The organism is Novosphingobium sp. (genome assembly GCF_039595395.1).
In the GTDB taxonomy this organism is placed as follows: domain Bacteria; phylum Pseudomonadota; class Alphaproteobacteria; order Sphingomonadales; family Sphingomonadaceae; genus Novosphingobium.
In genome coordinates this window covers 563405-677680 of record NZ_JBCNLP010000001.1, presented here as the reverse complement: position 1 = coordinate 677680, position 114276 = coordinate 563405, and the positions used below count along the sequence as shown (strand labels likewise).

At 65.9% G+C, this 114276-nt stretch carries 102 protein-coding genes and 2 tRNA genes (2 of these 104 only partly in view); 49 read left to right on the top strand and 55 right to left on the bottom strand.

The window, feature by feature from the left end:
* On the top strand, positions 1–495 hold the 3' portion of the coding sequence (locus ABDW49_RS03190; protein WP_343609673.1) for a pseudouridine synthase. Its footprint begins 72 nt before the window's first position; 495 of the gene's 567 nt are visible here — the last part of the coding sequence; its start codon lies beyond the left edge, outside the window; its stop codon occupies positions 493–495.
* Here ABDW49_RS03190 and ABDW49_RS03185 read toward each other — a convergent pair.
* Positions 492–1643 carry a cupin domain-containing protein gene (locus ABDW49_RS03185; RefSeq protein WP_343609671.1) on the bottom strand — a complete coding sequence of 384 codons (1152 nt, stop codon included), beginning with the start codon at positions 1641–1643 and terminating at the stop codon, positions 492–494. The two genes, ABDW49_RS03190 and ABDW49_RS03185, sit on opposite strands and share 4 nt — an antisense overlap.
* Before the next feature lie 61 nt (positions 1644–1704).
* Between ABDW49_RS03185 and ABDW49_RS03180 the strand changes: the two genes are divergently transcribed.
* A complete protein-coding gene (locus ABDW49_RS03180) occupies positions 1705–1974 on the top strand; it encodes a hypothetical protein (protein WP_343609669.1) in 270 nt (89 codons plus the stop codon).
* A gap of 2 nt (positions 1975–1976) precedes the next feature.
* On the opposite strand, the gene ABDW49_RS03175 is transcribed toward ABDW49_RS03180, so the two are convergent.
* The 3 genes from ABDW49_RS03175 to ABDW49_RS03165 form a co-directional block, all read right to left on the bottom strand.
* Positions 1977–3683: a cytochrome c biogenesis protein DipZ gene (locus ABDW49_RS03175; RefSeq protein WP_343609667.1), complete on the bottom strand. Its 1707-nt coding sequence runs from the start codon at positions 3681–3683 to the stop codon at positions 1977–1979.
* An 83-nt stretch (positions 3684–3766) separates the two neighbouring features.
* Complete coding sequence (locus ABDW49_RS03170) at positions 3767–4432, bottom strand: M24 family metallopeptidase (protein WP_343609665.1); 666 nt, start codon at positions 4430–4432, stop codon at positions 3767–3769.
* A gap of 46 nt (positions 4433–4478) precedes the next feature.
* Positions 4479–5882 (bottom strand): aldehyde dehydrogenase family protein, encoded by a 1404-nt coding sequence (locus tag ABDW49_RS03165; RefSeq protein ID WP_343609663.1) that lies wholly within the window; start codon positions 5880–5882, stop codon positions 4479–4481.
* Positions 5883–6029: 147 nt separating this feature from the next.
* On the opposite strand from ABDW49_RS03165, the gene ABDW49_RS03160 reads away from it, so the two are divergent.
* Entirely contained in the window at positions 6030–6392 is a 363-nt protein-coding gene (locus ABDW49_RS03160) for a hypothetical protein (protein ID WP_343609662.1), read from the top strand.
* Positions 6393–6453: 61 nt separating this feature from the next.
* Here ABDW49_RS03160 and ABDW49_RS03155 read toward each other — a convergent pair whose 3' ends face one another.
* Both ABDW49_RS03155 and ABDW49_RS03150 read right to left on the bottom strand, forming a co-directional pair.
* A complete protein-coding gene (locus ABDW49_RS03155) occupies positions 6454–6969 on the bottom strand; it encodes a DUF4232 domain-containing protein (RefSeq protein ID WP_343609660.1) in 516 nt (171 codons plus the stop codon).
* A 103-nt stretch (positions 6970–7072) separates the two neighbouring features.
* Positions 7073–7783 carry a potassium channel family protein gene (locus ABDW49_RS03150; RefSeq protein ID WP_343609658.1) on the bottom strand — a complete coding sequence of 237 codons (711 nt, stop codon included), beginning with the start codon at positions 7781–7783 and terminating at the stop codon, positions 7073–7075.
* Positions 7784–7936: 153 nt separating this feature from the next.
* Here ABDW49_RS03150 and ABDW49_RS03145 point away from each other — a divergent pair, with 153 nt between their 5' ends.
* Positions 7937–8344, top strand: coding sequence for a heme-binding protein (locus ABDW49_RS03145; RefSeq protein WP_343609656.1), 408 nt, complete (start codon positions 7937–7939; stop codon positions 8342–8344).
* Here the strand turns inward: ABDW49_RS03145 and ABDW49_RS03140 are convergent.
* From ABDW49_RS03140 to ABDW49_RS03130, 3 genes are all read right to left on the bottom strand, one after another.
* Positions 8334–10043 (bottom strand): 6-pyruvoyl-tetrahydropterin synthase-related protein, encoded by a 1710-nt coding sequence (locus ABDW49_RS03140; RefSeq protein WP_343609654.1) that lies wholly within the window; start codon positions 10041–10043, stop codon positions 8334–8336. The two genes, ABDW49_RS03145 and ABDW49_RS03140, sit on opposite strands and share 11 nt — an antisense overlap.
* A gap of 80 nt (positions 10044–10123) precedes the next feature.
* Positions 10124–10702, bottom strand: coding sequence for a DUF2239 family protein (locus ABDW49_RS03135; RefSeq protein ID WP_343609652.1), 579 nt, complete (start codon positions 10700–10702; stop codon positions 10124–10126).
* 73 nt (positions 10703–10775) lie between these two features.
* Positions 10776–11210 (bottom strand): helix-turn-helix domain-containing protein, encoded by a 435-nt coding sequence (locus ABDW49_RS03130; protein ID WP_343609650.1) that lies wholly within the window; start codon positions 11208–11210, stop codon positions 10776–10778.
* A gap of 105 nt (positions 11211–11315) precedes the next feature.
* Here ABDW49_RS03130 and ABDW49_RS03125 point away from each other — a divergent pair, with 105 nt between their 5' ends.
* A complete protein-coding gene (locus ABDW49_RS03125) occupies positions 11316–12086 on the top strand; it encodes an SDR family oxidoreductase (RefSeq protein WP_343609649.1) in 771 nt (256 codons plus the stop codon).
* A gap of 19 nt (positions 12087–12105) precedes the next feature.
* Positions 12106–12525, top strand: coding sequence for a secondary thiamine-phosphate synthase enzyme YjbQ (locus ABDW49_RS03120; RefSeq protein WP_343609647.1), 420 nt, complete (start codon positions 12106–12108; stop codon positions 12523–12525).
* A 54-nt stretch (positions 12526–12579) separates the two neighbouring features.
* On the opposite strand, the gene ABDW49_RS03115 is transcribed toward ABDW49_RS03120, so the two are convergent.
* From ABDW49_RS03115 to ABDW49_RS03100, 4 genes are all read right to left on the bottom strand, one after another.
* Positions 12580–12855, bottom strand: a complete 276-nt coding sequence (locus ABDW49_RS03115) for a hypothetical protein (protein ID WP_343609645.1) — start codon at positions 12853–12855, stop codon at positions 12580–12582.
* Positions 12856–13031: 176 nt separating this feature from the next.
* Positions 13032–13598 (bottom strand): hemerythrin domain-containing protein, encoded by a 567-nt coding sequence (locus ABDW49_RS03110; RefSeq protein WP_343609643.1) that lies wholly within the window; start codon positions 13596–13598, stop codon positions 13032–13034.
* 100 nt (positions 13599–13698) lie between these two features.
* Positions 13699–14526: an aldo/keto reductase gene (locus tag ABDW49_RS03105; RefSeq protein WP_343609641.1), complete on the bottom strand. Its 828-nt coding sequence runs from the start codon at positions 14524–14526 to the stop codon at positions 13699–13701.
* 89 nt (positions 14527–14615) lie between these two features.
* A complete protein-coding gene (locus ABDW49_RS03100; protein WP_343609640.1) occupies positions 14616–16163 on the bottom strand; it encodes an AarF/UbiB family protein in 1548 nt (515 codons plus the stop codon).
* A 160-nt stretch (positions 16164–16323) separates the two neighbouring features.
* On the opposite strand from ABDW49_RS03100, the gene ABDW49_RS03095 reads away from it, so the two are divergent.
* On the top strand, positions 16324–18093 hold the full coding sequence (locus ABDW49_RS03095) for an FUSC family protein (RefSeq protein ID WP_343609639.1): 1770 nt from the start codon (positions 16324–16326) through the stop codon (positions 18091–18093).
* Positions 18094–18153: 60 nt separating this feature from the next.
* Here ABDW49_RS03095 and ABDW49_RS03090 read toward each other — a convergent pair whose 3' ends face one another.
* Positions 18154–18918 (bottom strand): class I SAM-dependent methyltransferase, encoded by a 765-nt coding sequence (locus tag ABDW49_RS03090; RefSeq protein ID WP_343609638.1) that lies wholly within the window; start codon positions 18916–18918, stop codon positions 18154–18156.
* An 81-nt stretch (positions 18919–18999) separates the two neighbouring features.
* Complete coding sequence (locus tag ABDW49_RS03085; protein WP_343609636.1) at positions 19000–19872, bottom strand: LysR family transcriptional regulator; 873 nt, start codon at positions 19870–19872, stop codon at positions 19000–19002.
* 103 nt (positions 19873–19975) lie between these two features.
* Between ABDW49_RS03085 and bla the strand changes: the two genes are divergently transcribed.
* Entirely contained in the window at positions 19976–20884 is a 909-nt protein-coding gene (gene bla / locus ABDW49_RS03080) for a subclass B3 metallo-beta-lactamase (protein ID WP_343609635.1), read from the top strand.
* Between the two features lie 23 nt (positions 20885–20907).
* On the opposite strand, the gene ABDW49_RS03075 is transcribed toward bla, so the two are convergent.
* Positions 20908–21066, bottom strand: a complete 159-nt coding sequence (locus ABDW49_RS03075; protein ID WP_343609634.1) for a DUF3309 family protein — start codon at positions 21064–21066, stop codon at positions 20908–20910.
* A gap of 211 nt (positions 21067–21277) precedes the next feature.
* Between ABDW49_RS03075 and ABDW49_RS03070 the strand changes: the two genes are divergently transcribed.
* Both ABDW49_RS03070 and ABDW49_RS03065 read left to right on the top strand, forming a co-directional pair.
* Complete coding sequence (locus ABDW49_RS03070; protein WP_343609633.1) at positions 21278–22288, top strand: LLM class flavin-dependent oxidoreductase; 1011 nt, start codon at positions 21278–21280, stop codon at positions 22286–22288.
* Positions 22289–23094: 806 nt separating this feature from the next.
* Positions 23095–23283: a hypothetical protein gene (locus ABDW49_RS03065; protein ID WP_343609632.1), complete on the top strand. Its 189-nt coding sequence runs from the start codon at positions 23095–23097 to the stop codon at positions 23281–23283.
* Positions 23284–23343: 60 nt separating this feature from the next.
* Here ABDW49_RS03065 and ABDW49_RS03060 read toward each other — a convergent pair whose 3' ends face one another.
* Positions 23344–23727 (bottom strand): hypothetical protein, encoded by a 384-nt coding sequence (locus ABDW49_RS03060; protein WP_343609630.1) that lies wholly within the window; start codon positions 23725–23727, stop codon positions 23344–23346.
* An 865-nt stretch (positions 23728–24592) separates the two neighbouring features.
* Here ABDW49_RS03060 and ABDW49_RS03055 point away from each other — a divergent pair.
* Complete coding sequence (locus tag ABDW49_RS03055) at positions 24593–24895, top strand: hypothetical protein (protein WP_343609628.1); 303 nt, start codon at positions 24593–24595, stop codon at positions 24893–24895.
* A gap of 203 nt (positions 24896–25098) precedes the next feature.
* Here ABDW49_RS03055 and ABDW49_RS03050 read toward each other — a convergent pair whose 3' ends face one another.
* The 3 genes from ABDW49_RS03050 to ABDW49_RS03040 form a co-directional block, all read right to left on the bottom strand.
* Positions 25099–26031, bottom strand: coding sequence for a magnesium transporter CorA family protein (locus ABDW49_RS03050; protein ID WP_343609626.1), 933 nt, complete (start codon positions 26029–26031; stop codon positions 25099–25101).
* A 125-nt stretch (positions 26032–26156) separates the two neighbouring features.
* Entirely contained in the window at positions 26157–28424 is a 2268-nt protein-coding gene (locus tag ABDW49_RS03045) for an NADP-dependent malic enzyme (RefSeq protein ID WP_343609624.1), read from the bottom strand.
* Positions 28425–28711: 287 nt separating this feature from the next.
* Positions 28712–29965, bottom strand: coding sequence for an acyltransferase (locus ABDW49_RS03040; RefSeq protein ID WP_343609622.1), 1254 nt, complete (start codon positions 29963–29965; stop codon positions 28712–28714).
* Between the two features lie 449 nt (positions 29966–30414).
* On the opposite strand from ABDW49_RS03040, the gene ABDW49_RS03035 reads away from it, so the two are divergent.
* The 9 genes from ABDW49_RS03035 (at position 30415) to ABDW49_RS02995 (ending at position 41160) form a co-directional block, all read left to right on the top strand.
* Positions 30415–33003, top strand: a complete 2589-nt coding sequence (locus ABDW49_RS03035; protein ID WP_343609621.1) for an HWE histidine kinase domain-containing protein — start codon at positions 30415–30417, stop codon at positions 33001–33003.
* Positions 33004–33192: 189 nt separating this feature from the next.
* The gene (locus ABDW49_RS03030; protein WP_343609620.1) at positions 33193–36384 is read left to right on the top strand and encodes a family 78 glycoside hydrolase catalytic domain; all 3192 of its coding nucleotides are present in this window, start codon (positions 33193–33195) and stop codon (positions 36382–36384) included.
* A gap of 204 nt (positions 36385–36588) precedes the next feature.
* Complete coding sequence (locus tag ABDW49_RS03025; protein ID WP_343609618.1) at positions 36589–37416, top strand: alpha/beta hydrolase; 828 nt, start codon at positions 36589–36591, stop codon at positions 37414–37416.
* Positions 37417–37437: 21 nt separating this feature from the next.
* A complete protein-coding gene (locus ABDW49_RS03020) occupies positions 37438–38055 on the top strand; it encodes a M17 family peptidase N-terminal domain-containing protein (RefSeq protein WP_343609617.1) in 618 nt (205 codons plus the stop codon).
* Positions 38056–38066: 11 nt separating this feature from the next.
* A complete protein-coding gene (locus tag ABDW49_RS03015) occupies positions 38067–38471 on the top strand; it encodes a hypothetical protein (RefSeq protein WP_343609616.1) in 405 nt (134 codons plus the stop codon).
* A 28-nt stretch (positions 38472–38499) separates the two neighbouring features.
* On the top strand, positions 38500–39198 hold the full coding sequence (locus ABDW49_RS03010; RefSeq protein WP_343609614.1) for a YoaK family protein: 699 nt from the start codon (positions 38500–38502) through the stop codon (positions 39196–39198).
* A gap of 214 nt (positions 39199–39412) precedes the next feature.
* Entirely contained in the window at positions 39413–40111 is a 699-nt protein-coding gene (locus ABDW49_RS03005) for a pirin family protein (RefSeq protein WP_343609612.1), read from the top strand.
* A gap of 58 nt (positions 40112–40169) precedes the next feature.
* A complete protein-coding gene (locus tag ABDW49_RS03000; protein WP_343609610.1) occupies positions 40170–40553 on the top strand; it encodes an OsmC family protein in 384 nt (127 codons plus the stop codon).
* A 94-nt stretch (positions 40554–40647) separates the two neighbouring features.
* Complete coding sequence (locus tag ABDW49_RS02995; RefSeq protein ID WP_343609608.1) at positions 40648–41160, top strand: DNA starvation/stationary phase protection protein; 513 nt, start codon at positions 40648–40650, stop codon at positions 41158–41160.
* 190 nt (positions 41161–41350) lie between these two features.
* Here the strand turns inward: ABDW49_RS02995 and ABDW49_RS02990 are convergent, their stop codons facing one another.
* Entirely contained in the window at positions 41351–42985 is a 1635-nt protein-coding gene (locus tag ABDW49_RS02990) for an outer membrane beta-barrel protein (RefSeq protein ID WP_343609606.1), read from the bottom strand.
* Between the two features lie 275 nt (positions 42986–43260).
* On the opposite strand from ABDW49_RS02990, the gene ABDW49_RS02985 reads away from it, so the two are divergent.
* Positions 43261–44706: a hypothetical protein gene (locus tag ABDW49_RS02985; RefSeq protein ID WP_343609604.1), complete on the top strand. Its 1446-nt coding sequence runs from the start codon at positions 43261–43263 to the stop codon at positions 44704–44706.
* A 63-nt stretch (positions 44707–44769) separates the two neighbouring features.
* Here the strand turns inward: ABDW49_RS02985 and ABDW49_RS02980 are convergent.
* The 3 genes from ABDW49_RS02980 to aguB all read right to left on the bottom strand — a co-directional run bounded on the left by ABDW49_RS02980 (position 44770) and on the right by aguB (position 46286).
* Positions 44770–44845, bottom strand: a tRNA-Lys gene (locus ABDW49_RS02980).
* A gap of 9 nt (positions 44846–44854) precedes the next feature.
* The gene (gene folK / locus ABDW49_RS02975) at positions 44855–45430 is read right to left on the bottom strand and encodes a 2-amino-4-hydroxy-6-hydroxymethyldihydropteridine diphosphokinase (RefSeq protein WP_343609602.1); all 576 of its coding nucleotides are present in this window, start codon (positions 45428–45430) and stop codon (positions 44855–44857) included.
* Positions 45417–46286 (bottom strand): N-carbamoylputrescine amidase, encoded by an 870-nt coding sequence (gene aguB / locus ABDW49_RS02970; protein WP_343609601.1) that lies wholly within the window; start codon positions 46284–46286, stop codon positions 45417–45419. The genes folK and aguB overlap by 14 nt, the downstream gene beginning before the upstream one ends.
* Before the next feature lie 123 nt (positions 46287–46409).
* Here aguB and msrA point away from each other — a divergent pair, with 123 nt between their 5' ends.
* Positions 46410–46967, top strand: a complete 558-nt coding sequence (gene msrA, locus ABDW49_RS02965) for a peptide-methionine (S)-S-oxide reductase MsrA (RefSeq protein WP_343609600.1) — start codon at positions 46410–46412, stop codon at positions 46965–46967.
* Positions 46968–47213: 246 nt separating this feature from the next.
* Here the strand turns inward: msrA and ABDW49_RS02960 are convergent, their stop codons facing one another.
* Complete coding sequence (locus tag ABDW49_RS02960; protein ID WP_343609599.1) at positions 47214–48455, bottom strand: RsmB/NOP family class I SAM-dependent RNA methyltransferase; 1242 nt, start codon at positions 48453–48455, stop codon at positions 47214–47216.
* A gap of 65 nt (positions 48456–48520) precedes the next feature.
* Here ABDW49_RS02960 and ABDW49_RS02955 point away from each other — a divergent pair, with 65 nt between their 5' ends.
* Complete coding sequence (locus ABDW49_RS02955) at positions 48521–48697, top strand: DUF1674 domain-containing protein (RefSeq protein ID WP_343609598.1); 177 nt, start codon at positions 48521–48523, stop codon at positions 48695–48697.
* Between the two features lie 35 nt (positions 48698–48732).
* A complete protein-coding gene (locus ABDW49_RS02950) occupies positions 48733–49293 on the top strand; it encodes a hypothetical protein (RefSeq protein WP_343609597.1) in 561 nt (186 codons plus the stop codon).
* Here ABDW49_RS02950 and hemH read toward each other — a convergent pair.
* From hemH to ABDW49_RS02935, 3 genes are read right to left on the bottom strand one after another with little or no spacing between them, the layout of a single operon-like run.
* Positions 49290–50318: a ferrochelatase gene (gene hemH, locus ABDW49_RS02945; RefSeq protein WP_343609596.1), complete on the bottom strand. Its 1029-nt coding sequence runs from the start codon at positions 50316–50318 to the stop codon at positions 49290–49292. The two genes, ABDW49_RS02950 and hemH, sit on opposite strands and share 4 nt — an antisense overlap.
* A gap of 4 nt (positions 50319–50322) precedes the next feature.
* A complete protein-coding gene (locus ABDW49_RS02940; protein ID WP_343609595.1) occupies positions 50323–52599 on the bottom strand; it encodes a molybdopterin cofactor-binding domain-containing protein in 2277 nt (758 codons plus the stop codon).
* Between the two features lie 2 nt (positions 52600–52601).
* A complete protein-coding gene (locus tag ABDW49_RS02935; RefSeq protein ID WP_343609594.1) occupies positions 52602–53588 on the bottom strand; it encodes an Mrp/NBP35 family ATP-binding protein in 987 nt (328 codons plus the stop codon).
* A 278-nt stretch (positions 53589–53866) separates the two neighbouring features.
* On the opposite strand from ABDW49_RS02935, the gene ABDW49_RS02930 reads away from it, so the two are divergent.
* From ABDW49_RS02930 to ABDW49_RS02920, 3 genes are all read left to right on the top strand, one after another.
* On the top strand, positions 53867–55063 hold the full coding sequence (locus ABDW49_RS02930; RefSeq protein ID WP_343609593.1) for a protease modulator HflK: 1197 nt from the start codon (positions 53867–53869) through the stop codon (positions 55061–55063).
* Positions 55060–55950, top strand: coding sequence for a protease modulator HflC (locus ABDW49_RS02925; protein ID WP_343609592.1), 891 nt, complete (start codon positions 55060–55062; stop codon positions 55948–55950). The genes ABDW49_RS02930 and ABDW49_RS02925 overlap by 4 nt, the downstream gene beginning before the upstream one ends.
* A 197-nt stretch (positions 55951–56147) precedes the next feature.
* Positions 56148–57695, top strand: coding sequence for a Do family serine endopeptidase (locus ABDW49_RS02920; protein ID WP_343609591.1), 1548 nt, complete (start codon positions 56148–56150; stop codon positions 57693–57695).
* Positions 57696–58069: 374 nt separating this feature from the next.
* On the opposite strand, the gene ABDW49_RS02915 is transcribed toward ABDW49_RS02920, so the two are convergent.
* The 4 genes from ABDW49_RS02915 to ABDW49_RS02900 all read right to left on the bottom strand — a co-directional run bounded on the left by ABDW49_RS02915 (position 58070) and on the right by ABDW49_RS02900 (position 63177).
* Positions 58070–60187 (bottom strand): PBP1A family penicillin-binding protein, encoded by a 2118-nt coding sequence (locus tag ABDW49_RS02915; protein ID WP_343609590.1) that lies wholly within the window; start codon positions 60185–60187, stop codon positions 58070–58072.
* A 288-nt stretch (positions 60188–60475) separates the two neighbouring features.
* Positions 60476–60892 carry a peptide-methionine (R)-S-oxide reductase MsrB gene (gene msrB / locus ABDW49_RS02910; RefSeq protein ID WP_343609588.1) on the bottom strand — a complete coding sequence of 139 codons (417 nt, stop codon included), beginning with the start codon at positions 60890–60892 and terminating at the stop codon, positions 60476–60478.
* A gap of 85 nt (positions 60893–60977) precedes the next feature.
* Positions 60978–61847 carry a dienelactone hydrolase family protein gene (locus ABDW49_RS02905; protein ID WP_343609586.1) on the bottom strand — a complete coding sequence of 290 codons (870 nt, stop codon included), beginning with the start codon at positions 61845–61847 and terminating at the stop codon, positions 60978–60980.
* Between the two features lie 349 nt (positions 61848–62196).
* Complete coding sequence (locus ABDW49_RS02900) at positions 62197–63177, bottom strand: nitronate monooxygenase (RefSeq protein ID WP_343614105.1); 981 nt, start codon at positions 63175–63177, stop codon at positions 62197–62199.
* Between the two features lie 256 nt (positions 63178–63433).
* Between ABDW49_RS02900 and ABDW49_RS02895 the strand changes: the two genes are divergently transcribed.
* From ABDW49_RS02895 to ABDW49_RS02885, 3 genes are all read left to right on the top strand, one after another.
* Complete coding sequence (locus ABDW49_RS02895) at positions 63434–63832, top strand: catalase (protein ID WP_343609585.1); 399 nt, start codon at positions 63434–63436, stop codon at positions 63830–63832.
* Complete coding sequence (locus tag ABDW49_RS02890) at positions 63754–64974, top strand: catalase (protein ID WP_343609583.1); 1221 nt, start codon at positions 63754–63756, stop codon at positions 64972–64974. The genes ABDW49_RS02895 and ABDW49_RS02890 overlap by 79 nt, the downstream gene beginning before the upstream one ends.
* Positions 64975–65221: 247 nt before the next feature.
* Positions 65222–65482, top strand: coding sequence for a hypothetical protein (locus ABDW49_RS02885; protein ID WP_343609582.1), 261 nt, complete (start codon positions 65222–65224; stop codon positions 65480–65482).
* 150 nt (positions 65483–65632) lie between these two features.
* Here the strand turns inward: ABDW49_RS02885 and ABDW49_RS02880 are convergent, their stop codons facing one another.
* On the bottom strand, positions 65633–66202 hold the full coding sequence (locus tag ABDW49_RS02880) for a hypothetical protein (protein WP_343609581.1): 570 nt from the start codon (positions 66200–66202) through the stop codon (positions 65633–65635).
* A gap of 154 nt (positions 66203–66356) precedes the next feature.
* Positions 66357–67595 carry an aspartate kinase gene (locus ABDW49_RS02875; RefSeq protein ID WP_343614103.1) on the bottom strand — a complete coding sequence of 413 codons (1239 nt, stop codon included), beginning with the start codon at positions 67593–67595 and terminating at the stop codon, positions 66357–66359.
* A gap of 111 nt (positions 67596–67706) precedes the next feature.
* Between ABDW49_RS02875 and ubiG the strand changes: the two genes are divergently transcribed.
* Both ubiG and ABDW49_RS02865 read left to right on the top strand, forming a co-directional pair.
* Positions 67707–68444, top strand: coding sequence for a bifunctional 2-polyprenyl-6-hydroxyphenol methylase/3-demethylubiquinol 3-O-methyltransferase UbiG (gene ubiG, locus ABDW49_RS02870; RefSeq protein WP_343609579.1), 738 nt, complete (start codon positions 67707–67709; stop codon positions 68442–68444).
* Positions 68444–69049 carry a hypothetical protein gene (locus ABDW49_RS02865; RefSeq protein WP_343609577.1) on the top strand — a complete coding sequence of 202 codons (606 nt, stop codon included), beginning with the start codon at positions 68444–68446 and terminating at the stop codon, positions 69047–69049. The genes ubiG and ABDW49_RS02865 overlap by 1 nt, the downstream gene beginning before the upstream one ends.
* Positions 69050–69189: 140 nt before the next feature.
* On the opposite strand, the gene ABDW49_RS02860 is transcribed toward ABDW49_RS02865, so the two are convergent.
* The 3 genes from ABDW49_RS02860 to ABDW49_RS02850 form a co-directional block, all read right to left on the bottom strand.
* Entirely contained in the window at positions 69190–69537 is a 348-nt protein-coding gene (locus ABDW49_RS02860) for an arsenate reductase (RefSeq protein ID WP_343609576.1), read from the bottom strand.
* Between the two features lie 83 nt (positions 69538–69620).
* Positions 69621–69697, bottom strand: a tRNA-Arg gene (locus tag ABDW49_RS02855).
* An 81-nt stretch (positions 69698–69778) separates the two neighbouring features.
* Positions 69779–70078, bottom strand: a complete 300-nt coding sequence (locus ABDW49_RS02850; protein WP_343609575.1) for an antibiotic biosynthesis monooxygenase — start codon at positions 70076–70078, stop codon at positions 69779–69781.
* Positions 70079–70162: 84 nt separating this feature from the next.
* On the opposite strand from ABDW49_RS02850, the gene aroC reads away from it, so the two are divergent.
* The 5 genes from aroC (at position 70163) to ABDW49_RS02825 (ending at position 77864) form a co-directional block, all read left to right on the top strand.
* A complete protein-coding gene (gene aroC, locus ABDW49_RS02845) occupies positions 70163–71233 on the top strand; it encodes a chorismate synthase (RefSeq protein WP_343609573.1) in 1071 nt (356 codons plus the stop codon).
* A gap of 399 nt (positions 71234–71632) precedes the next feature.
* A complete protein-coding gene (gene ahpC, locus ABDW49_RS02840) occupies positions 71633–72196 on the top strand; it encodes an alkyl hydroperoxide reductase subunit C (RefSeq protein WP_068090476.1) in 564 nt (187 codons plus the stop codon).
* 264 nt (positions 72197–72460) lie between these two features.
* Positions 72461–74050 carry an alkyl hydroperoxide reductase subunit F gene (gene ahpF, locus ABDW49_RS02835; RefSeq protein WP_343609570.1) on the top strand — a complete coding sequence of 530 codons (1590 nt, stop codon included), beginning with the start codon at positions 72461–72463 and terminating at the stop codon, positions 74048–74050.
* A 326-nt stretch (positions 74051–74376) separates the two neighbouring features.
* On the top strand, positions 74377–76572 hold the full coding sequence (locus tag ABDW49_RS02830) for a TonB-dependent siderophore receptor (protein WP_343609568.1): 2196 nt from the start codon (positions 74377–74379) through the stop codon (positions 76570–76572).
* A gap of 23 nt (positions 76573–76595) precedes the next feature.
* Positions 76596–77864 carry a PepSY-associated TM helix domain-containing protein gene (locus tag ABDW49_RS02825; RefSeq protein ID WP_343609566.1) on the top strand — a complete coding sequence of 423 codons (1269 nt, stop codon included), beginning with the start codon at positions 76596–76598 and terminating at the stop codon, positions 77862–77864.
* Positions 77865–77938: 74 nt separating this feature from the next.
* Here the strand turns inward: ABDW49_RS02825 and trpS are convergent, their stop codons facing one another.
* The 3 genes from trpS to secB form a co-directional block, all read right to left on the bottom strand.
* A complete protein-coding gene (gene trpS / locus ABDW49_RS02820; RefSeq protein WP_343609564.1) occupies positions 77939–78958 on the bottom strand; it encodes a tryptophan--tRNA ligase in 1020 nt (339 codons plus the stop codon).
* A 24-nt stretch (positions 78959–78982) separates the two neighbouring features.
* Positions 78983–80548: a murein biosynthesis integral membrane protein MurJ gene (murJ, locus tag ABDW49_RS02815; RefSeq protein WP_343609563.1), complete on the bottom strand. Its 1566-nt coding sequence runs from the start codon at positions 80546–80548 to the stop codon at positions 78983–78985.
* A 64-nt stretch (positions 80549–80612) separates the two neighbouring features.
* Complete coding sequence (gene secB, locus ABDW49_RS02810; RefSeq protein ID WP_343609561.1) at positions 80613–81134, bottom strand: protein-export chaperone SecB; 522 nt, start codon at positions 81132–81134, stop codon at positions 80613–80615.
* A 347-nt stretch (positions 81135–81481) separates the two neighbouring features.
* On the opposite strand from secB, the gene ABDW49_RS02805 reads away from it, so the two are divergent.
* The 5 genes from ABDW49_RS02805 to ABDW49_RS02785 all read left to right on the top strand — a co-directional run bounded on the left by ABDW49_RS02805 (position 81482) and on the right by ABDW49_RS02785 (position 85383).
* A complete protein-coding gene (locus tag ABDW49_RS02805) occupies positions 81482–82231 on the top strand; it encodes a Tim44/TimA family putative adaptor protein (protein WP_343609559.1) in 750 nt (249 codons plus the stop codon).
* 17 nt (positions 82232–82248) lie between these two features.
* A complete protein-coding gene (locus tag ABDW49_RS02800; protein ID WP_343609557.1) occupies positions 82249–83508 on the top strand; it encodes a murein transglycosylase A in 1260 nt (419 codons plus the stop codon).
* 68 nt (positions 83509–83576) lie between these two features.
* Entirely contained in the window at positions 83577–84098 is a 522-nt protein-coding gene (locus ABDW49_RS02795) for a Smr/MutS family protein (protein WP_343609556.1), read from the top strand.
* A gap of 138 nt (positions 84099–84236) precedes the next feature.
* Positions 84237–84941: a DUF4136 domain-containing protein gene (locus tag ABDW49_RS02790; protein ID WP_343609555.1), complete on the top strand. Its 705-nt coding sequence runs from the start codon at positions 84237–84239 to the stop codon at positions 84939–84941.
* A 58-nt stretch (positions 84942–84999) separates the two neighbouring features.
* Positions 85000–85383, top strand: a complete 384-nt coding sequence (locus ABDW49_RS02785) for a lysozyme inhibitor LprI family protein (RefSeq protein WP_343609554.1) — start codon at positions 85000–85002, stop codon at positions 85381–85383.
* Between the two features lie 24 nt (positions 85384–85407).
* Here ABDW49_RS02785 and dut read toward each other — a convergent pair whose 3' ends face one another.
* The 5 genes from dut to ABDW49_RS02760 all read right to left on the bottom strand — a co-directional run bounded on the left by dut (position 85408) and on the right by ABDW49_RS02760 (position 90789).
* Positions 85408–85878 (bottom strand): dUTP diphosphatase, encoded by a 471-nt coding sequence (gene dut, locus ABDW49_RS02780; RefSeq protein WP_343609553.1) that lies wholly within the window; start codon positions 85876–85878, stop codon positions 85408–85410.
* Entirely contained in the window at positions 85865–87058 is a 1194-nt protein-coding gene (gene coaBC / locus ABDW49_RS02775; RefSeq protein ID WP_343609552.1) for a bifunctional phosphopantothenoylcysteine decarboxylase/phosphopantothenate--cysteine ligase CoaBC, read from the bottom strand. Before coaBC ends, dut begins: the two co-directional genes overlap by 14 nt.
* 259 nt (positions 87059–87317) lie before the next feature.
* Positions 87318–88511, bottom strand: a complete 1194-nt coding sequence (locus ABDW49_RS02770; RefSeq protein ID WP_343609551.1) for a hypothetical protein — start codon at positions 88509–88511, stop codon at positions 87318–87320.
* Complete coding sequence (gene ubiB / locus ABDW49_RS02765) at positions 88487–90034, bottom strand: 2-polyprenylphenol 6-hydroxylase (protein WP_343609549.1); 1548 nt, start codon at positions 90032–90034, stop codon at positions 88487–88489. The genes ABDW49_RS02770 and ubiB overlap by 25 nt, the downstream gene beginning before the upstream one ends.
* 2 nt (positions 90035–90036) lie before the next feature.
* Positions 90037–90789 carry a class I SAM-dependent methyltransferase gene (locus tag ABDW49_RS02760; protein WP_343609548.1) on the bottom strand — a complete coding sequence of 251 codons (753 nt, stop codon included), beginning with the start codon at positions 90787–90789 and terminating at the stop codon, positions 90037–90039.
* Between the two features lie 340 nt (positions 90790–91129).
* Between ABDW49_RS02760 and mutM the strand changes: the two genes are divergently transcribed.
* The 4 genes from mutM to ppdK all read left to right on the top strand — a co-directional run bounded on the left by mutM (position 91130) and on the right by ppdK (position 97641).
* A complete protein-coding gene (mutM, locus tag ABDW49_RS02755; protein WP_343609547.1) occupies positions 91130–91966 on the top strand; it encodes a bifunctional DNA-formamidopyrimidine glycosylase/DNA-(apurinic or apyrimidinic site) lyase in 837 nt (278 codons plus the stop codon).
* 149 nt (positions 91967–92115) lie between these two features.
* Positions 92116–92376, top strand: coding sequence for a 30S ribosomal protein S20 (rpsT, locus tag ABDW49_RS02750; protein ID WP_343609546.1), 261 nt, complete (start codon positions 92116–92118; stop codon positions 92374–92376).
* A gap of 678 nt (positions 92377–93054) precedes the next feature.
* Entirely contained in the window at positions 93055–94539 is a 1485-nt protein-coding gene (dnaA, locus tag ABDW49_RS02745; RefSeq protein ID WP_343614101.1) for a chromosomal replication initiator protein DnaA, read from the top strand.
* A 429-nt stretch (positions 94540–94968) separates the two neighbouring features.
* Positions 94969–97641: a pyruvate, phosphate dikinase gene (gene ppdK / locus ABDW49_RS02740; RefSeq protein WP_343609545.1), complete on the top strand. Its 2673-nt coding sequence runs from the start codon at positions 94969–94971 to the stop codon at positions 97639–97641.
* Positions 97642–97897: 256 nt separating this feature from the next.
* Here ppdK and ABDW49_RS02735 read toward each other — a convergent pair whose 3' ends face one another.
* From ABDW49_RS02735 to ABDW49_RS02710, 6 genes are all read right to left on the bottom strand, one after another.
* Positions 97898–99304, bottom strand: coding sequence for an efflux transporter outer membrane subunit (locus ABDW49_RS02735; RefSeq protein WP_343609544.1), 1407 nt, complete (start codon positions 99302–99304; stop codon positions 97898–97900).
* Positions 99301–100305 (bottom strand): HlyD family secretion protein, encoded by a 1005-nt coding sequence (locus ABDW49_RS02730; RefSeq protein ID WP_343609543.1) that lies wholly within the window; start codon positions 100303–100305, stop codon positions 99301–99303. The genes ABDW49_RS02735 and ABDW49_RS02730 overlap by 4 nt, the downstream gene beginning before the upstream one ends.
* Complete coding sequence (locus tag ABDW49_RS02725) at positions 100302–100523, bottom strand: DUF1656 domain-containing protein (protein ID WP_343609542.1); 222 nt, start codon at positions 100521–100523, stop codon at positions 100302–100304. Before ABDW49_RS02725 ends, ABDW49_RS02730 begins: the two co-directional genes overlap by 4 nt.
* Complete coding sequence (locus ABDW49_RS02720) at positions 100520–102547, bottom strand: FUSC family protein (RefSeq protein WP_343609541.1); 2028 nt, start codon at positions 102545–102547, stop codon at positions 100520–100522. The genes ABDW49_RS02725 and ABDW49_RS02720 overlap by 4 nt, the downstream gene beginning before the upstream one ends.
* 241 nt (positions 102548–102788) lie before the next feature.
* On the bottom strand, positions 102789–103886 hold the full coding sequence (locus ABDW49_RS02715) for a hypothetical protein (RefSeq protein WP_343609540.1): 1098 nt from the start codon (positions 103884–103886) through the stop codon (positions 102789–102791).
* Positions 103887–104000: 114 nt separating this feature from the next.
* Complete coding sequence (locus ABDW49_RS02710) at positions 104001–105356, bottom strand: MATE family efflux transporter (protein ID WP_343609539.1); 1356 nt, start codon at positions 105354–105356, stop codon at positions 104001–104003.
* 171 nt (positions 105357–105527) lie between these two features.
* Between ABDW49_RS02710 and ABDW49_RS02705 the strand changes: the two genes are divergently transcribed.
* Entirely contained in the window at positions 105528–107168 is a 1641-nt protein-coding gene (locus tag ABDW49_RS02705; protein WP_343609538.1) for an alkaline phosphatase D family protein, read from the top strand.
* A gap of 13 nt (positions 107169–107181) precedes the next feature.
* Here ABDW49_RS02705 and ABDW49_RS02700 read toward each other — a convergent pair whose 3' ends face one another.
* Together ABDW49_RS02700 and ABDW49_RS02695 are read right to left on the bottom strand one after the other, a co-directional pair.
* The gene (locus ABDW49_RS02700; protein ID WP_343609536.1) at positions 107182–107655 is read right to left on the bottom strand and encodes an Rrf2 family transcriptional regulator; all 474 of its coding nucleotides are present in this window, start codon (positions 107653–107655) and stop codon (positions 107182–107184) included.
* A gap of 78 nt (positions 107656–107733) precedes the next feature.
* Positions 107734–108840: an FUSC family protein gene (locus ABDW49_RS02695; RefSeq protein WP_343609535.1), complete on the bottom strand. Its 1107-nt coding sequence runs from the start codon at positions 108838–108840 to the stop codon at positions 107734–107736.
* A gap of 332 nt (positions 108841–109172) precedes the next feature.
* Here ABDW49_RS02695 and ABDW49_RS02690 point away from each other — a divergent pair, with 332 nt between their 5' ends.
* Positions 109173–109553, top strand: a complete 381-nt coding sequence (locus ABDW49_RS02690) for a nuclear transport factor 2 family protein (RefSeq protein ID WP_343614099.1) — start codon at positions 109173–109175, stop codon at positions 109551–109553.
* Between the two features lie 325 nt (positions 109554–109878).
* Positions 109879–112287, top strand: a complete 2409-nt coding sequence (locus tag ABDW49_RS02685) for a TonB-dependent receptor (RefSeq protein WP_343609534.1) — start codon at positions 109879–109881, stop codon at positions 112285–112287.
* A gap of 14 nt (positions 112288–112301) precedes the next feature.
* Here the strand turns inward: ABDW49_RS02685 and ABDW49_RS02680 are convergent, their stop codons facing one another.
* Both ABDW49_RS02680 and ABDW49_RS02675 read right to left on the bottom strand, forming a co-directional pair.
* Complete coding sequence (locus ABDW49_RS02680) at positions 112302–113861, bottom strand: MFS transporter (RefSeq protein WP_343609532.1); 1560 nt, start codon at positions 113859–113861, stop codon at positions 112302–112304.
* 133 nt (positions 113862–113994) lie between these two features.
* Positions 113995–114276 carry the 3' end of an efflux transporter outer membrane subunit gene (locus tag ABDW49_RS02675; RefSeq protein ID WP_343609531.1) on the bottom strand. 1134 nt of this gene lie beyond the right edge of the window, so only the last 282 of its 1416 coding nucleotides appear in the window; its start codon lies off the right edge, out of view; its stop codon occupies positions 113995–113997.

Here is a 114276-nt window from a genome sequence, read left to right as displayed (position 1 = left end):
AGCACGCGCGCCACGCTCTCGGACTTTGTGAAAGTGCCGGGCGTCTATCCCGCCGGTCGGCTGGACCGCGACAGCGAGGGCCTGCTGCTGCTCACCGATGATGGCCGCCTTCAGGCCCGCATCGCCGATCCGCGCTTCAAGCTGCCCAAGACCTATCTGGTGCAGGTGGAAGGCGCGCCAGACGAAACCGCGATGGAAAACCTGCGCCGCGGCGTGATGCTGAAAGACGGCCCCACCCTCCCTGCCGAGGCCGAGGCCATCGAAACGCCCGACCTCTGGCTCCGCGATCCCCCGGTACGCTTCCGCAAAAGCGTGCCCGACCACTGGCTGCGCCTCACCATCCGCGAGGGCCGCAACCGGCAGGTCCGCCGCATGACCGCCGCCGTGGGCCTGCCCACTCTGCGGCTGGTGCGCTGGAGCATCGGCGACTGGACCGTCGAGGGCATCCCGCAGGGCGAATGGCGCGAGGGAGTGATCCCCCGCTTCGGGCGTTAATCTTCGTCCTCGAAGGCCAGACTGCCCTGATTGCACAGGGCGGCAATCAGGGTGATGGCTTCGGGCTGATCGACCACCATCGGATCGGGTTCGATCGCCCCGCCGGCGCAGATGTGCTTCGCCAGTTCGGCACTCGCGCCTGAAGCCTCGAAACAGGTGCCATCGGCAAACAGCCACAGCGCATCCCCACCCCGCGCCACAAAGGCAAAGCGGCTGGCCGGGTTGCGGTACAGTGCCAGACCTTCTTCCAGCCCCTCGCGCACTTCGTCCTCGGTGACGGGTTCCTCGGGGCGCCAGTCCTGATCGGCATATTTGGGCGTAGTGTTATGGCAGCCGAACCAGCGGGCAAAGGCCTCGCGATCCTGCAGGCTTTCCGTCACCATCCGGTGCAGGTCGTCCAGCGCCGAGGCCGCGATCTCGCCCGGATGGTCCTGAGCGGGCAGGCCGGGGTCGGCATAGCGGTCATCGTCATTCTCGCGGGAGAGCAGCTCCTCGCTCCAGCCCTCGATCAGATCGTGGCGCGAGGGGGCACGAAAGCCGATCGAATAGGTCATGCAATCGTCGCCCACCGCCACGCCATCATGCGCGAAGCCGGGGGGTACATAGAGCATATCGCCCGGCTCCAGCACGAAGTCGCCGGTGGGCTCGAACCCTTCTAGCAGGCGCAGATCCTCATGCGGGCGCAGGGGCGTGGTGTCATCGCAGCGCGGCCCCACCCTCCAGCGGCGGCGGCCAAGGCCCTGCACCAGAAAGACGTCATACTGATCGAAATGCGGGCCCACCCCGCCGCCATCGCTGGCATAGCTGACCATCACATCGTCGATCCGCCAGTCGGGGATAAAGCGGAAGGGCTCGATCAGATCGGCGACATCGGGGGCATGCTGATCCACCGCCTGCACCAGCAGCGTCCAGGGCTGCGCGCCCAGCGTGGCGAAACGCGCCTCGGCCAGCGGGCCGTTTTCCATACGCAGTTTCTCGCCATCCTGAAAGATCAGGCGCGATTCCACGCCCTCCTCGCAGGCGAGGCCCGCCAGTTCGTCGGGCTCCAGCGGGTTGGTGAAGGCGGGGAAGGCCTTGCGGAACAGGCGGGGCTGGCGCTGCCAGTCGTCGCGCAGGAAGGCGGGGATGTCGAAGTTCTCAAGGGCCATGGCGGTGCTGTAGGGCGGGCAGGCTTTTCAGGCCAGCGCTTTGCACGCTAAGGGGCCCCTTATGAAACGCAGGAAGCGCTATCTGACGGCCACCATGCCCGACGGCTATGTGAAGACCATCGGCCCCACGTCCGACCCCTTCACCCATTACTGGCGCATCGTGGCCATTCTGCAGAACGGCAAGACCGAGGTGTTCTGGGGCCACAGCCGCTCTTTGGCCGAGGCCAAGAGCAAAAAATCCGCCACGCAGGAAGCGGCCAAAATGCGCGGCTGGACCAGTTGGCAATTCGAGATCGCGCAACTGGTCGAGAGCGATACGCCGCCCGCCTGACCTTATCCAAAGGTGAAGGCAAAGGCCTCCACGCCGGGATCGAGGAAGGTGATCATAAAGCTGTGATCGCCCGCGCCATCCTTCAGCCGCAGCAACTGATACAGCCGGTTATCCGTCACCACGCCATTGCCCTGAGCATCGGTATCCACGCCATGATCAGCGCCCGGCGCATGGCCATCGATGGTCACACGGAAGCGCACCGGCTTGCCGCCCGCCGCCGGCCCCAGCACCAGATGCAGGTCGCGCGCCTGAAAACGATAGGCGATGCCGCCACCGGCCTGCTCCAGCCGGGCATTTTCGGCGCCAACCGTCCAGCGGCCTTCCAGCCCCCAGCCATCGGCCTGCAGGCCGCCCAGAGCATAGGTCTCCGCCGTATCCTGCTTCACCGCAGGCGTGCTGGAAAAGCCCTGAGCGCGGGCATAGCCGACATAGGTCTCGGGGCTCTGCTCCTGACCGCTGCGCTCGGCCTCGATGCCATTGTCCATGCCCTGCACCGTGCCGCCGGGCACCGCCGAGGCGCCATTTTCGGCCAGCACCTTCTGGATCAGCTTCTCGAAGGCGGCATCGTCGCCCTCGCCAAACATATGCGCCCGGATGCGGCCCTGCGCGTCGATCAGATATTCGGCGGGCCAGTATTCGTTGTTGAAGGCCTTCCAGATGGCGTAATTGTTGTCCAGCGCCACCGGATAGGTCACGCCCAGCCGCTTGACGGCATCGCGCACGTTGGTGGGGTCTTTCTCGAAGGCGAACTCGGGCGTGTGGACGCCCACCACCATGAGCCCGGCCTGCTTGTACTTGTCGGCCCAGCCCTTCACATAGGGCAGCGTGCGCAGGCAGTTGATGCAGGTGTAGGTCCAGAAATCGACCAGCACCACCTTGCCCTTGAGATCAGCAGCGGTCAACGGCGCGCCATTGAGCCACAGCGTCGCGCCGTTGAAACCGGGGTTGGCGCCCTCATCGCCCAGCCCGTCGGCGCTGCTGGCGGGTTTGCGGGCGATGCCGAAACGTTCCAGCAGGCCCTGCTCGATCCGATTGGTGCTGGCCGCCGAAAGCTTGGTCAGCACGCCGGTGTCCAGCCCCAGCGCGATCACCGCGACTGCTGCCAGCACCACCAGCCCCAGCACCTGCCGCACCTTCTCGCCAAAGCCCAGCGAGCGCTTCATCGCGCCATAGACCTTGCCGCCCACCACCAGCGCCAGCGCCAGAGAAGTCGCCGCGCCCAGGCCGTAAGCCAGCAGCAGCACGCCCGTCGCCAGACCGCCGCCCTTCAGCGCCGCGCCGGTCAGCACCAGACCCAGAATCGGCCCGGCACAGGGCGCCCAGAGCAGGCCCGTCGCCGCGCCCAGCGCCAAGGAACCGCGCCAGCCTGAATCGCCATGCGCGCTCTGCGCCCAGCGCCCGCCCAGTTGCACCAGCGGGCGCGTCATCCGGTCGGCCAGCGAAGGGAACACCAGCGTCAGCCCGAACAGCGCCAGCAGCACCAGCGCCACGCCCCGGCCCACATCATTGGCGCCCACCGCCCATTGCCCGCCCACCGAGACCAGAACCGCCATCCCCGCGAACATCACCGTCATCCCCGCCAGCATCGGCAGGCCATGCGAGAGGAACGGCTTGCCCGCGCGCGCAAAAGCGAAGGGCAGGATCGGCAGGATGCAGGGGCTCATGATGGTGAGCGCGCCGGCCAGATAGGAGAGCAGGTAAAGCAGCATGGATCAGTGGCCCAAAGTGTCTCGATACTGGCTTTACGAGCGAAAGGGCCCCGAGGTTACGCCGCGGAGCCCGATTTTTCGCGTCAGGCCAGAAGATCCTCGTAAAAAGCGCCGAAATTGCGGGTGGGATGGCGGATCTGCATCTCCAGAATCCACAGGCCGGGCGTTGGGGCGGCGTCGAATTCACCCAGCTTGCCGCCCTTGTGGACCGAATGCGGATAGTCGCCCACGCGGTGGCCCTGAATGTCGAGGTTGATCACCCAGCCGAGCTTGTCCGCCTCGGCGCGGGCGGCTGCGTAAAGTGCCTCGCCGGTCACCGTGCCGCCGTTCCACAGGGCAGCCACCGTGTCGAACAGCACCTTCACATCGCGGGCGCAGGCCTGCATCTCGGCATCATTGCCGGTGGTGAAGGTGGCGCCCGCATCGCCCTCATGGCCATCGAACACCGGGCCCATATCGACGAACCAGATGTCGTTCTCGCCCAGAATGGCGGTGCCTTCGGAGCGGTCCGAAAAGATCTTCAGCGTGTTCTCGCCGAAACGGATCAGCAGCGGGTGCCAGGCCAGCTCCATGCCCATATCGGCCAGAATGCCCTTGCCCATGGCGGTGGCTTCGGCCTCGGTCATGCCGGGGCGGACCTGTGCGGCGATGGCGTTCAGCGCCTCCCAGCTTTTGGCCTGAGCCGCCTTGATCGTGGCCAGATCATAGCTGACGCCGACGGCTTCGCGGGGGGACAGGGTGGTGGACATGCGGCAATCTCCGAGGTGGGGGCCCAGCGCTAAACCGCGCAAATTGTTAGCGCAAGGCCGCGTTCACGATGCGGGTCTGGGTGAACTCCTCCACCCCCTCGATCCCTTGATGCCGCCCCATGCCGGAGGCGCGCGCCCCGCCCAGCGGCACATCGAAAGGCAGATCGAACACACGGTTGACCCAGACCAGCCCGGTTTCCAGCCGTGCCGCCACCGCCATGGCGCGCTGCACGTCGCCGCCCCACACCGATCCGCCCAGTGCATAATCGCCAGCATTGGCCAGAGCGATGGCATGGTCGAGATCGTCATAGGCCTGCACCGGGATCAGCGGGCCGAACTGCTCCTCACGGATCAGGCGGGCCGTTTCGGGCATGTCGCGCACCACCGTGGGGGCGATGAAATAGCCGTCGCCCGCGGGTGCGGTGCCCTGCCCCACGATACGGCCCAAAGCCCTGGCCTCTTCAGCCAGATCGAGAACCCGGCGATGCTGCGCCGCATTCTGCACCGGCCCCATGGTGGAGCCCGAAGCCAGACCATCGCCCACCACCGCCTTGCGCGCCAGATCGGCCAGCGCCTCGGCCAGATCGTCGGCCTTGTTGCGGGCGGCATAGATGCGCTTGATGCCAAGACAGATCTGACCGGCATTGGCGGTGGCCCCCGCGAAAAGATCCGCCGCGATGGCGCCCACATCGGCATCGTCCAGCACCAGAGCGGCATCATTGCCGCCCAGCTCCGCCGTCACGCGTTTGAGACTACCCGCCGCGCCCGACAGCACCTTGCGGCCCGTCGCCGTCGAGCCGGTGAAGCTGATATGCGCCACATCCGGATGCGCCACCAGCAAGGGCCCCAGATCGCCGCCATCGCCCAGCACCTGCACCACGCCAGCGGGGACAATCTCCGCCGCCAAAGCGCCCAGCATCAGCGTGGTGAGCGGCGTGGTCGGCGCGGGCTTGGCGATCACCGTGTTGCCCGCCAGCAGCGCCGGGGCCAGCTTCAGGATCAGCATCAGCAGCGGATAATTCCACGGCACGATCGCCACCACCAGCCCCAGCGGAAAGCGCTGTTCCACCACCAGTTCCCCGGCGGATTGCTTCAGCACGCGCGGTTCCAGCCGCAGCCCGGCGTGATAGCGCAGCGCCGCGATGGAGCCCTCCACCTCGCCGCGCGATTCATCCAGCAGCTTGCCCTGTTCGCGGGTGAGCATGCGGGCGAAGGGCTCGGCATGGGCCTGCAGGGCATCGGCCAGAGCCTCCAGCACAGCGGCGCGCTTGTCCATGGGCACCAGAGCCCAATCCCGCGCGGCACGCTTGCCCGCCGCCACCGCCTGCTCGGCCTGAAGCGCATCGGCACGCGGGACATGGGCGAAGACCTGCCCGCTGGCCGGTTCGATCACCGGAAGAAGCCCCGCGCCCGCAACCAGGCGCCCGTCGATCAGAAGATGGTCATGCATGGGCACGCTTTACCCTGCCGCGCGCATCAAGGCGAGCGTAGCGCGTAAATTCCGCATAATTGCGCGCAATATCCTTGTGCGGCATGGAACAGCAAACCCCGCCCCCCGTTTCTACGGCATGGGCGATCCACGCCCAGGGAGGCCGCCATGAAGAAAACTCTAGCCCTGCTCGCACTGTCCCTGTCGGTCACGACTTTGGCCGCCTGTGTCGACGATGGCTATGGTTATGGCGGCGGCGTGGCCTATGGCCCCGGCCCCTATGCCTATGACGGCTGGTATGACGGCGCCTATGGCCCGATCTATGACGGCTATTGGGGCTCGGACAACTATTTCTACTATCGCCATGGCGCGGGGGATCGCGGCTTTATCCGCGGCGATCGCGGCCATTTCATGCGCGAGGCGCCGCAGGGTCGCCCCAATTTCCAGCGCTTCCAGGGCAATATGACGCCGGGGCAAGGCATGCATATGCCGCATTTCCGGGGCAATGGTGGCGGCGGTCATCGCCACTGATCGGGTGCCATCCTCAAAGGGCCGCGCCTGTTCACGCAGGCGCGGCCCTTTTGGTTGAAACTCAGGGCTGGCCCTTGTCCTGCCCGGCGTCCGGCCCGGCCAGATGCAGCGGTGGCTGATCGAGGCTCGCCCCCTGATCCGCCGGGGCGTAGAGCACCACCTTGAGCGGCATGCTCACCCAGCCCGTGCCGATGCCCACCGACAGGCGCGCAGCCGTCAGCTTGCGGCTGTTGTCATAGACCGGGCCCGAGACCCAGCGCAGCGTTCCCTGAGCCCGCGCGCCCTTTTCCAGCTTCAGCGGAACCATCACCGGTCCGGGATGCATCCCCACCGGCGCCCGGCGCGCGGCTGGCAGCGCTTTGCCCCGCGCATCGCGCAGCACCACCTGCGGCAGGGCGGGCAGGCGACAGGCCTCGCCCCGGTTGACCAGCGCAAAGCCGGTTCCAGCATGCGACATACCGTTGAGGTCGCCATCGGTGTCCACCGGCATCAGGCGCAATTGCGCGGCGCGGCAGGGTGTGGGGGGTAGGGTGGCTGGCCCTTGAGCGAGGATCAGTAGGGCGGATAACAGAGGCATGGGGTCTCTCCTCTTCGTAATCGTTCAAACGCAAGGTGGGGATTCAGGCTGCCGTTTCGTCGGGAGACAATATGGGAGCGCGAGGGGGTAACCCCCTCGCTTTTCACTCTTCCTTGCTATGCTCCAGATGCAGCGCGACAATCCGCGCCAAAAGCGTGGCGGGAAACAATTGCCCCATCACCGCCTCCAGATTGGCCAGACTGCGCGCCAGCGGCAACACCGGCACTACATCGCCATAGCCGGTGGTGGTGAGCGTCGAGAGGCTGAAATAGGTCAGCAAAGCCGTGCGCCCGGAGGATTCAGGCCCCAGCGCCGCGCCTCCGCTCATCACCAGCGCGCCGGGCCAGTGCGACAGGATCGCGGTGAAGACGATGCCGAAGACCGAGGCGATGTTGAGATAGAGCAGCACCGCCCCGCGCACGCGATGCCCGGTCACCCGGCCGGGCCCGAAAACGTGGCGTGCCACCAGCAAGGTGACCCCCATGTTGAAGGCAAAAGCGGCGATCTGGATCAGATCATGGCGCAAGGCGCTGCTGGTGGTGGCGTCGAGGTTGACCAGCAACCGCCGCCCGATCTCGGGCCCGACGATCAGCAGCAGCAGAGTGGAGAGCAGCACGACCTGCACCACGCGATGCCGCGCCAGCGCCGCCACGCAGACCAGCGCATAGGCCAGATGGCACAGATCGAGCAGGATATGGAGGGAGGGATCCTCGGTCACCAGCGGCACGGCCACGAACAGCGTCAACGCCTGCACCACCAGCAAGGTGGTCAGGCTCCAGTCGATCTTGTGCGGCTGGGGCGGCGCGGAGGACATGGCTGGCGTGGATTCCCTGAAGCAAGGCAGGCTGTGTGGCCGGTGGCGGTAAAACCGAAGATGAACGGGGCGCTGGCAAGCGGCGCGCGCGATGATAAGGGCGGCCGGGCACATTGACCGGCGCCGCGGGCGCCCTCACAGAAAGCGATCACGATGAAGACCAAGCACAGTCTGGAAGCCGCCGACGTCAAGGCGATCCTCGCCGCCGCCGAGGCCGAGGCGCTGGCGAATGGCTGGAAGGTCTCGATCGCGGTGGTCGACGATGGCGGACATCTGCTGGGCATGCTGCGGCTCGATGGTGCTTCGGCCAGCACGGCGCATATGGCGCCCGGCAAGGCGGTGACGGCCATTATGGGGCGCCGGGAATCGAAGGTCTATGAGGATCTGATTCTGGGTGGCCGCATCTCGATGCTGACGGCGCCGGCCATGCAGGCGATGCTGGAAGGCGGCGTGCCGATCGTGGTCGATGGCGATTTCGTGGGCGCAGTGGGCGTTTCGGGCGTCAAGTCGGAGCAGGATGTGCAGATCGCCAGGGCGGGAATCGCCGCGATTATCGGCTGAGTTTCGACCGGTTCCTGCTGGCGCCGAGCAGGCTCAGCAGGATCACCGCCAGAGCGCCGAGCGAGAGCCAGCCTGCATAGCGCTCCACCGGGGGAGCAGGCAGGCGGGCTTCCAGTCGATGCGCGCCGCCCGGCACGGCGCAGAGCGGCACACGGGCCGCATTCGGGTTCGCCCCCAGCTTCAGCACGGATGAAGCGCTCCATGCGCCGCCATCGATGCGGCATTGCCAGCCGGTGAAGGCGAATTGGCGCAGGGCCAGCGTGCTGCTCTGCTCTGCGCGATAATCCAGCGTGATGTGGCGGTTGGCGATGCTGGCGTTGCTCACCGCAACCGGCGCGTCAGGGGCAAAGGCGAGGCGCGGGCCGAACCGATGCCGCGCCCCGGCCAGATCGCCCAGCACATATTCCGAACTGTCCTCATCGCTGGCCAGCACTTGCGCGACAGTCAGCGGATGATCGTCGCGCGGGCGCAGGCGCTGATAGGCGAAACCGGCGATACCCAGCGCCAGCAGGCCGACAAACATCAGCCACAGCAGCCTCTGCCGCCACGCCTGCCCGGCGCGCGCGAAGCGGTCATGCGCGAAACCGGCGAGCAGGCAGAGCGCCAGACTGGCCTCGCCCAGCAGGCGGAAGGGGAACTGGATGCGGCTCAGCGGCGTCTGCAGCTCCCAGATCCGGCGCGAGATCTCCAGATTGAGAAAAGCGATGCCCAGAACCGTCAGCACCATCGCCACAGCCACCACGCGCTGGCGGCGGACCGGCGTGCTGACGGCGGGCCAGAACAGCATCGCCGCCATGCCCACACTCATCGCCACCAGCCCCAGCGTGATGCGCCATGCCACCGGGTCGATCCATGGCTTGGCCGAGAACAGCAGCCAGTTGTGCGGCTGGTTGCGCTCGCCCATCATCGCGGCGGTGTCGGTGAGCTGGCCCAGCAGGCTGAGCGCCGGGACCAGCATCGCCGCCGCCAGCGCCAGACCGGCCAGCGCCGAACTCGCCAGCGCGATCAGCAGCGGCCAGCGCCTTTCGCGCCGGGACTCGCCCAGCACCAGCGCCAGCCCTTGAATGCCCGCGAAGAGATAGCCGATCAGCATGCCCGGCAGATGGGTGTAGGCCAGCAGGCCGATCGCCAGCGCATGGAGGCCCCACCCTCCCCTGCGCCCCTGCGCCAGCCGCACCGCGCCATAGGCCAGCCATGGCAGCAGGCACAGATTGGCGCTCTCGGCCAGGGCACAGCGCTGGTACATGTCGACAAAGGCGCGATAGGGCATCACCAGCCACAGCGCCGCCGCCAGCAAGGCCGCCGTCTGCGAGGCGCCCAGAGCCCGCAGCCACAGGCGGCAGCCCTGCGCGCCCAGCAGCGAGAGCACGGCCAGCGCCAGCGCCAGCCGCCGGATCGCCCCCGCATCGCCGGGGAAGATCGGCACGAAGGCCGCCCCCAGCCCCTGCAGCACGGGCGGATAGAAGAAAAAGGCCGGTGAGCCGAAGCCCGCATTCATCCCCGGCAGCCAGCGTGGCCAGAGCGTGCCCTGCCACACCTCACGCGCGAAGGCGGCCTGCCAGCGGATATGCACCGGGCCGTCGGTGCCGAAGGGATTGGGCAACAGCAGGGCAGGCAGAGCCAGCAACAGCGCCAAGGCGCCCAGCAGCAACCAGCCACGAAGGCCCTGGCCGGTGGCCCTGCCCACCGTCTTGCTCACTGCCCGTCTGTTCCGGTCATGCTCATGAAATCATGGCATATGGGGCATGGGCGGCCAAGGCAAGCGATCCGGTGCTCTACCTAACCCTGATCCTCATCGGGCCGCGCCAGATCGAGTGCGTGATTGCGCACATCTTCGGGCCAGTCGGCGGCGGCGGCTTCCATCCCGGCCATATCGTCGGCGAACAAGGCGCGCGATGCGGCCTCGAAACCGGGATAGTCGCCCGCCAGCGCGCTCATAAAGCGATAGGCGCGCTCATGGGCCAGACGCAGCGTGGTGCGGCCCTCGTCAGCCTTGCGGGCCTGATCGACCAGCCGCCGCAGGGCCTGAGAGGCGCCCCCCGGCTGCAGCGCCAGCCAGTCCCAATGGCGGGGCAGCAGGGTGATTTCGCGCGCGATCACGCCCATCTTGGGGCGGCCACGCTTTTTGGGCTCGGGCGCCATCTGCTGGAAAGCGGCAAGGCGGGTGATCGCCTCGGCGGTGCTGCCGCGCAGGTCCACATCGATCTGCGCCCCGGAGGTGCTGTCGAAGATCAGCACGGTGCCTTCGGGTTTCAGCGCATTCACCGCCATGGCCACATCGGCCAGCGGGCCCTTGGCGATCATCCGGCCCTGGGTGAAAGCGGCGCAGGGGGCGGCGAGTCTGGTGTCCTCAGTCATATGATCCGGGTAAATTAAATCACCCAAACAGTCAATTTACCCGGATCATGAAATTGTCGTACTGACATCGCTGTCAGCAATCCTTCTGGCGGTTGTCGAAGGCGTTGCGCGCCGCCTCCACCGTGCCCAGATTCTCCTCGGCCCAGATCCACACGCCGCAGAAGGCCGCGCCCAGACTCATGCCCAGAGGCGTCAGGCGATAATCGACATGCGGCGGGATCACCGGATGGATCGTGCGCACCACCATGCCGTCACGCTCCATCTGGCGCAAAGTCTGGGTCAGCATCTTCTGGCTGATGCCCTTCACCGCCCGCGCCAACTGGGTGAAGCGCAAGGTGCCATGCTCATCGAGCACCTCGAGGATGATCATCGTCCATTTGTCGGCCACCCTGCCGATCAGCTCGTTGACCAGCGCCTCGACACGCGGATCGATCTGCACGGGCGGGGTCGTCTCAGCCACGCGCCGGGCGCTGGTGACGGTCGCCTCGTCGAAAGGAAGGCTGGACATGCGGACACTCTCTTTCAGGTAAGTATAAATCTTTGGGGTGCCTTCTTACCACCAGCGCGTGGTGGTTTAAATAGGGCGCATCCACAGGCTTCAAGGAGCAGTCCGATGAAAACCACAGGCAACACCATACTCATCACCGGCGGCGGTTCGGGCATCGGCGCGGCGCTGGCCCAGCGCTTTCACGATGCCGGCAACACGGTGATCGTTGCCGGGCGCCGTCAGGATGCGCTCGACTCCGCCATCGCGGGCCGCGCCAACATGCATGCCATGGTGCTGGACGTCGAAAGCGCGCAGGGCGTGGCCGATTTCGCAGCGCGTCTGCTCGCCGCCCATCCCGGCCTCAATGTGCTGATCAACAATGCGGGCATCATGCGTTTCGAGGATGCCACGCAAAAGCGCGATCTGGCCGATGCCGAGGCGACGATCACCACCAATCTGCTGGGCCCGATCCGCCTGATCGACGCGCTGGTCGATCATCTTTCGGCGCAGGCCGATGCGGCGATCGTCAATGTCACCTCCGGTCTGGCTTTCGTGCCGCTGACCACCACGCCCACCTACAACGCCACCAAGGCGGCGGTGCATGCCTACACCGTGGCCCTGCGCGAGGTGCTCAAGGACAAGGTCGAGGTGATCGAGCTGGCGCCCCCCGCCGTCCAGACCGGCCTGACGCCGGGCCAGGAAAACCGCCCCGGCTATCAGCCGCTCGGCGAGTTCACTGAAGAAGTCTTCGCGCTGTTCAGCCAGAGCCCCACGCCCAAGGAAATTCTGGTCGAGCGCGTGCACTTCCTGCGCTATGCCGAGGCGCAGGGACGTTTCGATGAAACCCTCGTCCAGCTCAACGCCTTCGCCGCCAAGGCCCGCGAAGAGCAGCCGTAACCGAAGAGGACCATCACCCATGCGACAGGCCACCACCATGCTGACCGTGGCCACGCATGGGCAGGGTCTGGTCGAGTTCACAGGCGAGATCCTGCGCTGGGTCGCGCAGACCGGCATCGGCGAAGGCCTGCTGACGGTGTTCTGCCGCCACACCTCGGCCTCGCTGCTGATTCAGGAAAATGCCGCGCCCGAGGTGAAGACCGATCTGCAAGACTTCTTCGCCCGCATCGCCCCCGAAGATCCGCGCGCCTATGCCCATGACGATGAGGGGCCCGACGATATGCCCGCCCATCTGCGCACGGCGCTGACACAGGTGCAGCTCTCGATTCCGGTGCTGGATGGCAGGCCAGTGCTGGGCACATGGCAGGGCGTCTATCTCTTCGAGCACCGCCGCATGGCCCATCGCCGCCAGATCGTGCTGCATCTGCTGGGCGCATGAAAAAGGGAGCCGGACGGATGCCCGGCTCCCCTTCAAGCCTTGATGGCGAAAGGCTTAGCGATAACGCCAGCCACCGCGCCAACGCTCACGGTTGTGCCAGTAGCGGCGGCCATCCCAATAACCGCGGCCCTGATAGTAATTGCCGATGATCAGGCCGCCAGGGCCGACGCCCACGACAGGCCCGCGCGGGCCGGGGCCACGGTTGGGCAGGCAGCGGCCATAGGGCCCGCGATGGAAACCGGGGCCGCAGCCCTCGCGCGCGCTGGCTGGCGCGGCGGCGGCCAGCACCGAGCCGGCGGCAAGAGCAATCAGAAGTGCGCGTTTCAACATGATGTTTCTCCCAAGGTCAGGTCGATCGGCTTGTGGGCAAGCCGCGAAGCAGGTGAGTGGCTGTGTAACGCAAGGCGCCGTCTGCTCTTCGGCGCCAACAGATCCATTAAAAGCACAGTCTTTCTGAACATGTCATGGCTGCCATGTTATTGTTCATGCAGGCACAATAAACGAAATCAAGCCGCCACCAGCCGCAGCCCGGCAGCAGGCGTCGACTGTAATCCCGACAGCGATGATCCTGAAAGCGATGATCCCGACAAAGCCTGCCCCAGCGGAGCCGCCATCGCCGCGCCGCGCGCCAGCATGGCATCGCGCAGCCGCACCAGATCGGCCCCGGCACGGCGACCCAGCGCGAAGATGCCCTCGGCAAAGCGCTCATCCTCGGCGATCTGGCCGCGCACGGCGCGCGTCAGCCGGGCGACCATCACCGCCAGACCGGCGTCACCGATGCCGCTGCCCTCGCCGCCCTCACCGGCTTCCACCGCCGCGACAAGGCCGGCGGCCTGAGCATGCAGGCTGCAGGCCCGGTCAAGCAGATCGTCGGCGATGCGGCCGCGCAGGGCGGGATAGAACAGGCTGGCTTCCAGCGCGATCTGGCTTTTCCAGAGCGCGCAGATCTGCCCGGCCAGCTTGCGGCGACGGGCGGGCGAGCGGGTGGCTTCGAACCGCTCGAACAGATCCTCGGCGGCGCGATGGCCGGCCTTGAGCACGGCGATGGCGTCGGTGAACTGCGGTTCGATCATGGCAAGCCCCTCCGTTTCGGATTATCGACTCAAAGAAGCCTGCAAAAGCCTGTTGGTTCCATGGTTTCGCGCTGTTTCACGCAAAGTTTATACGCCGCGCTCAATGGCCGAAGCGGTCGGAATCCGTGATGCCGCCATCGCCCTCGTCCAGCGTGGCGATGGTGGCCATATCCTCATCGCTCAGGGCGAAAGAAAAGACATCCAGATTGGCGCTTTGCCGCGCGGGATCGGCGGATTTGGGGATGGGGATGATCCCCTGCTGCACCTGCCAGCGCAGCGCGATCTGCGCCGGGCTGCGGCCATGCGCCTCGGCGATCTCGCCCAGCACGGGATGGGACAGCAGATCATTGCCCTGTCCCAGCGGGCTCCAGCCCTCGGTGGCGATGTCATGCAGCTTGTGAAAGGCCAGCAGATCGCCGCGCCCATGGCGGGGGTCGAGCTGGATCTGATTGACCTCGGGCACGAAACCGGCGTCGATCAGCCGCAGCAGATGGGCCTGCTTGAAGTTGGAGGTGCCGATGGCGCGCACCAGACCGGCCTCGCGCAGCGCCACCAGCCCCTCGAAGGCCTCGACATAGGCGTTCTGGTCGGGGTTGGGCCAATGGATCAGCAGCAGGTCGAGATAGTCCACGCCCAGCCGCTTCAGGCTGGCCTCGCAGGCGGTGCGCGCGCCATCGACGCTGTGCCATTGGCGGTTGAACTTGCTGGTGATGACGATCTCGTCACGCGGCAGGCCGGATTGGCGGACGCCCTCACCCACGCCGCGCTCATTGCCGTAATTCTCGGCCGTATCGATCAGGCGATAGCCGCGCTCGATGCCGCTGGCGACCGCGCGGGCCGCCTGAGCATCGTCGAGCGGCCAGGTGCCCAGCCCAAGCTGCGGGATCGAGGCCCCGCCACGCAGCAGCCTTGTGGGAGCGATCGTCATAAAACCAATCCTTTATCAGGAGGAACCAGACCGAGATGGGCCTGTCTTGTGCCATTGCAATGATGCTCGACGCGCGCCTGCCGCACACCCTAACGCCAGAGCAGCGCCCCGGCCACCATCGCCGCAGCCGCGATAAGCCCGCCCGCAATCCAGCGTGCCCCCTCCCGCAGCGCCGGGGCCAATTGCGCCGCTCCCAGGCCGTCCACCGGCTCCGCCTCCAGCCGGCGGATCGCGGCGCGCAGCAGGCGGGGCGCATCCTCGCCCAGCCGCCCCAGCTCCCAGGCCAGCGCCATCAATGTAGGCCGCCAGTGCTCGGGCGAGAGCCGCGCTCGCACGATGCGCAGCGATGACCGCTCCATCGCGCCGGACAGGTCGAAATCCGGGCAGATCGCGGTCAGCACGCCATCGAGCGTCACCAAAGTCTTGAAGATCAGCAGCAGGTCGGGCGGCATGGTCAGCCCCACCTCGCGCATCAGCGGCAGGAAATCGCCCACCAGCGCGCGCAGCACCAGACGCCCCCTGCCATGCCGCGCGATCAGCCGGTCCGCCGCCAGAGCGATCTGCGGACGCGGGACAGCGTCCACGCCCTGCCCGGCGCTCTGCTCGGCCCAGACGGCCAGAATATCGGTGAGCTGCGCCGGATCGCCCATCGCCAGCGACTGCACGAAAGCCATGAACTCCTCGCGCCGCCGGGGCGAGACATGGCCGATCATCCCGAAATCGAGCAGCGCCAGCCGGTTGCCCGGCAGGCACAGCAGATTGCCGGGATGCGGATCGCCATGGAAGCGCCCATGCACCAGCACCATATCCAGCACCAGATCGGCACCCAGACTGGCGATGGCCTCCGGGTCGATGCCCCCGGCGCGCAGACTTTCGGCATCGCGCGGCGGCAGGCCCGCGATGTAGTCCATCACCAGCAGCGTTTCGGAGGACCAGTCCCAATGGATGCGCGGAATGTCCACGCGCGGCTCCCCGGCGAAGTCCTCGCGCATGGCATCGGCATTGCGGCCCTCCATGGTGAAGTCGAGCTCGCCCAGCACCGCATCGCCCAACTGCCGCATCAGCGCCACCGGAGCAAAACGCCGCGCCGCCGTGCTGGCCGCCTCCACCAGCGCCGCGCCTTGCGCGATCAGCCGCAGATCGGCCTCCATGCGCGGGCGGATGTCGGGGCGGCGGATCTTCAGGATCACCTCTTGCCCGTCGGCCAACCGCGCCCGGTGGATCTGCGCCATGGAGGCCGCCGCCAGAGGCTCCGGATCGAAATGGGCGAAGATCTCCTCGGGCGCCGCGCCCAGCGCGTCCTCCACCGCCGGGCGCAACTGTTCGAAAGGCAGGGTCGGCGCGCGGGAGTGCAACTGCTCCAGCTCCGCGATCCATTCGGGTGGCAGCAGATCGCCGCGCGTCGCCAGAATCTGCCCCAGCTTGACGAAGGTCGGCCCCAGTTCCTCCAGCGCCAGCCGCGTGCGCAGAGGCAGGCTGCGCGGGTCATTGTCGCCCTCGCTATCCCCGCCTCGTTCCGGGCCGCGCTCCAGCCCCAGTTGCGCCAGCAGCAGCCCCAGCCCGAAGCGCGAGGCGATCTGCAAAATCTCCCCCAGCCTGTTCCGGTCGCGCGCGGCCACCAGCAAAGTCTTGAGCATCGAACCTGTCCTTTACGCAAAACTTATAGGCTCCGGGGCGTACAATCGGATGACCCCTGCCTTTTTTGATGGCACATGAAACCTCATGAATGCCCCGAGCCACCGCCGCAAGCCACGACCTGCCCCGGATGGCCGCCCCGCACCATCGCGGGGCCCGTTGATGCGCCGCATCGCCCGCAAGCTGGAAGTGCGGGCGATCGGTCTGGTTCCCGAATATTTCAACCCGGCCGAGGGTTTGCGCGCCGCTGTCGCCGTCGGCGTGCCCCTGGTGCTGGTGCTGGCGAGCGGGCTCTATGGGCTGGGCTGGTCGATCTTCGCCGCCTTCTGGACCTGCCTGTGCGTGGGGCCGGGGTCGGGGCGCAGCCAGCGGCGCCTGCTGGGGGCCTTTGTGGTGCTGGGGGCCATCATCGCCTTTGCCGGATCGTGGCTGGCCTCATGGGGCGTGGCGACCGCGCTGGTGGCCGGGCCGCTGCTGGTGTTTCTCTCGATCCTGCTGCCCGCGCGCGTCGCCAATGCCAATCTGCTGGCCACGCTGCTGGCCGTGGTCGCGGTGGTCGCGGTGGGCTTTCCGCTCTCCCTGCATGCCGCGCTGATCGAGGCGGGCTCCTTCTTTCTGGGCGCGGGCTGGGCCTATGCGCTGATTCACGGGCTCTGGCAGATCGACTCCCATGCCCCGCTCGATCTGGCGACGCGCGCGGTGGTGGCGCGCCTCGCCGATATGGCCGGCGATCTGGTCGCCACCGGCGAGGGCCCGCATCGCGACGCGCAATGGCACCGCGCCCATGGCGAGCATCGCCGCGCCGTGCGTCTGGCGCTGGAGCGGCTGGGCGCGCTGCTGCCGCTGCATGCCGATGAGAAGCCCGCGCGGCTGGCGCCCTATCTGCGCGCTCAGGAGGCGGCGGAGACCGTGTTCAGCGCCCTGATCGCGCTGGACCATGCCTTTATCCTGCAGACCGGCCCCGCGCATGAGCGGCTGGCGGCGGCGCGCACCTTTCATGGCGGGCTGGTCGCCTGGCGCCGCACGCCTCGGGCGTTTCAAACCAAACCCGGCGTGATCGACCGCTGGCTCAAGCTGGTGGACCATCGGCGCGAGCGGCTGCGCGGCGCATTGGTCAGCGGCTGCCTGCGCGCACTGGGTCAGGCGCTGGCCACGCTGAGGCAGAACGGGCCGCATGCCATGCCGCCCCGCCCGCGCCCGGTGCCGCCGCGCGCGGCGCTGAGGCAGGCGTTGCGTCAGGCGATGGGCGTGCTGCTGGTCTATATCGCGGCGCGGGCCTTCCATCTGGGCTATCCCTATTGGGGTTCGATGGCGGTCGTGGTGGTGCTGCAGAAAGGCACGCGCGTCACCTGGATGCGCGCGGTGGAGCGCGTCTGCGGCAGCCTGCTGGGCGGCGTGGGTGCCGCTGCCTTGCTGCACGTCGCCTATCCCGTGCCGTTGCTGGCCGTGCTCTGCGTGGTGCTGGCGGCTTTGGCGATTGCGCTGCGCAGTGTGAATTACACCAGCTTCGTGGTGTTCCTGACCGTGCTCTTCGTCACGGTGACCGCCCTGCTGCACCCCGGCGAGGGCATCGCCACCGCGCGCATTGCAGACAACACGTTGGGCAGTCTGGTGGCGCTGCTCAGCGTGCTGGCGATCTGGCCAGAGCGGCGACCGAGCATGCGCGCCATGCTGAAAGCCGCCCTTCAGGCCAACCGCGCCTATCTCGATGCGGTGGAAGCGCGCGCGCCTTTCGCGCAGATCCATGCGGCGCGGCGCGCGGCGGGGCTGGCCAGCATCGATCTGGAAATGGCGCTGCACGATCTGGGCAGTTCAGTGCAGCGCCTGCGCCACCGCGCGCCCGAGGATTTGGCCGATCTGACCGCGCTGCGTCTGGTCGCCGGGCAGGCCGCCGCCGCCTGGCATGAGCGGCTGGCGGATCTGCCGCGCTAGAGCATCGTGCGAAAAAGTGGGAACCGGTTTTTCGCAAAAACGATGCGACCACAAAACGCTTCAAGCTGCCGTCACCTCGATCTGCGCGGTGTCGAGCATGAAGGAGCCATCCGCCTCGATCTCGAAATGGCGGACGGTTTCGGCGCCTGCCAGTTGCTGGAGGGCACGGATCGCGGCGCGATGAACCTCGGGCGTCTGCATGCGCTCGACCCAGCTTGCGTATTCCATGCGCAGGCGGCGGGTCTGCACGGATTGCAAGCGGAAGCCGGATTGCTCCAGGGCTTCCACCCACTGCGCCACCGTGTAGTCGCGCACATGCGAGGGATCGCGCAGCAGCTCGACCGTCTGCAGATGGGTGTCGAAAGCAGCAGGGCCGGGCGAAACCACATCGACAAACACAGCCGGAGCGCCGTCCTTCAGCACCCGCCGCGCCTGACGCAGCCCGCCGACAAAATCCTGCCAGTGATGCGCCGAAAAACGGCAGGCGAGCAGATCGAAACGCGCATCTTCAAAGGGCAGGTTTTCCGCCGGTGCCGCTTTGGTGTCGATGTTGGCCAGACCGCGCTGCGCGGCGGTGGCGGCAACCACCTCCAGCATGGCGGGCGAGAGATCGCTGGCGGTCACCTGCCCGGCATAAGGCGCCAGCGCATAGGCGACATGGCCGCCCCCCGTCCCCAGATCGAGCGCATGGGCCGGGGCATGGCGCCGGGCGATCTCGCCGATGGCGGCCAGATCCTCGCCGCTGGCATGGACGGCGCTGGAGACATAGGCCGCAGCGCGGGGGCCGAACTGGTGCTGGACCAGCGTGTCATGGGAGTGGGTCATGGGTGTTCTCCTTGGCTGGCCCTTGGTTGAACCTCTTCTCAGCCTAGGACCAGTTGCGATCTTATCCTGTTATAAGAAGGCCTAGGCTTGGGCTGCCCGCTGCATCAGCCAGTCGCGCCATTGCCGCATCGACCGGCTTTCCGGGCGGGTGTGCAGCCGGGTGAGCCAATAGGCGCCCAGATCGACCTCCTGCGCAAAGGGGCGAACGAGGCGACCGCTCGCCAGTTCCCGCGCGAACATGGCGGCCGGGGCCAGCGCCACGCCGCGCCCCTCCATCGCCGCCGTGACGCTGAGCACGGAAGCATCGAAGATTACCCCGCGCAGGGGCGGGCAGGCCAGACCGCAAGCGCCCAGCCAGCGCGGCCATTCGTCGGCGCGATAGGAACGCAGCAGGCTCTCGCCCAGTAGATCCTCCGGGCTGTGGAGCCGCGCCGCCGTGGTGGGATCGCAAAGCGGCGTCAGCGGGGCAGGCATGATCCTTTCGGCATGGGTGCCGTGCCATGCGCCGTCGCCGAAGCGGATCGCCAGATCGAGGCCCTCGCCCGCCAGATCGACGCGGTTGTTGTTGGTGAGCAGGCGCAGATCGATATGGCGATGCGTGGTGGTAAAACTGTCCAGCCGGTCGAGCAGCCAGCCCGAGGCGAAGGTGCCGACCACGCCCAGAGTCAGCACCTCTTCCACGCCGCCGCCGGCAAGGCCGTCGAGCCGCGCGCCGATGATGTCGAAGGCGGTGCCCACGCTGGGGAGCAGGGCCAGCCCCTCGTCGCTCAGCGCCAATCCGCGCGGCAGGCGGCGGAACAGCGGGGCGCCGATCATGCGTTCGAGCTGCGCCACCTGATGGCTGACCGCACCTTGCGTCACGCATAATTCCCGCGCGGCGCGGGTGAAGGAGAGGTGACGCGCGGCGGCCTCGAAGGCGCGCAGGGCGTTGAGCGGCAGGCGGGAGCGGTCCATCGACAAACCATGAATTCAATTCATGGCTTTGTCGAGAATTGATGGTTTGTGATGAAGGCGCCGGACTGAGAAAGGAGGGAACCAGCCAGAAAGGAGCGCCAACGTGACCAGATTGACCACCGCCTTTGCCATGAGCCTGATTGCGGCTTTGGGCGCCGCGCCTGCGGTCGCAGCCGATGATCCGCTGCTCCGCCCCATCGCGCCCGCTTACTCGGCCAAGCGTTTTCTTACCCCTGCCGAGCCGGTGCAGGTCTATGGCAACACCTATCTCGTCGGCTTTGGCGGGGTGAGCGTGGCGCTGATCCGCACCAGCGCCGGGCTGATCCTGATCGATGGCAGCGTCCCCCAGGGCGTGCGCGCGGTGGAAGAGCATATGCGCGCGCTGGGCTTTTCGATCCGCGATGTGAAGCTGATCCTCTCCACCGAGCCGCATTTCGACCATGCCGGGGGCCTCGCCGCGCTGGAGCGCGACAGCGGCGCCACCGTTCTGGCAGGCGCGGCGGCGGTGCCGGTGCTGCGGGCGCGGGGGCTCGATCCCAGCGATCCTCAGGCCTCGGGGTTGGAGCGCTTTCCCGCGCCGCGCAACATCCGGGCGGTGCGCGATGGCGAGCGCATCACGCTGGGCGATGTGACCGTGACCGCCATCGCCATGCCTGGCCACACGCCCGGCTCGACAAGCTGGAGCTGGAAAAGCTGCGAGGGGCAGCGCTGCGAAACGGTGGTGTTTGCCGCCAGCATCAATGCTGTGGCGCTGGGCGGCTATCGCTTTTCAACGCCGGCGCATCGCGGCCGGGTGGAGACCATCAGGCGCTCGATCTCCAGGCTGCGCGGCATTCCCTGCGATCTTGTGCTGACGTCTCACCCGGAACTCTCGGATGGCGAGGCCAAGCAGAAACAGCTGATGCGCCAAAACTCGCCCAATCCGTTTCTCGACCCACAGGGGTGCCGCAAGGCCGCCGATGCTTTCGAGAAACGGTTGAACGACCAGTTGGCCGAGGAAGCAAAGCGCTAGAAACGGCTATTCACGCCGTCCCCTCATACGCCGCCCTGAAGCACCAGAACCAGCAGAACGATGATCAGAATGGTGCCCAGGCCCACCGGCGCATAGCCCCAATTGGCATTGTAAGCCCCCGCGCGGGGGAAGGAGCCGCCCAGCCACAAGACGAGCAGCACAACGAGCACGATGGTCAGCATAGGTCCATCCTTTCCCGGAAAGATCAGTGATGTCGGTTAGCGGGGATGGAATGTTTCCCGAAAGCGGATGTTCCATGACGGGGTGGACGGGCGGCGGGGGCTGGATCATCGCCTCAGCAATCGACCCCACAATCGACCTTAGTCGAGGCGGCCAGGGCACTTACCGCAAGAGCCCTTGTATCAGGGCCTTGCGCTCCCCACTCTGGGAAACATGACAGCCCCCGTCCCCTTCTCCGTCCTCGATCTGGTCCCCGTCAACGACGGGGGCACCCTCAGCCAGGCTCTGGCCAATGCCGCCAGCCTGGCCGCCCATGCCGAAAGCGCCGGATACCACCGCTATTGGGTGGCCGAGCATCACGGCATGCAGGGCGTGGGCGGCGCGGCGACATCGGTGGTGCTGGCCCATGTCGGCGGGGCGACGAAAAGCATCCGCATCGGATCGGGCGGGATCATGCTGCCCAACCACGCCCCGCTGCAGATCGCCGAGCAATTCGGCACGCTGGATGCGCTGTTCCCCGGCCGTATCGATCTGGCGCTGGGCCGCGCGCCCGGTTCGGATGGACGCGTGGCGATGGCGTTGCGCCACGGCAATCCGGAGGAGTTCCCCCGGCAGGTGGTGGACTTGCAGAACTATTTCGCGGGCGATCCGCGCATGGGCTTTACCGCCGTGCCGGGCGCGGGTGCTTCGCCCGAGATGTGGATTTTGGGCTCCAGCACCTATGGCGCGCAACTGGCGGCGGCTTTGGGGTTGCCCTATGGCTTTGCCTCGCATTTCGCGCCTGCCGCATTGGATGAGGCGCTGGCGGTTTATCGCCACCAGTTCCAGCCCTCCGCCGTGCTGGACAAGCCGCATGTGACGGTGGGCTTCAACATCTTCGCCGCCGATACGAGGGAGGAGGCGCGCTTTATCGCCACCTCGATGCAGCAGAAATTCGTCGCCCTGCGCAGCGGCCATGGCAGCGGGCCGTTCCGCGCGCCGCTGGAAGGGTTCTATGAGAACCTGCCGGGGCATCAGCGCGCCATGCTGGACCAGATGATGCAATGCACCGCCATCGGCACACGCGAGGATGTGACGCGCAGTTTGACCGCCCTGCTGGAGCGCACCCAGGCCGACGAGGTGATCGTGGCCGGGCAGATCTTCGACCATGACGCGCGGTTGAAGAGCTATTCGATTGCCGCCGAGGCGATGGAGATGGTGGGGAAGGCTTCGGTTTCGGTTTGAAGGTGATTTAGTAAGGAAGATGCGAGGGTGTTACACCCTCGCGCTCCCGTTACTGTCTGCGTTGCGCATTGTTCTCGGCCGAAGGTATGGGTTCGGAGTGTCGCGGGCTTTGACTTTGCAGCGTAGCCTTATCGTTCCGGCATTGGCTGCCTGCGGCGCATTATGCGGCAGCTATCCGCGCTTTGGATTTGTAAGCGTACTGTCCGGATACGACAACATTGCGGACGTTTCTTCACATGTTAGAGTAGGCATATGTTCGCTGCTGACACGCCGCCCGCTTTAAGTTCCCCCGCGCCACAGAGCAGGCGTGTCATCGGCATTATGGCAACAGGGCCGCAGGCCGATCTTGACCGTTTGGAAGCATCCACGAAAGAGATCGGCCTTCCTTGTAGGCAAATGGACGGGCCGAATGGCCACGAGCTGGCCGTTGCATTTCCGCCGGGTTCTGATCCCGCCAAAATTGGGAGGTATCTCTCAGATCTTCAGTCCGGAAAATTCAGTGCATTGAAATTTCGTTCCGCCGTTGCCCCGAACCAATAGAAGCGTCCGCCCCCCAACCCTTCTGCCATTGCCCTACCAGACGGATGTTCCGAAAATTGCCCTAGGGTCAGATTTGTCGCGGAGGGCAGATATCGGCATTTGGGCAGAAAAAGCAGGCTTACCGGACACGACAACATTGCGGACATGATGAAATCCTCTACATTATAAAAATGGTCGATTTCATATTTCCTGTTTCGGTAACGCTATACATCGGGCTTTCACTCTGGATGCTAGTCCGTGGCTGGCCAATTCGAGCTGGGATAACCATGATCTTTACCGCACTTTCTCCATGGTTTATTTGGTTAACTTCCATCGAAGGGCGGTTAGGGGCCGGAGCGGGGATCGCTATGATGATAACGGCGGCAATGCTTCTCTTAGCCCTCGTACCGATTGGAATTGGCTTATGTCTTGCCGTGGCAAAGCTATTTCAGTTCAAAGAAAAGCAGATTGATTGAATGTCTGCTCCCTCCAACATAGCGGAACAAACTGCCTTTCCGGAGCCGACAACAAAGCGGTCATTGCCAAAGATGACTTAAGGCGATTGTCAGACCTACGGCGCAGAAACCGCACACCAGCAACCGCCAGTCCAAGCGCCTACCACCCAGTAGCAACGTGTCTGCCGTTACTTGGGTCGGATCAACCCCCGTCTGTCGGGTGATCGCCTGACAAAAATTACCCCAAGTTTCCTTTGAACCAGCTTCGTGATCTGGAAGTGCTTGTTGTAGAGCGTGAAACACATGACCCACAGTTGTCCATTGATTGGCATCTTTGAGGTCGAGGTTAACACCAAACTGACGTTCAACATCCTCTATGGCGTTTATTTCATCGCCATCGCCGCCGAGGCCCAGACTCATTGGCGGATGATTTCCAGCGTTCGACATTCCCGGCATGATACGCATTTATGCTCGAGGTACAACGTCCGCTCCCCCCAACACGGCGGAAGAAGCGGGCTTTCCTGTCACGGCAACTTTGCGGATGTTTGAACGAAGAATCCGATATTGATCGTCGCCAGGCATCCAGTCATAAACGAAGCCATGGCTAATCGTTCAAACATGCAAATCTTAGCGGGATGCGCGGCATTGATCAGTATCGCTGGCTGCTCATCGCGCCCGTTCGACAAGAGCGATATTAAAAAATATACTAGTATCGAACTATGCCCTGCAGCGTCTGTGCATGATCTCACCGCGCGGGAAGAGTATGATACAATTCCGGGTTTCTCTTATCATGTTTCGGTAGAAATGCCACATATATGCGTCCATTCATTCTTAGAGCAACTGGCCATGCTGTCACCAAGAGAATGTTCGCCTGAACGGGTCGAGTCCTCCGGGTGTTTCGTGCAAGATGCATTTCCATCAGCTTCTAAACATACAACTATAACAATCCGGCCAACTGGATCGGGTCGTTTTGATATGCGATTTGTAGAGTGATCTGACCTGGAATAGAACGTACGCCCCCCTGACATAGAGGGAAAAGCGGACCTACCGGACACGACAACGTTGCGGACATTTTCGGCAGGGATTAAGATCATCAGATGCTTCCATTCGACCCCGACGACAGTGCCCCTCAGGCAAGAGGATACCGCTTATACAAGCGAATGGGTCTGACTGGTGCTTTATTGATTGGGCTCTTGGTTGTCTTCAATTTGATGGGCACAGCGCTGGGAATTGGCGGCTAACCCCAACATACCGGGAAAAGTGGGCTTTCCAGTCACGACAACATTACAGACGTTGGCAAAGAAGCCTTTGACGGGCTAAGGCCCTTCGCATGAAAAAGCGCGATCCCTTCATTAGGCTTTCCTATTTTGTCGCAAAATTCCGGTGGTTAGCAATGATTGCAGGGTTTTTTCTGGCAGTGTCTAATGCCAAAATCATTACTGTAATTGCAATCATGGGTCCTTATTTTTTGATCTTTGCCGTTTTGGGTTTTTATTGCACAAAAGCGAGGTGCCGATCATGTGGGGTAAACCCTTTTCAGGACCTGTTCGATAAATCTAAGCCATCTGTAAAAATGAGCGATTTCGATTCGAGCGGCAATGCCGAATGCCCAAATTGTGGGGAGCTTCTTTAATTTTTTAATGAGGGCGTTCGACCAGTGAGGCAATGTCCGCTCCCCCTAACTTCGCGGCCATTCAACTTCCGCGAAGCGGCTTATAATAGCTGCCACATTGCGTCCGACACCCAACGCCGAACCCGAAGCGCAAACGCTAACAATAAAGGGATTGCAAAGGGCGATGGCCCTTTGCCCGCCGGAGGCAAAACCTCCTGAAAACCCTAAATCCAGTCCCGCCACTTGAACCACAGATACGGCACCACCGCCGACAGCACGCACAGCCCCAGCGCATAGGGATAGCCCCAGCTCCACCCCAGCTCGGGCATGTTCTTGAAGTTCATGCCATAGATGCCCACGATCAGCACCGGCGGGATGCCCACCACCGAGGCCACCGTCAGCAGCTTGACCACATCGTTCTGCTCGATGCTGATCAGCCCCGTCGCGGCATCCTGGATCAGCTGGATCCGCCCCGACAAGCTCACCTCGAACTCATCCAGAGACGCGATATCGTGCCCCACCGCCGAGAGCCGGTCCTGAATGTCCTGATCGAGCTTTGGGGTGCAGCGGTCCCCCACGAAGCTGACCATCCGCCCCATGCTCAGAAACATGTAGCGCACGCGTGAGGCGCGATCGTTGGCGCGCCCGATGGTGCGGATCGTCTTGCGCAAAATGCGGGTCTCCCGCGCCAGACCGCCCTCGCCCAGATCGTCGAAGAACACCGTCTGGGCGACATCGCCCACCAGCTCGGCGGCGTGTTCGAGGTGATCGGCGGCGCGGTCCACCGCCTCTTCCAGCAGCCGGACCAGCGCCAGCGGCGGGGTGAGATCCTGTGCCTCGGCAAGCTCCTTGGTCATCGCCTCGAACAGGTCCAGCTGGGCATAGCGCACCGTCACCAGCACCTTGGGCGACAGGATGAAACCGGTCGGCGCGATCTCCCATTGCGGGGTGCCGGTGCGGGCCAGCAGGGGCACGCTCATGTAGAGCGTGTCGCCATCGGCGCGCAGGCGGCTGGTGGATTCGATCTCGCGCAGGGCGGCGCGGTCGGGCACCTTGATGCCGTAATTCTGCTCGATACGGCTGATATCGGCCTCATCGGGCATCAGCAGGTCGATCCAGACCGGATTGGCGGCATCAGAAGGAATCGCTGTGAGCATCGTCTGTCCGTTTCTTCCTGTCCCCTGCATACCAACAGATTGAAACAGCTGAGGTTGCCGCGCAAAGGAAAAGACCGGCGAGGTCACCCCGCCGGTCTTTTCTCTCATCGCGCCGGACGAAGGCTTTACTGGCGGTGGCAGACTTCGGCCGCCGCGATGGTCGTCAGGTTGAGGATGCCGCGCGCGGTCACGCCGGGCGTCAGCACATGGATCGGCTTGGACAGGCCCATCAGCATCGGCCCCACGGTGGGCGAGCTGGAGGAGGCCGCCAGCGCCGTCAGCGTGATGTTGGCCGCATCCAGATTGGGCATGACCAGCAGGTTCGCCGGGCCTTCGAGCGGGCTGTCGGCCACCAGCGTTTCGCGCAGGCGCTGCGACAAGGCGGCATCGGCATGCATTTCGCCATCGACCTGCAGGTCCGGCGCCTGCTGCTTCACCAGCTTGAAGGCGGCGCGCATCTTGCGCGCGCTGGGGCTGTGGGAAGAGCCGAAGTTCGAATGCGAAAGCAGCGCCACGCGCGGCGTCAGGCCGAATTGCGCGACACGGCTGGCGGCCAAAATCGTCATTTCGGCGATCTGCTCGGGCGTGGGGTCAGGCACCAGATGGGTGTCGGTGATGAACAGCGCACCGGCATCGAGGATCAGCCCCGACAGCGCATAGACGCGCTGCAGTCCGGGAAGCGGATCGATGGTCTGCAGCACATGCTCGATCTGGCTCCAATATTCGGACTTGCCGCCCACCAGCGCGGCATCGACGCGGCCGGTGCGCAGCAGCATCGCCGCCGTCACCGTGGGGCGGCGATAGACATGGCGCGCGATTTCCTGCGAGGGCACGCCCTTGCGCGCGGCGATCTGGCGATAGGCATCGACCAGCGGGCGCAGGATCTCGTGATCGGTTTCGGGGTCGATCACCTCGACATCGCGGTCCAGCGCGAAACGCAGGTTGAGATCAGGCATGATCTTCGAAAGGATGCGGCGGCGCCCGACGATGGTCGGCTTGGCCAGCCCTTCGTCCAGCACGTCCTGAATGGCGCGCAGCACGCGCTCATCCTCGCCCTCGGCATAGACCACGCGCTTCTGGCTGCCGCGCGCGGCCTCGAACACCGGCATCATCAGCTGGGTCGAGCGCAGGTTCTGCTCGGCCAGCGAACGGCGATAGGCGTCGAGGTCGATGGTCTTGCGCGCCACGCCGCTGTCCATCGCCGCCTTGGCGACGGCGGGAGCGATTTCGGAAATCAGGCGCGGATCGAAGGGCGTGGGGATGATGTATTCCGCGCCGAAGGTCAGGCGGCGGCCGCCATAGGCCTGGGCCACGCTTTCATGCGCGGGCAGACGCGCCAGCGAGGCGATGGCCTCGGCCGCGGCGGCCTTCATCTCCTCATTGATCGCCGTGGCGCCGACATCGAGCGCGCCGCGGAAGATGTAGGGGAAGCACAGGACGTTGTTGACCTGATTGGGATAATCCGAACGCCCGGTGGCGACGATGGCGTCGGGGCGCTGCTCGCGCACCACCTCGGGGCGGATTTCCGGCTCGGGATTGGCGAGCGCGAAGATCAGCGGCTTTTCGGCCAGCAGCGGCAGCCACTCGGGCTTCAACACACCCGGCGCCGAGAGGCCGAGGAACACATTCGCGCCCGGCAGCACTTCGGGCAGGGCGCGCGCGTTGGTCTCGCGCGCATAGCGGGCCATGTTGGGGGCCATGCCCTCACGCCCGGCATGGATCACACCATCCTTGTCGGTCAGCGTCACATTCTCGATCCGCAGCCCCATCGAGACCAGCAGATCGACACAGGCCAAGGCAGCAGCGCCCGCGCCCGAGGTGACCAGCTTGACCTCGGACAGCTCCTTGCCCTGAAGCACCAGCGCATTGCGCACGCCGGCGGCGACCACGATGGCGGTGCCGTGCTGGTCGTCATGAAACACCGGGATGTTCATGCGCTTCTTCAGCTCGGCCTCGATGAAGAAGCATTCGGGGGCCTTGATGTCCTCAAGGTTGATGCCGCCGAAGGTCGGCTCCAGCAGGGCGACCGCATCGATGAACTTTTGCGGATCGGTGGTGTCGACCTCGATGTCGAACACGTCGATGTCGGCGAATTTCTTGAAGAGCACCGCCTTGCCCTCCATCACCGGCTTGGAGGCCAGCGCGCCGATCGCGCCCAGACCCAGCACCGCCGTACCGTTGGAGATCACCGCGACCAGATTGCCGCGCGCGGTGTATTCCAGCGCCTTGTCGGGGTCGGCGGCGATTTCGGTGCAGGGGATGGCGACGCCCGGCGAATAGGCCAGCGCCAGATCGCGCTGGTTGACCATGCGCTTGGTCGGCTCGATGCTGAGTTTGCCCGGCTTGGGATAGCGGTGATAATCGAGTGCGGCGCGGTAAAGCGTATCGTCCATCTTCAAACCTTGAGCAAGGGCAGCAGGAGTACCCGGCAGGAATGCCCGGCAGACACGCAAGTGGTCCTATGCCTTATGCATACGAACCCGCTGCGCGAGTCAGGGCCTTAACCCATTCATCTTCCCGAGGCGAGAGCGAAGAAACACGAGTTTGACGCGGGGCTGGTTGCAATTTTTGCATGCCTTTGGCTGCGCAACAAACGCGCAACAAAAAGCTGCCCGGTCTGCAAAAATCCACCCCGCAACCCGGACCGCCGGTTGCATATCCCGCAAGCTTGCGCCCCTTGTCAGGCCAGCCGGGGCTTGAGAAAAAAACGTTCGAGCAGCATGCGGGTGACGCGGGCGAGCGGCACCTCCAGCTTGCGATGGCACAGATCGGCCAGCAGCACCGTCACCAGCGTCGCCCCCAGACACAGCGCCAGCCGGCAGAGGATCTGCATCGCCCCCGCCCCGCTGTGCGTCGGATCGCGCCCCATCACCAGCATCGACAGGTCGAGCAGCCCCTCGATCACCGCGAAATGCAGCAGATAGCCCGAATAGGACGCCCGCCCGATCCGCACCAGCCAGGGCCAGCTCAGCATGGCAGGCAGCCAGCCGCGCCCTGCTGCCGCCATCGCCACGCAGCCCACCCCCAGCATGGTGGCGGCCGAAAAGATGAAGGCGCCGCGCCCCTGCCCCATGCCGTCGCCCGACAGGATCTTCTGCACCACCTCCACGCCCCGCGCGCCCAGATGATGGTTCACCAGCGCATAGGCGGTGACCAGCAGCGCCATCGCCATCACCCCCAGCATCATCAGCAGACCAGCCTGCTGCGGCCCGATCCGCTGCCGATAGAGCGCCAGCAGCCCGCCCGCGGCAAAGGCATCGAAATGCAGGAAGGAGAGATGCGCCGACTGGTTGAAATGCTGCAACTGGCCGATCAGCGCGATGCGCCCCAGCAGGCATCCCACGACCACCCCCGCCAGACAGCGCTTGAGCGCCCCATCGGACAGCAGCACGATGGCGATCCCCGCCAGCGCGTAGAACTGCATCTCCACCGAGATGGTCCAGAGATGGGTGGTAGGCACCACCGATATTTCGGGATGATCCAGCAGATAGAAATTATAGGTAAAGCTGGCCTGCGACAGGATCTCCCACGGGTCATCCGGCCCCGGCAGCCAGAAGGTGGCCAGCCCGGCCAGCGCCACATAGGCCCAATAGAGGGGGATGATCCGCGCCGCGCGGCGGATGTAGAAACCCGCCAGCGCCGCCCCTTTATCCCGCCCGGTGCCCGCGCGCAGATTGCCGCGACGGATCGAGAGCGTCACGACGAAGCCCGACATCACATAGAAGATCCACACCCCCAGCCAGCCGATGGGGAAGATATCGGTATGCTGCGCGATCACCGCCGCCATCGCCAGCGCCCGCAAGGCATCGATCCGGTCGTAGCGCCCCTTCTCCCTGCCGGGCAGCGGGCCACTCGCGCAGGATGGCGGCGGGCTCGCCGGATGCGGGGGCGGGAGCTTGGCCATCAGCCTCGGGCTTGTCAGAATGGAGTCCATCGCAGTCCCTTCCCGGCCCCGCCGACCGGGCTTACGCACCGGCACCATGCATACGGCTTGCATGCGGCGTTTTGACGGATCGCCGCAAACAGAGTCTGACGTAACACCCCGTCTCACGAATGGAATGTGGCGAAACCTCCGAAGCGGAGCGATGCCCACGGCTCCCCTCTCGCATCCGCTGCCCCATACCGGGCCGAGGCGCCCGCGAAATGCCCAAAGCGGATGCTTCACGCCGTGATGCGGTGCCCGCCCCGCAAAGCCCGGCTCCCGAAAGCCCGTAGCGCGCGCCCCTTGCCGCCTTCTGCTTGACGCGGCCCGCCGACCGGCCCACAGCCCTGCGCTCAGTCCCCCTGACACGCAAGAGCAAGGCGCTGTGGGAACGGGACATTGTTCCGTGCATTCCCTCTGCGGGTTCCAAGCGTCTTTCCGAAAGTCAGGACAAAGCCTCAGTGTCAGAACAAGCGCAGACGGTCGATCTTACCAATTGCGATCGCGAGCCCATTCACCTGCTGGGCGCCATCCAGCCTTCGGGCTTCCTGCTGGCGCTGACGTCGGACTGGCTGGTGGCGCGCGTCTCGGCCAACATCGGCGACTATCTGGGGGTCTCGCCCGATCAGTTGATCGGCCAGCCTCTCGCCGATTTCGTGCCGCGCGTGCTGATCCACAATCTGCGCAACCGCGTCGCCTGCCTCACCAACCCCGACATGGTCGAGCGCATGTTCGGCGCCACCTTCACCGAGGATGGGCGCTATTACGACATCGCCATCCACATTTCCGGCGGCCAGATCGTGCTGGAGGCCGAACCCGGCGCGCAGCACAATGGCGATGCCAATGGCACGGTGCGCAGTCTGATCGTGCGGCTCGACGCCCAGCCCGACCTGCCCTCCTTCTACCGCGAGGGTGCCCGCCAGATCCGCGCCCTGCTCGGCTACGACCGGGTGATGGTCTACAAATTCGCCCCCGACGGCTCGGGCGAGGTGGTGGCCGAGGCCTGTCGTTCGGGCATCGGCAGCTTCAAGGGGCTGCATTACCCCGCCAGCGACATTCCCCAGCAGGCCCGCCAGCTCTACAAGCGCAACCTGCTGCGGCTGATCCGCGATGTGCGCGCGCAGCCGGTGCCGATCATCCCCGCGCTGGACGCCAACCGCAAGCCGCTGGATCTGTCGCTGTCGGTGCTGCGTTCGGTCTCACCGATCCATATCGAATATCTGAAAAACATGGGGGTCGATGCCTCGCTGTCGATCTCGATCGTGGTCGATGGCGAGCTGTGGGGCCTCTTCGCCTGCCACCATTACGCGCCGCGCGCGCCCAGCTTCGAATTGCGCTCGCTGAGCGAACTCTTCGCCCAGATGTTCGCCATGCGGCTGGAAAGCCGCGAGCGCCGCGAACTGGTCGAGTATGAGCGCCGCGCCCGCGACATTTCCGACCAGTTGCTCAGCGCCGTGGCCTCGGACGAGACGCTGCTCAACGATCCCGACTGGCTGGGCGATATTCTGACGAACGCCATCCCCGCCGATGGTGTGGGCGTGTGGATCAACGGCGGCTATGCCTTTTCGGGCATCACCCCGCCCACCGACGATTTCCGCCGCATCATCCGCGCGCTCAACGGCACGGCGGCGGGCAAGGTCTATGCCACCGATCATATCGGCTCGCTGGTCGATGGGGCAGAGACCTTCGCCGACCTCGCCTCGGGCCTGCTGGCGATCCCCATCTCGCGCTCGCCGCGCGACTATGTGGTGCTGTTCCGGCGCGAGTTGCGCGCATCGGTGCGCTGGGCGGGCGATCCGCACAAGCCGGTCACCTATGGCCCCAACGGCCCGCGCCTGACCCCGCGCGAAAGCTTCGCCGAATGGCATGAGCTGGTCGAGGGCAAGTCCACCCCCTTCACCCCCTCGCAGATCCGCGTGGCCGAAACCCTGCGCGCCACGCTGATCGAGGTGGTGCTGCGCCTGGCCGATGAGGCCACCGCGCATCGCCATCAGGCCAATGCCCGGCAGGAGCTGCTGATCGCCGAACTCAACCACCGGGTGCGCAACATTCTGGGCGTGATCCGGGGCCTGATCCGGCAGTCGCAACCCGATGAGGAGGCGGTGAAGGATTTCGTGCGCGTGGTCGACGGGCGCATCCACGCGCTGGCCCGCGCCCACAACCAGATCACCGACGACCACTGGGGGCCCGCCCCTCTGGAGGCGCTGATCGAGGCCGAGGCCGCCGCCTTTGCCGCTGACAAGGAAAGCTCGATCCTGTCGGACGGGCCGCCGATCCTGCTCAACCCTCAGGCCTATTCCTCCATGGCGCTGGTGGTCCACGAACTGGTCACCAACTCCACCAAATATGGCAGCCTGTCAGGCCAGGGCGAGGTCCATATCACATGGCATCGCGACGATGCCGGCGACCTGCGCTTCGAATGGGTGGAAAGCGGCGGCCCGCTGGTCAAACCCCCGCGCCGCAAGGGTTTCGGCACCACCATCATCGAACGCTCGGTCCCCTATGATCTGGGCGGCACGGCGGACATCAGCTACGATCCCGACGGGGTGAAGGCGCGCTTCTGCATCCCGGCGCGCCATGTGTCCGAACGCAAGAATTTTGCAGGCAAGAAGATCCGCATCCCTCACGCCCATGTGCATGAGCCCTTCTCCTTCGCGCCCAATTTCCTGTCGGGCAAATCGGTGCTGCTGGTGGAAGACAGCCTGATCATCGCGCTGGATGCCGAGGATATTCTGGTGCGCTTCGGCGCCACCATCGCCACGGCCTCCACCACCGAGGCGGCGCATGATATCCTCGATGACAGCAAGCCCGATCTGGCGATCCTTGACATCAATCTGGGCGACCGCAACAGCTTCGGCATCGCCAGCCGATTGCTGGATATGGGCGTGCCCTTCTTCTTCGCCTCGGGCTATGGCGAGCAGGCGCAATTGCCGATGGAGCATCGCTCAAGGCTGGTGGTGCAGAAGCCCTACACCACCGCCAACATCGGTCGCGCCGTGGTCGAACTGCTGGGGCTGGAAGCCGACGCCGGGGCCCTGCCCCTCGGGTAAAAACAACATAAATTTCATGGCTGTAAAAATGTGCAGGACGCAAGGGGCCGGGCTGCGCCATGATGCTGCCCGTCACAGGCCTGCCCCCCGCCTGCGCGTGCGATCCACCTGAGGCGGACCACCGGCGGAGGGAGCGCGCCCCAATGGGAGAGCAGACCCTTGTCGATGGATACAAGCCGGCGCGGTTTCATGGCGATCACCGGTGCCAGCGCCCTTGCCGCCCCCGCGCTCAAAGCGGCAACCCCGGTGGCTCTGGCGGTCGAGAACCTTCAGGCCGACTGCCTGACCGAGCCGCGCGCGCTCCACAGCGAGAAGGTGCGCCTGTCATGGACCCTGCAGGCGGCGCGGCGCGGCACGCTGCAGCGCGCTTACCGCATCGGCGTGGCCAGCACGCCCGAAGGCGCCCGCTCCGGCCATTTCGACCTGTGGGACAGCGGCAGGATCGAAAGCCGCCAGAGCCTCGATATTCCCTATGGCGGCGCGCCCCTGCCCTCCCGCGCGCGCTGCTTCTGGACGGTGACAGTCTGGGACGATCAGGGCCACACCGCCACCAGCACCCCCGCCAGTTGGGAGATGGGCCTGCTGACGCCCGAGGACTGGAAGAGCGGCTGGATCGCCGCCGAAACCGCGCTCCTGCGTGAGGACCGGCTGGCAGGCCTGCGCTGGATGCGCGGCGCGCAGGGCACTGGCAACAAGGATGGCCGCAGCTTCCGTCTGGATTTCGAACTGCCAGAAGCGGCAGAGCTGACCATCTACCATTGCGCCAACCGCCCCGCCGAGGGGATGATCGACGACAGCGCTCTGACGATCCGCCACGATGCCATGCGCTTTGGCCCGCAGCAGACCGACCGCCTTGTGACGCAGGTGCAGGCCGGGCACCACACAATCGCGCTTTTCCTCAAGCCCGATGCTGATGCGGCCCCCACCGCCCCCGCTCCCCATGTCGCCGTGCTGATCCGCGCCAAGTTCGCCTCGGGCAAGGTGCTGCGCTTCACCGGTGAGCATCTGCGCAGCATGGCGGGCAAGCCTGCCGACTGGGCCAGGGCTAGCGCCGATCTGTCCGCATGGGGCCCCGCCACCCCCGATGAGGACAGCGCGAAATTCCCCGGCCATGGCGCCTTTCTGCTGCGCCGCCCCTTCACGGCAGCGCGCGCCATCCGCTCGGCGCGCCTTTATGTGGCGGCGATGGGGGCCTATGTGCCCTTCCTCAACGGGCAGAAGGTGGGCGATGCGCTGCTTGCTCCGGAATGGACCGATTTCAGCAGGCATGTGCTCTACCGCGCCTATGACGTGACCAATCTGGTCAAGCCCGGCGCCAATATGCTGGGCGCGATGGTCGGCGATGGCTGGTACGGCTCCTATATGGCGCCGGCGGGGCGCTATGGCTTTGGCGGCCCGCCGCTGCGGCTGCGCGCCCAGCTTGAGCTGGACTACAGCGATGGCGGCAAGGAGATCGTCGCTTCCGATCAGGGCTGGTCGGTCAGCCCCTCGGCCATCCTGGCCTGCGACATGTATGATGGCGAGCAGGTCGACAGCCGGCTGGAGCAGCAGGGCTGGTCCACCACCGCCTTCCGCCCCGACCAGCGCTGGGAAGCGGCCCCCGCCATCGAAACGCCCGCAGTGCCGCTGATCGGCTCGGCGGTGCAGCCCATCGCCACCTCGCAAAGCCTGCGCGCCAAGACCGTGACGCCGCATGGCAGCGGATCGGTCGTGGTGGATTTCGGGCAGAATTTCGCGGGCTGGGTGAAGCTGAAGACCAGGGGCGAGGCCGGGCGCCGCATCACCATCCGCTTTGCCGAACTGCTTCAACCCGATGGCGCGGTCGATCAGTCCAATCTGCGCTCGGCCCGCGCGATGGACAGTTGGGTGCTGCGCGGCGATCCCTCGGGCGAAAGCTTCGAGCCGCATTTCACCTATCACGGCTTCCGCTATGTGCAGATCGATGGCCTCGCCGGGCCGCTCGGCGCCGGCGATGTCGAGGGGGTCGTGGTGCATTCCAGCCTGCCCGAGACCGCCACGCTGTCGCTGCCGCATTACGTGCCCCAGCGCATGTGGCAGAACGGGCTGTGGAGCCAGCGCTCGAACTTCATGGGCATCCCCACCGACTGCCCCCAGCGCGATGAAAGGCTGGGCTGGATGGGCGACGCGCATGTCTTCTGGGACGCGGCGTGCTTCAACATGGACACCGCCGCCTTCACCCGCAAATTCATGCGCGACGTGCGCGATGCCCAGCGCGACGACGGCTCCTTCCCCGACATCGCCCCCAACAACGACCGCGAGCATTTCACCCCGCCCGGCTCCTCGCCCGGCTGGGGCGATGCCGGGGTGTTCCTGCCCTGGACGAGCTGGCGCCGCTATGGCGACACCAGCGTCATCGACGAACACTGGAGCGCGATGGAGCGCTTCCTTGCCTCGATCCACACCGCCAATCCGGATCTGCTGTGGAAGAACGGGCGCGGCAATGATTTCGGCGACTGGCTGGCGCTGGACGCCAAGCAGCCCGGCGACCCGACCACGCCCAAGGATCTGATCGGCACCGCCTTCTGGAAGGCCTGCGCCGATGCTATGGTCGACATGGCTCAGGCCACCGGGCGCGGCGAGGCGGTGGAGCGTTATCGCACCCTGTCAGGCGCCATCACGCAGGCCTTTGCCAAGGCCTATGTCCAGAGCGACGGGCGGATCGGCAATGGATCGCAGACCGGCTATATTCTGGCGCTGCATTTCGACCTTTTGCCTGAAGGCCAGCGCAAGGCGGCGGCCGATCTGCTGGTGGCGGATATCGCGCGGCGCGGCACGCTGCTTTCGACCGGCTTTCTGGGCACGCCCTACAGCCTCGATGTGCTGGCCGATGCCGGGCATGGCACGCTGGTCTATGACCTGCTGCTGCGCACGGCATACCCCTCATGGGGCTATATGATCGCCAAGAACGCCACCACCATCTGGGAGCGGTGGAACGGCGACACCGGCGATCTCTCGATGAATTCCTACAACCATTATGCGCTGGGGGCGGTGGCGGGCTTCATGTTCCGGCGGCTGGCGGGGATCGATCCGCTCGAGCCGGGCTTTGCGCGCTTCCGCTTCGATCCGGTCCATGATGCGCGCATGCCCTCGGGCGGAGCGCGTTACCAGAGCCGCCGTGGCCTGATCGCCACCGACTGGAAGCGGGGCGGCGATGGCAGCTTTACGCTGGACATCACCATTCCCGCCAACACGCAGGGGCGGCTGCATCTGCCCGCGCGCGCGGCCACGCAGGTCAGCGAGGGAGGGCGCCCCATCGCCGGGCGGGCCGAGATCAAGCCGGTTGCGGGTGAGGGCAAGCTTGTCCTCGATGTCGGTTCGGGCACCTATCGCTTCAGGGTGAATGGCGCCGACTTCACCTGAAATACCCACGTTTATCGCGACACAAGGCGGTCATGGTTCCTCCATGGCCGCCTTTCTTTTGCGCCACCCACCGTTCAATTTTATCGAACATCTTGAACTTCTTTATGCGGGTTATCCGGAAAGAAGGTCTGACCTAAACAGGCTTCAGCAGCGGCGAACCAAACAGCGCTGCCCCGGATTTCACGCCCGTTCAGGAGACAAACCATGCCCTTCATCACCACCACCGACGGCACCGAGATTTTCTACAAGGACTGGGGCGCGAAAGACGCCCAGCCCATCGTCTTCCACCATGGCTGGCCGCTCAGCAGCGACGACTGGGACGCGCAGATGATGTTCTTCCTTGCCAAGGGCTACCGCGTCATCGCCCATGACCGCCGGGGCCATGGCCGCTCGACGCAGGCCGCCACCGGACACGATATGAACACCTATGTCGCCGATGTGACGGCCCTGACCGATGCGCTGGACCTGAAAAACGCCATCCATATCGGCCACTCGACCGGCGGCGGCGAGGTGGCTCGCTATGTGGCCCAGGCCAAGCCGGGCCGGGTCGCCAAGGCGGTGCTGGTCAGCGCGGTCTCGCCGATCATGGTGCGGTCGGACAACAACCCCGATGGCGTCCCGATGGAGGTCTTCGACATGGTGCGCGAACAGACCGCCACCAACCGCAGCCAGTTCTTCTATGACTTCACCCTGCCCTTCTTCGGCTACAACCGCGAGGGTGCCGAGATCAAGGAAGCGGTGCGCCTCAACTGGTGGCGCCAGGGGATGAATGGCGGCGCGCTGGCGCATTATCTGGGCATCGCGGCCTTTTCCGAAACAGACTTCACGGCGGATCTCAAGGCCATCACCGTCCCCACGCTGGTGATGCATGGCGAGGACGATCAGGTCGTCCCCTTCGAGACCACCGGCAAGCTGGCGGCCCGGATCGTGCCCGGCGCCGTGCTCAAATCCTACCCCGGCTATCCCCACGGCATGCCGGTTACCCATGCGGATGTGATCAACGCCGATCTGCTGGCCTTCATCCAGCAGTAAGGCACCGGAAGGAGCAGGCGCATGACCAAGGTTCAAACCATTGGATCGTATCGCGGGGTCTCGGTGGATGTCGCCGGATGGGACAGCACTGCCGCCACTGTCGATCTGTCATGCGCCTGCATGTTCACCCATGAAGCCCATGGTGCCACGCTGGGCGGCGGGCTTGCCCATCTCGATGATGCGCTGGACGGCACACTGACCGCCATGCGCAAGGATGGCCTGTTCAGGGGGGAGCGGGGCGAAAGCCTGTTCCTCTCCGCCCCGCCCTCCGGCGTGGCCGCCAAAGCGCTGCTGGTGATCGGGCTGGGCGCCCCCGAAGACTGGTCACCCGGCGTGATGGCAAGCGTGGCAAGGCAGGCGGTGGGTGCAGCATTTTTCCGCCCGCTGCGCAGCATGGCTCTGGCCGCCAGCATGCTGGATGGCGGGCTGACACCTGCCGAAACCGCCGGGGCCTCCTCGGCCATGCTGCGGGGCCTGACCGAGGCGCTCGATGCCGCCGCTCATCTGCGCGCCATGAATTTTGTCGAGCCCCTCAGGCTGACCCGCTGGGTCTTCGATGTGGGCGTCGAGCGCTTCGATGCCGCCGCCGTGCAGTTCCGCGACGAGCTGGCGGCGATCTCCACCGCCACGGATCGATAGGACCCAATCTCATGCAAGCTGCTCCCCCCGCCCCCGTTGTGACGCAGGAGATCCGCGTGACCGATGCCCAGGGCCATGCCCGCATCCTGCTCTCCGCCAGGGATGGCACGCCCACCATCCAATTGCTGCGCGGCGACGATACGCCCGGCGCCACCATCAGCCTCGATGGTGCGGGACGCCCAGCGATCCGACTGGCCAATCCCGCGGCGAACTCGCCCACGGCCTCGCTGGAGATCGATGACAAGGGTGCCCATGTGAAGTTCGACCGGCCCGGCGGCGCGTCTTCCTATGTCTTTCTCAACAATGCGGGTGGATCGGGCATCGTGCTGATCGATGCCGCCGGTCAGCGCAAGGCCGGGATCGTGCTGGCGCCCGATGGCACCATGTCGGTGCAGGGCATCGCGCCCACGCCGTAACGCCTGCCCTCTTTTCAAGGAAACGCTCATGTCTGCCCCATCCACCCCGCCCCGTTCTTCCCCGCTGCCTCTGCTGCTGTTGCTGCTCTCGGTCACGACGGGCCTTGTCGATGCGATCAGCGTGCTGGGTCTGGGCAAGGTCTTCACCGCCAATATGACCGGCAACATCGTCTTTCTGGGCTTTGCAGCCGTGGGGACGCCGGGCTTTCATCCGCTGTCCTACATCGTGGCGATCGGCGGCTTTCTGGCCGGGGCCTTTGTCGCCGGGCATATCGGCAAGCAGCAGGAGGGTGGCCCGTTGCATCGCTGGCTGATGCGCGCTGCGGTTATCGAAGCCGCGCTGCTGTGGGCCGCCGCTGCGGTCTCGTGTTTCTTCAATGTCGCCACGCAATCCCCCGATGCCGCGCTGCTGAGCATTGTGGTGCTGACCGCTCTGGCGATGGGCTTTCGCAATGCCACGGTGCGCCAGTTGAAGGTACCCGATCTCACCACCACCGTGCTGACCCTGACGCTGACAGGTCTGGCCGCTGACTCCAGCATGGCCGGGGGCGCCAACCCCAACTGGCAGCGCCGGGTTGCCAGTGTGGTCTCCATTTTTGCGGGGGCGGCATTGGGGGCCTTTCTGCTGGCTCATGGTGGGATGGCGCTGCCTCTGGTGCTGGCGGGCGTTCTGATCCTGGGCGGAACGGCGGCCTGCGCGCTGCATCCCTCATCTCGTCAGGGGTAAATCCCTTTCAACAAAGCTTTTCGTTCAAGGCCCGTGTCACGCAAATGCGTGGCGCGGGCCTTTTCGCGTTCCTTCACATCAGCGCCGATCATTCAAATTCATCGAACATTTTGAACTTATTTATCCAGCTAAACTGATCGACGAGTCGCCGCTAAAACCGCTCCATCAGGACAGCAGGCCACCCCCGGTCCCGGTCCTTCACAGGAGACAACCCATGATCGAACTGCGCTCTTTCAACAGCCTCGGCGGTGCCAACCATGGCTGGCTCAACGCCAAGCACCATTTTTCCTTCGCCGACTATTACGATCCGGCCCGCACCAGCTGGGGCAACCTGCGCGTGTGGAACGATGACATCATCGCCCCGCAGACCGGCTTCCCCCCGCACCCGCACCGCGACATGGAAATCATCACCTATGTCCGCGAGGGCGCGATCACCCATCAGGACAATCTGGGCAACAAGGGCCGCACCGAGGCCGGCGACGTCCAGGTGATGAGCGCGGGCACCGGCATCACCCACAGCGAATACAATATGGAAGATGTCGCGACGAAAATCTTCCAGATCTGGATCGTCCCCACCCAGCGCGGCGACAAGCCGAGCTGGGGCGCCCGCCCCTTCCCCAAGGGCGAGCGTGCCGGTCAGTTCGTGGTGCTGGCCAGCGGCTATGACAATGATGACGACGCCCTGCCGATCCGCACCGATGCCCGCATCGTGGCCGCCACGCTGAAGGCCGGTGAAACCGCCGAATATCCGCTGGGCAAGGACCGCCGCGGCTATCTGGTGCCCGCCATCGGCGCGGTTCAGATCGACGATGTGCGGGTGAACACCCGCGACGGCGCCGCGATCAAGGATGTCGATGTGCTGAAGGTCACCGCGCTGGAAGACACCGAGATCGTTCTGGTCGACGCCGCCTGATCCCCCTGCCCCGTGGCCGGCATCCCCCTGCCGGCCACACCTTCCCGAAAGACAAGCCATGACCCGCGCCCATGCCGCCATCGGCCAGACACCCTATGCCACCCAGATCACGGTCGGCCCCCGCCAGCTTGTTGCCGACGAGCCCGAAGCGCTGGGCGGCAAGGGTGCGGGCTTTGCCCCCTATGATCTGCTGCTCTCCAGCCTGGCTGCCTGCACCGCGATCACCCTGCGGATGTATGCCGATCGCAAGGGCTGGCCGCTCGAAAGCCTCGATATCGAGCTGAGCCTGACCGGCGCGGGCGAGCAGCGCCAGATCCGCCGCGTGCTGCACCCCGTGGGCCTGAGCGCCGACCAGGCCGCGCGCCTCGCCGATGTCGCCGAGCGCACGCCGGTCACGCTGACGCTGAAATCGGGCATCGCCATCACGACGTCGCTGGCCTGAACGTCACTGGCCTGAAATCCATCTGTTTCATCCAAGAATACGGCGGGGATTCTCGCCACACTGCCCTCCTCACCTCACCCAAGGAACCAGCCTCATGTCGATCACCGCCCAAGCCAAGCGCATTGCCCCCCTCGCCACGCCCTCGGGCCTGGGTGAGGACGCCACCCGCGATCTTTCCGCCGCGCTGACCGTGCTGCTGGCCGATGTCTTCGCGCTCTATCTCAAGACCAAGAACTTCCACTGGCATGTCTCGGGCCCGCATTTCACCGAATACCACCTGCTGCTGGACCGTCAGGCCGATGAAATCTTCGCCATGACCGACCCCATCGCCGAGCGTGCCCGCAAGCTGGGCGGCACCACCCTGCGCTCGATCGGCCAGATCGCCCGCCTGAGCCGCGTGCTGGACAATGACGCCGATTACGTCGAGCCGCAGGACATGCTGGCCGAGCTGCGCGACGACAATGGCGATCTGGCCACCCGTCTGCGCGCCCTTCACGAACTGTGCGAGGAGCATCGCGACGTGGTCACCGCCAGCCTGATCGAGAACTGGCTGGATGAGGCCGAGGGCCGCCGCTGGTTCCTCTTCGAAACCGGCCGCCGGGGCTGAGCTTCACCGGACACGCAATGACGCCGGTCCGGTATGACACCGGGCCGGCGTTGCCGCGCTTTGCGAGGGCAGACACCTTGCGAAGGCAAAAAGGCGCCCGCCCCGTTGCGGCGGGGCGGGCCAGGTCAAGGCCGGTCGGGCTCCCGAAGCCGGTCTTGCTGCCGCCCCCGCAAGGGCGGCGCGCAGCTTGTCAGAAATGCACGATCACATCGCCCGAGAGCACGAGCTGATGGTTCTTGTCCGGCGCAATGCCCAGAGCGCCATCGCCGTTGAAGGCCGCCGCATCGATCGAGCGGTAATAGGCCACCTCGGGCCGGAACTCGATCTGCGGGCTGAACCAGTGCTGCAGGCCCAGCGCAATGTCGTAATAGCGCGTGGCGATGCCGGTGCGCTGCCCTTCCTCGTCATTGTAATATTCGGTGCGCAGCGAGATGTTGTCGCGCGGGCTGGGCTGATAATTGGTATAGGCCAGCAGGGCGAAGGCCTTGGCGGTGCAGGTCAGCGCATTGGGATCGTGGCACTGGGCCATGTTGGGCGCATTGTATTTAAGCCCGGCAAAGGGCGTGCCACCATTGGCCACCACCGTCTGCACCGTGGCATTGTTGATGTTGGGCACCTTGGTCTCATAGAGATTGTAGGTCTCGAAGGAGATGTGCCACTTGTCGGTGAACTTGTGGTAATAGGTCAGGCCGAACCACTGGAGGTTGTTGTAGCCCCAGGTGCCGCTGTTGATCGCATCGGCGCAGGCATAGACCGCATCGCGCGCGCTGTCGGTCTGATAGCGCAGACAGCCGGTGAAGGAGGGCTGGGCGCCCGGATCCTTGCGGAAGGTCTGGCCCGGATAGAGCGGGCTGGGATAGGGGTTGGCGATATGCTTGCCGGTGTTCCAGAACGCCGTATCGCTGCCCGCTGACACGCCCAGTTGCAGGAACAGGTTCTTGGACAGCGCCAGCGTCGCCTGAATGCCGGTGTTGGTGTAATTGTCGAAGCTGTAGGCCAGCGAATGGCTGTACATATAGTTGTTGGGCGCGAGCTGCGCCTCGATATCGGGCAGGGCGATATAGCGGCCGATGCGCAATTCCAGCCCCTTGGCCACCTTGGGGATGTAGATATCGGCATAGACCATCGGCAGGTCGAAGCCATAGCTCTTGTTGTTGGTCAGATACTGGCCGGAAAACAGCCCGTCCGACACCGTATAGCGATAATCGGTGCCATAGATCGCCGCAACGCGGAAACCCCAGTCGACATGGTCGGTCTGCACCGTATCGGGGGTACGCTCCAGATAGAGCACCGCCTGATCCATCTGCACCGTGTTGGGATTGTAGTCATAGGCGCCGGGCGAATTGCCCTGCTTGCGGCTGGAGGTGGAGATGTTGCCCCCCACATCGACCCAGCCATAGGCCTGGATATGCGCGGCACTCATCGCCTGGCCCAGCCCGGTCTTGCCCAGCGCCACCATCAGCGGGCTGTCCACCGAATTGGGGCGGTTGACGCCGAGGCTGGTCGCACCGCCATAAGGCCATTCGGTGAAGGGCATGGGCGGCGCGTTTTCAGGCTGGGGCGTCCAGCCATCGCGGCGCGAGGAGGGCGCATTGGGATCGGTGATCGGCGATCCGGTCTGGCCCATCTCGGCGACCTGATAGCGGAAGAAGCGGCCGATCACGCTGGTGCCCAGATCGGCATCCGTCATCGGCGGCTTGGTGTTGGCGGCAGGCTGGGCGGTCGCCTGCACCGCGGCATTGTCATTCACGCTGGCAGAATCCGCCGACGCACCGGCAGGAGCAAGCGCGAGGCTGGCCAGAAGGCCAAGAGCAGTCATCGTCATGGAAGTCCTCATGGGGCCTGGGAACCGCCTGCCTGTTCGCAGAGGCATTCAGCCGTTCCGGGGCCCCGCTCCATTAGGCGCGCCCGGCATTTGAGCTCCAGATGAGGGAATGGGAAAAGATATATAATTTTTATATATTTTTGATCCCTCGCCACGCTCCCTACGCAAATACAACGGAAAGCCGCCTTTTGTCGGCTGGAGACGCTATGCCGCGCCGACCTAGATACGGCGTCCCCGGCGCCGTTCCGGCGCGCTCATCGGATGGACTTGTCTCCGTGACCACACCCCAGATGCATTTCGTGATCCCCACCTATCGCCTGCGCGACGTGGGCGAGACCGTCGAAGCCTATGACGAGAACTTCTCCCGCTGCGGCCAGAGCGCTCCGATCACCGTTTTCGACGATTCCTCGATCGCCAACCATCAGAAATACTACGACACGCTGGAAGCCACCCGCACCCAGAATGAGGTGTGGTATGTCGGCCCTGCGGAGAAGGAGCAGTTTCTCGGCTACATCTGCCGCCGGTTGAAAGACCGCAAGCTGGATATGCTGGTGCGCAACCTGTTCCGCCCCAGCTATGGCGGCAACCGCAATTTCACGCTGATGTACACGCTGGGCGACCTGATGGTCAGCGCCGACGACGATATGCGCCCCTATGCGCTGATCGAGGACAGCCCCGAGGCGCTGGGCGAGAACGAGATCAGCCGGGGCAAGCTGATCCCGCGCGGCGCCAATGGCCACAGCCGCAAATCCTATGACATCCTCGCCTCCTTCCGCGATGTGCTGGGCCGCACCGTGGCGGAGGCTCCGGCCAATTACGATCAGGGCGAGCTGCTGCTCGATTCCGCGATGGATCTGGAGAGCAACACCTCGCTGGGCTTCTGCCGCGACAATGCTCTGGCGCTGCAGCCCGGCACGCTGCCGCGCGGCGGCATCATCAAGATGGCCCAGACCTTCCGCACCGGCACCAATGACATCGATGCGGTGGATTACGTCGACATGTTCCTCGACGATCCCGAAGAGATCGACGCCGAAAGGCTGAATGACACCTATGTGATGGTGAACTTCCGCCCCTGCCTCACCAATGTGAACTGGCGGATGGATTGCGGCGTGGCGGGCTATGACAACACCACCGGCCTGCCGCCGTTCTTTCCCACAAGGCTGCGTTTCGAGGATTACATCTATCGCCTGTGGATCCAGCAGTCGGGCTTTGTGGCGGCGCATGTGGATTCGGCGCAGACCCACATCAAGAACGCCTATATGCGCAATCCACTGGCGGCCGAGGTCTTCAACGAGGCGGTCTGCGGGCTTTTGAAGCGCAAGTTCCGCTCGACCCTGCGCAAGACCGATGAATGGGGCATCGCCTTCGATTATGACGGCGCGGTCTCGCTGGAGGACAGCCAGCAGATCTTGGACGATGCCCGCTCGCTGCACGCCCGCGTGCTGGCGGCCATGGACCATGCGCGCCATGAGGACCGGCGGATGGCGCTGGGCCAGTTCGCGGCGGGCCTGTCGCGCACTTTCTATGATTTCGAGCCGGATTTCTTCCAGCAGAATGTCAGCCGCATCGTCGATGATGAGGTGGGGCTGATCCGCGCCTCGCTGGAGATCTGGCCGACCTTGCTGGAGATCGTCTATTTCAAGCGCCACACCCGCAGCCTGCCGATGCGCCGCGTGCGCAACAAGACCCGAACGCCACGGAGCGCCAAGGCAGCGGCGTGATAAAGTCTGACAGACTGCTAAAAAACAAAGGGCTTGGCACAGCCGCCAAGCCCTTGTGATCCATGGTGAGCCCTGCTGGATTCGAACCAGCGACCTACTGATTAAAAGTCAGTTGCTCTACCGACTGAGCTAAGGGCCCCCGCCTTGGTCATCCTGGGCTTGCGCCCGATGCGATGCCATCGCTTGGATGGGCTCCCCTAAGGGGCCGGGGCCGCCGGGTCAAGCGTAGGTGATGCTGTCGCACCGTAAATCCATCCACAGGGTCGCGCCAGAGCGGGACAAGCGCCGCCGCCGGCCCCGTCACAAAGCTGCGCCCACGCCATTCGCCATGCGGAATCGCCAGCGCCCGGCGCCCCGCCCCACCCGAGCGCCACACACCGCCCTGCCACAGCACAATATCCAGATCGAGCACCCGCGAACCCCAGCGCCGCGCCCGCCTGCGCCCGAACGCGGCCTCGATGCCTTGCAGCAGCCCCAGCAGCGCCACCGGCTCCAGCACGGAGCGCACCAGCGCCGCGCCATTGGCATAGCGGCGCAGGCTGGGCCCCACCGGCGCGCTGTCGATCACCGGCGCCACACCCAGCACCGTCAGCCCGGCGTCGCGCAGAGCCGAAACCGCCGCAGCCAAGACAGCGCGCGGAGCCCCATAGTGATGATGCCGCTGATTCGACCCCAGCGCGATCAGATAGAGCCAGCCCTCAGCCGGCGCCTCAGATATCCTCAACGAGGCGGCCATAAAGCTGCGGGCGGCGATCCCGGAAAAAGCCCATGCCCGCCCGGTGCATCGCGGCGCGGTTCAGATCCAGCGTGGCGGTCAGCACGCCCACATCCTCGCGGCCGTAATCGCCCAGCAGATCGCCCCATTCGTCGCTGATGAAGCTGTGGCCGTAGAAGGTCTGGACGGTGTTCTCGCCCTCCACACCGATGCGGTTGCTGGCCACCACCGGCATGCAGTTGCTCACCGCATGGCCGATCATCGCGCGGCGCCACATGCGGCTGGTGTCCAGATTGGCGTCATAGGGCTCAGAACCGATGGCGGTGGGGTAGAACAGCACCTCGGCCCCCAGCAGAGCCATCGCCCGCGCGCATTCGGGATACCACTGGTCCCAGCAGACGCCCACGCCGATGCGGGCGCCAAAGACATCCCACACCTTGAAACCGGTGTTGCCGGGGCGGAAATAGTACTTTTCCTCGTAACCCGGCCCATCGGGGATATGGCTCTTGCGATAGGTGCCCATGATCTGGCCCTCGGCGTCGATCATCGCCAGCGTGTTGTAATAGTGGTGCCCGTCGCGCTCGAAAAAGCTGGTGGGGATCGCCACGCCCAGCCCCTTGGCCAGCTTCTGCATCGCCAGCACGCTAGGATGTTCCGTGGTGGGCTTGGCCAGAGCGAACAGTGCCTCATCCTCGACCGTGCAGAAGTAAGGGCTACTGAACAATTCCGGCGGCAGGATCACCTGGGCGCCCTCTTTCGCGGCCTGCTCCACCAGCGCGGAGACGGCGGCAATGCTCTCCTGCTCGTCCCACGAAGGCAGGGCAAGTTGCAGGGCGGCGACAGAAAGCGTGCGAGTCTGGGTCATGGCCCGTCTCCTATGCCTGCTCTGTGACAAAGTCTATCACGCGCCGCCCGGACTTAACGCCCTCTTGCGAAACCGTCTCATCATCGCCACTTGGAGGCCGCCCCCCCAAAGGAGATTCCCCCCATGGCCGACACTGCCACCCTTCCCCAAGCCATCGTCGCCGGCGGCTGCTTCTGGTGCACCGAGGCCGTGTTCCGCATGTGCGCCGGGGTGGAAAATGTGGAAAGCGGCTACATCGGCGGCTCCGTGCCCAACCCCACCTACAAGCAGGTGTGCAGCGGCGCCACCGGCCACGCCGAAGCCATCCGCATCACCTATGACCCCAGCGTGCTGTCCTATGGCGACCTGCTGGATGTCTTCATGGCCACCCACGACCCGACGCAGCTCAACCGCCAGGGCGGCGACATCGGCACGCAGTACCGTTCGGCGATCTTCCCGCTGTCGGACGAGCAGCGCGCGGAGGCTTCGGCCGCGATCACGCGTTCGCAGGAAGACCACAAGCTGCCCATCGTGACCACCATCGAAGGCCCCGCCGAGTGGTACGCCGCCGAGGACTACCACCAGGACTACTGGGACGGCGAAGGCCAGCGGAACCCCTATTGCATGGCCGTGATCCCGCCCAAGCTGGCCAAGCTGCGCAAGGGGTTTGCCGCCAAGGTAAAGGAAGGCGCAGAAGGTTAAGGGGAAAATGCGAGGGTGTTACACCCTCGCGCTCCCTTTAATGTCTACGTAGCGCTTCGGGTTCGGCCTCAGAGCAAGGTCGCCGCGCCGCAGGCTTTAAAAACGAGAAAGGCGTCGGGGCTTACTGCCTGCGGCGCCTTTCTGTTGTGCAGGTGGAGAGGTTGAGCGCACGGCTTCGGAACCACTGCCGCTTCGTCGGAAGACGTTCCGTGAGCGCGAGGGGGTAACCCCCTCGCATCTTCCTTCTTACCCCTTCCGCCACCGGGCGACAAAGAACCCATCCAGCCCGCCCTGCTCGGCCAGCATGCCCGGATCGGTCCGCACCCAGCCCTCGGCGGTCGGCGCCACACCCTCGGGCAGTTCCGAGGCCAAAACCGGATCGGCCGCCAGACCCCCGACCTGCGCCGCCTGACTCTCGCCCTCTTCACGCTCCAGCGAGCATACGGCGTAAACCAGCCGCCCGCCCGGCTTCAGCCAGCCCGCAGCCCGCGCGATCAGGGCCTGCTGGATTTCGGCCATCTCGGCGATCTGGCGCGCGCCGATACGGTGCAGCACATCGGGATGGCGACGCGCGGTGCCTGTGGCGGTGCAGGGCGCGTCGATCAGGATCGCATCGAACAGGCCTTCCGGCTCCCATTTCAGGGCATCGGCGGCGATGGTCTCGGCCTTCAGGCTCGTGCGGGTGAGGTTCTCGCGTACCAGTTCAAGACGGCGGGCCGACTGATCCAGCGCCGTCACATCCCAGCCCAGCGCGGCCAGTTGCATGGTCTTGCCACCGGGCGCTGCGCAAAGGTCCAGAGCGCGGCCCGTTCCGGCTCCGATCAGGCGCGCGGGAATGGCGGCGGCCAGATCCTGCACCCACCATGCGCCCTCGTTGAAGCCTTCCAGAGTCTCCACAGCACTGCCGCGCGACAGGCGCAGATGGCCGGGCATCAGGCTGGTGCCGCCCAGCTTCCCGGCCCAGAGCGCGGTCTCGGCGGGTTCTCGCAAAGTCAGGTCCAGCGGCGGAGGCACGGCCAGCCCCTGCGCCACGGGCAGAGCCCGCTCGCCCCAGCGCGCGGCGACGGCCTCGGGCAGGCTGGGCGTTTCGGGCAGGGTCGCCCCGCGCTTCACCAGAGTCGAGAACACGCCATGCGCCAGACGGCGCGGGCCGCCCTGCAGCAGGTCCAGCCCGGTCGCCACCACGGCATGGGGCGGCGTGCCCAGCCGCAGCCAGCCCGCCAGCATCAGGCGCAGCACGGCGCGGGGCTTGGCGTCTTCCGGCAAAATCTGATGCGTTGCCGAATCGATCAGCGCATCCAGATCGACCAGCCAGCGCAGCGCCTCGCCCGCCAGAGCGCGGGCCAGAGCGCGGTCCTCGCGGGCCTTGATGCCCTGGCAGGCGGCGTGAGCGGCATTGTCCAGCGTTTCGCCCCGGCGCAGCACGGCGTCCATCATGCGCAGCGCGGCGCGGCGGGCGGGAAGGCCTTTTGTGTCCTGATCTGTCATCGTGGCCCCCTACTCTATCTTTGGCCATATTGAAATCGCCGCGCTGCGGGTGCATTTGGGGGCCTATGGCCGACATGATCAAACGCTCGACTCAGCGCCCCGCCGCTTTCGCCAAGCCCGCGCATTGGTCGAACGATCCGGCGCCCGCCCCCGCCGCGCCGGTGGCGGAGGACGACCCCGAGGGCCTGTCCCCCACGCGCTATGGCGATTTCACGCGCAAGGGCATCGCCTGGGATTTCTGATCGCCTCCATGAAGCTGACGTAAGGGAGATACGCCATGCCGATTGCCAGCCTGCTCCTGCTGCTTGCCGCCCAGGCGGATGCCGCCGCGCCCTCCCCCAGCGCCGATCCACTGGCCCTTGTCGCGCAAGGGCTGATCGAATGCGCCGAGCCCGATGAGGCGACGAAAACCTGCCGCGCACTGGCCCATTTCACCCCGCGCCCCGATGGCAGCTTCACCGATGACACCGAAGTGCTGCTGCGCCCCGATCTGAAGATGACACTCAGCTTTTCCGGCGTGGCGCTGCTGAAGGGCAATCAGGTGTGCGGCACGGTCTCGGTGGAGATGGTGCAGCAGGCCAAGCTGCGTTTCGGCGGCGAGCCGCTTCCGCCCGAGCAAAGCGCGGGGTTGCTGCCGCGCATTCAGGAAGGGATGGCCCGCGAGGGGCTGATCGGCAGGGAATTGTGCTCCACCCGCACCCCGGATGGCAGCGGCAATCCCCGCAGCTTCACCCGCCATGCCACCATCGCCGGGCAGCCGGTGAACCACCCGGACGATCACCTGCTCTGGGTCTCGCCCGATGCCGGCTACAAGGTGGCGCCTAGGCCCAAGCCTTAGGCCCAGCCAGACAGCTCGCGCCGCACCAGCGTTTCGATCATCGCCATGCCCTCCTCGCCAGCATTGAGGCAGGAGAGCACCGAGAAATCCTGACCGCCGGCCTCGACGAAAACCTCGCGCCCACGGATCGCCAGTTCCTCCAGCGTCTCGACGCAATCGGCGGAGAAGCCCGGCGCCACGATGGCCAGCTTGCGCGTGCCCTTCTTCGCCTCGGCCTCCAGCACGGCTTCGGTGGAGGGATCCAGCCATTTGGCGCGGCCAAAGCGGCTCTGGAAGGCGGTTTCCACACGCAGCACGGGGAACAGCGGGGCCAGCGCCTCGCCCAGCAGGCGCGCGGTCTTGCGGCATTGGCAGTGATAGGGGTCACCCAGATGCAGGGTGCGCTCGGGCATGCCGTGGAAGGAGAGCAGCAGCACCTCGGGCACGAAGGGCAGCGCCTGCAACTGGCGCGTCACATCGCTGGTCAGCGCCGCGATATGGGCCGGGTCGTCGTGATAGGGCGGCAGGGTGCGGATCGCGGGCTGCCAGCGCATCGCGGCCAGAGCCGCCCCCACGGCATCCATCACGCTGGCGGTGGTGGCGCCCGAATATTGCGGATAGAGCGGGCAGATCAGGATGCGGTCGCAGCCCTGACTTTTCAGCGCCTCGATCTCCCCGGCAATGGCGGGCTGGCCATAGCGCATGCCCCAACGCACCGTCACGCCCTCGCCCAGCCGCGCCTGAAGCGCCACCGCCTGAGCCCTGGTGATGGCGGCCAAAGGCGATCCCTCCTCGGTCCACACCTGCGCATAGGCATGGGCCGATTTCGCGGGCCGCGTGCGCAGGATGATGCCATGCAGGATCGGCAGCCAGATGGCGCGCGGGATCTCCACCACGCGCGGGTCGGAGAGGAATTGCGCCAGATAGGTCCGCACGGCGGCAGGCGTCGCGGCCTGAGGCGTGCCCAGATTGACCAGCAGCACGCCCACCTTGCCCACGGTCACGGCGGGATGGGAGGGGGGCAAAGCGGTCTGGCTCACAGTCATATCCTCATTCCTCACTGCCAAGCGGCAGGCGACGCAGGCGCAAGCCCGTCGCCGAAAACAGCGCATTGGCGATGGCCGGGGCGGCCACAGCCACGCCCACCTCGCCGGGATCCTCGGGATCGGCGGTGGAGGCGATCAGGTCAACCTCCACCTCGGGGCAATTGACGAGCAAGGGCAGATTGAGCGCCGCCAGCCGCGCGCCAGCGGGCAAGCCCCCATTCCACACCGAGGCCGAGCCCAAAGCCAGACCGATGCCATAGACCAGCCCGCCCTCGATCTGCTGCCGGGCGATATCGACATTCACGATGCGGCCAATGTCCGCCACGGCGACAATGCGGTCCACCGCCACGCCCTCATCGCCGCGCCGGGCCGTCACCACGGCGGCGATGCAGCCGCCCCCGGAAACGGACCCTATGCGATGGCAGGCGATGCCCTGCCCGCTGGCATCATGGCCGCCGTTCCAGTTGGCCAGCGCCGACACGCGCTGCAGACAGGCCGCCAGCCGGGGATCGCCCTCCAGCATAGCCATGCGGTAGGACAGCGGCTCGCGGCCCTGAGCGGCGGCGATCTCATCGACAAAGCTCTCGGTGATAAAGGCGCCCAGCGCGTGGCCATTGCCGCGCAGCCGCCCGGTGGGCAGGCCGACGGCAACGGGCGCATGCTCGATGGCAAGCGCGAAGCTGTAGGGCGGGACAAAGCCCTCCATCGCCAGCGGATCGACATGAGCGTTCTGGTGATGCGCCATCGCCTCGGCGCGGCTGGTGCCTTGCAGCAGGCGGGCGCCAAACTCCCGCGCGGCAGAGGGCATCGCCACACGCAGCCGCCATGCCGCGATCGTGCCGGTCTGATCGACCCGCGCCTCGATCTGCGCGGCCAGGGGCGGGCGGTGGATGGCGGTGACGGCCTCCTGCCAGCGGGTGTAGGTCAGCAGCACGGGCTTGCCGGTCTCGCGCGCGATCAGCGCGGCCTCCACGGCATGGGGGCATTCGAGCCGGGCATCGAAACTGCCGCCCGCCGCCAGCGGATAGAGCACCACATGCTCCACGCTGATATCGAGCGCCCCGGCCACCGCGCGGCGGGTCTGTTCGGGCGCTTGCGACGCCACCCAGATCTCGCAGCGCCCATCGCGCAGGCGGGCCACCGCACTGGCGGTTTCCAGCGGCGCGGCCACGGCAGCAGCGGCGTCATAGCGCTGGCTGTAGGGCGGCTTGCTGCCCAGCAGCGCCTCGGGATCGCCCTGTTTGGCGATGGTCTGCCCGCCCTGTTTGATCGCCGCTTTCAGTGCCGCATCCAGCGCGCCATCGATCTTTTCCGCGCTGATCGGGCGATGGACGGAAAAGCGCGGCGCCACGGCGGCCAGCGCCTGCTCCGCCGCCCAGCTGTTGGTGGCGACGGCGGCCAGCCAGTCGGGCCCTTCGACCAGCTTGAGGAAGCCGCCGATGCCTTTCGCGGCCCTGGCATCGTGACCGGCCAGATGCGCAGCCTCTCCAACGGGGGCATGGCGGATCGCGGCAAAGACCATATCGGGCAGGCGCACATCCCCCGCGAACATCCACCCGCCATCGAGTTTGGCGGGCAGGTCGAGCCGGGGGAAAGGCGGCGTGCTGCCCGATGGCAGACGCGCGGGGTTTTCGGCGGGCAGAGGGCCAAGCGGCAGAGGATCAGGCGGGGTTAGCTTGGAAGCTTCCTGCGCCAAAGCGCCAAATGTCAGGCTCTGCGGGCCATGGTGCACCAGACCGCCGGACACGGTGCAATCCTCCGGCCTTACATCCCAGCGCTTCGCCGCAGCTTTCACCAGCAGCGCCCGCGCCCCGGCAGCGGCATGGCGCAAGGGCGCCTCGTAAGCCGCCAGCGACTGTCCATCAGCGGTGGCGGTAAAGCGATGCGCCTCGGCCCAATGGCGGGCCAACCAGTTGTCAGACGGAACGCCATTGTCCCGCGCCATCGGCAGCCACAGTTCCGCCCAGCGCGCCGCCAGCGGAGCATTGGCGAAAATCTCGGACGCAGGCGCGAAGACCACGCCCATCTGCCGCCAGTCCGCCTCCAGCTCCAGCGCGGCGATCTGCGCCAGTTGCGTGCTGATCCCCTGCCCCATCTCCAGTTGCGGCACGCTGACGGTGACCACGCCATCGCGCCCCACCCTGATCCAGGCATCGAAGGCCACCTCGCCCTCGCCCGGCGGCAGAGGCAGGGGCCAAGGACGCTTGCGCAGCCCCCAGGCCACCACCAGCCCGCCGCCAAGGGCCGCGCCCACCAGCAGTTGGCGGCGCGACAGCTCCATGGTCAGGCGTGCGCCTTGAGCCAGGCGGCCAGCTTGGCGGCAATCGCGGCAAAGGCCTTGCCCTGCAGCGTGTCACCGGCGGCAGGCGGCCTGCCCGCATCGCTGTCCACGCGGATCGACAGATCGAGCGGCACGCGGCCCAGGAAAGGCAGGCCCATCTCCCGCGCGGCAGTCTCCGCGCCGCCATGGCCGAAGGGGTCGGATTCCTCGCCGCAATGGGGGCAGATATAACCGGCCATATTCTCGACCAGACCGATCACCGGCACGCCCACCGTGTCAAAAAGCTGAATCGCCCGCGCCGCATCCATCAGCGCCAGATCCTGAGGCGTGGAGACGATGATCGCGCCCGCCGGCTTGTGCTTCTGCACCATGGTGAGCTGCACATCGCCGGTGCCCGGCGGCAGATCGATGATCAGCACCTGGGTATCACCCCAATGCGCGTCGACCATCTGGCCCAGCGCGCCCGCCGCCATCGATCCGCGCCAGGCGATGGCCTTGCCCGGCTCGATCAGATTGCCCATCGACAGGGCGCGGATACCGAACGCCGTAGGGATCGGAAACATCTTGCTGTCGGCGGCCTCGGGCTTGATGCCTTCGGTGCCCAACAGGCGCGGCTGGCTGGGGCCGTGGATATCGGCATCGACCAGCCCGACCTTCAAGCCCTGCCGCGCCAGCGCCACCGCCAGATTGGCCGAGAGCGTCGATTTGCCGACGCCACCCTTGCCAGCGCCGACGGAAATGATGATCGGCCCCTTGGGTTTGGGCGCCTCGGTGGGGCGGTCGGCCATGATGCCGACGCGCACTTCGCTCACGCCTTCCACCCCTGCCAGCGCCGTGCGGATGGCGTGTTCGGCCTGCTCGCGACCGGGCTGGTCCAGCCCGGCGCCGTCCAGCACCAGCGTCGCCACGCCCTCGACCAGCCGCGCGGATTGCACCCGCTGCGCCAGAGTTTCAGGCAAATGCTGCTTGAGCATGTCGGGCGAGGTCATGGGCAGAAGTCTTTCAGGCATCGGAACATAGGGGATTGCCTAGGCCCTAGAGCCTTTTCGCCAGAAGCGAAAAGGCTCTTTCTCTTTGTGGGTCGCATTTTCGAGCCGAAGCGGCATTTTATGCCCCTTCTCAAAATGCTCCGGCAGCCTTTCCGCCATGGCACAGGATGAATTTCCGCAATACCCGCGCTTGTCCCCTGTTCTTGCGCGAAAGGCGTCCTATAGATGTGTTCATGAAGCTTTTGGGTGAATGGATCGACCGTCTCAGGCCGGGGCACATGGCAGCCCCGCCCCTGCTGGCCAACCACACGCCAGAGGGCGGGGACAACACGCCCTCGCCCGAGGATGGCGCATCCACGCCTCCTCCCGCCGCAGGTGACGGCGACCCTGCCCCGCCCCGCGCCGGAGAGCCCCCACGCAACCCATGGGCGCCCGAGGCACCGCCGCCACGCCGCGCGCCGGGGATCGAGGAGATCTTCCGCCAGCGCCGCGGTGGCAACGGCAACAAGTCCGGCAACGGCAAGGACGGAAAAGACGGCGGCAAGGATGGCGCTCCCCCGCCGGACCTGAGCCATCTGCTGCGCCTGCCCCCACGCCATAACGGCAAGAGCTGGTGGCCCAGCATCATCGGCGGATCGCTAGCGCTGGGGGTGATGCTCTCCAGCGTGCATGCGCTCGGCCTGCACGAGCAGGGGGTGGTCACCACCTTCGGGCAATATTCCAAGACCCTGCAGCCCGGCTTCAATTGGACGCTGCCCTGGCCCTTCCAGCAGGTGGAGGTGCGCGATGTCACCACCATCAAGCAGCTTTCCGTCCCCAATGGCGAGGCGGAAAATCTGATGCTCACCAGCGACCAGAGCCTGGTCAACATCTCCTATGTCGTGCGCTGGAGCATCCGCGACCTGAAGCTCTATTCCTTCCAGTTGAAAGACCCCGAAGGTACCGTCACCGAAGTGGCCGAGGCCGCGATGCGCGCCAGCATCGCCGAGGTGAAGCTCAACGACGTGATGGGCGGCGCCGCCAGCGCCGAAATCGGTGCCCATGTCCAGCAGCGCATGCAGGCGGTGCTCGATGCCTATCACGCGGGCGTGCTGATTCAGGGCGTGGACCTCAAAAAGGCCGATCCGCCAAGCAAGGTGAACGAGGCCTTCCAGAAGGTGCAGGCAGCCCAGCAGGACCGCAGCCGCTACATCCAGCAGGCGCGCGGCTATGCCCAGCAGACCATCGCCCGCGCCGAGGGTGAGGCCGCCGCCTTCGACCGCGTCTACACCCAGTACAAGGCCGCGCCCGAGGTGACTCGCCGCCGCATGTATTACGAGACGATGGACCGCGTGCTCTCGCAGAACGACAAGGTGATCCTGCCCAACGGCCCCACCACCTATCTGCCGCTGCCCGAACTGCGCCGCCGCGCCGAAGCCGTGCCCGATGGCAACGCCCTGCCTCAGCCCCAGCCCCAGATCGGAGGCGCCCAATGATCGGCACCTTCTGGCAAGAGCACAGGCTGACGCTCAGCGTGGTGGCCGTGGCCGCCGTGGTGGCGCTGCTCAGCGTGGTCGAGGTGGATGAGACCGAGCAGGCGGTGGTGCTGCGCAATGGCGCCCCGGTCTCGGTCATCAACAAGTTCAAGCCCAATCAGGATTTCGGCCAGACCGGCGCGGGCCTCTATCCGCGCATCCCCTTCTTCGAAACGCTGGTGCGCGTCGACAAGCGCATCCAGCCGATCGAGATGGACCGCCAGCTCGTCATCTCCTCCGATCAGCAGCGGCTGGAGGTCGATGCCTTCGCGCTTTACCGCGTGATTGATCCGGTGCTGATGGTCAGCACGGCGGGCACGATGGACCGGCTGAAAGAACAGCTTCAGCCGATCCTCAACTCGCGGCTGCGCCGGGGGCTGGCCTCGCACACCTTCCAGACGCTGCTGACCGCCGAGCGCGGCGCGGTGCTGGCCCAGATCCGCCAGCAGTTCGACCGCGAGGCGCGGCAATATGGCGTGCAGGTGATCGATGTGCGGATCAAGCGCGCCGACCTGCCCGAGGGCACCGCGCTGGAACGCGCCTTCGCCAATATGGAATCCGCCCGCGAGCAGGAGGCCACCGCCATCCGCGCCGACGGCCAGAAGCAGGCCCAGATCATCGAGGCCGACGCCGAGGCCCGCGCCGCCCAGACCTATGCCGCCTCCTTCGGCAAGGATCCGGGCTTCTACGATTTCTACCGCGCCATGAAGAGCTATGAGGCGACCATGGCCAATCCGCAGATCAAGTCGGGGACCACCATCGTGCTGACGCCCGACAATGATTATCTGCGCCAATTCCGGGGCGGCGGCAAAGCTACCCCAGCCCAGGGAGGCGGAAAAGCCAAATAAGTCATTTACCCAAACAGCTTAGACCAAACCCGCCAGAACCCCCGCAAAGATGAACCATTCAAACTTCATTCAGGGCAAAAAGGTGAGATTTGGCCGAAACCTGACGCCCATCCGCCAGTTAACCTGTTGAATTGCTCTTGCGCCTTGCGCCCCGGCCGGGGCAGCATGCGCCGACATCAGAAAGAGGACCGAGCCACGTGCGATATGCTTATGGATTGACCAGCGCCCTGCTGCTGGGTGGCGCCACATTCTCGCTCGTTTCGGGTTTCCCCGCCGGTGCGCAGGTCGCGCAGAACGATGCCCAGAAAATATCCGCCATGGCGCCCCGCGCCGGCGCGCCCGCCAGCTTCGCCGACCTGACCGCTCAGTTGCAGCCCGCTGTGGTCAACATCTCCACCCGCCAGAAGGTGAAGGTGCAGAATGACAACCCGCTGGCCGGCACCCCCTTCGAGGGCATGTTCGGCGGCCAGGGCGATAGCGGCGGCGGTGGCCAGACCCGCGAAGCCCAGTCGCTCGGCTCGGGCTTCATCGTGTCGGCGGATGGCTACATCGTCACCAACAACCACGTCATCACCGCCGAGGGCCAGGGCGAGGTCGAATCGATCAGCGTTACCCTCACCGACGGCAACGAATATCCCGCCAAGCTGATCGGCAAGGACTCCCAGTCCGACCTCGCCGTGCTGAAGATCACCACCCCCAAGCCCCTGCCCTTCGTCAAGTTCGGCGACAGCGGCGCGGCCCGCGTGGGCGACTGGGTGATCGCCATCGGCAACCCCTTCGGCCTGGGCGGCACCGTCACCGCCGGTATCGTTTCGGCCGTGCTGCGCAACACCGGCTCGGGCAGCGCCTATGACCGCTACATCCAGACCGATGCGGCGATCAATCAGGGCAACTCGGGCGGCCCGATGTTCGACATGAAGGGCCAGGTGATCGGCATCAACCGCGCCATCCTGTCGCCCACCGGCGGCTCGGTCGGCATCGGCCTGGCCATCCCCTCCGACATCGCCTCGCCCATCGTCGATAAGCTGATCCACGGCAAGACCATCGCGCGCGGCTACCTCGGCGTGCGCATCCAGCCGCTGAATGATGACCTCGCCGACTCGCTGGGCGTGCCCCACAACAAGGGCGAGTTCATTCAGCTCGTCGAACCCGGCAAGGCCGCGGCACTGGGCGGCCTGCTGGCTGGCGACGTCGTGCTGCGCGTCAACGGGCAGGAAGTCAGCCCGCGCCAGTCGCTGTCCTACCTTGTGGCCAACACCGAGCCCGGCAAGCGCATCCCGATCGACATCATTCGCAACGGCAAGCCGATGACCCTCCAGGTCACCGTCGCCACCCGCCCGAGCGAGGAAGAACTGGCCCAGCAGGTCTTCGACCCCGACAATGCCGGCGGTGACAACCCCTTCAAGAAGGGCGCCAACCCCAAGGCCCCAGCCACCAGCGGCCTGACCGAAAAGGCCATCGGCCTCTCCGTGCAGCCGCTGACGCCGCCGATCGCCCGCGCCGTGGGCGTTGCAGAAAACACCAAGGGCGTGGTGATCGGCTTCGTCGACCCCAACTCGGACGCGGGCGCCAAGGGCCTGTCGCGCGGGGACGTGGTGACCTCGGCAGGCTATCAGCCGGTCAACACCGTGGCCGAGCTGGAAGCCGCCATCCGCGCGGCACAGGCCTCGAACCGCCCGGCGCTGCTGCTGCAGGTGATCCACCGCGGCCAGCCCGCGCAGTACGTGCCGATCCGCCTGCGCTGATTGATTTCCTGGCATTGCAGAAGAGCCCTCGCCGGTTGGCGGGGGCTTTTTTGTTTGTGCGATTCTTGAAGGCAGAAGGGAAAAGGAAGATGCGAGGGGGGAGTCTTTGTTGGTCGCATGTCTCAAGAGACATGCTCCGGGCCCTCGCGCTCCCATGACGTCTTCCGACGCATGGGCAGTGGCGCCCGGTCGTGGTGCGTGAACTCTCCACCGCGCAAGGAAAAGGCGCCGCAGGCAGGAAGCCCCGGCGCCCTCTATCGTTTAAAGCCCGCGGCGCAGCGACCTTAGACCTATGGCCGAACCCGAAGCGCAACGCGGACATTAAAGGGAGCGCGAGGGTGTAACACCCTCGCACTTTCCCCCTTCAAACCCCTTTAATAAATCCCGAACCCAGGCTGAGCCGTCGGCTTCTTCTTGGGAGCCGCCGGCACCGGCTGTGGCTGCTGCACAAGCGGCGCCTCGGGCACGGGCTGCTGCTGGTCCGCATCCCCGGCGCCCGGCTGAGGCGACTGCTGCGGCGGCAGGGGCTGCCCGTTGGGGCCGACCAGATTGCCCTGATCGTCGGGCGAGAAATAGGCGTTGGGATCACCCATACCGGCCTGATCGTCGGGCTCGAGCTGCCATTCGGGCAGTTTCAGCTGGGTGTCGAAGGGCTCGGCGGGGCGACCGGCGACGGCGGTGCGCATATACTGCGCCCATGCCCGCGCCGGGGCGGTGCCGCCCTGCAGGCCGGGGACAGGGTGAGCATCGTCGCGGCCCATCCACACGCCGGTGGTGATCCCGCTGGAGAAGCCCATGAACCAGCCGTCCTTGTTCGAGGAGGTGGTGCCGGTCTTGCCCGCGACCGGGCGCCCGATCTGGGCCGCGCGGCCGGTGCCGATGTTGACGGCGGTCTGCATCAGGTCGGTCATCCCGGCGGCGACGAAGGGCGCGACCAGCGTCTGGCCCTGCGGCTGGGGATGCTGATAGAGCACCCGCCCGCTGGAGGTCACGACCTTGACGATGCCATAGGGCGTCACCGAGGAGCCATGCGCCTGTATTTCGGAGAAGGCGCGGGCCATCTCGATCAGGCGGACCTCGTTGGTGCCCAGCACCATCGAGGGGTTGGTGGCGATGGAGGTGGTGATGCCGAAGCGGCGCGCCATGGCCGCCACCTGATCGAAGCCCACCTTCTGGCCGAGCTGGGCAGCGACGGTGTTCTTGGAATAGGCGAAGGCGGTGCGGATATCGATCTGGCCGGCGTAGCGACCGGCGTCGTTATGCGGCGTCCAGCCGTCGATGGTGACGGGCTCGTCGTTGATCGGATCGTCCGGCTTCACGCCGGATTCCAGCGCGGCGAGGTACACGAACAGCTTCCACGCCGAACCGGGCTGGCGCATGGCCTGCGTGGCGCGGTTGTAGTTGCTGGTGACGTAATCGGTGCCGCCGACCATCGCCAGCACGCTGCCGTCGCGGTCCAGCGACACCAGCGCGCCCTGCGCGCCCTTGGGAGCGTTGGCGGCGACGGCGGCGGTGGCGGCGGACTGCATTTTCGGGTCGAGCGTGGTCCAGACTTCCACCGGCTCGGTGTTGTCGGTGCCGATCAGCGTGTCGAGCTGGGGCAGCGCCCAGTCGGTGAAGTAACGCACCGAGTTCTGCGCGGGCTCGGCGGCCATCTTCACCTTGTCGAGATGCACGGCGGCATGCTCGGACGGGGTGATCGATCCGGCATCCTCCATCACATCGAGCACCACGCTGGCGCGGTCGACGGCGGCCTGAGCGTCAGCGGTGGGCGAGTAATGGCTGGGGGCCTTCACAAGGCCCGCGATGATCGCGGCCTCGGGCAGGCTGAGCTGGGTGCCGGGGTGGTTGAAGAACTTGCGGCTGGCCGCATCCACGCCGTAAGCGCCGCCGCCGAAATAGACCTTGTTGAGGTAGAGTTCGAGGATCTGGTCCTTGGAGAACTTCCACTCCAGCGCCATGGCGATGAAGATCTCCTTGATCTTCCGGCTGAAGGTGCGGTCATTGTTGAGGAAGATGTTGCGCGCCAGCTGCTGCGTGATGGTCGAGGCGCCCTGACGGCGGTGGCCGCTCTTCACGTTGACGGCGGCCGAACGCATCATGCCGATGGGATCGATGCCGATATGGTCGCGGAAGCGGCGGTCCTCGGTGGAGACGATGGCGTCCTTCATCACCGAGGGAATACGGTCATAGTCCAGCCACTGGCCATAGGAGGGGCCGATGACGACCAGTTGCGATCCGTCGCGCGCGCGCACCAGAATCGTCTGGCCGTTCTGGCTGGATTTCAGCGCCTCGAGGCTGGGCAGGCTCTGGGCTTCGAAATAGACGATGCCAAAGACAAGCGAACATGCCAGCGCGCCCAGAGCGGCCAGCCACACCAAGATTTTCACCCAGATACTCCGTTTGGAACGCCCTGCTTTCGGGGAGCCTCCGCGAGGGGGGCCGTCACCTGAACCTTGTCCTGCCTGGCGCCGGATATCGCGTCTTGCCATTGCGTGAAATTACATCCCATCGGCGGACAGGCAGGGCGCGAGTCCGCAGCTTTCGCGCCCTACTAGGCTATCAAAGGGGCAAGGTTAACCCCTGCCCCCGCTAAATCTGCCAAAAACCGCCTGAACCTAGGCTTAGAGCCCGTTTGGAAAATGCGCAAAAGCGCATTTTCAGCGCGGTACCAGCCCTCTCCCCCGCCCGGCCACCCATCGGTCGTATCCTGTGGGTGGCCGGGCGGGGGAGTGGGCTGGTGCCGCAAATTCGGCTTCGCCGAATTTCCAAACAGTCTCTTAGCCCTTAACTTCGGGCTCAAAATCCAGCGCGGCGCTGTTGATGCAATAGCGCAGGCCCGTGGGTCCGGGGCCATCGGGGAAGACATGGCCCAGATGGCCGTCGCAGCGGGCGCAGCGCACTTCGGTGCGGACCATGCCGTGGCTGACATCGCGATATTCGGTGATCGCTTCCTCGGCCTGAGGCGCCGAATAGGCCGGCCAGCCGCAGCCCGAATTGAACTTGTCCTCCGAGGTGAAGAGCGGCGCCCCGCAGCCCGCGCAGACATACTCGCCCTCGGCAAAGAGGTGATCGTACTCGCCGGTGAAGGCGCGTTCCGTGCCCGCCTCGCGCAGCACATGGTACTGCATGGGGGTCAGCCGCTCACGCCACTGCGCATCGGTCAGCGTCTGGGGATCGGCGGGAAGATCGGACATCGCGGGGGAACTCCTTGGGAAGCCAGGCCCCCATATGGAAACGCCCCCGCCCGCCCGCAAGGGTGGAGCAGGGGCGCATCGGTCCTTACAGCTTGGCGAAGAGCGCGGTCATGCGGGTCCAGGCGCGCTCGGCCTCTTCTTTGTTGTAGCTGGGGGCGTCCAGCGTGGTCCAGCCGTGGTCGGCGTGGAAAACCTCCACCTCCGCCGGGCGGCCTGCGGCGGCGCAGGCCTTCTTCAGCGCATCCTTGTCACCGGGCGCGCGTGCATCGTCGTTCTGGGCGATGGCGAACAGGAAGCTGGCCTTCGTCTTGGGGATCAAAGCGATCACGCCATCGGGCTTGTCGTCCACCAGCCCGCCGCCATGCAGCGAGGCGCAGGCCTTCACGCGACCCGGCGCCACCGCCGCCGCGCGCACCGTATAGCTGCCCGTCATGCAGTGCCCCGCCGCGCCCAGCCCGCGCGTCTTGCTGACCGAGGGCTGCTTGTCGAGGAAGGCCACGAATGCGGCGGCATCCTTGGTGATCAGCGCCGGATTAAGCGCCGCGATGGCGGGCTTCAGCTTTTCCGCGCCAGCCGGGGTGCGCCACTCGGCCATCGTCGCCAGCAGAGGGGCTTTCGCCGTGCGGTAGTAGTGATTGACCACCAGCACGCTGTAGCCCTCACCCGCCAGCCGCTTGGCCCACAGCTTATAAGCGTCGCGCAGGCCCGCAATATCCGGCCAGACGATGATGCCGGGATGCGTGCCCGTAGCCGGGTGATAGAGGAAGCCATCGCACTGCCCATCGCCCGTGGGGATGCTGACCGCCTTCTCGACCACGCCCGCCGCCGCATAGGCCGGGCTCGCCGCGATGGTGGCAAGGCCCGCACCCGCCGCCAGACCCGCAAAATCGCGGCGCGAGACGCCCATGGCCTTCAGGGCCGCGTCTTCCTCCACAACGGTGAAATCATCGCACATGATTTGGACCTCCTGCTCATGCACCCCCTCTGTGCGCGGCGGAATGAAGCATATTGTGAAGGGTTCGGCTATTCAGGAATTTCAAGGGAGGGAAAGGAAGGTGCGAGGGGGTTACCCCCTCGCGCTCCCATGACGTCTTCCGACGAACTGGCAGTGGCACCGCTTCGTCGTGCCTCGGCTCTCCACCTGCGCAACGAAAAGGCGCCGCAGGCAGGAAGCCCCGGCGCCTTCTATCGTTTTCAAGCCTGCGGCGCTGCAAGCTGGGCGCAAGGCCGAACCCAAAGCACTGTCGCAGACATTAAAGGGAGCGCGAGGGCGACGGCCCTCGCACTTACCTCTTCAAACCTTCTTACCGCCCCTTGAGAGCCGCCTCACACTCACCCATCAACTGGGTGATAATGTCCAGGACAGGCTCTTCCTTGGTGACCATGCCCACCGACTGGCCCGCCATCAAAGAGCCGCTCTCCACATCGCCATCGATCACGGCGCGGCGCAGGGCACCGGCCCAGAAGCGCTCAATCATGAGCTGGGCTTCGTGCATGTCCACCTCGCCCGCGTCCAGCTTGGCGGCGACTTCGCGCTGCTTGGCGGTGAACTCCTCGGTGCCCTTGTTCTTCAGGGCGCGCACGGGGATCACCGGCAGGCGGGCATCGACCTGCACCGAAGGCATGGCGTCACGCGCATGACCACGGAAGAAGGCCTTCTTGAAATCGGGGTGAGCGATGCTCTCGGTGGCCGCGGCAAAGCGCGTGCCGAGCTGCACGCCCGAGGCGCCCATTTCCAGATAGGAGGCAATCGCCTCGCCGCGACCGATGCCGCCCGCCACGAACACGATGTTGTCGGCGGCCAGCTCGGGCAGGATTTCCTGAGCGAGGACGCTGGTCGAAACCGGGCCGATATGGCCGCCAGCCTCATGGCCCTCGATCACCAGAGCGTCGGCGCCGCTGCGCAGCAGCTTCTTGCCCAGCGCCAGCGTGGGGGCAAAGCAGATCACCTTGGCGCCGATCTCCTTGATGGCCTCAAGGCTGCCCTTGGGGGGCAGGCCGCCGGCCAGCACCACATGGGTCACCTTGTGCTTCGCGCAGACCTCGATCAGCTCGAAGAGCTTGGGGTGCATGGTGATGAGGTTCACACCGAAGGGCTTGCCCGTCAGTGCGGCGGTGGCGGCGATCTCCGCATCGAGCAGCTCGGGAGTCATGGCGCCGCAAGCGATCACGCCGAAGCCGCCAGCATTGCTGATGGCCGCAACGAGGTTGCGCTCCGAAACCCAGCTCATCGCCCCGCACAGAATGGCATGCTCGCTGCCCAGGAATGCGGCGCCCCGTGCCATCAGCGCCTTGGTCTTGTCCGTCACCAGTTTCTCATACCTTAAGGATTCTTGGGGGCCGCCTATAAAGCGGACGTAAGAAAACGGCAATCCGCCGTATATCGCCTGTGCTATACCCCGGTATGGCTCGGCAATATGGTCACAAATCCGTATTATCCAAGAGTTCGATCAGTGTGACATGCTTTACCGTTTTTGCGACACGCACATGCCGCGCTAGCAAGGCACGCATTCGGTCAGAAAGTTTTGAGGAGGCCCACCCATGTCCGATTCCGATACCCCCACCGGAAAATGCCCCGTTGCCCATGGCAGCGCCGCCCCCGGCACCACGCCGCTGACCACCGCCTTCGGCGCGCCGGTGGTGGACAACCAGAACGTCCAGACCGCCGGCCCGCGCGGCCCGCTGCTGCTGCAGGACGTGTGGCTGCTGGAGAAGCTGGCCCACTTCGACCGCGAAGTGATCCCCGAGCGCCGCATGCACGCCAAGGGCTCGGGCGCCTACGGCACCTTCACCGTCACGCACGACATCACCCCCTACACCCGCGCCAAGATCTTCTCGGCGAGGTCGGCAAGCAGACCGAGATGTTCGCGCGCTTCTCCACCGTGGCCGGCGAGCGCGGCGCGGCCGATGCCGAGCGCGACATCCGCGGCTTCGCGCTGAAGTTCTACACCGAGGAAGGCAACTGGGACCTGGTCGGCAACAACACCCCGGTGTTCTTCCTGCGCGACCCGCTGCAAGTTCCCCGACCTCAACCACGCGGTGAAGCGCGACCCGCGCACCAACCTGCGCAGCGCCACCAACAACTGGGATTTCTGGACCCTGCTGCCCGAGGCCCTGCATCAGGTGACCATCGTGATGAGCGACCGCGGCATCCCGGCGCCGCGTACCGCCACATGCATGGCTTCGGCAGCCACACCTACAGCTTCATCAATGCCGACAACGAGCGCTTCTGGGTCAAGTTCCACTTCAAGACCCAGCAGGGCATCGAGAACCTGACCAACGCCGAGGCCGCCGAAACGGTAGCGGGCGACCGCGAGAGCCACCAGCGCGACCTGTATGACGCCATCGAGCGCGGCGACTTCCCCCGCTGGAAGATGTTCGTGCAGATCATGCCCGAGAAGGAAGCGGCCACCTACCGCTTCCACCCCTTCGACCTGACCAAGGTCTGGCCCAAGGCGCAGTACCCGCTGATCGAGGTGGGCGAGTTCGAGCTGAACCGCAACCCCGACAACTACTTCGCCGAGGTCGAGCAGGCCGCCTTCGCGCCCAGCAACCTGGTGCCCGGCATCGGCTTCTCGCCGGACAAGATGCTGCAGGCGCGCCTGTTCGCCTACGCCGATGCGCAGCGCTACCGCCTGGGCGTGAACCACCACCAGATCCCGGTGAACGCCGCGCGCTGCCCGGTGCATTCGAACCACCGCGACGGTTATATGCGCGTCGATGGCAATTACGGCAGCACCATCCATTATCAGCCCAACAGCTTCCACCAGTGGGAATCGCAGAGCGACTATCGCGAGCCCCCCATGAAGATCGACGGCAACGCCGACTTCTGGGACTTTCGCGAGGATGACAGCGACTACTTCAGCCAGCCGCGCGCCCTGTTCCAGTTGATGACCCCCGCGCAGCAGCAGGTGCTCTTCGAGAACACCGCACGCGGCATGGGCGACGCGCCGGACTTCATCAAGGCGCGCCATATCGCCAACTGCCTGCGCTGCGACCCCGCCTATGGCGCGGGCGTGGCCAAGGCCCTGGGCCTGCCGGTGCCGAGTGAAGTGCCGACTGATCCTGAACTGGCGGACTGATCCACATAGCCCTGAGGGTCGCACAAGAGCCCGCCTCCGGATGGACCACCGGGGGCGGGTTTTTGGTTTTTGAGTTCAGGGAGGAAGGGAAGGTGCGAGGGTGTTACACCCTCGCGCTCCCATGAATGTCTACCGTGCGCCTCGGGTTCGGCGTTGCGCTGAATTGGCTGTGCCGCCTATGTTAGAATTGCCTGCGGCGCGGCAAAGACAGCGTTTTAAATGAAATCTGTCCCGCTGGAGAAAGCTGATGGAATGGTTGATCGCACTGGCCATCGCTTTGCCTTTGTGGCTTGCCCTGCCTTTCATCATTGCTCGTAGCAAACGCAAGCAGCGGGGCAAAAAGCATGGAGGCGGCTTTGGCTCTGCGCTGGACTCCAGCTTTGCCGTTTTTGATCCGGCAAAAGCCAGAGCCGTTCAGATGATCCAGGTCCGCCAGGAGATCGGCGATGCCGATGAAGGCAACCAGGGAGAACTTTTCGATCACGATAATGAGGGCAGCAAACCCTGATCCAGCCCTTTCGCCTCCCGCGAAGCGGCTTATAACATCAGCATCGCGCCCAACACCCAACGCTGAACCCGCAGCGCAAAGGCAGAAAAAAGGGATTGCAAAGGGCGATGGCCCTTTGCCCGCCGGAGGCATAATCCCCAAACCGAAACCTTAAGCCGGCCGCCCCGGATAACGACATCCCTTCGTCATCCCCACGCCCTTCAGGAACCCGCGCCGCGCCATGCCCGCCGCGATGGCCGCCTGCAGCTTGCGCTCTTCCGAGCTGGCGCCGGAGACCTCGCGGATAATCCCGCGGAAGGGGATGAACGAGCCCACCACCGTCTGCGCCACATGGCCCGCGCCAACATTGCGCTTCTTCGCCTTGCTGACGTCCACATCGTCGCCCAGCACGGCGTTGAGCTGCGACACCGCATTGGTGATCGCAGGGCAGCCCTTCATCCCGGCCATGCTGTAGGGATTCTGCTGGGCGCGCAGCAAAACCGCCGGAATCTCGCCCTTTTTCACATTGAGGTCGGTCAGCGGGGTTTCGGCCACCTGCTGGGCGTTGGGATCATCCTTGGTGACGGGCTTGGGCGCCTTGTCCGTCTTCTGGACAACGGGTTCGCTGGTGGTTTGCCGGGCGTTCGCGATCAGGCTCCCCCCCGTGACAGACACCAGCGCGCCCAGCGCCATGGCCGCCATGCGCAAGGACCGGGGATTGGAGGATTGCAGCTTCACCATCTGGAGCACCTTTCAAGCTGATATGAAAGCACTATGCCCGAGGGAGCGCCAAGTTCCACACCGCTCTCGCAGGGCACCCGGACGCAAAAACCCCTCGGCAAGCGAACTTGTGCCTGCCGAGGGGTTTTTAACAACGCCGAAACGTCAGAGCGCTTTAGCCGTCCAGACCGTAGGCGGTGTGCAGCAGACGCACGGCCAGCTCGACCTCGTCGGCGTCGATCACCACCGAGACCTTGATCTCGCTGGTGGAAATCGCCTGAATGTTGATCCCGCGATCGGCCAGCGACTTGAACATGGTGGCGGCCACGCCCGCGTGGCTGCGCATGCCCACGCCCACCACCGAGACCTTGGCCACCTTGGGGTCGGTCGTCAGCTTCTGATAGCCGATGACCTCGCGGTTGGCTTCCAGCACGGCCTGCGTGCGGTCCAGATCGGCCTGGGGCACGGTGAAGGTGACGTCGGTGTCGGTGTCCTCGCGGCCGACATTCTGGATGATCATGTCGACGTTGATGTTGGCCTCGGCCAGCGGCGTGAAGATGGTCGCCACGGCGCCCGGACGGTCCGGCACGGCGGTCAGGATGACCTTGGCTTCGTTCTTGTCGGCGGCGATGCCGGTGATCAGCTGGCGTTCCATGTCCAAACCTTCCAGTTCCTCGTCGGAAACAATCATGGTGCCCGGCAGCGTGTCTGCGGCGGGCGCGTTTTCATCGATAAAGGACGAGAGCACCTGCACCCGCACATTTTCTTTCATGGCGAGCGCGACGCAGCGCGTCTGCAAAACCTTGGAGCCGACGCTGGCCAGTTCCAGCATCTCCTCATAGGTGACGTTCTTGAGCTTGCGGGCCTTGGCCACAATGCGCGGATCGGTGGTGTAGACGCCGTCGACATCGGTGTAGATGTCGCAGCGGTCGGCCTTGATGCCAGCGGCCACGGCCACGGCGGAGGTGTCCGAACCGCCACGGCCCAGCGTGGTGATGCGCCCGCCTTCGGTCACGCCCTGGAAACCGGGGATGACAGCGATCTCGCCCGAAGCCATGCTGGCCAGCAGCGCTTCGGACTCGATGGTCTGGATGCGGGCCTTGGCATGGGCGTCGTCGGTCAGGATCGGCATCTGCCAGCCGAGCCACGAACGCGCCTTGCAGCCCATGGCCTGCAGCGTCATGGCCAGAAGGCCGCTGGTCACCTGCTCACCGCTGGCGACGACGACGTCGTATTCGGCCGGGTCGTAAAGCGCATGGGCCTCGCGGCTGAAGTTGACGAGACGGTCGGTCTCGCCCGCCATGGCCGAGACGACCACCGCCACCTCATGCCCGGCTTCCTGCTGGCGTTTGACGATGCCCGCCACGCGCCGAATACGCTCGGTCCCGGCCATGGAGGTGCCACCGAATTTCATCACGATGCGGGCCACAAACAGGCTCCCTATCAACTGGCTGGCGTAACTTGCCTTGAAGAAACATGCCGCCCCTGCTTGCCGGGAGCGGACGCGGCGCTTTAGAAAGGGATCATGAGCAACGCAACAGGCAACATTGATACAATTCGCAAGGCCGAGGCTGACCATTTCGGAAAGCTGGCGGCGGAATGGTGGAATCCAAAGGGTTCCTCGGCGATGCTTCACCGGCTCAATCCGGTGCGGCTGGGTTTTATCCGCGATTCCATCGATTCGCACTGGAAGGGTGATTCGCGCAGCGTGAAGCCCCTGGCAGGCAAGACGGCGCTCGATGTCGGCTGCGGCGCGGGCCTGCTGTGCGAGCCGCTGGCCCGCCTCGGCGCGGCGATGACCGGCGTGGATGCGGCGGCGGAAAACATCGCGGCGGCGCGCGAGCATGCGGCGGGCAGCGGCCTGCCGATCACCTATCACCATGGCGAATTGTCCTCGCTGGGGCTGCGCGGTTTCGATCTGGTCACCAGCATGGAGGTGATCGAGCATGTCGCCGACAAAGCCGCCTTTATCGCCGCTCTGGCCGAGACGCTGGCCGATGACGGGCTGATGATCCTCTCCACCCCCAACCGCACGGCGGCCTCGCGCCTGCTGCTGATCGAAGCGGCGGAGCGCATCGGCATGGTGCCGCGCGGCACGCATCACTGGGACGATTTCATCACTCCGCCCGAACTGGCGATCCTGCTGCAGGATGCCGGTTTTCAGGTGGGCCAGCCGATGGGCATCGCGTTCTCGCCGCTCAAAGGCCTGCATCTCTCGGATGATATGAGCCTGAACTATATCCTCACCGCGAAGCGCGGCTGATGCGGGCGGGCCTGCTGGCGGCACTGCTGGCGCTGGTCCCGGCTCCGGCGTCTTTGCTGGCGCCGTCTCCGGCGCTGGCGCAGGTCGGACCGGGCCCCGTCGCAGGCTGCGATACGCTGGAGAGCCCGGCGGGCAAGGCATGGGCTCAGGCGCAGGGCTGGCGCTATGCCGATCCGGCGCGGGCGGCGGCGGTGTTCCACGATCTGGCCGACAGCCCCTTGCCCTCGCCATGGCCCGATGGCCTGCCGCCCGAGGTGATGCTGCTGTCGGTGGGCACACGCTTCCAGATGGCCGTCGCCAAAGGTCAGGTGCTGCCCGATGGCTCACTGCGGCCCGGCGGCTGGGGCACCTTCCAGCGGGTCGATACGATGCGGCAGGCCCGCGATTCCCTCGCCATCCGCAGCGATTTCAAGGCCACGCTGGACTATGTGCTGACCTTCGAGGTCATCAAGCCCCTGCCCGCGCTGATCGGCACCACCGGCCCTCAGGTGGAGCCGGGCGACTGCCATCTGCTGCCCGGCGGCTCGCCCCAATTGCAGATGCTGGTGCTGCCCGCCGAGCGGATGCGTTACCTCAAGCTGATCGAGCAGCGGGCGCTGCAATAGGTTTGCAAACCGACGACAGCCGGATTTGCGGCATCAGCCCGCTTCCCCGGACCAGCCAACCATCGTGGTATGCTGTGGGCGGCTGGGCCGGGGGAGCGGGCTGGTGCCGCGCTGACAATGCGCCCTGGCGCATTGTCCAATCAGAAAATCCCGGCCCACTCGGGCTCCTTGAAGCCCACCGCGACGACCTTGCCGTCCTTCTCCACGATGGGGCGCTTGATGGCGCTGGGGTTGGCGGCCATGATCGCCACGGCCTTGGCCTCGTCCAGATCGGCCTTCTGATCCTCGGGCAGCTTCTTGAAGGTGGTGCCGGCGCGGTTCAGCACCTTTTCCCAGCCCACCGCCTGAGCCCAGCGCGCGATCTGCGCTTCATCGGCCCCGGCTTTCTTGTAATCGTGGAAGGCATAATCCACGCCCTTGGCCGTCAGCCAGGTACGGGCCTTTTTCACCGTGTCGCAATTGGGAATGCCATAGAGAATGATCGACACGGGGCTGCTCCTTTGCCTGCAATTGCGGCAAGCCCCTAGCGCAGACCAGCATCCGCGGCAAATCGTCAAAGCTGTCAGGAAAATGGCGCATCCAGCAGGATTCGAACCTGCGACCCCTGCCTTCGGAGGGCAGTACTCTATCCAGCTGAGCTATGGATGCTTGCGCTGGCCATGCGGTTAGCAGCGCTTGCCCGTGATTGCCAGTGCTTTTCATCAGCCTGTGGGCAAATCACGACCCACCTTAGGGAAAGCGCCGCACCCGCGCATCGTCGGCCGCATACATCGTGAACTCGGCGTAATAGTCGTCGCGTCCGCGCGCCTGCGCCTCAAGATGCTCCGGATGACGCGCCCAGGCCTTGGCCGCCTGCGTGCTCTCCCAGACCGAGATCGTCACCGTCTCGCCATCGGGGGCGGCAAAGCTCTTGTAATCGACGAAGCCCGGCTGAGCCTGCGCCAGTTCGCCCATGCGCGCGGCATCCTCGGCATAGGCTTCGGCATCATACCCATCGCGCTTACGGCTGCGGAAGACATTCATATACATGGCCGCCACCCTATCGCCCGCGCAGCTTTATTCCAAGCCCGCGACGGTGGACTTTTGCGAACAACGGCGCCAAAGGCAAACCCCATGAGCTGGAACACCTTTGGCCGCATCTTCCGATTCACCACCTGGGGCGAGAGCCACGGGCCTGCCCTTGGCGCCGTGGTCGATGGCTGCCCTCCGGGTCTGGCGATCGACGAGAGCATGATCCAGCCCTTCCTCGACGCCCGCCGCCCCGGCCAGAGCAAGTTCACCACCCAGCGGCAGGAGCCCGATCAGGTGCGCATCCTCTCGGGCGTGTTCGAGGGCAAGACCACCGGCACCCCGATCAGCCTGATGATCGAGAACACCGATCAGCGCTCCAAGGATTATTCCGAGGTCGCCAAATCCTATCGCCCCGGCCACGCCGATTACACCTATGACGCCAAATATGGCTTCCGCGACTATCGCGGCGGCGGGCGCTCATCGGCGCGCGAGACGGCGGCGCGCGTGGCCGCCGGCGGCGTGGCGCGTCTGGCGATCCCAGAGGTGACGATCCTGGCCTATGTCTCGGAAATCGGCGGCGATGCCATCGATCCGGCCAATTTCGACGCCGACCAGATCCGCGCCAACCCGTTCTTCTGCCCTGACGCAGCCGCCGCGCAGCGCTGGGAAAAGATCGTGGATGACGCGCGCAAGGCCGGTTCCTCGGTGGGCGCGGTGGTGGAATGCACGGCCACCGGCGTGCCTGCCGGTTGGGGCGCGCCGATCTATGCCAAGCTGGATTCCGACCTCGCCGCCGCGATGATGACCATCAACGCCACCAAGGGCGTGGAAATCGGCGACGGTTTCGCCGCCGCCCGCCTGACCGGTGAGCAGAACGCCGACCCCATGTACCCCGGCAATGAAGGCCCGCGTTTCTCCGCCAACCATGCGGGCGGGATCGCGGGCGGCATCTCCACCGGCCAGCCGGTGGTGGTGCGCGTCGCTTTCAAGCCGACCAGCAGCATTCTGACCCCGATGCCCACCATCACCCGCGAGGGCGAGGCCACAGAACTCTTCACCAAGGGCCGTCACGACCCCTGCGTCGGCATTCGCGGTGTACCTGTTGTCGAGGCGATGATGGCTCTGGTGCTGGCCGATCACAAGTTGCTGCATCGCGGGCAGACAGGGCGGTAAGAAAAGAAAGATGCGAGGGGGTTACCCCCTCGCGCTCCCGGAACGTCTTCCGGCGAGACGGTAGTGGCACCGAAGCGAAACGCCTCATCTCTCCACCTGCGCCGTAGGCAGGTATGCCCTGAACGGCACGCTGTGCTGGCGATTTGAAAGCCTGCGGCGCCATGAATCCGTGCCGAACCGATAGGTTACGCGCAACGTGGACATTAAAGGGAGCGCGAGGGCGATGGCCCTCGCATTCTCCTTCCTGTCATACTACCATCACATAATCGCCTCGTCCGATTAGAACCACTGATCGGCAATCCTGTTCTGATTAATCGGGAATGCCCACTTCGCATCTGCGGTGTGAGCCCCTATCTCGCCTTCAAGCAGTTCAACACCAAACGACCAAGGAGTTACCCCATGTCGCTTATCGGCTATTCGATTCAGCCCTTCACCGCCACGGCCTACAAGGAAGGCGCTTTCGTTGACGTCACCGATGCCGACATCAAGGGCAAGTGGTCTGTCTTCTTCTTCTACCCCGCCGACTTCACCTTCGTGTGCCCCACCGAGCTGGAAGACCTCCAGAACGAGTATGCCACGCTGAAGGGCATGGGCGTGGAAGTGTATGGCGTGTCGACCGACACCCACTTCAGCCACAAGGCCTGGGCCGACACCTCGCCCGCCATCGGCACCATCCAGTACTATCTGGTCGGCGACCAGAACCATGACCTGACCAAGCAGTTCGGCAACCTGCGCGAAGGCGTTGGCCTGGCCGACCGCGGCACCTTCGTCACCGACCCCGAGGGCGTGGTGCAGCTGGTCGAAGTGACCCCCGAGGGCGTGGGCCGCAACGCCGCCGAGCTGGTGCGCAAGATCAAGGCCGCCAAGTACTGGCAGGAGCACCCCGGCCAGGTGTGCCCCGCCAAGTGGGAAGAAGGTTCGGAAACGCTGGCTCCGTCGATCGATCTGGTCGGCAAGATCTAAGTTTTCGAAGTTAAAAAGGGTCAGTGCGAGGGGATTATCCCCTCGCGCTCCCGATACGTCTCCCGATGCGAAGGCAGATTGTGCGGCGCCGCTGCGCCCGATCTCACCGCCGGAGGCACGACACATATTGCACATCAGGGCGTTCGGAACGCGACGACGCCCCATTCATTCCCCTCTCGCCGGAAGACGTTCCGGGGGTGCAGGGGGTGTAACACCCCCTGCTTTTAACACTTTACCCCCTTATTCATTCCGAAGGACCAGACTATGCTCGACGCCGCCCTGACCGCCCAGCTCAAGCAATACCTCGCCATGCTGCGCGAGCCGATCGAGCTTGTCGCCACGGTGGGCGACGATGCCAAGTCGGCCCAGACCCGCGAGTTGCTCAACGAAATCGCTGCTCTGTCGGACAAGGTCACGGCCAGCTTCGATGGCGAGGATGCCCGCGTGCCCTCCTTCAGCATCACCCGCGCCTCGGCCCGCCATGCCACGGTGCGCTTCGCCGGTATCCCCATGGGCCACGAATTCACCTCGCTGGTGCTGGCCCTGCTGCAGGTCGGCGGCCACCCCTCCAAGCTCGACGCGGACGTGATCGAGCAGGTCAAGGGCATCGAGGGCACCTTCGAGTTCGAAACCTACTTCTCGCTGTCCTGCCAGAACTGCCCGGACGTGGTCCAGGCGCTGAACCTGATGGCCGTGCTCAACCCGAACATCCGTCACGTCGCCATCGACGGCGCGCTGTTCCAGGATGAGGTCGAGGCGCGCCAGATCATGTCGGTGCCGAGCATCTACCTGAACGGCGAAGTGTTCGGCCAGGGCCGCATGGGCGTGGAAGAAATCCTCGCCAAGATCGACACCGGCGCCGCCGCCCGCGACGCCGAGAAGCTGACCGCCCGCAAGGACGCCTTCGACGTGCTGGTGGTCGGCGGTGGCCCGGCCGGCGCCGCGGCGGCGATCTACGCCGCGCGCAAGGGCATCCGCACCGGCGTCGCCGCCGAGCGCTTCGGCGGCCAGGTGCTGGACACCATGGCCATCGAGAACTTCATCTCGGTGCAGGAGACCGAAGGCCCGAAGCTGGCCAGGGCGCTGGAAGAGCACGTCAAGGACTACGACGTCGACATCATGAACCTGCAGCGCGCCGACAAGCTGGTTCCGGCGAAGAACGCCGGCGAGTTGCACGAGGTGCAGCTGGAGAGCGGCGGCACCCTCAAGGCCAAGACCCTGATCCTCGCCACCGGCGCCCGCTGGCGCGAAATGAACGTGCCCGGCGAGCAGGAATACAAGGCCAAGGGCGTGGCCTACTGCCCGCACTGCGACGGCCCGCTGTTCAAGGGCAAGCGCGTGGCGGTGATCGGCGGCGGCAACTCCGGCGTCGAGGCGGCCATCGACCTGGCCGGCATCGTCGCCCATGTGACCCTGCTGGAGTTCGACAGCAAGCTGCGCGCCGATGCCGTGCTGCAACGCAAGCTCTACAGCCTGCCGAACGTCGAGGTGATCACCAGCGCCCTGACCAGCGAAGTGAAGGGCGACGGCCAGAAGGTCACCGGCCTGGTCTACAAGGACCGCAACTCCGAGGAGTTCAAGTCGATCGAGCTGGAAGGCATCTTCGTGCAGATCGGCCTGCTGCCCAACACCGAGTGGCTCAAGGGCACCGTCGAGCTGTCGCCGCGTGGCGAGATCATCGTCGACGCCCGTGGCGAGACCTCGCTGCCCGGCGTCTTCGCCGCCGGCGACGTGACCACGGTGCCGTACAAGCAGATCGTGATCGCGGTGGGCGAAGGCGCCAAGGCTTCGCTGTCGGCCTTCGACCACCTGATCCGGACCTCCGCGCCGGAGAAGGTGACCGAAAACGCCTGATCCCCTCCGGATCAACGCTTTAACAAGGTCCGAAACCGGGGGTGGCAACGCCCCCGGTTTTCGTTTGTCCGGCCTCTGCCTGCGCCCTTCGGTGTTGCGCAGGGGCCACTATCGCTATGGCACATCCACAAAAAGAGCGAATCACTCGCAACAATCACTTGCAGTTGCGAGGCGCTCGCATTAGCGGGTGCGGCGATCGGTTTCCCCCGCCGAACGACAGACTCACAATGGTCGCTGCCCCTCCTGCCATCCCGCGATGGCGGGAACGGAGGCTGCCGTTTCCCTCCCTTCGGGCGCAGGTCGCGCGCCCTTTAAGGATTTGCCGCATGTTTCCCCGTCCTCTGAACCGCCGCCTTCTGACCTGTGCCACGCTGGCGCTCGCCACGGCTCTGGCCGCTCCCGCCTTTGCGGCGGATGCTGCAGCCGCCGCTGCCGACGCCAACGCCGATGACAACACCATCACGGTGACCGGTACTCTGGGTGACAAGGCGGTCTCGGCGGGCAGCAAGAGCAGCCTGCCGATCGCGGAAACCCCGCAGTCGATCAGCGTGATCAGCCGCGAGGACATCGACCGTCTGGGCGTGGCCAACCTCAATCAGGCGCTGCGCTATGTGGCGGGCATCACGCCCGAAACGCGCGGCGCGGGCGCCGAGCAGTACGACCAGTTCAAGCTGCGCGGTTTCGATGCCCCAGTCTATCTCGATGGGCTGAAGCAGTTTTCCAGCAGCAGCGGCTATGCCATGCCTCAGGTTGACATGTCGCGCCTTGAGAGCATCGAGGTGGTCAAGGGCCCGGCCTCGGCGCTCTATGGTCAGTCGAGCCCCGGCGGTCTGGTCGCCATGACCAGCAAGCTGCCGCTCGACAAACAGTTCTATGGTTCGGCGGCAGCGACCTATGGCACTTACAACCTGTACCGCGTCGATGCCGATGTGGGCGGCAAGCTGAGCGACGCCATCGGCGTGCGCCTCTCAGGCAGCGTCAATGGCGCCGACACCCAGCAATATTACGGCAGCCGTGCGCGTCAGGTGATCAACGGCGCGGTCACCGCCAAGATCGACGACAGAACCTCGCTGACGGTGCTGGCGGCCTATTCGCATGATCCCAAGAACGGCAATTACAGCGGCCAGCCTGCTTCGGGCACGCTGTTCTACAATGTGAACGGCAAGGTTTCCACGCGCTATGCCGATGGCGAGCCCGGCGGCTTCTACCGCCGCGAGCAGGTGGCCACCACCTATATCCTCAACCATGATTTCGGCAGCGGCTGGAAGTTCCGCTCCTCGGGTCGTTACCAGCAGGTGACGACGAGTCTGGGCTCGATCTATGAAACCGGCATGCAGACCGGCCTGACGAACCTCAGCCAGCAGACCACCTCCACGCGCGGCAGCTATGCCACGCATGAGACGCTGAACAACTGGACCTTCGACAATCAGCTGACCGGGCGCATCAAGACCGGCCCGATCACCCATGACATCCTGCTGGGCGTCGATCGCCAGACCGCCCATTCCTATGAGCTGGCCGCTTTCGGCTCGGCCAATGACATCAGCATCTTCAACCCGGTCTATGGCACCCAGCCCGTGCCGCAGAGCGCGGAGCAGATCGGATCGGCCTTTGAAACCCGGATCAGCTTCGGCCAGACCGGCCTCTATGGGCAGGACACGATCAGCTATGGCGGGTTGCGCGTGGTGCTGAGCGGCCGTCAGGACTGGGCCGCAAGCTGGACCCCCGGCACTGTCCAGAAGGACAGCAAGTTCACGGGCCGCGCCGGTGTGCTCTACAAGACCAGCTTCGGTCTGGCGCCCTATGCCAGCTATTCGACCTCTTTCGAGCCGCAGGCCACGGTGCTGAACGCCGCCACCGGCGTGCTGGCCAAGCCCTCGATGGGCAAGCAGGTGGAAGCGGGTGTGAAGTTCCAGCCCAATGGCTCGCCGATCCTGATCACCGCCGCATGGTTCCACATCGAGCAGACCAATCTGGTCACGACCAATCCGGCCACCCAGATTTCCACGCAGAGCGGCAAGGTGCGTTCGGAAGGCTTTGAAATCGAGGCCAGCGCCCCGCTGCCCGGCGGCTTCAACCTGCATGGCGCCTACAGCCATCAGCGCGTCCGCACCGTCTCGGATCAGGATCCGCAGAATGTCGGCACCGGCCTGATCGGTGCGGGCGACGGCAATCTGTCCGTCAACCTCGACTGGACGGCCAAGAGCGGCGCGCTCAAGAGCCTGAACCTGGGCGCGGGTGTGCGCCATGTCAGCCGGACCTATGGCGGCCTGTTCGACACCACGCTGACCGGCAACAACATCCGTCAGTATTATGTGCCGGCCTACACCGTCTTCGATGCGATGCTGCATTACGACCTGTCGAACCTCGACACGCGGATGAAGGGCATGACGCTGAGCGTCAATGTCACCAATCTGTTCGACAAGAAGTATCTGACCAGCTGCTATCTCTATCCGCAGTCCACCGCATGGTGCTGGTATGGCCAGCGCCGTACCGCTCAGGGTACGCTGGCGTGGAAGTTCTGAGTCCAACGGAGTAGCCGACCGGTATGAGCCCCCTCACCCGTCCGTTCTGGGTGTTGATCCATCGCTGGGCAGGGCTGACTCTGGCCCTGTTTCTGGCGATGGCCGGGCTGACCGGCACCTTCCTGGCCTGGGAAGATGATCTGGAGGCGCTGACCGCGCCGCACTGGCTGCGCGCTTCGCCTCCGGTCGCGGGCGCGCCGATGCTGGATGCCGCCGCGCTGGCCGTGGCGGCACAGGCGCGCCATCCGGAGATGAGCGTCAGCTATCTGCCGCTGAGCGTCGAGCCGGGCAAGACGCTGCGCCTGCGGGTGTTCTGGAAAGAGCCCGCGAAGGCGCCAAACTGGGACGAGCTTTTCATCGATCCCTACACCGGGGCTGAACTGGGCCATCGCCGCTGGGGCGATATCTCGCAGGGCATCGGCAACCTGCTGCCGATGATCTACCGCCTGCATGAGAACCTGCTGGTCGAGGGCAAGGGCACGCTGATCATGGGGATCGCGGCGCTGGTCTGGGCCATCGACTGCCTTGTCGGTTTCTACCTGACCCTGCCGATCCGGCAAAAGGGGCCGGTGGCGGTCGGCAAAAAGGCCAAGGGCTGGTGGCAACGCTGGCAGCCATCATGGCTGGTGAGGCGCACAGGCTCCTCCTACAAGCTCAATTTCGATCTGCATCGCGCGGGGGGCCTGTGGGTCTGGCCCGCGCTGCTGGTTTTCGCGCTCTCCAGCGTGTCGTTCAACCTGCCGATGATCTATGGCCCGGTGACGAAGGCGCTGGGCGCAACCGATGATACCGCCCTCTACGCGCCGCTACCCCAGCCGCGCCCGCTGCCAAAGCTCGATGTGGTGAAGGCCCATGCCGTGGGCGAGGCGCTGGCCCGGCAGGAGGCCGCTAAAGCGCATGACAGCTTCGATGCCGCTCGCCTGCAGTGGCTTTACTACATGCCCGCCACCGGGGCCTATATGTATGGCTTCACCACCAGCGGCGATGTGCCCGATGCGGGCGGCGCCTCGCGCCTGATCTTCGATGGCGATACGGGCGCTCTGAAAAACGTGGCGCTGGCAAGCAAGGTGCCCGCCGCCAACCGCTTTACCGACTGGATCGTCTCGCTGCATATGGCCAGCGTGTGGGGTGTGGCGTGGAAGATCGTCACCAGCCTGATCGGCATCATGGTGACGATGCTGAGCATCACCGGCGTGGTGATCTGGATGAAGAAGCGCTCGGCCCGCGCCTTTCACCGCCATCGCGGAGACAAGCCTGCCGTGGTCACCCGGCCAGTCCGCAAGGCAGCCTGACCGGGCGTATTTTGGCGGGGGTGCCATGATGCTATCGCATCAGCACCCCGGAGACGCTCAAACGCCGCGCGGACTTAACCGCGCACCAGACCCAGCGCGTCATAGGTCGCCGCCAAAGTCGGCGCAGCAGCGGCACGAGCCTTTTCGGCACCCTTGCGCAGGATGGCGTCCAAAGCGTCGCGGTCCTGCTTCAGCTCCACGAAACGCGCGTTGATCGGCGCCAGCTTCTCTACCAGCAGCTCACCCAGCGCGGGCTTGAAAGCGCCGAAGCCCTTGCCGCCGAAGTCCGCCAGCACCTGCTCAACCGTGGTCCCCGCCATGGCGGCATAGATGCCCACCAGATTGCGCGCCTCGGGCCGGGCTTCCAGACCGTCCTTCTCGCTGGGCAGCGGCTCAGGATCGGTCTTGGCCTTCTTCACCTTGTTCATGATGGTGTCGGCATCATCGACAAGGTTGATGCGGCTCATGTCGGAGGGATCGGACTTCGACATCTTGGACGAGCCATCGCGCAGGCTCATGATGCGCGCGGCGGCGGGCGGGATGATCGGCTCGGGCAGGGTGAAGAGCGGCTTGTCCTCGGGGCAGAAGTCGTTGTTGAACTTCTGGGCGATGTCGCGCGCCAGCTCCAGATGCTGCTTCTGGTCCTCGCCCACGGGCACATGGGTCGCCTGATAGAGCAGCACGTCGGCGGCCTGCAGCACCGGATAGGTGAAGAGCGCCACCGAGACCGAATCCCGGTTCTTGCCCGCCTTGTCCTTGAACTGGGTCATGCGGCTCAGCCAGCCCATGCGTGCCGTGCCGTTGAGCAGCCATTGCAACTGGGGATGTTCGGGCACCTGGGTCTGGTTGAACAGCGTCGAGCGCTCGGGATCGATCCCGCAGGCGACCAGCGCCGCCACCATCTCGCGCGTGCCCGCCGACAGCGTGGCAGGGTCATGCGGCATGGAAATGGCGTGAAGATCGGCCAGGAAGAAGAAGCATTCGCCACCGGTCGTCACGGTATCGTTCTGCATCGCCACCCAATTGCGGATCGCCCCCAGATAATTGCCGAGGTGGAGATTGCCCGTGGGCTGAATGCCGGAAACGATACGCATGTCGGTTACTCTTGCTTGTTTAAATTACGCGCGACGCCGTTTCAGCAGCGCCAGATCGGCTTTGGTAAAGGCCCCCAGCACGACAGTGGCCACGCCATAGACGCAAACCCCCGCCCCCACCAGAGCAGCCATCGCCCCGCAGCGCACATACCAGGCGCCATGGGTGTAGGGCATCAGCCGGTCCTCGCCCGCCAGCAGCAGACCGCCCATCGCCAGCGCGGCCAGCGCCAGACGCCACCAGCGGCGCTTGAGCCTTGCATCCATCACGAAATGCCCGCGCTTCACCAGCGTGGTGTAGAGCATCACGACGTTCAGCGTGGAGGACAGAGCCGTCGCCAGCGGCGGCCCCATATGATGCAGCGGCAGGATCAGCGCGAGGTTCAGCACCAGATTGGCGCCGATAGAAATCATCGCGAAACGCACCGGCGTCTTGGTGTCATGGCGAGCATAGAAGCCGGGCGTCAGCACCTTGACCAGAATATAGCTGGGCAGCCCCACCGAAAAACAGGCCAGCGCCTGAGCGGTAAAATGCGTGTCGGCAGCGTTGTAGCGACCATAGCCGAACAGGGCAGCGGCAATCGGCTCACCGCAGAACACCAGCCCCATGGTGGCGGGCAAAGTCAGCAACAGCGCCAGTTCGAGGCCGCGATTCTGCGTGTCCATCGCGCCCGCCTCATCGCCCGCGCCCAGCAGGCGGCTGATGGTGGGCAGCAGCACCGTGCCCAGCGCAATGCCGATCAGCCCGAGCGGCAGTTGGTTCAACCGGTCCGCCATATAGATGTAGGTGACACTGCCATGGTCGAGCAGGCTGGCGGCCAGCGCGGTGGAAACCACCAGATTGATCTGCGCCGCACCCGCTCCAGCGGCGGCAGGCCAGATCAGCGTCATCAGCTTGCGCACCTCTGGGGTCAGGCGCGGCCAGCGCGGGCGCAGCGAGACGCCATTGCGCCACGCCGCATGCGCCACCCAGGCCAGCTGCAGCGCACCCGAAACCGTGACCGCCAGCGCCTGATTGCGCGCCGTCACCAGCGGATTGTGCGAGCCAAAGGCCAGCAGCGCGACGATCAGCGTCAGATTGAGCAGGATCGGCGCGGCGGCATTGACCCAGAATTTCTGCAGCGAATTGAGAATCCCCCCCAACAGGCTGACCAGCGAGATCAGCATCAGATAGGGGATCGTCAGGCGCGAAAGCGTCACCGCGAAATCGAACTGATCGCTGGTCACGCCATGGAACTTGCCCGACAGCGCCCATGTCACCGGCCAGGCGAAGACCTCCAGCAGCACCGTCATCACCACCAGCGTGGGCAGCAGCACGCTGAAGGCCGCCTCGGCAAAGTCGAGGCCCGAGGACAAGCCGCGTCCCTCGGGATCGCTCACCTTCTGGTTGAACATCGGCACAAAGGCGCTGGCAAAGGCGCCCTCCGCGAACAAGGCGCGGAACATGTTGGGCAGGCGGAAAGCCACCAGAAAGGCGTCGGAGGCAAACCCCGCCCCCACGATCCGCGCAAACAGCGAATCGCGCAGCAGACCCAGCACGCGACTGGCCAGCGTCAGGCCGCCGATCGTGCCCGTCGCCTTCAGCAGATTCATCTCAGCCGCCCTTCAAAACCCGGATACAACACGGGCCGGAGCGCAAACCCCGGCCCGTTTGAACTTACGCGTGGCCGGCGGGCTCGGCCGTGGCGATGTCGGGGCCTTCGCCCTGACCTTCGGCCTGCGCCTGCATCTGCTGGAAATAGAGCGCGCCGAAATCGATCGGCTCCAGCAGCATCGGGCCGAAACCGGCGTCACGCACGGCATCGGCCAGCACGCGGCGGGCGAAGGGGAACAGCAGGCGCGGCGCCTCGGCGAAGATGAAGGCGTGCATCTGGCCCTCGTCCAGCCCTTGCATCGCGATCAGACCGGCGAAGGTCAGGTCGACGATATAGGCGGTGCCGGCTTCATGCTTGGCGGCCAGGGTGATCTTCAGCTCGGCCTCATGCACGGTGGGCTGGATGGCGCGCGCGGCGATGTTGAACTGGATGTCCATCTGCGGCTGATCGGTCCACTGGAACGAGTCGGGCGCATTGGGGCTCTCGACCGAGAGATCCTTCACATATTGCGAAAGAATGCCTGCCGAGGGCTGGACGTCCTCTTCGAACTTCAGGCTGGAGGTGACGTTACCTTCCTCGGACATGGGACTGCTTTCTGTCTAGGCGCCGCCGCCCTGGCTATGGGGCTGGCGCATCAGGTGGATCTTGCTGATCCAAGCGCCTAGCATCTGCCCCGCGAGCGCACAACAGCCATGGGAGCGCGCACAACACCCCCGCGCCCGACCGATTCGCCCCCTATGCTCGCACGCCTGCCACGGCATGGCGAAAAAAAGCCCTTAAAGGCCTTGTGCATGCGTTGTTCATTTGTGTTCGCTACCTATCTGTAGCATGATCGCGGTTCGTTAAGGCGGGTGGTCTATACCTCCCGCATCTGCCGAACCTCTGTCGGCACGATACCAAACGCACTCTGGCGTGAAACTGGACAAAGCTTGTGACTGTCGAAATCGTCATTCTGGCCATGATTGCTGCCTTCCTGGGCCTGCGACTCTACGCCGTACTGGGGCGCCGTGCCGAACAGGGCGACGAACAACCCCGGCACGAACCCGCCTCGCGCGATGCGCTGGGTCGCTTCGACGCGCAGAATCCGACGGGGGGCCCGACAGGCCAGGCCAACCTCTCCTCGCAGCCACGCGGGCAGGATCGCGGTAGCGACCGCACCGCCGATCGCGGTGCCTCGCGTGAGCCTCTGGCTGGCGGCCGCAACGCCCGCGAGCCGCTCTCGGTGCTGCCCACCGTGGAGCGCGGCCTGCGCGAGATCATCGCGGTCGACCGCCGTTTCGACCCCCATGCCTTCCTTGAGGGCGCACGCGGCGCCTATGGCATCGTGCTGGGCGCCTTCTGGCGCGGCGACAAGGATGAGCTGGCCAAGCTGTGCGATGCCGATGTCGCCACCGGCTTCGCCGCCGCCATCGACGAGCGCAACGCTGCGGGCGAAGTGGTCGACAACCGCCTGGTCCGCCTGAACGAGGTGGTGATCACCGGCGCGACCTATACCGCTCCCTATGCCCGCATCACGGTGCGCTTCGTGGCCGACATCGCCGCGATCACCCGCGATGCCGAAGGCCATATGGTGGCCGGTTCGCTGCATGACGCGGTCGAGGCGCGCGACGCCTGGACCTTCCGCCGCGACATCAACTCCGCCGATCCCGACTGGCTGCTCGACGAGACCGATGAAGGTTAAGGTCGGGAGCTGAATCCATGATCGCAGGGCTGGGTAAGAACAGGGCCGCAACGGCCCTGTTCACATTGATGCTGCTGGCCGGTTGCGGCCGGGTAATTCCTGAAGCGCGCGGGCCGGTCTCCAGCCGCCCCGCCCCCAGCCGCCCGCTGCCGGTTCAGCCGACCCAGCCTGCCGCCCCGCCGCCGCCCGCCAATGCGCTGGTGGCAGGGGTGCATGCCGGGCCCTCCATCGCCAGCTTCGGGCTGACGCCCGCCAGCGCAGGCCCCGTGCTCGCCGCCTTCCGCGCGAGCTGCCCGCGCCTGACCAGCCGCAACGACCCCAGCGGCCTCACCGTCAAGACCGACTGGCAGAGCGCCTGCTCGGCGGCCAGTGATTGGCCCACGGCTGATGCGCCCAACTTCTTCAACACCTATTTCCGCGCCGTGACCGTGGGTTCGGGCGCCAGCTTCGTCACCGGCTATTACGAGCCCGAGATCGCGGGCAGCCGCCAGCACATTCCGGGCTATGACGCGCCGGTCTATGGCATGCCCGCAGATCTGGTCCATGCCCGCCCCGGCGACGGCCCGGTCAAGCCCAATGGCCAGACGCCCTTTGGCCGCTATGACGAGACCGGCCATTTCGTCCCCTATTACGAGCGCGCCCAGATCGAGAACGGCCAGCTTGCCGGGCAGAATCTGGAACTGGCCTGGGTCGCCGATCCGGTCGAGCTGTTCTTCCTGCAGGTGCAGGGCTCGGGACGGCTGCGCCAGCCCGATGGCTCGGTGATCCGCATCGGCTATGCCGGGGACAATGGGCAGAATTACACCAACATCGGCGGGCTGATGCGCCAGCAGGGGCTGATCGGCACCGGGCCGGGCCAGTATCCCGGCTCGATGCAGGGCATCGTCCAGTATATCCACGAGCATCCCGAGGATGGCCGCGCGCTGATGCGCCAGAACAAGAGCTGGGTCTTCTTCCGCGAACTCAATGGCGACGGCCCGGTGGGCGCCATGGGCCTGCCGGTCCATGCCCATGTCAGCGTCGCCGCCGATCCGCTCTTCACGCCGCTGGGCGCGCCGGTGTTCCTCTCGATGGACCCGTCGCTGGCGGGCGCCACGCAGGCCAACGGGCTGTGGATCGCTCAGGACACCGGCGGCGCGATCAAGGGCGCCAACCGCTTCGACAGCTTCTGGGGCGCCGGGGCCGAGGCGCGCCGCATCGCGGGCGGGATGATCGGCCATGGGCAGGCCAATGTGCTGCTGCCCCGCGCCTCGCTCGCCCGATTGGGTCTGCGATGAAAGCTCCGGGCCGGGCGCGCCCCCGGCCTGCTTTCGCCCGCGGCCGCAGGTTGACCGAGGAGGAGGAGGTGCTCTGGGCCCGTCTGGCACAGACCATCACGCCTCTGGAGCCGCAACGCCGCGCCGCGCCTGTCGCCCAGTCCAAACCCGCCGATACGGCCGAGGCCCCGCCTCCGCCGCCCAAGCGGATCAAAGGCCGCGTGCCGCCGCCCTTGCCGCCGCCGCCTTGCGCCGCGCCCGCACCGCGCCCGCTCGACCGCCACGGGCTGGATGCGGGGTGGGACAAGCGGCTCGCCAAGGGGCTGGTGGCGCCCGATTTCAGCCTCGACCTGCACGGTTTCACGCTGGATGAGGCCCATGCGCGGCTCGATCACGGCCTCACGCTGGCGCGTCAGCAACAGGCGCGGCTGGTGCTCCTGATCACCGGAAGGCCGCGCCCGGCAGGCTCCGCGCGCGGGGCGATCCGCGCCCATGTCGCCGACTGGCTGGCGCAGGGCGCGCATGGCCATGCCATCGCGGCATTGCGCGTCGCCCATGTGCGGCATGGCGGCGCGGGCGCGCTCTATATCGTGTTGAAAAGGCAGCGCTGACACCATTTACGACAAAATGTTGTCCCCCTGCATTCAACCCCTGTTCAGTCGGCTCCCGGTAAGGCACAAGGCGCTAACAAATACGTCCGGACCGCTGGGGAGGATAGGCCCTGGGCGTGATCTGCGGAGGACAACACAATGAACGACGTTGCGCGTAAACCCTTCTCGCGCCTGGCGCAGGCGGCGATGGCCGGCCTGCTGGTGCTGGGCCTTTCGGCCTGCGCCGAAAACTTCGACAGCAAGGTCACCCGTTTCTCGACGCAACTGCCCGCACCCCAGGGGCAGAGCTTTGCCATCGTGTCGGACAATCCGGCGCTGGCCGGCGGGATCGAGTTCAGCCAGTATGCCTCGCTCGTGGCACAGAACCTGTCGAAATATGGCTACACGCCCGCGCCCAATCCTGAAGCGGCCAGCCTGATCGTCCATTTCAACTATGGCATCGACAAGGGCCGTCAGGTCCTGCGCTCGACCGGCTTTGCCGATCCCTATTGGGGTCCGTGGCGCGGTTATCGCGGTCGCTTCGGCTATGGCGGCTGGGGCGGCGGTTACGGCGGCTTCGGTCGCGGCGCCTGGGGCTGGGGCTGGAATGATCCCTTCTTCGACAATGGCATCGACGTCTCGACCGTCTACACCAGCGACATCACGCTGCGCATCGACGACAAGGCGACCTCGCGCCGCCTGTTCGAGGGTCGCGCCCAGGCTGCCTCCACCTCGGATCACCTGAGCTATCTGGTGCCCAATCTGGTTGAGGCGATGTTCACCGGCTTCCCCGGCAATTCGGGTGAATCGCTGCGCATCACCATCGCGCCGGAAAAGAAGGTCACGGTCAAGCCGGACAAGTAAGTCATCATCACCGGCGCGGGTCGCTCCACCCGCGCCGGTTTTTCATGGATGGAAAGCGATGATCCTTGCCCCGTTGCTCCTGCTGGCCGCAACGCCCACTCAGGCTTTCAACGATCCTGCGGCGCCCTGCCGCTCCGCCTCCACCACCTATGACATGGTGCATTGCTACGCCGATGCGCTGGGGCGTGAGGATAAGGCCCTGAACGCCGTCTATGCCCGCATTGTTCGGGTGCTGAACGGCCCCGAGCGGACCGGCCTCGTCAATGCCGAGCGCGCATGGGTCAGCTTTCGCGATTCACAATGTTCGGCGGAATTCGCGCTTTATGGCGGGGGCACCGGTGGCCCGCCTGCCGAGCTGGTCTGCCGCTGGAAGCTGACGCGCGAACGCAGTGCATCGCTGCGTCAGTCCTATGGCTGGGTGCTGAAACAGCGCGAGCGGTAAACCGCCCGCGCTGCTTTCGCGGCCTTAGTTGCCCAGAGCCACCACGCCGCCGGTGCTGCCGAAGCCGCCCTCGCCGCGATCGGTGGCGTCCAGCTCTTCGACTTCGAGCCAGCCGCCCTGCACCACCGGGGCCAGCACCAGCTGGGCCACACGGTCGCCGCGCAGGATCTCGAAGGGCTTGTCGCCGTGGTTGATCAGGATGATCTTCACCTCGCCCCGGTAATCGGAGTCAATCGTGCCCGGCGCGTTGGGCGCGGAAATGCCGTGCTTCAGCGCCAGACCCGAACGCGGACGCACCTGAATCTCGAAGCCCGCGGGGATTGCCATCGACAGGCCCGTGGCCACCGCATGGCGCGCACCGGGTGCCAGCACCACATCCTCGGCAGAGACGACATCCATGCCCGCCGCGCCGCTGGTGGCATAGGCGGGCAGAGGCAGACCCTCGCCATGGGGCAGGCGCTTGACGCGCAGGGGGATGGTGTCAGTCGAATGCACGGGCAATCCTTTCGATCAATGCTTGCGCGATCACCGCCTTGGGGGCCTGCCCGATGGCCTCTATGCCGCTGGCGGTGACGATCTGCACCGCATTGCGCGTGCCCCCCATCACATCGCCCGAGACATCATTGGCCACGATCCAGTCCGCCCCCTTGCGCAGGCGCTTGGCCTGAGCGTTGGCGATCACATCATGGGTTTCCGCCGCAAAGCCCACCACCAGAGCGGGCCTGCGCGGCGAGGCACAGAGCCCCGCCAGAATATCGGGGTTCTCGACCAGCTTAAGCGCCGGAGGCTGGCCCGAACCATCCTTCTTGATCTTGCGCGCGGGGTCGCCCGCGTTTTCGGCGCGCCAGTCGGCCACGGCGGCGACCATCACCGCCACATCGGCGGGCAGAGCCTTCTCGACCGCAGCTTCCATCTGCAGGGCGCTTTCCACATTCACCCGCGTCACGCCGTAAGGTGTCGGCAGATCGACCGGCCCGGCCACCAGCGTGACCTTGGCCCCCGCCTGAGCCGCCGCCTCGGCGATGGCAAAGCCCTGCAGGCCGCTGGAGCGGTTGGCGATGTAGCGCACCGGGTCGATGGGTTCATGGGTGGGACCAGCCGTCACGAGCACGTGGCGGCCTGTCAGCAGGCCGGGGCCGCGCAGGGCATGCTGGATGGCTTCCAGCACCGCAGGGGGCTCAGGCAGGCGGCCCGGGCCATATTCGCCGCAGGCCATGGCGCCATCGTCCGGATCGACCACCGTGATATCGCGCGAGCGCAAGGTGGCGACATTGGCCTGAGTCGCCGCGTTCAGCCACATCCGCACATTCATCGCGGGCACGGCCAGCACCGGCTTGTCGGTGGCCAGGATCAGCGTGGTCGCCAGATCGTCGGCAATGCCCGCCGCCATCTTGGCCAGCATATTGGCCGTCGCCGGGCAGACCACCACCAGATCCGCCTGACGCGAGAGCTGGATATGGCCCATTTCCACCTCGTTCTTCAGATCCCACAGCGTGGTGTGAACGGGGTTTTCACTCAGCGCCGCCAGGGTCATCGCGGTGACGAAATGACTGCCGCCCTCGGTCAGCACACAGGTCACCTCGCCGCCCGCCTTGCGGATCAGCCGGACCAGCTCGCAGGATTTGTAAGCCGCGATGCCGCCGCCGACGATCAAGAGGATGCGTTTGCCTTGCATTGGCGCGTGATAGCGGGGGGAGGGTTGAAGGGGAAGAAGAGAAGATGCGAGGGCCATCGCCCTCGCGCCCCCTTTAATGTCTACGGCGCGCATCGGGTTCGGCCTTGCGCCCAGTTTGCCGCGCCGCAGGCAGGGATTTGATGCCTGCGGCGCCTTAGGTTGCGCAGGTGGATAGTCCGGGCGCAACGACCGGGCGCCCCTGCCCTTGCGTCGGAAGACGTCATGGGAGCGCGAGGGGGTAACCCCCTCGCATCTTCTTTTAAATGCCTTCCCGCCCCGTCCAAACCGCCTTCCACACCCCTGCCAGAGCCATCGGCACAAAAGCCAGCCCGACAAACATGGCGGGCGCGATCATCGCCCCCCAGTAGAAATTATCATCCCGCCCGGCGATCATGAACAGCAGCCCATAACCGAGGAACAGCAGCGTCGCTGTGGCTCCCGCCTCGCTGCGCCATCCGGCCCAGCCCAGAATCATGGCGATGATCGCGGGCCCGGCGATCCAGTGCGGCAGGAAGCGCAGGTTGGAGGAGAGCGCCACATTCGACAGCCAGCCCCCCAGCCCGCGCATGGCAAACCAGCTTGGCCCGGTGGGGTCGGTGGGCAGCGTGTGCAGGGCAACCAGATGCAGATGCACCGCCATGGCGAGCGCGAACAGCGCCACCAGCAGCGCCCATGCCCCGGCCTCTCGCCGATGGCCGCGCCACAGGGCCATGGCGCCCATCAGCAGCACATAGGGCAAGGTATGCTCGCGGATGGCCAGCGCCAGCGCGGCGGCCAGCCATGCGCCAAGCCAGCGGCCCCGCGAAGGCCGGTGCAGGCCGAGAGACAGGGCGATCAGCATCCCGGCCCAGAGTTCGTGAAGCACGAAATAATAGCGATTCAGCCCCAGCGAGGCGCCAAGGAAGATCAGCGCGGTGCCGAAAAGGCGCTGGCTTTCGCTGCAGGCCTCATCGCCCAGACGGCGCCACCAGGCCCAGATCACGGCCAGCATCAGCACCACAGCGGCACCCATGGCGATGGGGGCGGGTTTGGCCTCGTCCACGCCCATGGCGGCGTCGAGATAGGCCAGCGTGGGCAGGCGGACGGCGAGGCCGGGGCGCAGGGGGTAATCGGCCTTGCGATGCTCCTGCGCGATGAAGTCGTAATAGTTCTCGCCGTGGCGGATGCGGGTGACGGCGTGGTCGTAGAGGGTCAGGTCATCATCGCGGGGTCGCTCGGCCTGTTTGCCGGCGTTTCCGGTCAGCGAGATTTGCGCGGGCTTGGCCACTTCGCCCCGGCCCACGGTGAGGGGCACGAAGGCGCTGGCCGCCAGCATCATCGCCAGCGCAATCAGCGCCGCCAGCGCGCGCAGGCGCGGCCAGGCGGCAAAGCGGTCCCCCATGGCAAAGGGCGCGGCAGGGCGCGTGGGCAGCCCTGCCTCAGCCTGTGTCAGATATGCGCCATCACGCCCCAAGTCGCCAGACCTCCCGCCAAAGCAGCGGCTACATATCCGGCGAAATGGATAAAATTGCGTTTACCATTGCTCCACATCAGCGAAATCTCGGGCAGTGGCGGCGGTTCGGGGGCGGCGCCCTTGGTGGGCACCATCGATTCGAGCCGCGCCAGCACATCGGGCAGGCGCTGGATGGCCTTCACCGCGCCCTGCACGCGATCGGCGATGGCGCCCTCGGGGCCAAGCTCGTCGCGCATCCAGGCCGAAACGAAGGGGCCCGAGACGTCCCACATGTTGATGTCGGGGTCGAGGCTGGTGGCCAGCCCCTCCACCATCACCATGGTCTTCTGCAACAGCAGCAGATGCGGCTGGGTGACCATATCGAAATCGCGGGTGATGGCGAAAAGCCCGTCGAGCATCTGCCCGACCGAGAGATCCTTCACCGGGCGACCACGCATCGGCTCGCCCACGGCGCGCAGGGCGGTCGCGAACTCATCCACCGAGTGGTAGGAGGGCACATATTGCGCCTCGAAATGGATTTCGGCGACGCGGCGGTAATTGCCGGTGGTCAGGCCATGCAGAATCTCGCCCAGCCAGATGCGGGCCTGACGGTTGATGCGGCCCATGATGCCGAAATCGATGGCGGCGATGGTGCCGTCCGCCTCGATGAACAGATTGCCCTGATGCATGTCAGCATGGAAATAGCCGGCGTGGATCGCCTGCGTGAGGAAGGCCAGCACCAGACGCCGCGCCAGCGACTTCAGATCATGGCCCGCCGCGCGCAGGGCAGGCAGATCGCTGACCTTGTCGCCGTCGATCCATTCCATCGTCAGCACGCGGCCGCAGGTGCGCTCCCAGTCGATGGTGGGGACGCGGTAATGCTCCACGCCCGACATGACATCGGCCAGCTCGCTCGACGAAGCGGCCTCGCGGCGCAGGTCGAGTTCGCGCGCGGTCCAGCGGCGGAAATTGGCGATGATCAGGCGCGGGCGCAGGCGCCCCGCCTCGCCGCCCAGAGCCTCCAGATGAGCGGCGGCCCACTCGTAGGTCTCGATATCGCGGGCGAATTTGCGGGCGATGCCGGGGCGCAGCACCTTGACCGCCACCTGACTGCCATCATGCAGCCACGCGCGATGCACCTGCGCGATGGAGGCAGCGCCGACCGGCTCCTCCTCAACGCGGGCGTAGAGGTCCTCCAGCGGGCGGGCGAAGGCGCCCTCGATCTCGGCGCGGATGGCCGGGAAGGGCACGGGCGGCAGGCTGTCCTGCAAAGCCAGCAGGTTGTGCGCGGCCTCGTCGCCCACCAGATCGGGGCGGGTGGCCAAAGTCTGGCCCAGCTTGATCGCCGCCGGGCCGATGGCGCGGAAGGCGCCGGCGTAATCGGGCACCTCCGGCACGCGCGCCCCAAAGCGCGCAATGCGGCACAGGCGCTTGACCGGGCCGGGAGTGGCGGGTGCGTCCTCGATGATCTTGAGCGCGCCGTGGCGGGCCAGAATGCGGCCCCAGCTGAGCAGGCGCCCGATATGCGTGATCGAAGAGGTCAAGTTCAGGCCTTCCAGCCCGAATGGATCGCCACCAGACCACCCAGAATCGGCTCGACCTTGGTCTGGGTGAAGCCCGCATCGCGGATCATCTTCTCGAACTCGGGCATGGGCGGGAAGCGGCGGATCGATTCGATCAGATAGCGATAGCTCTCGGCATCGCCCGCGATCATCTGCCCGATCTGCGGCACCAGCTTGTGCGAATAGGCGTCATACACCTCCTTGAAGCCCGGCCATTCGGTGGTCGAGAATTCAAGGCAGAAGAAGCGGCCGCCGTAGCGCAGCACGCGATGCGCCTCGGCCAGCGCCTTGTCGATCCGCGTGACGTTGCGGATACCGAAAGCGATCGTGTAGGCGTCGAAATGGCGGTTGGGGAAGCTCAGTTCCTCGGCGTTCTGGCGGCTCCAGACGAGGCCGTCGATGCCCCGCTCCACCGCGCGCTCCAGCCCGACATCGAGCATGTCCTGATTGATGTCGGACACCGTAATGCTGGCGCCGCGCGCCGCCATGCGGAAGGCAATGTCGCCCGTGCCGCCCGCCATATCGAGGATCTGCTCATGGGGCTGCGGCTTTACCGCGCGCACGAAACGATCCTTCCAAACCCGGTGCAGACCCGCCGACATCGCATCGTTCATGATGTCGTACTTCTTCGCCACGCTCGAGAAGACCTGGCCCACGCGGGCCACCTTCTCGTCAATGGGCACCTCCTCATAGCCGAAGGAAGCGGTCTGGGGCTGGTCTTGCGTGCTGTCGGTCATGGCGTGCGCTTTAGGGAATTTGATGGGTTAGGCAAAGGGGCGGATGAGGCATGATGGACGAAAGATAAAAGGAAGATGCGAGGGGGTTACCCCCTCGCGCTCCCGGAACGTCTTCCGACGCAAGGTTAGTGGCGCCGCGTCGTTATGCTCAAACTCTCCACCTGCACCACATAAGGCGCCGCAGGCAGGAAAGTTCGGCGATCGGCTCCGTTTTCCTGCCTGCGGCGCGGCAAACTGGGCGCAAGGCCGAACCCGTGGCGCGCCGTAGACATTAAAGGGAGCGCGAGGGCGATGGCCCTCGCATCTTCTCTTTCCTTCTCATCCCCCTTACATCACCTGAATGCCAGAACTTCCAGAAGTCGAAACCACGATCCGCGGCCTGACGGGTTACCTTCACAACCGCCGGATCGAGCGCATCGAGGTCCGCCGCGAGGGCCTGCGCCGCCCCTTCCCGCCCGAACTGGTGCAGACGCTGACCGGGGCGCGGATCATCGATCTCACAAGGCGCGCGAAATATGGCGTGCTGCATACGGACCGCGATGTGGCGATGGTGTTTCATCTGGGCATGTCGGGCCGCTGGCGGATCGAGCCCGATGCGCTGGAAAAGCACGACCATCTGGTGCTGCACACGCAGGCCGAAGGCCCCCTGCCCGCCGCCATGCTGGCGCTCAACGATGCGCGGCGGTTTGGCTCGGTGGATCTGGTGGCCAGCACGGCGCTGGATCTGTGGCCTGCCTTTGCCGCCCTGGGGCCTGAGCCTTTGGGCGATGGGCTCAGCGTTGCCCATCTGGCGGCAGCCTTCAAGGGGCGTATCGGGCCGGTGAAGCTGCTGCTGCTCGATCAGGGGATCGTGGCGGGGCTGGGCAACATCTACGTCTGCGAGGCGCTGCATCGCGCGCATATCAGCCCGCTGCGCAGCGGGGGCTCGATCAAGAAGGCGGAGCTGACAAGGCTGGTGCCCGCGATCCGCGATGTGCTGAGCGAATCCATTCTGGCAGGCGGCTCGACGATCCGCGACTATGCCCAGCCCAATGGCGAGCTGGGCTATTTCGCGGCCAACTGGCGCGTCTATGGGCGGGAGGGTCAGGCCTGCCTCGCGCCGGGCTGCAAGGGCACGATTGCGCGGGTTACGCAGGGTGGACGCTCCACCTTCTGGTGCCCGGTGTGCCAGCGTTAAGCCCATTGTTATGGCGCTCAGTGCTTGACGATTCGCAACACCCTCGCTAAGGGCGCTGCCTTCAAGGTGACCTGTGCCTGTGGCGCGGGTCTGCCTGTATCAGGTTTCAGCAGCATTTTCGGCCGCTTTCGGCCAGTTTGAGGATAGACATGGCCAATACGCCGCAAGCCCGCAAGCGTCTCCGTCGCAACGAGAAGCGCGCAGAGATCAATGGTGCCCGCGTGTCGCGCATCCGCACCTTCGTGAAGAAGGTCGAGAGCGCCATCGCCGGTGGTGACAAGACCGCCGCCGCCGAAGCCCTGCACGCCGCCCAGCCCGAGCTGGCCCGTGGTGTTGCCCGCGGCGTGATGCACAAGAACACCGCCAGCCGCAAGCTGTCGCGCCTGACCAAGGCTGTCGCGGCGCTGTAATCAATCGGCTGCCGGTTGCTCTCGAGTCGCTAAAACGATTCGCCGATGGTGACCGAAAAAGCAGCGATTGTTTAAGTATTGTGACGAGGATTAACCGGTGGGGTTTCCCCCGCCGGTTTTTTCGTGCCCGCGCAAACCAATTGTCAGCGAACTGCAACGAATCGTGGAAATGCGCCGATTCGTGAAAACCTCATGAAATTCATCTGCATTTTCTTGTTAATAATCAGGTGATTATTCGTCTCGACGGTTTTCTCCCGCTGCATCACTGTCAAGGTGGTTTATTTCAAAATTTTTGCAGGGAGCCCCCTTGCTCTGCCCCCAGAGTCGTCCATAGAAACCCTTCTGCCCCGGACACATCCTGCTCGGGGCTTCATGGAAAAATGACTCACCGGATGTCCGTGCCGTGGGTGGTTCGGGCCAGCGAAGAAGCTGTGCCTGAATGCGTCGTGGGCATCACAGGTGAGGGAAGCGGATCGCGCAGGCATGCTTTTTCCCCCGTCCCTTATGGACGGGGCAGGCAGGCCCGCGACCGTGTGTGATGTGTGGTTTAATGTGTCGTGGCCGCGTCAACCAGCGCTTCGGGCGCTGATGTGCGGCGTGGTTGGTAGCTGGTCAGGTTTGTAGCAGGCATTTTTACAGGCAATGACGGATCGGGAGTATCAACGCGTGACAGGAACGGTGTGGGGTGGACGACGCGCCGAAACGGCCGGCAAGAGCAAGGCCGCCCCGGACAGCGCGCAGGATCAGGAGGCGATCGATCTCGCCGCCGACTGGGCCGATATCAGCCAGGGCCTGCGCAAGGATCTGGGACAGCAGCTCTTCAACCAGTGGATCCGTCCGATCCAGCTGGGCGGCTTCTGCAAGGAAACCGGCACGCTCGACCTGTATCTGCCCACCGAATTTTCCGCCAACTGGGTGGCCGACCGCTATTCGGACCGCCTGACGCTGGCCTGGAAGATCACGCGTGACGTGCGCCATGTGCGCATCTCGGTGCATCCGGGCCGCCGCGCCATGCCCGAGCTGCGCCTGACCCGCGACACCGCCGCACGCCCCGCCAATGACACGCCCGCCCCCCGCGCCTCCAGCCTGTCGGTGGGCGAGGTGGCCAGCGTGGTCACCGATACGCTGGGCATGGCCTCGATCGGCCTCGACCCCTCGCTGACCTTCGCGACCTATGTCACCGGCACCTCCAACGTGCTGGCCGCCAATGCCGCCCAGCGCATGGCCGCGCTGGAACAGCCCCAGTTCTCGCCCCTGTACCTCAAGGCCGCGACGGGTCAGGGCAAGACCCATCTGATGCACGCCATCGGCCACGCCTTCCTGGCCAACCATCCGCGCGCCCGCATCTTCTACTGCAGCGCCGAGCGCTTCATGGTCGAGTTCGTGCAGGCTCTCCGCTCGAACCAGACCATCGAGTTCAAGGCCCGCCTGCGCGGCTTCGACCTGCTGCTGGTGGACGATATCCAGTTCATCATCGGCAAGGCCTCGGCGCAGGAGGAATTGCTCTACACGATCGACTCGCTGCTGGGCGAAGGCAAGCGTCTGGTGTTCGCCGCCGACCGCGCGCCCCAGGCGCTGGACGGCGTGGAGCAGCGCCTGCTCTCGCGCCTGTCGATGGGTCTGGTGGCCGATATCCAGCCCGCCGACATCGAGCTGCGCCGCTCGATCCTCGAGCACCGTCTGGCGCGTTTTGCCTCGCCCACGGCGGTTCCTGCCGATGTGATCGAGTTCCTGGCCCGCACCATCAACCGCAATGTGCGCGAGCTGGTCGGCGGCCTCAACAAGCTGATCGCCTATGCCCAGCTGACCGGCCAGCCCGTGTCTCTGGCGCTGGCCGAGGACCAGTTGACGGACATCCTGTCGGCCAACCGCAAGCGCATCACCATCGACGAGATCCAGCGCACCGTCTGCCAGTTCTACCGCGTGGACCGCACCGAGATGTCGTCGAAGCGCCGCGCGCGCGCCGTGGTGCGGCCGCGTCAGGTGGCAATGTATCTGTCGAAGGTGCTGACGCCGCGTTCCTATCCCGAGATCGGGCGCAAGTTCGGCGGGCGTGACCACTCGACGGTGATCCACGCCGTGCGCCTGATCGAGGATCTGCGCACGCGGGACGCCGATATGGATGGGGATGTGCGGTCGCTGTTGAGGCAGCTGGAAAGCTGAAGAAGAATAAGTGCGAGGGGGTTACCCCCTCGCGCTCCCATAACGTCTTCCGACGCAGCGGCAGTGGCTCCCTATCGTGACGCCCAACCTCTCCACCAGCACAAGATAAGGCGCCGCAGGCAGTGATGCCCCGGCGCCTTTTCGCGTTTAAAGGCCTGCGGCGCGGCAAACTTTGCGCAAGGCCGAACCCGTGGCGCAACGTAGACATTCATGGGAGCGCGAGGGTGTAACACCCTCGCATCTTTCTTTTTCTGCCCCTAAAAACTCCCCTCACCCCGCCTTCCCAACTGCTCACCGCAGCGACTGCACAAAAACCCTGTGTGCAGCTGCACAACTGCACAAGCCGTGACTTGTCGGGTTAAGGGCATTCCCCCTAAGGCACGATCAGACCTGTGGCCCCTTGGGCGCGCACCGTTTGCAGAGGACAGCATGAGCGATACTCCATACGTATTCAAATTCGGCAATGGCGCCATTTCGGCTGACCCGCGCTCGCGCGACAAGACCGTGGTGGGTGGCAAGGGCGCCAATCTGGCGGAGATGGCCAGCATCGGCCTGCCGGTGCCTGCGGGTCTGACGATCAGCACCGAATTTTGCGCGGTCTACAACAGCAACGGCAAGCAGTTCGACGACTCGCTGCGCGCGGGCGTCGCCGATGGCGTGAAACACATCGAAGCCGCCACGGGGCGCATCTTCGGCGACACCGCCAATCCGCTGCTGGTCTCGGTCCGCTCGGGCGCGCGTGTGTCGATGCCGGGCATGATGGACACGGTGCTCAATCTGGGCCTCAACGACCAGACGGTGCAGGGGCTGGCCGATGGCTCGGGCAATCTGCGTTTCGCGTGGGATTCGTATCGCCGCTTCATCCAGATGTACTCGGACGTCGTGCTGGGTCTGGAGCACCATCTCTTCGAGGAAGCGCTGGAGCAGGCCAAGGAAGACCATGGCTTCCACGAAGACACCCAGCTTGAGGCCGATCACTGGCAGGCCCTCGTCACGATCTACAAGCAGATCGTGGCCGATGAGCTGGGTCGTCCCTTCCCTCAGGATGTGCATGAGCAGCTGTGGGGCGCGATCGGCGCCGTCTTCGACAGCTGGGAGAGCGAGCGCGCCAAGGTCTACCGCCGGTTGAACGACATTCCCGGTGGCTGGGGCACCGCCGTCAATGTGCAGGCGATGGTCTTCGGCAATATGGGCGACACCAGCGCCACCGGCGTCGCATTCACGCGTGACCCGGCCACCGGCGAAAAGGCCTATTACGGCGAATGGCTGGTCAACGCGCAGGGCGAGGATGTGGTGGCGGGCATCCGCACGCCCCAGTACCTCACCAGGCAGGCGCGCGAGCGTGCCGGTGCCAAGGCGCCGAGCATGGAAGAGGCCATGCCCCAGGCCTATGGCGAGCTGGCCCATGTCTTCGAGGTGCTGGAAAAGCACTATAAGGACATGCAGGACATCGAGTTCACCGTCGAGCGCAACCAGCTCTTCATGCTCCAGACCCGCAGCGGCAAGCGCACCGCCAAGGCCGCGCTGAAGATCGCGGTGGAGATGGTGCAGGAAGGCCTGATCGACGAAAAGGAAGCCATCCTGCGCGTCGATCCCATGGCGCTGGACCAGCTTCTCCACCCCGCGCTCGACCCCAAGGCCGTGCGTGACAATCTGGGCAAGGGCCTGCCCGCCTCGCCGGGCGCGGCCAATGGCATCATCGCTCTGGACGCCGACACCGCCCAGCAGTGGGCCGAGCGCGGCGAGAACGTCATCCTCGTCCGCGTCGAAACCAGCCCCGAGGATATCGCGGGCATGCATGCCGCGCGCGGCGTGCTAACGGCCCGCGGCGGCATGACCAGCCACGCCGCCGTGGTGGCGCGCGGCATGGGCCGCCCCTGCGTCTCGGGCATGGGCACGCTCTCGATCGACAATGCCAGCCGCACGCTGCGCTTCGGCGCGCGCATGCTGAAGGAAGGCGATGTCATCACCATCGACGGCAGCACCGGCGACGTCTTCGCGGGCGCCGTCCCCACCATCGAGCCCGAGCTGGGCGACGATTTCGCCACCCTCATGGGCTGGGCCGACAGGCACCGCCGCATGAAGGTGCGCACCAACGCCGAAACGCCCGAGGACTGCCGCATGGCCCGCGTCTTCGGCGCCGAGGGCATCGGCCTGTGCCGCACCGAGCACATGTTCTTCGACGCCGAGCGCATCCCCTACGTCCGCCAGATGATCCTCGCCGAGGATGAGGCCGGTCGCCGCTCGGCACTGGCGCATCTGCTCCCCGCCCAGCGCGAGGACTTCCGCGCCATCTTCAAGATCATGGCCGGCCTGCCCGCCACGATCCGCCTGCTCGATCCGCCGCTTCACGAATTCCTGCCGCATGGCGACAATGAATTCGCCGAACTGTCCGAAGCCATCGGCATCGGCGTGGAAACGCTGAAGCGCCGCGCGGGCGAACTCCATGAGTTCAACCCCATGCTGGGCCATCGCGGCTGCCGCCTCGCCATCACCTTCCCCGAGATCTACGAGATGCAGGCCCGCGCCATCTTCGAGGCCGCCACGGACGTGGCGCTGGAAAGCGGCGAGGCCATCGTGCCCGAGGTGATGATCCCGCTCGTCGCCACCAAGCGCGAGGTCGAGATCCTGAAAGCGCTGATCGACCGCACCGCCGCCACGGTCTTCGAGGAAAAGGGCAAGACGCTCGACTATCTCGTCGGCACCATGATCGAGCTGCCCCGCGCCGCGCTGATGGCCGGTGAGATCGCGGAAGAGGCCCGCTTCTTCTCCTTCGGCACCAACGACCTGACGCAGACCACGCTGGGCATCAGCCGTGACGACGCCGCGCGCTTCCTGGGCGCCTATGTCGATCAGGGCATCTACCCGCGTGACCCCTTCGTCAGCCTCGACATCGAGGGCGTCGGCCAGTTGGTTTCGCTGGCCGCCGAGCGTGGCCGCAAGACCCGCCCCGACATCAAGCTGGGCATCTGCGGCGAGCATGGCGGCGATCCGGCCTCCATCGCCTTCTGCGAGGCGACCGGGCTGGATTACGTCTCGGCCTCGCCGTTCCGTGTGCCGATTGCGCGGTTGGCGGCGGCTCAGGCTGCGATCAAGGGGTAAAAAAGGGAAGGTGCGAGGGGGTTACCCCCTCGCGCTCCCATGACGTCTTCCGACACGAAGGTTGGTGGCATCCAACGGTTGCGCAACCTTTCCACGGGCACGAAAAGGCGCCGCAGGCAGGAATGCCTCGGCGCCTTTTTCTCGTTTAAAGCCTGCGGCGCGGCAAGCTAAGCGCAAGGCCGAACCCGGTGCGCGACGTAGACATTAAAGGGAGCGCGAGGGCGATGGCCCTCGCATTTCCTCTTCTAAAACCCCTTTACCAACCCCCACCCAACGCCAGAAACAGCGACACCTGATCGTGAGCCAGCCCCTCACGCGCGCTGAGCTCCGAAGCCTTCGCGCCCAGAGCCCCCTGACGCCCGCCGATATCCGCCAGCAGCGGCGAACGCCCCGCCGCCCGCAGACGCCGCGCCTCATCGGCGGCCTTGTCCGCCGCCTCGCGCGCGGCCACGATGGCCACGGTGCGGTCGCGGTCCTGCGCATAGGCGTTGAGCGCCGTCTCGGTCTCACGCAGGGCGCCCAGCACCACGCCATCGAACCTCGCCAGAGCGGCATCGGCATCGGCGCCTGCCGCGCGCACCTTCGCGCGCGACGCCGCATTGGGGATGTTCCAGCGGATCAGGCCGCCCGCGCTCCACATGTTGGCGGCGGCCTGCCCCAGATCCTTCAGGAAGCCCAGCGAGCCGCCCGAGAGGCCGATCCCCACGCTGGGGTACAATTCCGCCGTCGCCACACCGATGCGCGCTGTGGCGCCTGCCAGATGGCGCTCGGCCATGCGGACGTCGGGGCGGCGGCGCAGCAGGGCAGCGCCATCACCGACGGGCAGCGGGTTCTTGAGCTGCGGGATGGCGTTGCAGCTTTCAGCTTCGCGCGGATATTCGGTGGGCGTGCGGCCCATCAGATAGGCCAGCCGATAGAGCGCAGCCTGCGCGCGCGCCTTCTGCACGGGTACAAGGGCGCGCAATTGCTCATAGCGGCCTTCCGCAGCGGTCACCTCCACCGTGGAGGTGCGCCCGGCGGCCTGCAGGCGCCTGGCGACATCCAGCGCGTGGCCTTGCAGCTCAAGCGCCTGTTCGGCCAGCTCGCGGTCCTCATTGGCGCCGCAGATGGTGATGTAGGCGCGGGCCACATCCGCGGCCAGAGTCACCTTCACCGCGCCAATCGTTGCCTCGGTGGCCTCTTCATCGGCGCGGGCGGCTTCGATGCTGTGCTTGATGCGCCCGAACAGGTCGATCTGATAGGACATGGAGGCCGAGGCCGTGCCCAGCGTCGCCACCGGGATGGGCTCTTCCAGCAGATAGGATTCGCCCGAGAGGCGCGCGCGCTGCACGCCGAAGCTGGCGGCGAAATCGGGTTCGCGCTGGCCCTCGGCGGCGGCGGAGACGGCGCGGGCGCGGGTCAGGCTGGCCTGGGCCACACGCAGGTCGATGTTGGCGGCGAGCGCCTGTTCCTCCAGCGTATCGAGCACCGGATCGTCATAGAGGTGCCACCAGCGGGCGGGCAGATCGTCGCGCGAGACAGCGCCGGTCTGCTGCAGGGCATCGCCCTCGCGGAAGGCGCCCTGAGTCGCCGGATTCTCGATCACCGGCTTCTGCGCGACATGGGGCGGCACGCCGCAGCCCGCCAGCGCCAGAAGAGCAACCCCGGAAAACAGACGCCTCACTGGTGCTGCTCCGGCTGCTGCCCTTGCTGCTGCTTCTTGCTGCCCTGATCCAGCGTCACCGTGGCGGTGCGGCCCGAGATCAGCGCGACATCGGCGGGCGGATTGTCCAGCGCGATACGCACCGGCACGCGCTGCGCCAGACGCACCCAACTGAAGTTGGGGTTGATCGCGGGCAGGCCATTGGGGCTGGCCGAGCGATCATGATCCTCGATGGCCGAGGCGATGGAGGTGACATGGCCGGTCAGCGTCCGGCTCTCGCCCATCAGGCGCACCGTGGCGCGCTGGCCGATATGGACCTGAGGCAGCTTGGTTTCCTCGAAATAGCCCTCGATGCGCAGCGAGCCGGTGTCCACCAACGCCAGCACCGGCTTGCCCGGCGCCACATAGTTGCCGGGACGCAGCGAGAGGTCCGACAGGCGGCCATCCAGCGGCGCCACCACACGGGTCCGCTCCAGATTCAGCGCCGCCACATCGCGGGCGTTCTTCGCTTCGGCCACCGCCGTCTGCGCCTCGGCCAGAGCGGCGCGGGCTTCGGCCAGCTTGGCCTCGCCCTCGGCCACCTTGGTCTGGCTCTGCTCGGTGGTCTCGGTGGCGACCAGTTCGCCCAGTCCCTTGTTGCGGGTGGCCTCGCGACGGGCTTCACCGACGCTGGCGGTGGCGCTCTGGATCGCGGCCTGGGCGCGGATCACGGCGGCGCCCGCCTTCTGCTGCGCCACCTCGGCCTGATGCAGCGCCAGTTCGAAGCGCGCGCGATCGATCTCGAAGAGCACATCGCCGCGATGCACAAGCTGGTCGTTGCCGACATAGACCTTGGTCACCAGCCCCTGCACGTCGGGCGCCACCTGCACCACTTCGGCGCGGACGCGGCCGTCGCGGGTCCAGGGGTCGACCTGATAATGCGTCCACAGGGCACGCGCGCCGATCACCGCCACGATCACCGCCGCTCCGGTGGTGGCGACGCGGATCGCCTGGCGCAGATTGCGGGAAAGGGGGGCGTTCATGGCAGCAGTCCTTGCGGTACGGGGAGGGGGTAGAGGGTGATGAGGCACCAGATCGTGACGAAGAGCGCCGTGTCGAACAGCACCGGATGCCAGACCCAGCGATAGAAGCGCAAAGCCACCAGCAGGCGGTGCACCAGCAGCGCGATGATGAAGGCCAGAAAGGCGGTGACGGGCACCGTGGCGACCAGCACGCCGCCAAAGGAATATTCGGGGATCATGCGGTCACCTCCGGGCTGGGGCCTTCGAGCGCAAAGGCCGGGGCGGCGGGAAACAGGTTGCGGCGCATCGCCACCAGAGCGGCACGGCCCTGCGCGCGGTTGGCGACGATCAGGGCATGGGGCAATGCGCCCGTCCCGATCAACTCGCCCGCCGTTTCCGGCAAGGGCATCGGGCCATCCAGCGTAAGCCGCAGCGCCTTGTCGATCTGGCCGAGCAGTTCGGGCGGCGGCGCATCGCCGGGCTGGCTGGTGGCGAAGTGGTCGCGCGCGGTGCGCAGCAGGCGGGTCAGCGCGACGCGGGGGGCACGCGGCGCGTTGACCCGCAGATGCTGGATCGTCACCAGATTGAGCGCCACGCGCACCTCGCCAAGGCCCGCCACCGAAAGGTCGCTGTCATCGGTCAGGCGCTGGGTGATCAGCGCGAGCTGATCGGTGGCGCGCACCAGAGTGCGGTTGGGATCAGGCGGCGTGCGCGCGCCGGCCAGCACCGCCAGATCGGCATGCAGGCGCTTCACCAGCACGGCGATGGCGCTTTCCGAGCTGACCTTGCGGAAGGTGGCCGTCACGCCCACCGCCACGGCCACGGCCACCACCTGCCCGCCATTGGTGTTGATGAAGCGGGCCAGATCGGCGGTATAGGTCTCGGTGATGGCGATGCCGCTGCCAAAGCCGACCATGAAGGCCGTGGCCGTCCCGCCATAACGCGGATGCATCATGAAGACGCCCGCCACCAGACAGATCGGCAGCAGCACCAGACAGAGCATCTCGAAGGTTTCGATGTGTGGCAGGATGCCGAAGAGCACGACGCCCGCCACCGGCACGCTGGCGATGATCGAGCCGCCGAAGTTGATGATCGCGGGCACCGGATTGTCCAGCGCGGCAAACAGGCAGCAGAACACCGCCGTCATCGCCGCCGCCCCCGCGCCATCGACCCAGCCGGTCCAGATCCAGAAGGTGCAGATCAGCATCAGCGCGAACATCGCGGCCAGCCCGGCCAGCACCGCCGAGCCCGGATCGGTGTGCAGCTTCAGGGGAATACGCTCTGCCACCAGTTCGTCGGGCACGCGCACATCGGGGTTGTCGAGCCTGGCCAGCAGTTGGCGGCACTCGGCGATCACCGTGGCGCTTTGCGTCAGCCGCACCAGAAAGCTTTCGCGCAGCAGGCCACGCCAGTCACGCTCCGGCGGGGCCATGTGCAGATAATCGGGGACCTCCGGCGGCGCACCGGCTTCCAGCCAGCGGTCGGTGCTGGCCAAGGCTTCCTCCAGCACCGCGTCATCGCCCAGCGCCGCGCGGCGGTCCACACTGCCCGAAAGCAGCGGCAGCAGCAGCAGCATGCGATACAGCAGCGCCTGCACCACCCGCGTCGCCTCGCGCCAATGCGAGGTGTCATAGGGCACATGCGTCGCCAGCGCGATGCAGTCCAGCGCATCGACGGCCAGCCTGCGGCGGTCGGCAATCTCGTCGGGGTTGCCGGCGACGGCGTCGCGCATCCATTGCTCGGCATCGTCAAGCCAGCCATGCAGGCGCGGCCCCAGCCGGTCGCCCACCGACAGCGGCCAGAAGATGCTGTGCGCCACGGTGATGCAGACGATGCCCAGCGTGATTTCGGTAACTCGCGCCGCCGCCGTGTCGAAGATCGCCTCGGGCCGGTCGACGCTGGAAAAGCCGATGATCGCGGCGGTGTAGCCCGCCAGCATCATCACATAGGCGCGCGGGGAGCGGTCCAGCAGCGAGACGGCCAGGCAAAAGCCCACCCAGCTCGCCAGCCCAAGACTGAGCAGCGCGGGCCAGTTCACCAGCGCGGGCACCATGGCCACGGCCACGGCGGCACCGATGGTCGTGCCCATCACGCGGTAGATCGATTTGGAACGCGTCGCGCCCGACAGGGGGTTGCTGGTGATGTAGACGGTGGTCATCGCCCAGAAGGGCATGGGCAGGCCGATCGCCAAGGCAATGCCCAGCGCGGCAAAGGCCGCCGCGGCGGTCTTGAGGGAATAGAGTGTGGCCGGGCCCCAGCGCATCAACGCGCCTCCGCGTCACGCGGGACGCAGGCGCGCGCAGGCGGCACGGCAAAGCCCGGCGCGCAAACACCTTTTGCGGCCACGCTGCCATGGCCGCTGTTCCATTTCCTTGGGGTCAAGATCATCCAGTCTCTCATACCCCCCCATTCACCCCGTTACGCAGGGGTGCCCCGACAATCAATCCGACCAACCGCCAATAAACCCTTACCCTTTGGTCCTGTCTTTGTCCTTGGCCGGATCCTCAGAACTGATGGCGCAGCCCGAAATTGATGGTGGTGGTATCCCCCGACACCAGCCCCACCGTGCGCGCCACCGTCATCTCCGCCCGCACCAGCCGTGTCACCGCCAGCGAGCCATGCATCGCAATCTCCGCCCAGGGGTCGCGCAGCCGCAGGAAGCCCGCGCCCGGCCCCGGCAGCCCCGGCCCCGATCCCGCCGGACCGCCGACGCCACCCACCCCGCCCGCTCCGGCAAAGGAGGTGGCGTTGCTCGACCACAGGGCGGCCACCGACAGGCCCAGATAGCTGCGCCGCGCCTTGCCCATCATGCGGTCGATGCGCAGGCGGGCGGTGCCGGTCCAGGTCGGCTCGCCGGTGGCGTAATCCTGTCCGACGAGCGCCGGCGCACCGGGGATCTGGGGGATGGAGCCGGCCGGATGCAGCCAGCGTCCCCAGGCATAGACCACCGCCGCCGTGGGGGTGATGAAGATGCGGTTGTTGACCGGGATCATCCGCCCCAGGCTGATGCCCGCGCCGTAATAGGGGCTGCCCTTGGTCGCGGCATTGCTGGGGCGCACCAGCGTGGTCTGGCCCGAGCCATCGTCGACGCGCACCGCGCCGAAATCCTGCCAGCCATAGCTGACATAGCCATCGAGCAGCCAGTTGTTGAGATTGACCCCGCCCGCCAGCGTGCCGACATTGAAGGTCGAGGCCGCCGACACCGCATCGGAGAGCAGCGGCGTGTGGTAGCGCATGCCGCCCACCTGCACATAGCCATGGCCGATCTGGCGGCGCAGCTCGACCGCGCCATAGGCGCCGGTCGCGCCGCCATCGCGCGGCGAAAGCCCGCCCGAGACGCTGAGCGACCAGAGCGGAGGCGCCGGCAGGATCTCGCGACGATCGCCCGCTTCGGGGGGGATCGCCACGCCGGGCACCTGAAAGCAGTGGTCCATGCCGTCAGCCGGGCAAGGCACGGTGGCCGGTTCGGGCGGGGCGCTTTCGGGCACGGAGCCATCGGAGGCACGGCTGCCCACCGGGGCGACGGCCTGCGCCTGCGCCCAGGCGGGCACCGCCATGGCCAGCAGGCCGATGCAAAGGGATGCGATCTCGCTCTGTCTCATTCCCGGACTCGTCATACCCCTGACGTCGATAACCCCCTGCCGCCGCTGGATGGCCTGAGAGGCCTTCCGGGACATGCCGTGTTCTTCCTTAGAGCATAATGCGTGATTTGAGAATCACGCATTATGCTCCGGTTTTTGTTGTCCAAGCTGTTTGTGCACCAGCCCCGGCAGGCACAGGGCCTGTCCCCCCGCCCGCGCCACGAAGAGCAGGCAGAAGGACAGCCACAGGCCGCTGTTGCCCCATGGCGCGGCGCACCACAAAGCGGCGTTGAACAGCGCGAAGGATGCCGCCATCGTGCCAAACATCGCCCGCGCCCAGCCCGCGCCCACAAAGATGCCGTCCATCACGAAGGAGCTAACCCCCAGCAGCGGCAGGGCAGCGGCCCATGGCGCGAAACGCATGGCCTCGGCGCGCACGGCCGGGTTGAGGGTGAAGCTGGCTGCGATGGCGGGACCGGCCACGGCATAGATCAGGCTGACGGCCAGCCCCATCGCCAGCCCCCAGCGCAGATTGGCCCGCACAGCGGCGCGAAAGGCCGAAGCATCGCCCTGCCCCAGCGCCTCGCCGCAGAGCACCTGGGCGGCGGTCTCGAAACCATCGAGGATCAGGGCGGAGAGCATGAACATCTGGAACAGGATGCCATTGGCGGCCAGAGTCACCGCCCCGGCCTTCGCGCCCATGCGGGTGAACTCCAGCATCACGCCGGTCAGCAGCAATGTGCGCAGAAACAGGTCTCGGTTGAGCGCCAGCAGGCGGTGGAAGGCCTTGGTGTCGGCCAGCAGCGCGCTGCTGCCGCGCAGCCCTGCCCAAGCCCCCTGCCTCAGCGCCAGACCCAGAAGAAAGGCGAATTTCAGCCATTCCGACAGCAGCGAGGCGCTGGCCACGCCGGTCACCCCCCAGTGGAACACCAGCACCAGCAGCAGATCGAGCGCAATATGCGCGATGTTAGCGCCGACCTCGGCGGCCAGCACGCCGCGCACCTGCCGCTGCCCGACCAGCCAGCCGGTCAGCGCGCCATTGAGCAAAGCAGCGGGCACCGCGCCATAGCGCCGCGCCACATAGGCCCCCGCCAGCACCGCCAGATCGCCCCGCGCGCCCAGCCAGCCCAGCGCCGGCGCCGCGATCCACGGATAAAGCGCCACCAGCAGCAGCGCGATGCCACCCGCCAGCAGCGCGGCGCGGGCCAGCGTGGCGGATTGTTCGGCGGCATCCCCGCGCCCGCCCGCCTGAGCGCTGAGCGCGGTGGTGCCGGTGCGCAGAAAGTTGAACACCACCAGCAGCGAGGTCATGAAACGCGCGCCCAGCTCCACCCCGCCCTGAGCAGCGGCATCGCCCAACCGCCCGATCACCCACATATCGGCCAGCCCGAACAGCGCCGTGGCGATGTTGGTGAGCATGGCCGGCAGCGCCAGCGCCCAGATCACGCGCGCGGCCAGAGCGCGCTGCGGGTTTGCGATGTGGAGTGTCATCGATGCCATGTCCCTTGCGCCCGCGCCTCGCCCAAACCTGTAGCAGCCGAAGCCTGCCTGTCGCGCCATTTCATCGGCGCCGAAACAGCTTAAGACCTTGCACGGTCACATTTCGGCATAGAAAGCAGGCTAGCCCGCCCCGGCCCCGCTTTGTTGTTCAGGACTTTTGCCATGACCCGGATGCCTTTCCTCGACCGCCGCGCACTGATGGCGATGATGGCGAAAACGGGGATCGGGGCCGGAGCCCTGGCCGCATGGCCCGCGCTGGCCGCACCATGGCCGCGCAACATCGTGGCCGATCCGCGCTTTGCCGACTATCCTTTCGCGTTGGGCGTGGCCTCGGGCGATCCGGCGCCTGACGGTTTCGTGATCTGGACCCGCCTGTGCCCCCGCCCCGCCGAGCAGCATTACGGCATGCCCCGTGCACCCATGGTCGTGAGCTGGGAGGTCGCCGCGGAGGAAAGCTTCGCGGTCGTGCTGGCCAAAGGCGAGGCGCTGGCCTCTCCCGAACTGGGCCACAGCGTCCATGTCGAGGTGGACGGCCTGTCGCCGGATCGCGTGTGGTTCTACCGCTTCCGCATCGCCGGGCAGGTCAGCCCGGTGGGCCGCAGCCGCACGCTGCCCTTGCCCGGCGCGCGCGTCGAACGGCTGCGCTTCGCCGTGGCGGGCTGCCAGCATTACGAGCATGGCCATTTCACCGCCTGGAAGCATATCGCGCGGGAGCCGGTGGATTTCATCTTCCACTATGGCGACTACATCTATGAAACCAACGAGAAAGGCGCGCAGACCCTGACCATTCAGGGCCATGACTTCCCCCGCGCCCGCAAGCACAACAATGACGAGCCCTACTCGCTCGACGACTATCGCCAGCGCTACGCCCAGTACAAGACCGACCCCGATCTGCAGGCCGCGCATCACGCCGCGCCCTTCTGGGTCAGCTTCGACGACCATGAGGTCGACAATGACTGGGCCGACCGCTGGGACCAGGACGGCACCCCGCCCGAGGTCTTCCTTTATCGCCGCGCCGCCGCCTTTCAGGCCTATTACGAGCATATGCCGCTGCGCCGCGCCTCCATGCCCGACGGCAGCCGGATGCGGATGCACCGCAACGCCCGCTATGGCGATCTGGTCAATGCCTTCGTGCTGGACACGCGCCAGTATCGCTCGGACCAGATTGGCGAGGCCGAGAAACTGCCCGGCGGCGAGAAGCTGGCCCCGATGACGCCCGCCGCCTATGATCCGGCGCGCACCATGATGGGTGACGCTCAGGAGAAATGGCTGTTCGACGGGCTGGCGGACTCCACCGCGCGCTGGAACCTGATCGCGCATCAGGTGATGCTGATGCATCTGGTGGGGCGTGGAAACGGGGGCGCCAAAGGCTACAATATGGATCGCTGGTCGGGCTATATGCACAGCCGCCGTCGCCTGCTCAGCCATATCGACAAGGCTTGCCCCGGCAATGTCGTCACCGTCAGCGGCGACGCGCACCGCCATTACGCGGGCGATGTGATTCAGGACGAGGGCGCGCCCGGCAGCAAGCCCGCCAAGATCATCACCAGCGAGTTTCTCGGCACCTCGGTCAGTTCGGGCGACGATGGCATGGGGGAGCTGAACACGCCTCAGCAACTGGCCGACAATCCGGCGCTGAAGGCCACGATCGACCGGCGCGGCTATGTGCTGTGCGATGTGGGGCGCGACGTGTGGCAGGCCGAGCTGAAGGTGATCGACAAAGTGTCCTCACCGGGGGGCAAGCTCTCCACCTATGCCAGCTTTGCGGTGGAGCGCGGCGATCCGGGGGTGAAGAAGGCCTGATCCGGAAAGCGGCTCAGGCCGCAGCCGGGCCGCCCGTTGCCATACCCGTATCCTCGGGCAGCGCCTCGACCAGCGCCAGCGCCGCCGCATCGGCCAAAGTGCGGTTGTCCAGCACCGAGACCAGTTGCGCGCGCGCCTCGATCATGATGCGGCGCAGGGCGCAGGCGGCCTCATCGGTGCAATCGACGCAGCGGCGGTAGAACTTCTGGCTGGCGCAATGGATCAGCGCCAGCGGCCCGTCGGTGACGCGCATCACCTCGCTGAAGGTGATGGCCTCGGCCGGGCGCGCCAGCACATAGCCGCCCGCCTTGCCGCGCGTGCTGTGGACGATGCCCGCCAGCTTCAGATCGAGCAGGATCGCTTCGAGGAATTTGCGCGGAATGTTGGCCCCGGCGGCGATTTCCGCGCTGGGATAGGGTTTGCTCCCATCCTTGCCGGCCAGATAGATAAGCGCTTTCAATGCATAGCGCGATTGCTGCGATAGCATGAAAGCCCGCCTCCGTTCCTGCTGCGCCAATAGGCGGTTTCGCGCGGCAAGGCAAGTGATGCTATGGCCACCCCAAGCTCAGCTTTCCGAAGGTTCCTCGGCCTCGCCGCGCAGGATTTCGGTGATGCGCTCCCCCAGATCGCCCATGTCCTGCCGCAGCCGGTGAAGCAGGTTCGACAGGCCGAACAGCCGCCCGATGTCGTCGAAATCGACCGGCCGCGCCGCCTCGCCGCGCCGCATCTCGGCAAAGGCGGCGTCGAAAGCGTCAAGCGCCTGCTGCGCCTCGGGCCAGTCGCCCAGCGCGCCCTCGCGCAGGGCGCGGGCACAGGCCTGCACGAACAGCGCCTCCTGCCGGAGCACATGCGCGCCCTGCGGCCCCATGCAGCGCAGGGCATCCTCCGGGAAGGGCGCGTCGAGCACCCGCCCGATCTGCGCGATATCGTTGCGCACCCGCCAGAGCGTGCGCGGCAAAGCCTCGGGGAAAGCGCCGCGCGCCAGCCGCAGGGATCGTTCCTGCTTCACCTCGGCCAGCAAGGTTTCCGCGCCCACCAGCGCCTGACGCAGCGCGATGGTCGCCTCGGTCGAGGAGAACCCCTCGCCGCTCTCTAGCGCCCCGGCCTGCCCTTCCAGCACCGGCACCATCGCCTCGGCGACACCCGCCAGCCGCCCCAGCAGCACATGGCCGGGCCGACGCGGCAGCACCAGCAGGCTGACCAGCACGCCGATCACCCCGCCCAGCGTGATTTCAGCGATGCGGTTGAGGACAAAGACCTCCACCGGCACCATCATCGGCCTGGTGAGGATCACGATCGAGGCGGTCAGCGCGGCGATCCTCAGCCGCGGGTGCAGGGCCGCGGCAAAGCTGCCCACCCCCGTCGTACAGACCAGCGCGATGCCGATGGCCAGCGGCTCATGCGGCGTGATCAGCGCCGCCACCGCGCCCAGCAGCGCGCCTGCCACCGTGGCGACCAGCCGGTCCACCGCCGCACCGGCGGTCGCCCCGGTCGAGGCCTGCATCACCACCAGCACGGTGAAGACCGACCAATAGCCCTGCTGCAGCGCCAGCACATGCGACAGGCCATAGGCCACCGCGCAGGCCACCATCACCCGCAGGGCCTGCACCCAGGCGGTGCGCAGACGCGTCCGGTTGAGGAAGGCGGACTTGGTATCGGAAGACGGTGCCATGGCCGGTGTCTGGAGCTTCATGCGAAAAAGTGGGAACCGGTTTTTCGCATCAACGATGCGACAACCAAAGCTTAGAGCATCGCGCGAAAAAGTGGGAACCGGTTTTTGCAACAGCGATGCGACAAAACAGTCGTCAGCGCGAAACGGCCCTTGGGCAGATGGCGGGGATTTTCGAACCGGATCGGCGCGCGCCTGTCAGGCAAACCATCCGCCACAGGAAAAGTGATGAGGTGCAAACCTTTGCCCCAAACCTTCCACTTGCCCTGAGCCCCCGCTTGCCGCCAGAAGGCGCCGTCCCGCTCCAAGCCGAAAGCCCCGCAATGACCTCTCCGATCACCGGCGCCCCGGACCTTGCCATCCGCCTGCGCCGCGCCGCCTTCAACCATGCGCTGGCGCAAGGCGATCTGCATGCCATCGGCACGCTGCTGGCCCATGACGCCATGCTGGTGACCGGCACCGACAGCGCGGTGATCGCCGGACGCAAGGCCCAGCTTCTGGCCTGGAAGCGCGAATTCGCCGCGCAGCAGCGCACCATCTATCAGCGCCGCCCCGAGCGGATCGTGGCCTCCACCGTCGAGCCTATCGCGATGGAGCATGGCGTCTGGACCGGCACCACGGGGCAGCAGGTGACGCGCGGCGACTACACCGCCAAATGGCGCGAGGTGGCGGGCGAATGGGTGATCGAGGCCGAAATCTATCTGACGCTGGGCTGAAAGCTTGCACTGGCCATGGAGAACGCTCCGGCCATATCTTTCACCGCCACGCAATCTAGGTAAAGCCCCGCGAACAAATCCATTTTATACTATAGTTTTTTTATATGGCATTTGTCCAAATGCCTGAAATCCGGCGTTGAATTACGCCAATAAGCGTATTTGAAACTCCAATCATTTCCCCGACGCTTCCTGGGTTAAGCACCGCTTTCCGGGAGGAGCGACGCGTCACCTGCCCAAGCAGGGGCGTGCGCGACAGCGATGATGAAAAGCCAAATCAGGGACCGCTGCCATGTGGACGCGGCAGGCATCGTACAGGGGACAAAACATGAGATTTCCTTCCATCGCGCGCGCCAGCGGCGCCGGCACGCTGACGCTGGCCATTCTGATGGCCGCCGGCACCGCCAGCGCGGCCACCGCGCCCGCCGCCGCTGAGCCGAAGACCGAGGCCAAGCCCCCCGAAAACGATGATGGCAATGTGGTGGTCGTCACCGGTCGCCGCCTGTCAGAAGCCTCGCAGAGCATCGGTGAGGATCAGGTGACCAACACCGTCGCCATCACCCGTCAGGCGCTGCTCTCCGCCCCGGCGGGCGTCTCGGGCCTCAAGATGCTGGAACAGCTTCCCGGCTTCAACGTGCAGACCGATGGTTCGCTGGGGCTCTATGAATTTGGCAACAGTGTGCAGGTGCGCGCCTACAACCTCGACCAGATCGGCTTTGTGGTCGACGGCATCCCCACCGGGCGCAGCGATCCCTTCGGCGGCAGCCCGGTGTTCCGTTACGTGGACAATGAAAACCTCGGCTCGGTGGTCGCCTCGGCGGGGGCGGGCGATGTTTCGGTGCCCAGCTATTCCTCGCTGGGACCGGTGGTGCGCTACAACTCCATCGCGCCCCAGAAGAAGGCGGGCCTCTTCGTGTCCGAGGCGCTGGGCCAGTTCAACCTGCGCCGCAACTTCATCCGCGCCTCGACCGGGCAGCTTGGCCCGATCAGCGCCTATGTCAGCCGCACCAAGCTGGACAGTGATCTGTGGCGCGGCGCGGGCGGCGTGCACCGCACCCATTGGGAAGCACAGCTCCATGCCGATCTGGGCGGGGATAGCTGGGCACGGCTGAAGTTCGTTTCCAACGATTTCCACGACAATGACTCGCCCACGCTGACCCGCGCGCAATACACCTCCACCACGCCCGATCTGGGCGGCAAGACCGGGCGCTATCGCGGCTATATCGACACACCGCCCAACACCACGCCGGGCTTTGCCCCCAGCGTGGCGGGCGTGCCCTATTCGAACACCAACTACACCTACACCGCCCCGCTGGCGATCAATGTGCGCAACGACCGGCTCTATGGCGGCACGGTGCACCTTGGCATCGCGCAGGGCGTCTATCTGGAATCGACCGGCTATTGGGAGCACAAGGCCGGTTACGGTGTCTCGCCCGACTCCTATGCAAACAGCCTGTCGATCTACACCGGCGAGAAGGCCGCGGGCCTGAATGTGGTGGCCCCCAAGGGCACGCAATATGGCAAGTCCGGCGTGGGCGGCAACCGCTATGGCATCACCAGCACGCTGCACTGGGATGCGGGCATCAACCATATCGAGGCGGGCATCTGGGGCGAGGTGGAGCATTACCACCGCACCCAGGCGCGCTACAACACCACCGACGGTTCGCCCGCCAGCGATCCCGACCTGAGTCAGGCGGTGTTCCTGCGCCGCGACTATCGCGCCGACCGCAACACCACCCAGATTTTCCTGAAGGATCAGGTCACGCTGGGCAAGCTGGAGCTGACGGCGGGCTTCAAGGGCCTCAACATCGATTACGTCCAGCGCGGCTATCGCGACTATGCCGATTACTACCGCGTGGTGAACGGCGTGGGCGTTGCGGGCTATGGGCCCAAGTCCAATCAGGTGAATTACAACGATCTGTTCCTGCCGCTGGTGGGCGCAGTCTACAAGCTGGACCCGCGCACCCAGCTCTTCGCCTCCTATGCCGAGAACATGGCCGAGCCCAAGGGGATCGACGATATCTTCTCGGTCACGCTGGCCAGCAGCAATGGCGTGGTCCCCGCCCCGGCGCCGGAACGCTCGCAGAATGTCGAGTTCGGCATCCGCACAAGGCAGAAGGAATTGTACGCCTCGCTGGCGACATACTACACCAAATACAAGAACCGCATCCAGTCGATCACCACCTTCCTGGCAGGGTCGTCCGGCGCGACGGAAATCTACTACACCAATGTCGGCCGGGTGGAGGCTTACGGCGCGGAGCTGTCGGGCACTTATAAGCCCGGCTTCCTGCATGGTCTGGCCTATTTCAACCTGTCGGCCACCTACAACCATGCCCGCGCGCTGGACAATGTGATGAACGGCACGGCGATCCTCTATGCCACGCAGGGCAAGGTGCTGCCCGACAGCGCGACATGGCTGGTCAATGGCGGCGTGACCGTGGAACCGGCAAGCTGGCTGGTGGCCAATTTCAGCGGCAAATACACCTCGGGCCGCTGGTCGACGCTGGACAACACGCCGGGCTCGAACGTGCCCGCCTACACCGTGTGGAACGCCTATGTTGATATCGGCGACGGCTGGCATCTGGGGCCGCTCAAGACCGTGAAGGCGCGCTTCAACATCGACAATGTGTTCAACAAGGATACGCTGGCTTTCGTGTCCACCACGGCCACGGGCGACGGGGCGTTCCGTCCGCTGTCGCCGCGGACCTGGCAGTTCAGCATCTCGGCCGAGTACTGAGTCTCACGAGGCGCTCACCCCTTGGTGGGCGCCTCACCCTCGACATAGGCATGGCCGCTGATCTCGGCCCCGGCATCGGGGGCGAAGCGCAGGTTCCAGATCGTGGCCGTCAGCGAAATGGTGCAGACCGCCCAGAAGGCCACCGAGAAATCCTCATGCGCGGGCCGCAGATGGCCATCGATCAGCATCGCCCCATGCAGCGCCATCGCCCCGGCGCAAATGCCCAGCGACAGCATCAACTGCTGGAAAGTGGCATAGAAGGCCGTCGCCCGGCTCATCGCCTCTTTCTCGATCCCCGCATAGGCGATGGTGTTGTAGGCGGTGAACTGGAACGACATCGACATGCCGCAGATGCTCAGCACGCCGAACATCTGCCAGTCGGTCCATGCCGGCGAAAACAGCCCGCAGACAGCATAGCCCATGGTGGCGAAGATGCCGTTCCACACCAGCGCCATGCGGAAGCCGAAACGGCGCAGCAGACGCGGCGCCATGCTCTTCATCGCCAGCGATCCGCAGGCAGTCGCGACAGTGATGGTACCACTGCGCGCGGCGGAAAAGCCGAAAGCGAGCTGCATCATCAGCGGCAGCAGGAAAGGCTGGGCGCCCTGCGTGACCCGCGTGATCGACCCGGCGATCACCGAGAGACGGAAGGTCTGGTCCTTCAGCAGTGTCAGGTCGAGGATCGCGCCGGGGTTGCCCTGCGCATGGCGCAGATAGGCAAGGCCCGTGGTGGTCCCCAGCCCCAGCAGCAGCACCGCCAGCCAGCCCTGCCCCGAGCGGCTGACAAATTCGCAGCCGAACAGCAGGCAGCCCAGCGCGATGCCGCTCAGCACGAAGCCCAGCCAGTCGAAGGGCTCATTCACATCGTCGCGGATATCGGGGATGTAGCGGCCCACCAGCCACACCGCCAGCACGGCCATGGGCAGGTTGATGTAGAAGATCCAGCGCCAGTCGAGCCAGGTCACGATCAGGCCCCCCAGCGGCGGGCCGAGAATAGGCCCGATCATCGCCGGGGCCATCAGCCAGCTCATGGCATCGACCATATCGGCCTTGTCCACCGAGCGCAGCAGCACCAGCCGCCCGACCGGGATCATCATCGCCCCGCCCAGCCCCTGCACGAAGCGCGCCGCCACCATGGCCTCCAGCGTCGGGGCCAGACCGCAGCCCACGCTGCCGAACATGAAGAGCATGATCGCGGTGCGGAACACGCTGCGCGCGCCAAAACGGTCGGCCAGACGGCCCGAGGCGGGGATGAAGATCGCCAGCGCCAGCAGATAGGCGGTGAGCGCCACGCTCATGTCGGGCGCGCGGACATGGAAGTCGCGCGCCATGGTCGGCAAAGCGGTGGACAGCACCGTCGCGTCGAGAAATTCCATGAACAGCGCGCTGGCGATGATGATCGCCATGGTGCGATAGCCCACGGTGCGCGCCGGAGCGCCGCTCGCATCGCCAGCGGAGGCGCCCCCGATTTCCTCGGCAGAGGGTGGCGCGCCCACGGCAGCCGCCGCGCCGCCCGCCAGCCCGCCTCCCGATGCGGAGACAAGGTCCGGGGGGCGGGGCAGATCGGTGCTCACGGGCAACTCCTGAAAGGGGGCGGGAATGCCCGGTCAGTCATCCGGACAAGGCCGGGCAGGCGGCACGGGCTCCCTCCCTCACCCTGACCGGGTGGGAAGGTCCCCGTGCCGCGCTGACACGATGTTGATACTCCTAGGCCTTCTGCCAGCCGCCGCCAAGGGCCCGCACCAGCGCCACGCCCGCCTGCAGGCGCGCGGTCTCGACCTGAAGCGCCTTGCGACGGGCGGTCAGTTCGGTGGTCTGGGCGGTGACGACATCGAGGTAGCTCGACGCGCCCTTGTTGTAGCGGTTCATTGAGAGCTGGGCGGCCTGCTCGGCATTGGTGACGGCGCGATGCTCGGCGGCGTCCTCATCGCCCAGATGGTGCAGGTCGGACAGGCTGTCCTCCACCTGCTGGAAGGCGGTCAGCACCGT

Excerpts from the sequence above, each read along its gene's own strand:
- ABDW49_RS03185 (WP_343609671.1), bottom strand. The coding sequence starts at position 1,643 with ATGGCCCTTGAGAACTTCGACATCCCCGCCTTCCTGCGCGACGACTGG.
- ABDW49_RS03180 (WP_343609669.1), top strand. The coding sequence starts at position 1,705 with ATGAAACGCAGGAAGCGCTATCTGACGGCCACCATGCCCGACGGCTAT.
- ABDW49_RS03175 (WP_343609667.1), bottom strand. The coding sequence starts at position 3,683 with ATGCTGCTTTACCTGCTCTCCTATCTGGCCGGCGCGCTCACCATCATG.
- ABDW49_RS03170 (WP_343609665.1), bottom strand. The coding sequence starts at position 4,432 with ATGTCCACCACCCTGTCCCCCCGCGAAGCCGTCGGCGTCAGCTATGAT.
- ABDW49_RS03165 (WP_343609663.1), bottom strand. The coding sequence starts at position 5,882 with ATGCATGACCATCTTCTGATCGACGGGCGCCTGGTTGCGGGCGCGGGG.
- ABDW49_RS03160 (WP_343609662.1), top strand. The coding sequence starts at position 6,030 with ATGAAGAAAACTCTAGCCCTGCTCGCACTGTCCCTGTCGGTCACGACT.
- ABDW49_RS03155 (WP_343609660.1), bottom strand. The coding sequence starts at position 6,969 with ATGCCTCTGTTATCCGCCCTACTGATCCTCGCTCAAGGGCCAGCCACC.
- ABDW49_RS03150 (WP_343609658.1), bottom strand. The coding sequence starts at position 7,783 with ATGTCCTCCGCGCCGCCCCAGCCGCACAAGATCGACTGGAGCCTGACC.
- ABDW49_RS03145 (WP_343609656.1), top strand. The coding sequence starts at position 7,937 with ATGAAGACCAAGCACAGTCTGGAAGCCGCCGACGTCAAGGCGATCCTC.
- ABDW49_RS03135 (WP_343609652.1), bottom strand. The coding sequence starts at position 10,702 with ATGACTGAGGACACCAGACTCGCCGCCCCCTGCGCCGCTTTCACCCAG.
- ABDW49_RS03130 (WP_343609650.1), bottom strand. The coding sequence starts at position 11,210 with ATGTCCAGCCTTCCTTTCGACGAGGCGACCGTCACCAGCGCCCGGCGC.
- ABDW49_RS03125 (WP_343609649.1), top strand. The coding sequence starts at position 11,316 with ATGAAAACCACAGGCAACACCATACTCATCACCGGCGGCGGTTCGGGC.
- ABDW49_RS03120 (WP_343609647.1), top strand. The coding sequence starts at position 12,106 with ATGCGACAGGCCACCACCATGCTGACCGTGGCCACGCATGGGCAGGGT.
- ABDW49_RS03115 (WP_343609645.1), bottom strand. The coding sequence starts at position 12,855 with ATGTTGAAACGCGCACTTCTGATTGCTCTTGCCGCCGGCTCGGTGCTG.
- ABDW49_RS03110 (WP_343609643.1), bottom strand. The coding sequence starts at position 13,598 with ATGATCGAACCGCAGTTCACCGACGCCATCGCCGTGCTCAAGGCCGGC.
- ABDW49_RS03105 (WP_343609641.1), bottom strand. The coding sequence starts at position 14,526 with ATGACGATCGCTCCCACAAGGCTGCTGCGTGGCGGGGCCTCGATCCCG.
- ABDW49_RS03100 (WP_343609640.1), bottom strand. The coding sequence starts at position 16,163 with ATGCTCAAGACTTTGCTGGTGGCCGCGCGCGACCGGAACAGGCTGGGG.
- ABDW49_RS03095 (WP_343609639.1), top strand. The coding sequence starts at position 16,324 with ATGCGCCGCATCGCCCGCAAGCTGGAAGTGCGGGCGATCGGTCTGGTT.
- ABDW49_RS03090 (WP_343609638.1), bottom strand. The coding sequence starts at position 18,918 with ATGACCCACTCCCATGACACGCTGGTCCAGCACCAGTTCGGCCCCCGC.
- ABDW49_RS03085 (WP_343609636.1), bottom strand. The coding sequence starts at position 19,872 with ATGGACCGCTCCCGCCTGCCGCTCAACGCCCTGCGCGCCTTCGAGGCC.
- ABDW49_RS03075 (WP_343609634.1), bottom strand. The coding sequence starts at position 21,066 with ATGCTGACCATCGTGCTCGTTGTGCTGCTCGTCTTGTGGCTGGGCGGC.
- ABDW49_RS03070 (WP_343609633.1), top strand. The coding sequence starts at position 21,278 with ATGACAGCCCCCGTCCCCTTCTCCGTCCTCGATCTGGTCCCCGTCAAC.
- ABDW49_RS03065 (WP_343609632.1), top strand. The coding sequence starts at position 23,095 with ATGATCTTTACCGCACTTTCTCCATGGTTTATTTGGTTAACTTCCATC.
- ABDW49_RS03060 (WP_343609630.1), bottom strand. The coding sequence starts at position 23,727 with ATGCGTATCATGCCGGGAATGTCGAACGCTGGAAATCATCCGCCAATG.
- ABDW49_RS03055 (WP_343609628.1), top strand. The coding sequence starts at position 24,593 with ATGAAAAAGCGCGATCCCTTCATTAGGCTTTCCTATTTTGTCGCAAAA.
- ABDW49_RS03050 (WP_343609626.1), bottom strand. The coding sequence starts at position 26,031 with ATGCTCACAGCGATTCCTTCTGATGCCGCCAATCCGGTCTGGATCGAC.
- ABDW49_RS03045 (WP_343609624.1), bottom strand. The coding sequence starts at position 28,424 with ATGGACGATACGCTTTACCGCGCCGCACTCGATTATCACCGCTATCCC.
- ABDW49_RS03040 (WP_343609622.1), bottom strand. The coding sequence starts at position 29,965 with ATGGACTCCATTCTGACAAGCCCGAGGCTGATGGCCAAGCTCCCGCCC.
- ABDW49_RS03030 (WP_343609620.1), top strand. The coding sequence starts at position 33,193 with ATGGCGATCACCGGTGCCAGCGCCCTTGCCGCCCCCGCGCTCAAAGCG.
- ABDW49_RS03025 (WP_343609618.1), top strand. The coding sequence starts at position 36,589 with ATGCCCTTCATCACCACCACCGACGGCACCGAGATTTTCTACAAGGAC.
- ABDW49_RS03020 (WP_343609617.1), top strand. The coding sequence starts at position 37,438 with ATGACCAAGGTTCAAACCATTGGATCGTATCGCGGGGTCTCGGTGGAT.
- ABDW49_RS03015 (WP_343609616.1), top strand. The coding sequence starts at position 38,067 with ATGCAAGCTGCTCCCCCCGCCCCCGTTGTGACGCAGGAGATCCGCGTG.
- ABDW49_RS03010 (WP_343609614.1), top strand. The coding sequence starts at position 38,500 with ATGTCTGCCCCATCCACCCCGCCCCGTTCTTCCCCGCTGCCTCTGCTG.
- ABDW49_RS03005 (WP_343609612.1), top strand. The coding sequence starts at position 39,413 with ATGATCGAACTGCGCTCTTTCAACAGCCTCGGCGGTGCCAACCATGGC.
- ABDW49_RS03000 (WP_343609610.1), top strand. The coding sequence starts at position 40,170 with ATGACCCGCGCCCATGCCGCCATCGGCCAGACACCCTATGCCACCCAG.
- ABDW49_RS02995 (WP_343609608.1), top strand. The coding sequence starts at position 40,648 with ATGTCGATCACCGCCCAAGCCAAGCGCATTGCCCCCCTCGCCACGCCC.
- ABDW49_RS02990 (WP_343609606.1), bottom strand. The coding sequence starts at position 42,985 with ATGACGATGACTGCTCTTGGCCTTCTGGCCAGCCTCGCGCTTGCTCCT.
- aguB (WP_343609601.1), bottom strand. The coding sequence starts at position 46,286 with ATGACCCAGACTCGCACGCTTTCTGTCGCCGCCCTGCAACTTGCCCTG.
- msrA (WP_343609600.1), top strand. The coding sequence starts at position 46,410 with ATGGCCGACACTGCCACCCTTCCCCAAGCCATCGTCGCCGGCGGCTGC.
- ABDW49_RS02960 (WP_343609599.1), bottom strand. The coding sequence starts at position 48,455 with ATGACAGATCAGGACACAAAAGGCCTTCCCGCCCGCCGCGCCGCGCTG.
- ABDW49_RS02955 (WP_343609598.1), top strand. The coding sequence starts at position 48,521 with ATGGCCGACATGATCAAACGCTCGACTCAGCGCCCCGCCGCTTTCGCC.
- ABDW49_RS02950 (WP_343609597.1), top strand. The coding sequence starts at position 48,733 with ATGCCGATTGCCAGCCTGCTCCTGCTGCTTGCCGCCCAGGCGGATGCC.
- hemH (WP_343609596.1), bottom strand. The coding sequence starts at position 50,318 with ATGACTGTGAGCCAGACCGCTTTGCCCCCCTCCCATCCCGCCGTGACC.
- ABDW49_RS02940 (WP_343609595.1), bottom strand. The coding sequence starts at position 52,599 with ATGGAGCTGTCGCGCCGCCAACTGCTGGTGGGCGCGGCCCTTGGCGGC.
- ABDW49_RS02935 (WP_343609594.1), bottom strand. The coding sequence starts at position 53,588 with ATGACCTCGCCCGACATGCTCAAGCAGCATTTGCCTGAAACTCTGGCG.
- ABDW49_RS02930 (WP_343609593.1), top strand. The coding sequence starts at position 53,867 with ATGGCAGCCCCGCCCCTGCTGGCCAACCACACGCCAGAGGGCGGGGAC.
- ABDW49_RS02925 (WP_343609592.1), top strand. The coding sequence starts at position 55,060 with ATGATCGGCACCTTCTGGCAAGAGCACAGGCTGACGCTCAGCGTGGTG.
- ABDW49_RS02915 (WP_343609590.1), bottom strand. The coding sequence starts at position 60,187 with ATGGCAAGACGCGATATCCGGCGCCAGGCAGGACAAGGTTCAGGTGAC.
- msrB (WP_343609588.1), bottom strand. The coding sequence starts at position 60,892 with ATGTCCGATCTTCCCGCCGATCCCCAGACGCTGACCGATGCGCAGTGG.
- ABDW49_RS02905 (WP_343609586.1), bottom strand. The coding sequence starts at position 61,847 with ATGTGCGATGATTTCACCGTTGTGGAGGAAGACGCGGCCCTGAAGGCC.
- ABDW49_RS02900 (WP_343614105.1), bottom strand. The coding sequence starts at position 63,177 with ATGGCACGGGGCGCCGCATTCCTGGGCAGCGAGCATGCCATTCTGTGC.
- ABDW49_RS02895 (WP_343609585.1), top strand. The coding sequence starts at position 63,434 with ATGTCCGATTCCGATACCCCCACCGGAAAATGCCCCGTTGCCCATGGC.
- ABDW49_RS02890 (WP_343609583.1), top strand. The coding sequence starts at position 63,754 with ATGTTCGCGCGCTTCTCCACCGTGGCCGGCGAGCGCGGCGCGGCCGAT.
- ABDW49_RS02885 (WP_343609582.1), top strand. The coding sequence starts at position 65,222 with ATGGAATGGTTGATCGCACTGGCCATCGCTTTGCCTTTGTGGCTTGCC.
- ABDW49_RS02880 (WP_343609581.1), bottom strand. The coding sequence starts at position 66,202 with ATGGTGAAGCTGCAATCCTCCAATCCCCGGTCCTTGCGCATGGCGGCC.
- ABDW49_RS02875 (WP_343614103.1), bottom strand. The coding sequence starts at position 67,595 with ATGAAATTCGGTGGCACCTCCATGGCCGGGACCGAGCGTATTCGGCGC.
- ubiG (WP_343609579.1), top strand. The coding sequence starts at position 67,707 with ATGAGCAACGCAACAGGCAACATTGATACAATTCGCAAGGCCGAGGCT.
- ABDW49_RS02865 (WP_343609577.1), top strand. The coding sequence starts at position 68,444 with ATGCGGGCGGGCCTGCTGGCGGCACTGCTGGCGCTGGTCCCGGCTCCG.
- ABDW49_RS02850 (WP_343609575.1), bottom strand. The coding sequence starts at position 70,078 with ATGTATATGAATGTCTTCCGCAGCCGTAAGCGCGATGGGTATGATGCC.
- aroC (WP_343609573.1), top strand. The coding sequence starts at position 70,163 with ATGAGCTGGAACACCTTTGGCCGCATCTTCCGATTCACCACCTGGGGC.
- ahpC (WP_068090476.1), top strand. The coding sequence starts at position 71,633 with ATGTCGCTTATCGGCTATTCGATTCAGCCCTTCACCGCCACGGCCTAC.
- ahpF (WP_343609570.1), top strand. The coding sequence starts at position 72,461 with ATGCTCGACGCCGCCCTGACCGCCCAGCTCAAGCAATACCTCGCCATG.
- ABDW49_RS02830 (WP_343609568.1), top strand. The coding sequence starts at position 74,377 with ATGTTTCCCCGTCCTCTGAACCGCCGCCTTCTGACCTGTGCCACGCTG.
- ABDW49_RS02825 (WP_343609566.1), top strand. The coding sequence starts at position 76,596 with ATGAGCCCCCTCACCCGTCCGTTCTGGGTGTTGATCCATCGCTGGGCA.
- trpS (WP_343609564.1), bottom strand. The coding sequence starts at position 78,958 with ATGCGTATCGTTTCCGGCATTCAGCCCACGGGCAATCTCCACCTCGGC.
- murJ (WP_343609563.1), bottom strand. The coding sequence starts at position 80,548 with ATGAATCTGCTGAAGGCGACGGGCACGATCGGCGGCCTGACGCTGGCC.
- secB (WP_343609561.1), bottom strand. The coding sequence starts at position 81,134 with ATGTCCGAGGAAGGTAACGTCACCTCCAGCCTGAAGTTCGAAGAGGAC.
- ABDW49_RS02800 (WP_343609557.1), top strand. The coding sequence starts at position 82,249 with ATGATCGCAGGGCTGGGTAAGAACAGGGCCGCAACGGCCCTGTTCACA.
- ABDW49_RS02790 (WP_343609555.1), top strand. The coding sequence starts at position 84,237 with ATGAACGACGTTGCGCGTAAACCCTTCTCGCGCCTGGCGCAGGCGGCG.
- ABDW49_RS02785 (WP_343609554.1), top strand. The coding sequence starts at position 85,000 with ATGATCCTTGCCCCGTTGCTCCTGCTGGCCGCAACGCCCACTCAGGCT.
- coaBC (WP_343609552.1), bottom strand. The coding sequence starts at position 87,058 with ATGCAAGGCAAACGCATCCTCTTGATCGTCGGCGGCGGCATCGCGGCT.
- ABDW49_RS02760 (WP_343609548.1), bottom strand. The coding sequence starts at position 90,789 with ATGACCGACAGCACGCAAGACCAGCCCCAGACCGCTTCCTTCGGCTAT.
- mutM (WP_343609547.1), top strand. The coding sequence starts at position 91,130 with ATGCCAGAACTTCCAGAAGTCGAAACCACGATCCGCGGCCTGACGGGT.
- rpsT (WP_343609546.1), top strand. The coding sequence starts at position 92,116 with ATGGCCAATACGCCGCAAGCCCGCAAGCGTCTCCGTCGCAACGAGAAG.
- ppdK (WP_343609545.1), top strand. The coding sequence starts at position 94,969 with ATGAGCGATACTCCATACGTATTCAAATTCGGCAATGGCGCCATTTCG.
- ABDW49_RS02730 (WP_343609543.1), bottom strand. The coding sequence starts at position 100,305 with ATGAACGCCCCCCTTTCCCGCAATCTGCGCCAGGCGATCCGCGTCGCC.
- ABDW49_RS02725 (WP_343609542.1), bottom strand. The coding sequence starts at position 100,523 with ATGATCCCCGAATATTCCTTTGGCGGCGTGCTGGTCGCCACGGTGCCC.
- ABDW49_RS02720 (WP_343609541.1), bottom strand. The coding sequence starts at position 102,547 with ATGCGCTGGGGCCCGGCCACACTCTATTCCCTCAAGACCGCCGCGGCG.
- ABDW49_RS02715 (WP_343609540.1), bottom strand. The coding sequence starts at position 103,886 with ATGAGACAGAGCGAGATCGCATCCCTTTGCATCGGCCTGCTGGCCATG.
- ABDW49_RS02710 (WP_343609539.1), bottom strand. The coding sequence starts at position 105,356 with ATGACACTCCACATCGCAAACCCGCAGCGCGCTCTGGCCGCGCGCGTG.
- ABDW49_RS02705 (WP_343609538.1), top strand. The coding sequence starts at position 105,528 with ATGACCCGGATGCCTTTCCTCGACCGCCGCGCACTGATGGCGATGATG.
- ABDW49_RS02700 (WP_343609536.1), bottom strand. The coding sequence starts at position 107,655 with ATGCTATCGCAGCAATCGCGCTATGCATTGAAAGCGCTTATCTATCTG.
- ABDW49_RS02695 (WP_343609535.1), bottom strand. The coding sequence starts at position 108,840 with ATGGCACCGTCTTCCGATACCAAGTCCGCCTTCCTCAACCGGACGCGT.
- ABDW49_RS02685 (WP_343609534.1), top strand. The coding sequence starts at position 109,879 with ATGAGATTTCCTTCCATCGCGCGCGCCAGCGGCGCCGGCACGCTGACG.